Source organism: Catellatospora coxensis, from assembly GCF_016862635.1.
Taxonomy (GTDB): Bacteria; Actinomycetota; Actinomycetes; order Mycobacteriales; family Micromonosporaceae; genus Catellatospora; species Catellatospora coxensis.
The window spans coordinates 1-102,878 of sequence record NZ_BONI01000027.1 but is presented as its reverse complement, the minus strand read 5'-3'; the positions used below and the strand labels follow the sequence as shown (position 1 = coordinate 102,878).

The 102,878-nt window shown below is 72.5% G+C and carries 103 protein-coding genes; 39 read left to right on the top strand and 64 right to left on the bottom strand.

From position 1 onward, the window contains the following. Positions 1-139: 139 nt before the first annotated feature. Together Cco03nite_RS17620 and Cco03nite_RS17615 are read right to left on the bottom strand one after the other, a co-directional pair. Positions 140-3,415 carry a DUF2961 domain-containing protein gene (locus Cco03nite_RS17620; RefSeq protein ID WP_203693196.1) on the bottom strand — a complete coding sequence of 1,092 codons (3,276 nt, stop codon included), beginning with the start codon at positions 3,413-3,415 and terminating at the stop codon, positions 140-142. A gap of 72 nt (positions 3,416-3,487) precedes the next feature. Next, positions 3,488-4,318 (bottom strand): phosphatase PAP2 family protein, encoded by an 831-nt coding sequence (locus Cco03nite_RS17615; protein WP_203693195.1) that lies wholly within the window; start codon positions 4,316-4,318, stop codon positions 3,488-3,490. Positions 4,319-4,505: 187 nt separating this feature from the next. On the opposite strand from Cco03nite_RS17615, the gene Cco03nite_RS17610 reads away from it, so the two are divergent. Then, positions 4,506-5,339, top strand: a complete 834-nt coding sequence (locus Cco03nite_RS17610; protein WP_203693194.1) for a peptidoglycan-binding protein — start codon at positions 4,506-4,508, stop codon at positions 5,337-5,339. Between the two features lie 6 nt (positions 5,340-5,345). Here the strand turns inward: Cco03nite_RS17610 and Cco03nite_RS17605 are convergent, their stop codons facing one another. From Cco03nite_RS17605 to Cco03nite_RS17590, 4 genes are all read right to left on the bottom strand, one after another. Continuing rightward, positions 5,346-5,891, bottom strand: a complete 546-nt coding sequence (locus tag Cco03nite_RS17605; protein ID WP_203693193.1) for a DUF4142 domain-containing protein — start codon at positions 5,889-5,891, stop codon at positions 5,346-5,348. Positions 5,892-6,147: 256 nt separating this feature from the next. Further along, a complete protein-coding gene (locus Cco03nite_RS17600; RefSeq protein WP_203693192.1) occupies positions 6,148-7,023 on the bottom strand; it encodes an alpha/beta hydrolase in 876 nt (291 codons plus the stop codon). Positions 7,024-7,096: 73 nt separating this feature from the next. Then, positions 7,097-7,750: a response regulator gene (locus Cco03nite_RS17595; protein WP_203693191.1), complete on the bottom strand. Its 654-nt coding sequence runs from the start codon at positions 7,748-7,750 to the stop codon at positions 7,097-7,099. Next, on the bottom strand, positions 7,747-8,979 hold the full coding sequence (locus Cco03nite_RS17590; RefSeq protein ID WP_239167448.1) for a sensor histidine kinase: 1,233 nt from the start codon (positions 8,977-8,979) through the stop codon (positions 7,747-7,749). The genes Cco03nite_RS17595 and Cco03nite_RS17590 overlap by 4 nt, the downstream gene beginning before the upstream one ends. A gap of 178 nt (positions 8,980-9,157) precedes the next feature. On the opposite strand from Cco03nite_RS17590, the gene Cco03nite_RS17585 reads away from it, so the two are divergent. Further along, on the top strand, positions 9,158-11,485 hold the full coding sequence (locus Cco03nite_RS17585; RefSeq protein ID WP_203693189.1) for an esterase-like activity of phytase family protein: 2,328 nt from the start codon (positions 9,158-9,160) through the stop codon (positions 11,483-11,485). Positions 11,486-11,532: 47 nt separating this feature from the next. On the opposite strand, the gene Cco03nite_RS17580 is transcribed toward Cco03nite_RS17585, so the two are convergent. Continuing rightward, the gene (locus Cco03nite_RS17580; protein WP_203693188.1) at positions 11,533-12,204 is read right to left on the bottom strand and encodes a DUF2306 domain-containing protein; all 672 of its coding nucleotides are present in this window, start codon (positions 12,202-12,204) and stop codon (positions 11,533-11,535) included. Positions 12,205-12,360: 156 nt separating this feature from the next. On the opposite strand from Cco03nite_RS17580, the gene Cco03nite_RS17575 reads away from it, so the two are divergent. After that, entirely contained in the window at positions 12,361-13,500 is a 1,140-nt protein-coding gene (locus Cco03nite_RS17575; protein ID WP_203693187.1) for a sensor histidine kinase, read from the top strand. After that, positions 13,497-14,147, top strand: coding sequence for a response regulator (locus Cco03nite_RS17570; protein ID WP_203693186.1), 651 nt, complete (start codon positions 13,497-13,499; stop codon positions 14,145-14,147). The genes Cco03nite_RS17575 and Cco03nite_RS17570 overlap by 4 nt, the downstream gene beginning before the upstream one ends. A gap of 79 nt (positions 14,148-14,226) precedes the next feature. Here Cco03nite_RS17570 and Cco03nite_RS17565 read toward each other — a convergent pair whose 3' ends face one another. Then, positions 14,227-14,967, bottom strand: coding sequence for an SDR family NAD(P)-dependent oxidoreductase (locus Cco03nite_RS17565; RefSeq protein ID WP_203693185.1), 741 nt, complete (start codon positions 14,965-14,967; stop codon positions 14,227-14,229). Between the two features lie 49 nt (positions 14,968-15,016). On the opposite strand from Cco03nite_RS17565, the gene Cco03nite_RS17560 reads away from it, so the two are divergent. Next, positions 15,017-15,925 (top strand): helix-turn-helix transcriptional regulator, encoded by a 909-nt coding sequence (locus Cco03nite_RS17560; RefSeq protein WP_203693184.1) that lies wholly within the window; start codon positions 15,017-15,019, stop codon positions 15,923-15,925. A gap of 97 nt (positions 15,926-16,022) precedes the next feature. Then, on the top strand, positions 16,023-16,688 hold the full coding sequence (locus tag Cco03nite_RS17555) for a hypothetical protein (RefSeq protein WP_203693183.1): 666 nt from the start codon (positions 16,023-16,025) through the stop codon (positions 16,686-16,688). 123 nt (positions 16,689-16,811) lie between these two features. Here the strand turns inward: Cco03nite_RS17555 and Cco03nite_RS17550 are convergent, their stop codons facing one another. Both Cco03nite_RS17550 and Cco03nite_RS17545 read right to left on the bottom strand, forming a co-directional pair. Continuing rightward, positions 16,812-17,600: a hypothetical protein gene (locus Cco03nite_RS17550; protein ID WP_203693182.1), complete on the bottom strand. Its 789-nt coding sequence runs from the start codon at positions 17,598-17,600 to the stop codon at positions 16,812-16,814. A gap of 57 nt (positions 17,601-17,657) precedes the next feature. Further along, entirely contained in the window at positions 17,658-18,089 is a 432-nt protein-coding gene (locus Cco03nite_RS17545; RefSeq protein ID WP_203693181.1) for an SRPBCC family protein, read from the bottom strand. 23 nt (positions 18,090-18,112) lie between these two features. Here Cco03nite_RS17545 and Cco03nite_RS17540 point away from each other — a divergent pair, with 23 nt between their 5' ends. From Cco03nite_RS17540 to Cco03nite_RS17505, 8 genes are all read left to right on the top strand, one after another. Beyond that, the gene (locus Cco03nite_RS17540) at positions 18,113-18,703 is read left to right on the top strand and encodes a TetR family transcriptional regulator (protein ID WP_203693180.1); all 591 of its coding nucleotides are present in this window, start codon (positions 18,113-18,115) and stop codon (positions 18,701-18,703) included. A 196-nt stretch (positions 18,704-18,899) separates the two neighbouring features. Continuing rightward, the gene (locus Cco03nite_RS17535) at positions 18,900-21,377 is read left to right on the top strand and encodes a glycoside hydrolase family 127 protein (RefSeq protein ID WP_203693179.1); all 2,478 of its coding nucleotides are present in this window, start codon (positions 18,900-18,902) and stop codon (positions 21,375-21,377) included. 110 nt (positions 21,378-21,487) lie between these two features. Next, positions 21,488-22,312 carry a hypothetical protein gene (locus Cco03nite_RS17530; protein ID WP_203693178.1) on the top strand — a complete coding sequence of 275 codons (825 nt, stop codon included), beginning with the start codon at positions 21,488-21,490 and terminating at the stop codon, positions 22,310-22,312. Positions 22,313-22,379: 67 nt separating this feature from the next. After that, on the top strand, positions 22,380-23,033 hold the full coding sequence (locus Cco03nite_RS17525; RefSeq protein WP_239167447.1) for a DUF7003 family protein: 654 nt from the start codon (positions 22,380-22,382) through the stop codon (positions 23,031-23,033). Between the two features lie 95 nt (positions 23,034-23,128). Next, on the top strand, positions 23,129-24,298 hold the full coding sequence (locus Cco03nite_RS17520; protein ID WP_203693177.1) for an MFS transporter: 1,170 nt from the start codon (positions 23,129-23,131) through the stop codon (positions 24,296-24,298). Positions 24,299-24,370: 72 nt separating this feature from the next. Continuing rightward, positions 24,371-24,955: a DinB family protein gene (locus Cco03nite_RS17515; protein ID WP_239167446.1), complete on the top strand. Its 585-nt coding sequence runs from the start codon at positions 24,371-24,373 to the stop codon at positions 24,953-24,955. A 110-nt stretch (positions 24,956-25,065) separates the two neighbouring features. Then, positions 25,066-25,815, top strand: a complete 750-nt coding sequence (locus Cco03nite_RS17510) for a hypothetical protein (RefSeq protein WP_203693176.1) — start codon at positions 25,066-25,068, stop codon at positions 25,813-25,815. 54 nt (positions 25,816-25,869) lie between these two features. Next, positions 25,870-29,016 (top strand): AfsR/SARP family transcriptional regulator, encoded by a 3,147-nt coding sequence (locus Cco03nite_RS17505; protein WP_203693175.1) that lies wholly within the window; start codon positions 25,870-25,872, stop codon positions 29,014-29,016. 3 nt (positions 29,017-29,019) lie between these two features. Here Cco03nite_RS17505 and Cco03nite_RS17500 read toward each other — a convergent pair whose 3' ends face one another. After that, positions 29,020-29,868 (bottom strand): ABC transporter permease, encoded by an 849-nt coding sequence (locus Cco03nite_RS17500; RefSeq protein WP_203693174.1) that lies wholly within the window; start codon positions 29,866-29,868, stop codon positions 29,020-29,022. Further along, positions 29,865-30,863, bottom strand: coding sequence for an ATP-binding cassette domain-containing protein (locus Cco03nite_RS17495; protein WP_203693173.1), 999 nt, complete (start codon positions 30,861-30,863; stop codon positions 29,865-29,867). The genes Cco03nite_RS17500 and Cco03nite_RS17495 overlap by 4 nt, the downstream gene beginning before the upstream one ends. Before the next feature lie 232 nt (positions 30,864-31,095). Between Cco03nite_RS17495 and Cco03nite_RS17490 the strand changes: the two genes are divergently transcribed. After that, positions 31,096-31,632, top strand: coding sequence for an RBBP9/YdeN family alpha/beta hydrolase (locus tag Cco03nite_RS17490; protein WP_203693172.1), 537 nt, complete (start codon positions 31,096-31,098; stop codon positions 31,630-31,632). A 63-nt stretch (positions 31,633-31,695) separates the two neighbouring features. Here Cco03nite_RS17490 and Cco03nite_RS17485 read toward each other — a convergent pair whose 3' ends face one another. After that, positions 31,696-32,616, bottom strand: coding sequence for an alpha/beta fold hydrolase (locus Cco03nite_RS17485; RefSeq protein WP_203693171.1), 921 nt, complete (start codon positions 32,614-32,616; stop codon positions 31,696-31,698). 101 nt (positions 32,617-32,717) lie between these two features. Between Cco03nite_RS17485 and Cco03nite_RS17480 the strand changes: the two genes are divergently transcribed. Beyond that, on the top strand, positions 32,718-33,326 hold the full coding sequence (locus Cco03nite_RS17480) for a TetR/AcrR family transcriptional regulator (protein WP_203693170.1): 609 nt from the start codon (positions 32,718-32,720) through the stop codon (positions 33,324-33,326). Positions 33,327-33,344: 18 nt separating this feature from the next. Here the strand turns inward: Cco03nite_RS17480 and Cco03nite_RS17475 are convergent, their stop codons facing one another. Then, the gene (locus Cco03nite_RS17475) at positions 33,345-33,647 is read right to left on the bottom strand and encodes a hypothetical protein (protein ID WP_203693169.1); all 303 of its coding nucleotides are present in this window, start codon (positions 33,645-33,647) and stop codon (positions 33,345-33,347) included. A gap of 194 nt (positions 33,648-33,841) precedes the next feature. On the opposite strand from Cco03nite_RS17475, the gene Cco03nite_RS17470 reads away from it, so the two are divergent. Continuing rightward, a complete protein-coding gene (locus tag Cco03nite_RS17470) occupies positions 33,842-34,600 on the top strand; it encodes an arginase family protein (protein ID WP_203693168.1) in 759 nt (252 codons plus the stop codon). Between the two features lie 63 nt (positions 34,601-34,663). Here the strand turns inward: Cco03nite_RS17470 and Cco03nite_RS17465 are convergent, their stop codons facing one another. The 3 genes from Cco03nite_RS17465 to Cco03nite_RS17455 are packed head-to-tail and all read right to left on the bottom strand — an operon-like array spanning position 34,664 to position 37,112. Further along, positions 34,664-35,758: a hypothetical protein gene (locus tag Cco03nite_RS17465; protein ID WP_203693167.1), complete on the bottom strand. Its 1,095-nt coding sequence runs from the start codon at positions 35,756-35,758 to the stop codon at positions 34,664-34,666. Beyond that, positions 35,751-36,086, bottom strand: coding sequence for a PadR family transcriptional regulator (locus Cco03nite_RS17460; RefSeq protein ID WP_203693202.1), 336 nt, complete (start codon positions 36,084-36,086; stop codon positions 35,751-35,753). Before Cco03nite_RS17460 ends, Cco03nite_RS17465 begins: the two co-directional genes overlap by 8 nt. A 54-nt stretch (positions 36,087-36,140) precedes the next feature. Further along, entirely contained in the window at positions 36,141-37,112 is a 972-nt protein-coding gene (locus tag Cco03nite_RS17455; protein ID WP_203693166.1) for a LysR family transcriptional regulator, read from the bottom strand. A gap of 91 nt (positions 37,113-37,203) precedes the next feature. Here Cco03nite_RS17455 and Cco03nite_RS17450 point away from each other — a divergent pair, with 91 nt between their 5' ends. Continuing rightward, complete coding sequence (locus tag Cco03nite_RS17450) at positions 37,204-37,986, top strand: alpha/beta hydrolase (RefSeq protein ID WP_203693165.1); 783 nt, start codon at positions 37,204-37,206, stop codon at positions 37,984-37,986. A gap of 142 nt (positions 37,987-38,128) precedes the next feature. On the opposite strand, the gene Cco03nite_RS17445 is transcribed toward Cco03nite_RS17450, so the two are convergent. The 9 genes from Cco03nite_RS17445 to Cco03nite_RS17405 all read right to left on the bottom strand — a co-directional run bounded on the left by Cco03nite_RS17445 (position 38,129) and on the right by Cco03nite_RS17405 (position 48,156). Further along, on the bottom strand, positions 38,129-38,608 hold the full coding sequence (locus Cco03nite_RS17445; RefSeq protein ID WP_203693164.1) for an NUDIX domain-containing protein: 480 nt from the start codon (positions 38,606-38,608) through the stop codon (positions 38,129-38,131). Beyond that, the gene (locus Cco03nite_RS17440) at positions 38,605-39,714 is read right to left on the bottom strand and encodes a Gfo/Idh/MocA family protein (RefSeq protein ID WP_203693163.1); all 1,110 of its coding nucleotides are present in this window, start codon (positions 39,712-39,714) and stop codon (positions 38,605-38,607) included. The genes Cco03nite_RS17445 and Cco03nite_RS17440 overlap by 4 nt, the downstream gene beginning before the upstream one ends. A gap of 685 nt (positions 39,715-40,399) precedes the next feature. Beyond that, positions 40,400-40,858: a thioredoxin gene (trxA, locus tag Cco03nite_RS17435; RefSeq protein ID WP_203693162.1), complete on the bottom strand. Its 459-nt coding sequence runs from the start codon at positions 40,856-40,858 to the stop codon at positions 40,400-40,402. Positions 40,859-40,860: 2 nt separating this feature from the next. Beyond that, complete coding sequence (gene clpB, locus Cco03nite_RS17430) at positions 40,861-43,515, bottom strand: ATP-dependent chaperone ClpB (RefSeq protein ID WP_203693161.1); 2,655 nt, start codon at positions 43,513-43,515, stop codon at positions 40,861-40,863. Then, the gene (locus tag Cco03nite_RS17425) at positions 43,469-43,804 is read right to left on the bottom strand and encodes a chaperone modulator CbpM (RefSeq protein WP_203693160.1); all 336 of its coding nucleotides are present in this window, start codon (positions 43,802-43,804) and stop codon (positions 43,469-43,471) included. Before Cco03nite_RS17425 ends, clpB begins: the two co-directional genes overlap by 47 nt. Then, complete coding sequence (locus tag Cco03nite_RS17420; protein WP_203693159.1) at positions 43,801-44,778, bottom strand: DnaJ C-terminal domain-containing protein; 978 nt, start codon at positions 44,776-44,778, stop codon at positions 43,801-43,803. Before Cco03nite_RS17420 ends, Cco03nite_RS17425 begins: the two co-directional genes overlap by 4 nt. A gap of 3 nt (positions 44,779-44,781) precedes the next feature. Next, entirely contained in the window at positions 44,782-45,417 is a 636-nt protein-coding gene (locus Cco03nite_RS17415) for a nucleotide exchange factor GrpE (protein WP_239167445.1), read from the bottom strand. 8 nt (positions 45,418-45,425) lie between these two features. Continuing rightward, complete coding sequence (gene dnaK / locus Cco03nite_RS17410) at positions 45,426-47,339, bottom strand: molecular chaperone DnaK (protein ID WP_203693158.1); 1,914 nt, start codon at positions 47,337-47,339, stop codon at positions 45,426-45,428. A gap of 307 nt (positions 47,340-47,646) precedes the next feature. After that, on the bottom strand, positions 47,647-48,156 hold the full coding sequence (locus Cco03nite_RS17405) for a hypothetical protein (protein ID WP_203693157.1): 510 nt from the start codon (positions 48,154-48,156) through the stop codon (positions 47,647-47,649). A gap of 62 nt (positions 48,157-48,218) precedes the next feature. Here Cco03nite_RS17405 and Cco03nite_RS17400 point away from each other — a divergent pair, with 62 nt between their 5' ends. Together Cco03nite_RS17400 and Cco03nite_RS17395 are read left to right on the top strand one after the other, a co-directional pair. Beyond that, positions 48,219-48,944 carry a hypothetical protein gene (locus Cco03nite_RS17400; RefSeq protein ID WP_203693156.1) on the top strand — a complete coding sequence of 242 codons (726 nt, stop codon included), beginning with the start codon at positions 48,219-48,221 and terminating at the stop codon, positions 48,942-48,944. Between the two features lie 97 nt (positions 48,945-49,041). Further along, positions 49,042-49,980 carry a ribose-phosphate diphosphokinase gene (locus Cco03nite_RS17395; protein WP_203693155.1) on the top strand — a complete coding sequence of 313 codons (939 nt, stop codon included), beginning with the start codon at positions 49,042-49,044 and terminating at the stop codon, positions 49,978-49,980. A gap of 101 nt (positions 49,981-50,081) precedes the next feature. On the opposite strand, the gene Cco03nite_RS17390 is transcribed toward Cco03nite_RS17395, so the two are convergent. The 8 genes from Cco03nite_RS17390 to Cco03nite_RS17355 form a co-directional block, all read right to left on the bottom strand. Beyond that, the gene (locus tag Cco03nite_RS17390; RefSeq protein WP_203693154.1) at positions 50,082-50,660 is read right to left on the bottom strand and encodes a GTP-binding protein; all 579 of its coding nucleotides are present in this window, start codon (positions 50,658-50,660) and stop codon (positions 50,082-50,084) included. Then, positions 50,641-51,006 carry a DUF742 domain-containing protein gene (locus tag Cco03nite_RS17385; protein ID WP_203693153.1) on the bottom strand — a complete coding sequence of 122 codons (366 nt, stop codon included), beginning with the start codon at positions 51,004-51,006 and terminating at the stop codon, positions 50,641-50,643. Before Cco03nite_RS17385 ends, Cco03nite_RS17390 begins: the two co-directional genes overlap by 20 nt. Before the next feature lie 4 nt (positions 51,007-51,010). After that, positions 51,011-51,430, bottom strand: coding sequence for a roadblock/LC7 domain-containing protein (locus Cco03nite_RS17380; protein ID WP_373314267.1), 420 nt, complete (start codon positions 51,428-51,430; stop codon positions 51,011-51,013). After that, positions 51,424-53,709, bottom strand: a complete 2,286-nt coding sequence (locus Cco03nite_RS17375) for a sensor histidine kinase (protein ID WP_203693151.1) — start codon at positions 53,707-53,709, stop codon at positions 51,424-51,426. Before Cco03nite_RS17375 ends, Cco03nite_RS17380 begins: the two co-directional genes overlap by 7 nt. A 248-nt stretch (positions 53,710-53,957) precedes the next feature. Continuing rightward, positions 53,958-57,074 carry a discoidin domain-containing protein gene (locus Cco03nite_RS17370; protein ID WP_203693150.1) on the bottom strand — a complete coding sequence of 1,039 codons (3,117 nt, stop codon included), beginning with the start codon at positions 57,072-57,074 and terminating at the stop codon, positions 53,958-53,960. 135 nt (positions 57,075-57,209) lie between these two features. Beyond that, positions 57,210-57,632 (bottom strand): hypothetical protein, encoded by a 423-nt coding sequence (locus Cco03nite_RS17365; RefSeq protein ID WP_203693149.1) that lies wholly within the window; start codon positions 57,630-57,632, stop codon positions 57,210-57,212. 41 nt (positions 57,633-57,673) lie between these two features. Further along, positions 57,674-58,411, bottom strand: a complete 738-nt coding sequence (locus Cco03nite_RS17360) for a hypothetical protein (protein ID WP_203693148.1) — start codon at positions 58,409-58,411, stop codon at positions 57,674-57,676. Positions 58,412-58,493: 82 nt separating this feature from the next. Then, positions 58,494-58,724: a hypothetical protein gene (locus Cco03nite_RS17355; RefSeq protein ID WP_203693147.1), complete on the bottom strand. Its 231-nt coding sequence runs from the start codon at positions 58,722-58,724 to the stop codon at positions 58,494-58,496. Positions 58,725-59,177: 453 nt separating this feature from the next. Here Cco03nite_RS17355 and Cco03nite_RS17350 point away from each other — a divergent pair, with 453 nt between their 5' ends. Then, a complete protein-coding gene (locus Cco03nite_RS17350) occupies positions 59,178-59,693 on the top strand; it encodes a DinB family protein (protein WP_203693146.1) in 516 nt (171 codons plus the stop codon). Between the two features lie 68 nt (positions 59,694-59,761). After that, complete coding sequence (locus tag Cco03nite_RS17345; protein WP_203693145.1) at positions 59,762-60,379, top strand: cysteine hydrolase family protein; 618 nt, start codon at positions 59,762-59,764, stop codon at positions 60,377-60,379. On the opposite strand, the gene Cco03nite_RS17340 is transcribed toward Cco03nite_RS17345, so the two are convergent. Then, positions 60,376-61,554: a Kelch repeat-containing protein gene (locus Cco03nite_RS17340; RefSeq protein ID WP_203693144.1), complete on the bottom strand. Its 1,179-nt coding sequence runs from the start codon at positions 61,552-61,554 to the stop codon at positions 60,376-60,378. The two genes, Cco03nite_RS17345 and Cco03nite_RS17340, sit on opposite strands and share 4 nt — an antisense overlap. 85 nt (positions 61,555-61,639) lie before the next feature. On the opposite strand from Cco03nite_RS17340, the gene Cco03nite_RS17335 reads away from it, so the two are divergent. Both Cco03nite_RS17335 and Cco03nite_RS17330 read left to right on the top strand, forming a co-directional pair. Further along, a complete protein-coding gene (locus Cco03nite_RS17335) occupies positions 61,640-61,825 on the top strand; it encodes a hypothetical protein (protein ID WP_203693143.1) in 186 nt (61 codons plus the stop codon). A 64-nt stretch (positions 61,826-61,889) separates the two neighbouring features. After that, positions 61,890-62,345 (top strand): hypothetical protein, encoded by a 456-nt coding sequence (locus Cco03nite_RS17330; RefSeq protein ID WP_203693142.1) that lies wholly within the window; start codon positions 61,890-61,892, stop codon positions 62,343-62,345. Between the two features lie 243 nt (positions 62,346-62,588). On the opposite strand, the gene Cco03nite_RS17325 is transcribed toward Cco03nite_RS17330, so the two are convergent. Further along, positions 62,589-63,875: a glycosyltransferase gene (locus tag Cco03nite_RS17325; RefSeq protein WP_203693141.1), complete on the bottom strand. Its 1,287-nt coding sequence runs from the start codon at positions 63,873-63,875 to the stop codon at positions 62,589-62,591. Between the two features lie 20 nt (positions 63,876-63,895). Here Cco03nite_RS17325 and Cco03nite_RS17320 point away from each other — a divergent pair, with 20 nt between their 5' ends. Then, positions 63,896-64,369 (top strand): MarR family winged helix-turn-helix transcriptional regulator, encoded by a 474-nt coding sequence (locus Cco03nite_RS17320; protein ID WP_203693140.1) that lies wholly within the window; start codon positions 63,896-63,898, stop codon positions 64,367-64,369. On the opposite strand, the gene Cco03nite_RS17315 is transcribed toward Cco03nite_RS17320, so the two are convergent. The 4 genes from Cco03nite_RS17315 to Cco03nite_RS17300 all read right to left on the bottom strand — a co-directional run bounded on the left by Cco03nite_RS17315 (position 64,361) and on the right by Cco03nite_RS17300 (position 68,338). Next, a complete protein-coding gene (locus Cco03nite_RS17315; protein ID WP_203693139.1) occupies positions 64,361-65,002 on the bottom strand; it encodes a response regulator in 642 nt (213 codons plus the stop codon). The two genes, Cco03nite_RS17320 and Cco03nite_RS17315, sit on opposite strands and share 9 nt — an antisense overlap. Then, positions 64,999-66,138: a sensor histidine kinase gene (locus Cco03nite_RS42885; protein ID WP_203693138.1), complete on the bottom strand. Its 1,140-nt coding sequence runs from the start codon at positions 66,136-66,138 to the stop codon at positions 64,999-65,001. The genes Cco03nite_RS17315 and Cco03nite_RS42885 overlap by 4 nt, the downstream gene beginning before the upstream one ends. Before the next feature lie 10 nt (positions 66,139-66,148). Beyond that, on the bottom strand, positions 66,149-67,093 hold the full coding sequence (locus Cco03nite_RS17305) for a hypothetical protein (RefSeq protein ID WP_203693137.1): 945 nt from the start codon (positions 67,091-67,093) through the stop codon (positions 66,149-66,151). A 132-nt stretch (positions 67,094-67,225) separates the two neighbouring features. Then, positions 67,226-68,338, bottom strand: coding sequence for a hypothetical protein (locus tag Cco03nite_RS17300; protein WP_203693136.1), 1,113 nt, complete (start codon positions 68,336-68,338; stop codon positions 67,226-67,228). Positions 68,339-68,474: 136 nt separating this feature from the next. On the opposite strand from Cco03nite_RS17300, the gene Cco03nite_RS17295 reads away from it, so the two are divergent. After that, positions 68,475-69,095 (top strand): class I SAM-dependent methyltransferase, encoded by a 621-nt coding sequence (locus tag Cco03nite_RS17295; protein ID WP_203693135.1) that lies wholly within the window; start codon positions 68,475-68,477, stop codon positions 69,093-69,095. 93 nt (positions 69,096-69,188) lie between these two features. After that, on the top strand, positions 69,189-69,881 hold the full coding sequence (locus tag Cco03nite_RS17290; protein WP_203693134.1) for an HAD family hydrolase: 693 nt from the start codon (positions 69,189-69,191) through the stop codon (positions 69,879-69,881). Positions 69,882-69,886: 5 nt separating this feature from the next. On the opposite strand, the gene Cco03nite_RS17285 is transcribed toward Cco03nite_RS17290, so the two are convergent. Genes Cco03nite_RS17285 through Cco03nite_RS17260 form a run of 6 tightly spaced genes read right to left on the bottom strand, consistent with a single transcriptional unit; the run spans position 69,887 to position 77,977 of the window. Continuing rightward, entirely contained in the window at positions 69,887-71,110 is a 1,224-nt protein-coding gene (locus tag Cco03nite_RS17285) for an MFS transporter (RefSeq protein ID WP_203693133.1), read from the bottom strand. Further along, a complete protein-coding gene (locus Cco03nite_RS17280; RefSeq protein WP_203693132.1) occupies positions 71,110-73,269 on the bottom strand; it encodes an amylo-alpha-1,6-glucosidase in 2,160 nt (719 codons plus the stop codon). Before Cco03nite_RS17280 ends, Cco03nite_RS17285 begins: the two co-directional genes overlap by 1 nt. Further along, entirely contained in the window at positions 73,266-73,631 is a 366-nt protein-coding gene (locus tag Cco03nite_RS17275) for an SCP2 sterol-binding domain-containing protein (RefSeq protein WP_203693131.1), read from the bottom strand. The genes Cco03nite_RS17280 and Cco03nite_RS17275 overlap by 4 nt, the downstream gene beginning before the upstream one ends. Next, positions 73,628-75,223 (bottom strand): GMC oxidoreductase, encoded by a 1,596-nt coding sequence (locus tag Cco03nite_RS17270; RefSeq protein WP_203693130.1) that lies wholly within the window; start codon positions 75,221-75,223, stop codon positions 73,628-73,630. Before Cco03nite_RS17270 ends, Cco03nite_RS17275 begins: the two co-directional genes overlap by 4 nt. A 31-nt stretch (positions 75,224-75,254) precedes the next feature. Then, the gene (gene zwf, locus Cco03nite_RS17265) at positions 75,255-76,682 is read right to left on the bottom strand and encodes a glucose-6-phosphate dehydrogenase (RefSeq protein ID WP_203693129.1); all 1,428 of its coding nucleotides are present in this window, start codon (positions 76,680-76,682) and stop codon (positions 75,255-75,257) included. Then, positions 76,679-77,977: an NAD(P)/FAD-dependent oxidoreductase gene (locus Cco03nite_RS17260; protein ID WP_203693128.1), complete on the bottom strand. Its 1,299-nt coding sequence runs from the start codon at positions 77,975-77,977 to the stop codon at positions 76,679-76,681. Before Cco03nite_RS17260 ends, zwf begins: the two co-directional genes overlap by 4 nt. A 79-nt stretch (positions 77,978-78,056) precedes the next feature. Here Cco03nite_RS17260 and Cco03nite_RS17255 point away from each other — a divergent pair, with 79 nt between their 5' ends. Next, positions 78,057-78,812, top strand: a complete 756-nt coding sequence (locus tag Cco03nite_RS17255) for a hypothetical protein (protein ID WP_203693127.1) — start codon at positions 78,057-78,059, stop codon at positions 78,810-78,812. On the opposite strand, the gene Cco03nite_RS17250 is transcribed toward Cco03nite_RS17255, so the two are convergent. Beyond that, on the bottom strand, positions 78,809-79,195 hold the full coding sequence (locus Cco03nite_RS17250; protein WP_203693126.1) for a DUF2267 domain-containing protein: 387 nt from the start codon (positions 79,193-79,195) through the stop codon (positions 78,809-78,811). The two genes, Cco03nite_RS17255 and Cco03nite_RS17250, sit on opposite strands and share 4 nt — an antisense overlap. A gap of 299 nt (positions 79,196-79,494) precedes the next feature. Between Cco03nite_RS17250 and Cco03nite_RS17245 the strand changes: the two genes are divergently transcribed. The 5 genes from Cco03nite_RS17245 (at position 79,495) to Cco03nite_RS17225 (ending at position 84,172) form a co-directional block, all read left to right on the top strand. Continuing rightward, complete coding sequence (locus Cco03nite_RS17245; protein ID WP_373314266.1) at positions 79,495-80,013, top strand: (2Fe-2S)-binding protein; 519 nt, start codon at positions 79,495-79,497, stop codon at positions 80,011-80,013. Next, positions 80,013-81,002, top strand: a complete 990-nt coding sequence (locus Cco03nite_RS17240; protein WP_203693125.1) for an FAD binding domain-containing protein — start codon at positions 80,013-80,015, stop codon at positions 81,000-81,002. Before Cco03nite_RS17245 ends, Cco03nite_RS17240 begins: the two co-directional genes overlap by 1 nt. Beyond that, entirely contained in the window at positions 80,999-83,206 is a 2,208-nt protein-coding gene (locus Cco03nite_RS17235) for a xanthine dehydrogenase family protein molybdopterin-binding subunit (RefSeq protein ID WP_203693124.1), read from the top strand. Before Cco03nite_RS17240 ends, Cco03nite_RS17235 begins: the two co-directional genes overlap by 4 nt. A 40-nt stretch (positions 83,207-83,246) precedes the next feature. Then, positions 83,247-83,555 (top strand): DUF6582 domain-containing protein, encoded by a 309-nt coding sequence (locus Cco03nite_RS17230; RefSeq protein ID WP_203693123.1) that lies wholly within the window; start codon positions 83,247-83,249, stop codon positions 83,553-83,555. 149 nt (positions 83,556-83,704) lie between these two features. Next, on the top strand, positions 83,705-84,172 hold the full coding sequence (locus Cco03nite_RS17225) for a hypothetical protein (RefSeq protein WP_239167444.1): 468 nt from the start codon (positions 83,705-83,707) through the stop codon (positions 84,170-84,172). A 1-nt stretch (position 84,173) separates the two neighbouring features. On the opposite strand, the gene surE is transcribed toward Cco03nite_RS17225, so the two are convergent. From surE to Cco03nite_RS17200, 5 genes are read right to left on the bottom strand one after another with little or no spacing between them, the layout of a single operon-like run. Further along, entirely contained in the window at positions 84,174-84,956 is a 783-nt protein-coding gene (gene surE / locus Cco03nite_RS17220; protein WP_203693121.1) for a 5'/3'-nucleotidase SurE, read from the bottom strand. A 32-nt stretch (positions 84,957-84,988) separates the two neighbouring features. Next, the gene (locus tag Cco03nite_RS17215; RefSeq protein ID WP_239167443.1) at positions 84,989-85,996 is read right to left on the bottom strand and encodes a 1-phosphofructokinase family hexose kinase; all 1,008 of its coding nucleotides are present in this window, start codon (positions 85,994-85,996) and stop codon (positions 84,989-84,991) included. A gap of 55 nt (positions 85,997-86,051) precedes the next feature. Beyond that, positions 86,052-86,855, bottom strand: a complete 804-nt coding sequence (gene otsB, locus Cco03nite_RS17210) for a trehalose-phosphatase (RefSeq protein WP_239167442.1) — start codon at positions 86,853-86,855, stop codon at positions 86,052-86,054. Between the two features lie 9 nt (positions 86,856-86,864). Next, positions 86,865-88,025, bottom strand: a complete 1,161-nt coding sequence (locus Cco03nite_RS17205) for an AAA family ATPase (RefSeq protein WP_203693120.1) — start codon at positions 88,023-88,025, stop codon at positions 86,865-86,867. Beyond that, positions 88,012-88,797 (bottom strand): RNA ligase family protein, encoded by a 786-nt coding sequence (locus Cco03nite_RS17200; RefSeq protein ID WP_203693119.1) that lies wholly within the window; start codon positions 88,795-88,797, stop codon positions 88,012-88,014. Before Cco03nite_RS17200 ends, Cco03nite_RS17205 begins: the two co-directional genes overlap by 14 nt. A 90-nt stretch (positions 88,798-88,887) precedes the next feature. On the opposite strand from Cco03nite_RS17200, the gene Cco03nite_RS17195 reads away from it, so the two are divergent. The 3 genes from Cco03nite_RS17195 (at position 88,888) to Cco03nite_RS17185 (ending at position 90,042) form a co-directional block, all read left to right on the top strand. After that, positions 88,888-89,169: a hypothetical protein gene (locus tag Cco03nite_RS17195; protein WP_203693118.1), complete on the top strand. Its 282-nt coding sequence runs from the start codon at positions 88,888-88,890 to the stop codon at positions 89,167-89,169. Further along, entirely contained in the window at positions 89,166-89,600 is a 435-nt protein-coding gene (locus Cco03nite_RS17190; protein ID WP_203693117.1) for a hypothetical protein, read from the top strand. The genes Cco03nite_RS17195 and Cco03nite_RS17190 overlap by 4 nt, the downstream gene beginning before the upstream one ends. Positions 89,601-89,685: 85 nt before the next feature. Continuing rightward, positions 89,686-90,042 carry a GlsB/YeaQ/YmgE family stress response membrane protein gene (locus Cco03nite_RS17185; RefSeq protein WP_203693116.1) on the top strand — a complete coding sequence of 119 codons (357 nt, stop codon included), beginning with the start codon at positions 89,686-89,688 and terminating at the stop codon, positions 90,040-90,042. Positions 90,043-90,123: 81 nt separating this feature from the next. On the opposite strand, the gene Cco03nite_RS17180 is transcribed toward Cco03nite_RS17185, so the two are convergent. The 4 genes from Cco03nite_RS17180 to Cco03nite_RS17165 form a co-directional block, all read right to left on the bottom strand. Further along, on the bottom strand, positions 90,124-90,960 hold the full coding sequence (locus Cco03nite_RS17180; protein ID WP_203693115.1) for a hypothetical protein: 837 nt from the start codon (positions 90,958-90,960) through the stop codon (positions 90,124-90,126). Between the two features lie 42 nt (positions 90,961-91,002). Beyond that, a complete protein-coding gene (locus Cco03nite_RS17175; RefSeq protein ID WP_203693114.1) occupies positions 91,003-91,713 on the bottom strand; it encodes a hypothetical protein in 711 nt (236 codons plus the stop codon). A gap of 92 nt (positions 91,714-91,805) precedes the next feature. Beyond that, complete coding sequence (locus Cco03nite_RS17170; protein ID WP_373314265.1) at positions 91,806-92,789, bottom strand: DUF2332 domain-containing protein; 984 nt, start codon at positions 92,787-92,789, stop codon at positions 91,806-91,808. A gap of 41 nt (positions 92,790-92,830) precedes the next feature. After that, positions 92,831-93,277, bottom strand: a complete 447-nt coding sequence (locus tag Cco03nite_RS17165; protein WP_203693112.1) for a MarR family winged helix-turn-helix transcriptional regulator — start codon at positions 93,275-93,277, stop codon at positions 92,831-92,833. A 94-nt stretch (positions 93,278-93,371) separates the two neighbouring features. On the opposite strand from Cco03nite_RS17165, the gene Cco03nite_RS17160 reads away from it, so the two are divergent. After that, positions 93,372-94,463: an epoxide hydrolase family protein gene (locus tag Cco03nite_RS17160; protein WP_203693111.1), complete on the top strand. Its 1,092-nt coding sequence runs from the start codon at positions 93,372-93,374 to the stop codon at positions 94,461-94,463. 16 nt (positions 94,464-94,479) lie between these two features. On the opposite strand, the gene Cco03nite_RS17155 is transcribed toward Cco03nite_RS17160, so the two are convergent. From Cco03nite_RS17155 to Cco03nite_RS17125, 7 genes are all read right to left on the bottom strand, one after another. Then, positions 94,480-95,154, bottom strand: coding sequence for a GOLPH3/VPS74 family protein (locus Cco03nite_RS17155; RefSeq protein WP_203693110.1), 675 nt, complete (start codon positions 95,152-95,154; stop codon positions 94,480-94,482). A gap of 88 nt (positions 95,155-95,242) precedes the next feature. Continuing rightward, positions 95,243-95,821: a P-loop NTPase family protein gene (locus tag Cco03nite_RS17150; protein ID WP_203693109.1), complete on the bottom strand. Its 579-nt coding sequence runs from the start codon at positions 95,819-95,821 to the stop codon at positions 95,243-95,245. Between the two features lie 134 nt (positions 95,822-95,955). After that, positions 95,956-96,330 carry an FKBP-type peptidyl-prolyl cis-trans isomerase gene (locus Cco03nite_RS17145; protein ID WP_275412049.1) on the bottom strand — a complete coding sequence of 125 codons (375 nt, stop codon included), beginning with the start codon at positions 96,328-96,330 and terminating at the stop codon, positions 95,956-95,958. Between the two features lie 34 nt (positions 96,331-96,364). After that, positions 96,365-97,381 carry a LacI family DNA-binding transcriptional regulator gene (locus Cco03nite_RS17140; protein ID WP_203693108.1) on the bottom strand — a complete coding sequence of 339 codons (1,017 nt, stop codon included), beginning with the start codon at positions 97,379-97,381 and terminating at the stop codon, positions 96,365-96,367. A gap of 1 nt (position 97,382) precedes the next feature. Next, positions 97,383-98,273 (bottom strand): sugar ABC transporter permease, encoded by an 891-nt coding sequence (locus Cco03nite_RS17135; RefSeq protein ID WP_239167449.1) that lies wholly within the window; start codon positions 98,271-98,273, stop codon positions 97,383-97,385. A gap of 13 nt (positions 98,274-98,286) precedes the next feature. Further along, a complete protein-coding gene (locus Cco03nite_RS17130; protein ID WP_203693106.1) occupies positions 98,287-99,303 on the bottom strand; it encodes a carbohydrate ABC transporter permease in 1,017 nt (338 codons plus the stop codon). 85 nt (positions 99,304-99,388) lie between these two features. After that, positions 99,389-100,690 carry an extracellular solute-binding protein gene (locus Cco03nite_RS17125; protein WP_203693105.1) on the bottom strand — a complete coding sequence of 434 codons (1,302 nt, stop codon included), beginning with the start codon at positions 100,688-100,690 and terminating at the stop codon, positions 99,389-99,391. Positions 100,691-100,951: 261 nt separating this feature from the next. Between Cco03nite_RS17125 and Cco03nite_RS17120 the strand changes: the two genes are divergently transcribed. Next, entirely contained in the window at positions 100,952-101,527 is a 576-nt protein-coding gene (locus tag Cco03nite_RS17120) for a maleylpyruvate isomerase N-terminal domain-containing protein (protein WP_203693104.1), read from the top strand. Between the two features lie 82 nt (positions 101,528-101,609). Further along, entirely contained in the window at positions 101,610-102,140 is a 531-nt protein-coding gene (locus Cco03nite_RS17115; protein ID WP_203693103.1) for a DUF6817 domain-containing protein, read from the top strand. 5 nt (positions 102,141-102,145) lie between these two features. Here Cco03nite_RS17115 and Cco03nite_RS17110 read toward each other — a convergent pair whose 3' ends face one another. Continuing rightward, complete coding sequence (locus Cco03nite_RS17110; protein WP_203693102.1) at positions 102,146-102,733, bottom strand: GNAT family N-acetyltransferase; 588 nt, start codon at positions 102,731-102,733, stop codon at positions 102,146-102,148. Positions 102,734-102,878: the final 145 nt, after the last annotated feature.

Sequence of the window (102,878 nt, the reverse complement as noted above, 5' to 3'; positions counted from 1 at the left end):
CGGCATCTCGACCGGCACCGGCTTCCTCGGCGGCGCGAAGTGGCACGACTTCTTCGGCCTGAACGGCGAGACCACCCTGTAGCGGCACACGAAATAGGGGACGCCTCCGCACCACCGGAGGCGTCCCCTTTTGCGCTGCTCAGGACAGGATCAAGCCCGGCCTGGGCAGGTCGGTGCCGGTGGCGAAGCCGTCGTGCCACTTCCAGCCGTTCTGGACGAAGCGTCCGCCGTCCGACAACGACACGTACACGTCGGCCGCGCTGCCGCCGGTGTACGTCACGACGTCGGCCCGGCCGTCGCCGTCGAAGTCGCCCACGCCGGGCGTCTCCGTGCCGATCGCGAAGTTGTCGTGCCACTTCCACCCGGACTGCACGAAGCGCCCGCCGTCCGACAGCGACACGAACACGTCCGCGGTGCTGCCCCGGCTGAACGAGACCACGTCGTCGCGTCCGTCGCCGTTGACGTCGGCCAGCGCCGGCAGGTCCGTGCCCGCCGCCACCTGGTCCTGCCACAGCCAGGCGTTCTGCACGAACCGGGTGCCGTCCGACAGCGCCACGAACGCGTCGGCCGCGCTGCCGCCGGTGAACGTGATGATGTCGTCACGCCCGTCGCCGTCCACGTCGCCCAGCGCCGGGGTCTCCGTGCCGAACGCGAACGTGTCGTGCCACTTGATCCCCGGCCCGAAACCGCTGCCCGTGGACAGCGCCACGTACACGTCACCGGCCCCGCCGCGCGTGAAGGTGACGATGTCGGCCCGGCCGTCGCCGTCCACGTCGCCGACCGCCGGGATCTCCGTGCCGACCGCGAAGAAGTCGTGCCACTTCACGCCCGGCCCGAACGACGACCCGTTGGACAGCGCCACGTACACGTCGGCGAGGTCGCCGCGGGTGAACGTGATGAGATCTGCCCGGCCGTCGCCGTTGACGTCGCCGGTCATCGGCGCCTCGCCGGGCAGCCCGAAGAAGTCGTGCCACTTCGCGTTGCCGGTGAACGACGTGCCGCTGGACAGCGCCGTGAACACGTCGTTGGTGTCGGCGCGGGTGAACCGCAGCGTGTCGTCGCGCCCGTCGCCGTTGACGTCGGCCTTCGCCTGCACCCGGGTCGTCGCCGAGACCACCCCGGACGCCGGTCCGGTGTTGCCCGCCGCGTCGACCGCGACCACCCGGTAGTACCAGGTCTGCCGCGCGGGCAGCGGCCCGTGCCGGAACCCGGTCCCTGCCACCGTGCCGGCCAGGTTCGCCGCGGTGACCGCCACGTCGGAGCTGCGCGAGGCGTACACCCGGTAGCTCGCCACACCGACGTCGTCGCTCGCCGCCGCCCAGCTCAACCCGAGCGCGTGCACCCGCCCGCCGCCGAGCGCCAGCCCGGTGACCTGCCCCGGCGCGACCGTGTCGGCGAACGGCGTGACCAGGCTGAGCGCCTCGTACCGCGAAGCGGTCCAGGCCGGCGACCCGGCCACCGGGGTCAGCGTGACCGTGACCGCCGTCTTGCCTGCGGTCAGCGCGGCAGGCAGCGCGAGCTCGTCGGCCAGCCACCGGTGCGTGCCGTTGCCCAGTGGCTGCAGCCACGTCCCGGCGGACACCCCGTCGACCGTCACCGCCGCCTGCTGGCCCGCGGACTGCTGGTCACCGGTCCGGCGCAGGCGTACCCCCTGGTTGCCGGACGCGACCGCGAGCCGGAACGAGACCGCCGCACCGCTCGCCCGCACCTGCCCCGACACGGTCGTCGGGTCGTCGCCCTCGAACGCCGAGACCAGGGCGTACTGCGTGGCCCCGCTGTCGGCCCAGGCGTGCGCGGACCGGCTGGCCGCGTCGCCGGCGACGACCGTGTCGGTGCGCCGCGACGCCGCGGTCGGCTGGGTGTAGAGGTAGGCCGTCGAGCCGTAGTCGGCGGGCATGTCGTTGCCCGGCCCGTGCTCGATGCCCATCCGCACCGCGGTGGTGTACGCGACCGCGTCGCCGATCAGCAGCCGGTACGCCCCGTCGCACTCGTCGGCGCAGCCCGAGGCACGGAACTGGTGCGCCGGGTTGCCGGTGAACACGCCGCTGTACTCGCCGCGGTTGAAGTACCAGCCGGACTCGTAGAAGTCCTCGGTGCCGGTGCCGTACCACTGGGGGGTGGGCGAGCCGTCGACGTGGATGCGCTCGTCGCCCTCCAGGTAGTTGCGGGTGTTGCCGCCGGTGATGTGCCCGCGCATGGTCTGCGTGACGCCGACCAGCCGTCCCCGGCCGGACTGGTCGGCCATCGTCCAGTCCTGGCCCATGACGGTCTCGGCCCGCGCGGAGCGGGTGGTGAAGTAGCCCGCCTCACCGGTCGAGGCGAGCAGGTCGGTCCACTGCGCACCCGGCGCGGAGGTCACCTCGGTCCCGATGCCGGAGACCGACTGCCCGGTGGTGTTGACCAGTTCGACGGTGGCGGTGCTGCGCAGCGGCATCGGCCACCAGGAGCTGTACCAGCCGCCGGCGGCGGTGTCCATCGCGAACATCAGCGACCGCACGTGCTTCTCGGCCAGGCCGGAGCCGAAGAACTCGCCGATCGGCGAGTCGACGGTGCGCCGGCCGTCGAAGGTGATCCGCAGCCGCAGCCCGGCGAGCACCGCCGGGGTCGCGGAGGCGTCGGGCACCCGCAGCCGCAGGGCCGTGACCAGTCGCGGGCCGGTCAGGTTCGCCACGGTGACCTGACCTCCCGCCGGGGCCGTGACGGTGCCGCTGCTGGTGGCCGAGCCGGCCTGGGCCGGTTTCGGGTCGCGGGTGCCGGCCGCGCGCAGCAGGGTGATGACGTCGTCGGCCCTGTCGGCGGTGCTGAACGTGCTGATCCCGGTCGCGTCGGCGAACCTGCGGTAGCCGACGTGGTAGAACAGCGGGTTGTGCTGCGTGGTGATCTTCATCGAGGTCCGGTACGGCATCGGCACCTTGACGGTCACGCCACCGGAGGTCTGGTCGGCGTTGGTGACCAGGGGGAAGCTGAAGGGCGCGCCGAGGTTGCCGTTGACCAGGTTCTGCAACCCGGTGTCCACGACGGTGATCCCGTCGAGCTCGATGCGGATCCAGCCGGTCGCCGTGACGTTGCCCTCGTCACGGGTGAACCAGATCGACTGGACCTCGCCAGGTCCGCGATCCTCGGCCAGGACGCAGCCGCCGGACTGGCGCAGGCAGGAGTACGCCCCGCTGAACCCGTCGTCGTTGGAGCCGTCCCGGCCGAAGCTGGAGAACTGCGCGGTGCGGGTGCCGGCCGCGAGGTGCGGGAGCAGGTCTAGCCGCCGGTACACGTCCCACCCGACGGGCCCCTTGTCCGCGATGGCCGCCAGACCGGGCGCGGCGTCGGGAGGGCTCGCCGCTGTTGGCGTCGAGGTGCTGGTCAGAGTGAGCGCAACGACTGCCGCCACGATCAGCGTGCGCAGGTGTGGAAGGTGCATGCCGGGAACGTATATTCGACATACGTGAATGTCAATTAGTTGCAGAACTCAGCTGTATCGGTGAGAAAAGTTTCACGAGGTTTCACGGGCCGCCATCCGCATCTGCCACACCCGGGTCGCCACGGCGACCACCGCCAGCCAGGTCAGGCCGAGCGCCCAGCCGCCGAGCACGTCGCTCGGGTAGTGCACGCCGAGGTAGACCCGTGACAGCCCGACCAGCACGGTGCCCGCAGCGGCGGCGACCCAGACCGTCGCCCACACCGTGCGGTTGCTCGTCAGCATGCACACCAGCCACGCCAGGAGCGCGAACCCGACCAGCGAGCTGGCGCTGTGCCCGGACGGGAACGAGTACCCGGCGGCGGTCACCACCTGGTCCGGCGGGTTGGGCCGGTCCCGGCCGATGATCTCCTTGATCGCGTACACGATCAGCTGGAGCACGCCCAGCGACAGCACCGCCAGCACCAGCGGATACCACGAGCGCTTGCGCCAGGCGACCACTGCGACGGCGACCACGGCCGCCAGCGTGAGCGCGACCGCGCTGCCGAGGTCGGTGATCGCGATCTGCAACCGGGTCAGACCCGGGGTGCGGTGCCCGGCCAGCCACTCCACGGCGGGCCGGTCGATCACGGTCAGGTCGTCGGCGTCGACGACCGCGTCGAGCACCTCCACGAACACCGACGCCAGCGTGAACACCAGCGCCGCCCCGATGGCCAGCAGCACGACCTCCGCGGCGACCCGCGCGGTCAGCCAGGAGAACGCGGCCCGCCCGTGCCGGTCCGAGGCCTGCGTCCAGCGCCGCCCGGCGAGGTACGCCGCCCCCGGCCGCACCGCGCACACGACCGCGTACGCGGCCACCACCAGCACCGTCGCCACGCCCAACCCGAGCAGCACGCTCCCGGTCATACCCGCCTCCTGTCCGCCGGAAGCCATTCGATCAGAGCCGGCTGGACGAAGGCTGGCAACGGGCCGCCATCGGCCGGTGACCTGTAGGGACTGTGTACCGCCGGTGTAGCGGCCGTGCCTAGCCTCGCCCACAGAGATCAAATCAGGCGGGTCCGGATCGGGCTCGTCGCACAGTGGGGAGGGCCCGATGGTCACCAGGAGACGGCTGATGGGCGGCGCGCTCGCGGGCGCGCTGGCCACACCGGTCGCGGCGTGGACGGGGCAGGCGTCGGCCGCGCTGCCGACGGTCGACATGGAGGCGGTCGTGAAGTCCGCGCAGATCGACCCGCGCCGCGCCGACTCGGCGATCACGGCCGGCAGCCGCGACAGCGTGCTGCTCGTGGAGAGCGCACTGCAGGCCAAGGGGCTGCTCGCGGCGTCATACGTCGACGGGCACTTCGGCACCAGGACCATCGACGCGTACGCGGCCTGGCAGCGCTCGCTGGGCTACACCGGCCTCGACGCCACCGGCCTGCCCGGCCCGACCTCGCTCACCAAGCTCGGCGAGCAGCGCTTCACCGTCGTACGGCCGCTGTCGCCCGGGGCGCAGAGCACCTTCCGGGGCGTGCCGGTCAACGCCCGCACCAAGGCGATGCTGCTGGAAGCCGAACGGCTGCTCGCCCGGCAGTTCACCATCACCCAGGGCTCCTACAGCCCGGGGGAGGACCCGACGTCGGCGGGCACCCACGACGGCGGCGGCGCGCTCGACCTCGCCGTGGACGGCATGACCTCCGCCCAGCGCACGACGGCCGTGCGGCGGCTCCGCCAGGTCGGTTTCGCCGCCTGGTTGCGCACCCCGTCCCAGGGCAACTGGCCCTACCACATCCACGCGATCGCGCTGGCCGACACCGACCAGTCCACCCCGGCCCGCAACCAGGCCGGCGACTACTACCTCGGCCTCAACGGCCTGGCCAACCGCGGGCCCGACGACGGGCCTGCGGTCGAGCCGAAGGTGACCTGGGAGCAGTACCTGCGGGCCTGACGGCCGTCAGGGGACCTGGACGTTGAGCCGGGGCGCCGCGTCGAGCAGCTGCTCGTGGTGCTTGGTGATGACCGGCAGCGCGTCCTTGGCGAGTTGCACGACCGCCGGATCCTGACCCTTCGCGATCTCGGCCTGCGTCGCGGCCATCGCCGCGGCGTGGGCCTTGAGCTGCACCGGCACCCACGCCTGGTCGAACAGTGCGCCGTTGAGCTGCTCCAGCTGCTGGATCACGGCCTGCTGCTCGGTGTCGGGCATGTTCGGCAGCGCTACCCCCTGCTGCTGCGCCACGGACATCAGCTGGTCGTCGAGCTTCTGGTGATCGTCTTTGAACTCCGCGCCGAGCCGCACCACGATCGGCGAGGCGCCCTCGTGGGTCGCCGCCAGGTTGCTGATCGCGATCTCGGTGAGGTTCGACTGGTGCGCGGCGATCAGGTAGGCGTTGTCCAGCGGCGCTCCGGTGGCGGCGGGCGTCGCGGTGACCGGCCCCGCCGTGGCGAGCAGCCCGGCGGCCAGTGTCGCGGCGAGCACGCCGATGTTTCGCACGAAACCCATGGCCGTACTCCTCTGTCGAGTTCCCGAATCCGGCTCGGCCACCCACCATGCTTCCAGGTTTGCGCTGCCCGCAGGCGTCATCGCGGTCCAAAACCGAACAGGCGCAAGGACTCGGCCCACCGAACCGGTCATCTGCCCGGTCTCCCGACAGCGCGGCCGAATCGGTGTGAACGGGCAGCAAAGCACGGCGGCCCCGGGCGAGTGGCCCAGGGCTGCCGCACGTCCGGAAGTCGTGAACGTCACCGGCGCTTGCCAGTCAAGGGGAGCGGGTGCCGAGGACCACCTCGGCCAGTGCGGGCAGGGTGGCGCTGCCGGTGTCCAGATAGCCGTCGTGACCGCTGACGCCGTCGACAGGCAGCAGCCTCGCCCCGAACTCCGCGTTGCCGGGCCGGGTGCCGTGGCCCAGGCCCAGCACGCGTACGCCGGGCACGCGCCGGATCCAGTCGGTCGGAGCCTCCGCGGCCCACACCCGCGCACCGGTGCCCAGGTCCCCGACGAGGTCGTGGCCCATGCCGGGGTTGCCGATCGCGACCAGGTCGCCGACCTGCGCGGGCAGTGCGCTCGCGGCCAGGCCCAGCACCGTCGAGCCGTAGCTGTGCCCGACCAGCGTCAGCACGACAGCCGGATGCTCGCGCACCAGCCGCCCGACGAACCGGGTCAGCGCCACCGCCCCCGCCGCGGCGCTCGTCTCGGTGACCACGTCCAGGCCCCAGCCGTCGGGCGGGTCGTAGCCCAGCCAGGCCACCACCGCGACGCGGGCGTGCGGTGCCTGGCGTCGCAGTTCCGTGTACAGCTGCCGGGCCTGCACCGCCGGTGCGCGCCGGGCGACGCCGCCGAGGCCGCGGTCGAAGTCGGCCAGCGTCGTGCCGACCCCCGGCACCAGTACCGCGACCCGCTCCGCGGTGGACAGGTCACCCAGCACCTCGGCGGCGAAACCGTCGCCGGACGGGTCGAACAGCAGGAACCGGCGGCCGGCGGCCGCCCAGCCGGCGTACGGCTCCCCGGCGGCGGTCATCGCCGCGGCGGCCTGCGCGTAGTCGACGGAGACCGGCAGCGGCACGGCCGCGGGCGCGGCGAGCAGCCCGAGCGCGAGCGCGCTGACCGTGCCGACGGAAAGGAGACGGGATCGCATGAGCGCCACCGTCTGCGGCGGGCCACCGCGCGGGCGTCGCGCCGCGGAGCCATTCCCGGCCCCTACCGCCGTACTACTCCCCGGCGGCGACCAGACCCGACTCGTACGCCAGCACCACCGCCTGCGCCCGATCGCGCAGCCCGAGCTTGCCGAGCACCCGGCTGACATGCGTCTTGACCGTCTGCTCGGCGAGCACCAGCAGGTCCGCGATCTCCTGGTTGGACAGCCCGCGGGCGATCAGCCGCAGCACCTCGGTCTCGCGCGGGGTCAGCCCGTTGAGCGCCACCGGCCGCGGCCGGTCGGCCCGGGGCCGCGACGCGAACTCGGCGATCAGCCGCCGCGTCACCGACGGCGCGAGCAGCGCCTCACCGCCCGCCACCACCCGCACCGCGTGGATCAGGTCCGCGGCGGGCGCGTCCTTGAGCAGGAAGCCGCTGGCCCCGGCGCGCAGCGCCTCGTACACGTAGTCATCGAGGTCGAACGTGGTCAGGATGATCACTTTGGGCCGGTCGCCGCCGGCCAGCCGCCGCGTCGCCTCCAGCCCGTCCATCACCGGCATCCGCACGTCCATCAGCACCACGTCCGGGTCCAGGCGACGCGCCGCGGCCACCCCCTCGGCCCCGTCGGCGGCGTCGCCGAGCACCACCAGGTCCGGCTGCGCGGCCAGCAGCGCCCCGAAACCCTGCCGCACCATGGCCTGGTCGTCGACGATCAGCACCTTGATCAATGAACTCCTCCGTCCGGCAACAGCGCCGTCACTGCGAACCCGCCGTCACCCGTCGGCTCCGCGTGCAGCTGGCCGGCCAGGATGGCCACCCGTTCCCGCATGCCGACCAGCCCGTGTCCCGGTCCCTCGGGGCGCGCGGGCCGACCCGCCGGCCGCCCGTTGCGCACCTCCACCCGCAGGCCTCGCTCGCCGGAGGCCAGTGACACGTCCACCCGTGCGCCCGGCGCGTAGCGGGCCGCGTTGGCCAGCGCCTCCTGCACGATCCGGTACGCCGTCAGCGCCGCCGCCTCGCCGACCGGCCGCAGCGGCAGCTCCATCGCCAGGTGCACGTCGACGCCCGACGCGCGCGCGTCGTCGACCAGCGGGCCCAGTTCGGCCAGGCCCGGCTGGGGCGCGGTGAGCGCCGGGTCGTCGGCCTGGCGCAGCACCGACAGCAGCCGCCGCATGTCGTCCAGCGCGGTACGCGCCGACGCGGCGATCTCGGTGAACTCCTCCTTGGCAGGCCCGGTCAGCTCGGCGACCCGGTACGGGGCGGTCTCGGCCCGGACCGCGATCATCGACATCGAGTGCGCGACGACGTCGTGCATCTCCCGGGCGATGCGGGTGCGTTCCTGCAACACGGCACGGCGGGCCTGCTCCAGTTCGTTGAGTTCGGCCTGCTCGGCCAGCGCCCGCTGGCTGCTGCGCCGCCTGCGCACCTGGTCGCCGACCAGCATGATCGCGGTCAGCAGCACGGTCACGCCCCAGGCGTTGCCGCGGTTGGGCACGTACATCCAGACCGGCAGCAGGCTGAGCACCAGGCACCAGGCGCTCACCCCGACGTCGGCGCGCACCGAGACGAACCACAGCATCGCCAGGAAGGCCAGGATCTGCACCGGATTCCACGGCCACGGCTCCGGCGGGGCATAACCGGCCACCCCGAGGAACAGCCCGACCAGGGCGATCCGCCAGGCCATCAGCGGCCGGTGTGAGGCCAGCAACGCCAGAGCCGCGGGTGCGGTCCCCACTGCGGCCAGCACGATCGCGGTGTTGGCGGGCAGGTGGCGGGTGTCGGTGAGGTACTCGTAGGCGGCGCCGGCCAGCCCGACCAGAGCCAGCAGCACCACCGGGACGATCAGCGACCTGATCCGCTGCCATCTTCGGCCCGGTGACCGGACCGGTGGGTAGTCCGCGCCGATCAGCAGCCGCCGCAGGTCACCCAGCCCACCCGGCCGCTTCACGTTCTCCACCGCCGGAAGCTTACGGCGCGGCCGGGTGGCGGTCGTCATACCCGGGAGGCATCCGCAGGTCCTACCCCGGTAGCGGGTGGCCGGTCGGCGGCTGTTCACCGCACGTTGTCCTGATCAACTCCAGCCGGTCAGCCGTGCTCGGTACCAAGACCACGTCCACCCTTGGTTTGGAGCACCGATGTCCTTCCCCACCCGCGCGATCGCGGGAGCCGGCGCCGCCGGACTCGCCGCGGCGCTCCTGCTCAGCGGCCCCACCCGGGCCGCTGACTCGCCGCAGACGTTCAACCGCACCGCAACCTTCCCGGTCTACCTGAACACGTCGGCCGCCGACGCCGCCTCAGCGGAGATCTCAGCCGTCAGCGCCGACGGCAAGACCGTCATCTACACCGACGCCTCCGGCGACCGGATCGGCTTCGTCGACATCACCGACCCCGACGCCCCCGTCCCGGCCGGCGTGCTCGGTCTGCCCGGCTCGCCGACGTCGGTCGCCGTGCTCGGCAAGTACGCCCTGGTCGCGGTCAGCACCGGCGCGGACTTCACCCACCCCGACGGCGAACTGCTCGTCGTGGACGTCGCGACCCGCGCCGTCGCGCGCAGCATCGACCTGGGCGGCCAGCCCGACTCGGTCGCGGTGTCGCCGGACGGCAGGTTCGTCGCGGTCGCCATCGAGAACGAGCGCGACGAGGACGTCGACGACGGCGAGATCCCGCAGGCGCCCGCCGGCTGGCTGGCCGTCGTGGACGTCAAGCCGGCCGTCGCCGACTGGGCGCTGCGCACCGTCGCGCTGACCGGCCTGGCCGAGGTCGCGCCGAGCGACCCCGAGCCGGAGTACGTCTCGATCAACAGCGCCGGCAAGGCCGTCGTCTCCCTGCAGGAGAACAACCACCTCGCGATCGTCGACCTGGCCACCGGCAAGGTCGACAGGCACTTCAGCGCCGGGCAGGTCTCCGTGTCCGCCGTGGACACCGAGGACGACGACCGGATCTCGCTGACCGGCGGCGTCACCGCCGGCCGTGAACCCGACGGCGTCGTCTGGCTGGGCGCCGACCGGTTCGCCACCGCCAACGAGGGCGACTACCAGGGCGGCTCGCGCGGCTGGTCCGTGTTCGACACCAGCGGCAAGGTCGTCTTCGACGCCGGCAACAGCCTCGAACACCTCGCCGTCACCCACGGCAACTACCCGGACAAGCGCTCCGACGCGAAGGGCGTGGAGCCGGAGAACGTCGCCACCGGCGTGTTCGGCGGCAAGCCGTACCTGTTCGTGAACGCCGAGCGCGGCAACTTCACCGCCGTGTACGACGTCACCGACCCGGCGCACCCGAAGTTCACGCAGCTCATCCCGACCGCCAATGAGCCCGAGGGCGTCATCGCGGTGCCGTCGCGCGGCCTCGTGGTGATCTCCAGCGAGCTGGACGACCCCGACAACGGGCTGCGCGGGGCGGTCACCATCGCCCGGTTCGGGCAGGCTCCGGCGTACCCGTCGCTGGTCTCGGCGAAGTCCGGCGGCCTGCCGATCGCCTGGGGCGCGCTGTCCGGCCTCACCCCGGCCACAGGCGAGCCCGGCAGGCTGTGGGCGGTCAGCGACAGCGTGTACGCGCCGACCCGCCTGTTCGCGATCGACACCGCGACCACCCCGGCGACGATCACCAAGGACCTGACCGTCACCAAGGACGGCAAGGGTGTCGCGCTGGACGCCGAGGGCCTGGCCACCCGGCCCGGCGGCGGCTTCTGGCTCGCCGTCGAGGGCGCCAAGGGCCCGGAGAACAAGCTGGTGCGTATCGACGCCGCAGGCGCCGTGCAGCAGGAGGTGGCGCTGCCCGCCGACGTCACCGCCAAGCTCGGCGGCAACGGCCTCGAAGGCGTCGCGGTCACCGGCTCCGGCGCGACCGAGACCGTATGGGTCGCCGTGCAGCGCGAGCTGACCGACGAGAAGGGCACCGCCCGCATCGGCCGCTACCGGGTCACCGAAGGCGACTGGGCGTGGCTGGGCTACCCGCTCGACGCCGCCCCCGCCGGCGCGTGGGTCGGGCTGTCGGAGCTGGTGGCCCTCGACGCGGACACGTTCGCCGTGATCGAGCGCGACAACCAGCGCGGCGAGCTGGCCAAGCTCAAGAAGGTGTACACCTTCGACCTGCCCGCCACGCTCGGCGCGCAGGTCACCCCGGTGACCAAGAAGCTGGCCGTGGACGTGCTGCCCGCGCTGCGGGCCGGACACGGCTGGACCCAGGACAAGCTGGAGGGCCTGACTGTCGGCGGCGACGGCGGCGTGTACGCCGTCACCGACAACGACGGCATCGACGACGCCACCGGCGAGACCGTGTTCCTGCGCCTGGGCAAGGCCGACAAGGTGTTCCCGGGCGTGTTCCCGCCCGCCGACGGCGGCGAGGGCGGCGGCCTGCCCGTCACCGGCGCGAAGGTCACCACGATCGTCGCGGCCGGTTTCCTGGTGCTGGCCCTGGGCGCGGGCCTGTACCGGCTGGCCCGGCGGCGACGCCCGGCGGCCTGAGTGAGCCGAGGGGGCCGCGGCATCTGGCGGTCCGCGGCCCCCTCACCTCAGGACCGGCGCAGCACGAACTCCGCCACCAGCAGGTTCGGCACCCAGCACAGGAACGGCACGTAGGCGTACGCGGTCGCGAACGCGTCCTCGGGGGCGACGCCGAACCAGCCGATCGCCGCGAACATCAGCGGGATCAGCCATAGCCGCAGCATCACCCCCGCGTACGTCATCGCGAACGCGCGCACCGCCCAGCGCCGGTGCGCCGTGAAGTCCCGCCGCCTGGCCGCCCGCAACGCCGCGACCGCGAACCACAGCCACAGCACCGCCAGCGCGCCGAACCCGGCGGTGCCGACCGGCCCGGCCTGGTTCAGCGGCGCGATGACCAGCCCCGCGACCCCGCTCACCAGCATCGCCGCGACGGCGATCCGCCCGACGGTCCGGTGCACCCGGGGCACGCGTGCCCGGATCCGGGCCGCGAACTGCAACGGCGACACCGCCAACGCGATCCCGCCGCCGACGATGTGCGCGTAGAACACCGCCTGCACCCAGGCCGGTCGGCCCGCGTACGCCGCCGCCAGCCCCGCGTCCTGCTCGGCGAGCTGCCGCAGCGACGCGGTCAGATACGGCACCACGGCAAACGCCGCCACCGCCGCGCCGCTCAGCGCGAACCACCAGAAACCCAGCACCCGCCCGGTACGGCGCCCGGCGGGCAGGCCGGTCGTCACCATGGCAACTCCTTGTCCGTCAACGGATCGGTCCGGCTGAGCGTAGGTTCGCCGGCCTTCGCCGCACGCCCCTCACGCCAGTGATCCCACCTCCCTCCCGCGAGGGGTTTCCGGGTCGCAGCCTGCCCGCGCCGCAACGGATCCGGCAGGATGGCCGCCATGGCCGTCACCCCCGCCCGCCGCCTCGCGATCGCCGACGTCGGGCCGGCCGTGGGGCTGTCCCTCCTGTCCGTCCTGGCCGGACTGTTCATGCCGGTCGGCCCGCCCTACCGGCCCGCCGACGCGATCGGCCTCGCGCTCGGCGCGCTCGCGCCCCTGGCGCTGCTGTGGCGCCGCCGCGCGCCGCTGACCGTGCTCGCCGTCGCGGGCGTGTTCGTGCCGCTCACCGCAGCACTCGGGTACGCGGTCACCACCGTGCAGTGGGCGGCCTGGATCGCCCTGTTCACCTGCTTCTCGCACAGCGAGCGCTGGGAGCGCCGGGCGGCCGCCGTGGTGCTGACCGGACTGTCCGTCGGCGGGTTCGCGCTGGCCGACGGTGGCACGGTAGGCACACTGGACTATTTCGGCATCGCCATGTGCTTCGTCATCGCCACGGTCGCCGGTGACGCCGCGCGCAGCCGCCGGATCGCCGCCGACGCCGAGCGGCTGCGTACCCTCGCCGCGGCCCGCGAGCAGGCCGACGCTGCCGACAGGGTCCTCGCGCAGGAGCGCAGCCGCCTCGCGGGGGAGCTGCACGACGCCCTCGGCCACGCCGTCAACGTGATGGTGATGCAGGCCGGGGTGGGCCGGCGGGTGTTCGCCGACAACCCGGAGTTCGCCGCCCAGGCGCTCGCGCACATCGAGACCGTCGGCCGCGACGCGCTCGGCGAACTGGACCGGCTGCTGCGCGTGCTGCACGCCGACCGCGACGGCGAACCCGCCGCCGAACCGGCCCTGACCGACCTGGCCGAGCTCGCGGGCCGGGTCCGGGCGGCAGGACGGGAGCTGGTCCTCAACCCCGCGACGGTGACCCTGTCGCCGAGCGGCGAGCGGGCGCTGTTCCGCATCGCCCAGGAGGCCGTCACCAACGCCCTCCGGCACACCGCCACCGGCCGGATCACCGTCGACCTCGGGCAGACCGCCGACATGGTCGTGCTGGAAGTCGTCAACGAGACACCGCCGCTGCCCGCGCCCACCCCGGGCCGCGGCCTGGTCAACATGCGCGAACGGGCCCGGCTGGAAGGCGGCGTGTTCGAGGCCGGCCCGGTCGACGGCGGCTTCCGGGTGCGGGCCGCGCTGCCGGCGGCGGTGCGAGCGTGATCCGGGTACTGCTCGCCGACGACGACGCGCTGGTCCGGGGCGGGCTGCGGGCGCTGCTGGCCGCCGAGCCCGGCATCGAGGTGGTCGGCGAGGCCGTCGACGGCCGCGACGCGGTCGCCGCCGCCCGCGCGCTGCGGCCCGACGTGGTGGTAATGGACATCCGGATGCCGGTGCAGGACGGCACGGCGGCGAGCCGGGAGATCGTGTCCTGGCCGCCGCCCCGGCCCCGGGTGCTGGTGCTCACCACGTTCGACCACGACGAGGTGGTGGACGACGCGATCGCCGCCGGGGTGGACGGGTTCCTGCTGAAGCGGGCCACGCCCGAGCAGCTCGTGGCAGGGATACGCACCGTCGCGGCCGGGGACGCGCTGATCGCCCCGGCGGTCACCCGGCGGCTGCTGCTGGCCGCCGCCCGGCGCGGGCCCGGTGACCCGGCTGCCGTGGCGGCGGCCCGGCTCACCGACCGGGAGGCAGAGGTGCTGCGGGCGCTGGCCGCCGGCAAGTCGAACGCCGAGATCGCCCAGGCCATGTTCATCTCGCTGGAGACGGTGAAGACCCACGTCAAGAGCCTGCTCGGCAAGGTCGGCGCCCGCGATCGCACCCAGGCCGTGGTCTGGGCGTACCGGACCGGGTTCACCGGGCGCTGAGACCCGGTCCGGAGCCTGCCTGACCGGGACTGGCTGACCGGGACTGGCTGACCGGGACTAAACGGTCGCCGACTCCGGTTCAGGAGTCGCGCAGCATCGCGTCGGCGACCCCCGGCGCGACCCGGCGGATCACCCGGAACGGCCGGGCCTTGCCGACGGCGATCACCGGGACCCGGCGGGCGATGCCGCGCAGGATCTGCTGCGCGGCCTGCTCGGCGGGCAGCGCCCCGTCGTTGCGCCCTTCCGTCATCGGTGTGGCGACCAGGGGCATCAGCGCCTCCTGCACGGTCACTCCGGCGTCGGCGTCGTCCCACTGGTAGCGCAGCGCCCGCAGGAACACGCCCAGCCCGGCCTTGCTCGCGCAGTACACGGGTGCGGTCTTCTTCGGGGAGTAGGCCAGGGCCGAGGTGAGGGCGGTGAACACGCCCCGTGAGCGGCGCAGGTGCGGCCAGGCCGCCCCGGCCAGCACGATCGGCCCGGCGAGGTTGGTGTGCGTCTCGGCGAGGACGGCCGCGCTGTCGGCGGGGGACCAGCCGCCGGTGAAGGACTGGCGATGCTGCACGGCGGCGTTGGCGACGACGACGTCGAGCCCGCCCAGTTCGGCGGCGGCGTCGGCGACGAGTGCGGCGGTGCCGCCGGGGTCGGCGAGGTCGGCGACCCAGCCGGTGACGCCCGGGCGCCGGGTCGCCTGTGCTAGCCGGTCGGGGTCGCGGCCGCAGGTCGCGACGAGCGCGCCCTGCTCGGCGAGCAGGCGCACCAGGTGCGCGCCGATGCCGCTGGTGCCGCCGGTGACCAGGACGCGTTTGCGGTGGAAACTCATGCCCGAAGCGTGGCCGAGGACCCGGCCGGGGCGCTTGTACGATTCCGCCATGCAGGTCCGGGTTCCCGCGCACGAGCGCACCGTGCACCCGGGCCTGGCCCGGGCGGCGCTGCTCGGCGTACGCCGCCACGGCTCCGGCCCGGCAGCCGGCACGGCGGCCCGGCTGCTCGCGGCGGCCGAGCCGGTGCCGGAGCGCCTGCACCACGTGCTGCTGGCGGAGTTGACCGGCCACGGCTGGCCGGCGCTGCGCGGCGCGGCCGAGCACCTGCTCGACCGCCCGCGCCGGGGCGAGATCGCCGACCTGATCGAGCGCGGCTCCCTGCCCGAACTGGCCGCGCGGCTGCCTGAGCTGCAGCTGGGCTATCACGCGGGCCACACCACCGACCTGAGCCTCGAACCGGGCCGGCTGACCGTCACGCACCGGGCGCTGCTGGGCGGCGCGCCGAAACCGGCCGAGAGCCTGTTCACGGCCGCGATCCACGACGTGCTGGTGGCGGCGTGCACCGGTCGGCGACCGGCCGTGACGGTACGGTTCGCCGACGGCAGCGCGCTGTCCGGCGACGCGCCGGGGGAGCGGAGCCTGGCCGGGCGGGGCCGGGTGGACGGCTGGACGCTCGACCTGGCGACCACGCAGGAGGCGGCCAGGTCGCCGGTTACCGCCGTACGCGACCTGATCGCGGCGGACCCGGCGCGGCGCTGGCGGCTGGAGGCGGCGGCCGGGCACGCGGGCTGCTCGCCGCGGACCCTCCAGCGCACCCTGGCCGAGCAGGGCACGGGCTTCCGGGAGCTGCTGTCAGCCACCCGGCTGGGCCTCGCGCGGGGCCTGGTCCAGCGCACCGACCTGGGACTCGCCGAGATCGCGGCAGCCTGCGGGTTCACCGACCACGCGCACCTGACGCGATGCTTCACCGCCCGGCACGGCCGGCCCCCGTCGGCCATCCGCGGCAACGGAGAGTAATCAAGTGCTGTCGTTGGGTCGACCGATCGACGTCTCCGGATCACAGTGGGCGCCGATTCCTTGGCGGCAGGCCCGCTGAGCTGGCAACCTTGCCGCCGTGCAGGCAGAGCAGCTGGCCGACTTCACCTGGGCCTTCGACGTCGTACACCCGGATGCCGACCGGCGGCGCGCCGCGATCGAGCGCGAGAAGGGCTACCAGGACGACTGGGCCCGCCTGCACTCCTGGTCGCGCATCGTGCGCCCCCGCTCGGGCGACGAGCTGCCCGATCCGCGCCTGGTCGCCGAGCACGACCAGACCGAGGCCGCCAAGCGCGACGTGCACGCCCGGATGTTCGCCGCCCCGATCTGGCACTACCTGAACGCGCCGACGCCCGAGGAGCGCGCGCCGTTCGCCCGGTTCGCGGTGCTCTACCTGCGCTGGGAGACCGACTACCCGCAGGAGTGGGCCGAGCACGCCCGCAGCTGGACGGCCAAGCGGCACCTGCTGCGCACCCTCGCCGCCGACGGCCCCACCGTCGAGACCCACGGCGAGCTGCTCGGACTGGTCGCGGCCGCGATCGGGCGCGAGCACCGCTGCGAGGACCTCGGCTACCTCAAGATCGCCCGCAGCCTGCACGGTCCCTCGGTTCGGATGATCGTCGAATCGGCCGAGCAGAGCCTCGACGGCCTGGTCCGCCTCCGGGCCGGCTACCTGCGCTGGGCCCTGGACAACCCGGCCGCCCCGGCAACCCCCGCCTCATGGCGGCACTGGCTGCGCACCTGACCGATCCCACCCCGCCGATGCGCCCAGCCCAGCCCACCGCTCCCGCCGCAAGTCTCAAAGAGTCGCGGCATCACGCAGCGCTGAACCGTGCGACTCTTCGAGAGTTGCGCCAGGGGCGGGGCGTCACGCCGGGACGGTCGACGGTCGGCGCGAGGCCCGCGAGCGTAGCCAGGCGAGCTGGCCGGCCACGGTCACGGTCAGCGCCAGGCCGAACGCGGCGGCGGTGCCCCACCGGTCGACCAGCACCGCGACGATGAAGCAGAACACCGCGAAACCGACCAGCCCCGTCAGCACGCCGCGCAGGGTGCGTACCGTCTCCGCCGAGCCGTGCCGGGCCAGCACGAAAGCCGCGACCACGCTGGTGGCGATCGGGAACGGGGCCAGCACGCCGGTCATCTCCGGCCCGAGCGCGCCGGACAGCGTGGTCACCAGCAGCACCAGGCACGCGGTCGCGGCGGCCCGGCCGGGCAGGTCCCACCATGGCCACGTACGCGTGGGGCGGACGCCCACCTCGGCCTCCACCGGCGGCAGTGCACGGGACGCGGCGGCGATCCCGGCGAGCGTCACCGGCAGGCCCCACCAGGCGGGCAGGCTCACCTGCGCCACGGCCAGGTCGGCGACCAGGCAGGCGGCCCAGGCCGTGGCCAGCGCACCGGCCCAGCGCATACGCCGCGAGCACCAGGCGAACGCGACCGCGAACAGCGCCAGCGTCACCAGTCCTAGCAGCGAGGACGATGCCGCTGCGGCCCCGAATGCGGTGCCGTGTTCCAGGCAGGTGATCAGCAGGATCGGCCCCGCCACGACCGGCAGGGTGACCAGCACCCCCGTCACCTGCGCTCCCCATCGCCGCCCTGCCAGCGACGAGCCGACGACCAGCGCCGGAGCCAGCAGCAGTTTCAACAGCAGCATCACCGGCACAATGTAGACGCCCGTTCCCGGCGACCGGCAGCCGGATGATCTTCGGTGGGTTCAGGCCGCGGCACGCAGCCGATGCGCCGTGTCGCGGAAGCCGCGGTTCTCGGTGCGTACGGCGCGGCGCAGCAGCGGGCCGAGCAGGGCCCAGAACAGGCCCGCGCCCCGGCCGCGCACCTCGATGCCCAGTGTGTTGCGGCAGCCGTCGCCGACCGGCTCCACCAGGTGCGAACCGATCATGGTCAGCCCCATGACGGTGGTCTGCCAACTGAACCCGCGGCCCTCGTCGTACGCGGTGACGGTCCACACGGCTTCGGCCTGGCCCGGCTGCTTGATGCGGGCCTGGCTGCCCAGCCGCAGCGGCCCCTCGTCGAGGCGCACCACCCGGGTCATCGTCGGCGTGGTGGCGGGCCACTGCTCGACGTCGGCGGTCAGCGCCCAGACCACGTCCGCCGGCGCGTCGATCACGAGTACGTCTTTCCATCGCATCACACTAATGTACCATCTGGTACATGATCGTCAGTGCGAGCTCCCGTGAGCTGCTGGACCGCGTGATCGCGTACGCGGCGGCCGAGGGCATCACCGGCCGCAGCCTCCGTGAGATCGCCGCCGGGGTCGGCACGAGCCACCGCATGCTGCTCTACCACTTCGGTTCCCGGGAGGGCCTGCTCGCGGCGGTCGTCGGCCTCATCGAGCAGCAGCAGCGCGACCTGCTGGGGGAGCTGGCCGACCGGGTCGCCAGCAGCGGACCCCCGGCGGAGGGCACCAAGGCCGGCGAACTCATGCTGCTGCTCTGGGCCCGGGTGTCCGATCCGGAACTGCGGCCGTACGTGCGGCTGTTCTTCGAGGTCGTCGGGGTGGCCGTGCACGACGCCCCCGGCACCGGCGGCTTCCTGGCGAACCTGACCGGCCCGTGGCTCGACGAGAGCGAGGCGGTGGCGCGGCGACTCGGCCTGGCCGTGGACCGCGACGAGCTGCGGCTGGGCGTGGCCACCTGCCGTGGCCTGCTGCTGGAACTGCTGGCCGGTGCTGACCCGCGGGCGACCGACGCCTCCTACCGGCTGTTCGTCCGCATGTGGGAGAGCCGGCTCACCGGGGCGTGACCGTGGGTCGTCACCACTGCCGCCAGCGGTGGTGCTGGTATGCAGGTGCGCGCCTTCCGCCCTCTCACGGAGTTTCGAAACGTTTCGAGATGAAGGGTAATCGGCCGGACATCTTGCCGAAATGGTTTTCGTAGGCGATCGTCGATGCGCCGGACACGTCGCTCTCACCGCCCCGGTCCCTGAGAAAGGCGAATCGATGTCCGCACTGTCCCGCCGTACCGTGCTGCGCGCAGGCGCCGTCGGCGCCGCGGCCGCGGCTGTCGCCGGCAGCCTGCCCGCCGCGCCCGCCCACGCCGCCCGCACCGACATCGGCGTATCCGTCTACCCGTTCCCGCTCGGCGCGGTCACGCTGCTGTCCGGCCCGTTCCTGGCCAACACCGGCCGCACCCAGAGCTACCTGAGCTTCCTCGACGCCGACCGCCTGCTGCACACGTTCCGCCTCAACTACGGCCTGTCCTCCTCGGCCACCGCCTGCGGCGGCTGGGAGTCGCCGACCACCGAGCTGCGCGGGCACTCCATGGGCCACGTGCTCACCGGCCTGGCCCAGGCGTACGCCAGCACCGGCACCACCAGTTTCAAGACCAAGGGCGACTACCTCGTCGCGCAGCTGGCGATCTGCCAGGCCCGCGCGACGACGGCCGGCTACAACACCGGCTACCTGTCGGCGTACCCGGAGAGCTTCATCGACCGGGTCGAGGCCCGCCAGTCGGTGTGGGCGCCCTACTACACCCTCCACAAGATCATGGCCGGGCTGCTGGACATGCACCTGCTCGCCGGGAACGCGCAGGCGCTGACCGTGCTCACCGCGATGGCGTCGTGGGTGAAGTTCCGCAACGACCGGCTCACCCTGACCCAGCGGCAGAACATGCTCGACACCGAGTTCGGCGGCATGAACGAGGTGCTGGCCAACCTGTACCAGCTCACCGAGAACAGCAACCACCTGGTCGCCGCGCAGCACTTCGACCACGCCGAGGTCTTCGACCCGCTGGCCGCCAACACCGACGCGCTGAACAACTACCACGCCAACACCCAGATCCCGAAGGCCATCGGCGCGATCCGGGAGTACCACGCCACCGGCACCACCCGCTACCTCGACATCGCCCGCAACTTCTGGGACATCGTGGTCAGCCGGCACACCTACGCCATCGGCGCGAACTCCAACGGCGAGTACTTCAAGGCTCCGAACCGCATCGCCAGCGAGCTGTCGGACAACACCGCGGAGTGCTGCAACACCTACAACATGCTCAAGCTGTCCCGGCAGCTGTTCTTCACCAACCCGGCCCGCGCCGACTACATGGACTTCTACGAGAAGGCGCTGTACAACCACCTGCTCGGCGCGCAGGACCCGAACTCCTCGCACGGCTTCCACAGCTACTACATCCCGCTGCGGGCCGGCGGCATCAAGACCTACAGCAACGACTACAACAACTTCACCTGCTGCCACGGCACCGGCATGGAGACCAACACCAAGCTCGGCGACACCATCTACTTCCACTCCGGCGACAACCTGTACGTCAACCTGTTCATCGCCTCGCAGCTGAACTGGGCCGCCAAGGGCGTCACGGTCCGGCAGGACACCACGTTCCCGGAGGCGCCGTCCAGCAAGCTGACCATCACCGCCGGGTCGGGCACGTTCGCGATGCGGGTGCGGGTGCCCGCGTGGGCCACCGGCGCGACGATCCGCGTCAACGGCACCCTGCAGAGCGGCGTGACCCCCGGGTCGTACGCCGTGATCACCCGGACGTGGGCAACCGGCGACGTCGTCGACGTGGCGCTGCCGATGGCAGTGGTGCGCGAGGCCACCCCGGACAGCGCCACCACCCAGGCGGTCAAGTACGGTCCGATCGTGCTGGCCGGGGCGTACGGCAGCACCAACCTGTCCGCCCTGCCCACCCTCACCGCGTCGTCGATCACCGCGACGTCGACGCCGCTGCAGTTCACCGCGACCGCGTCCACCGGCACGGTGACCCTGCTGCCGTTCTACAAGATGCACGGCCAGCGCTACACCGTGTACTGGAATGTCACCACCACCAACCCGCTGCCCGCGTTCGTCGCGCACTACCTGTTCAACGAGACCTCGGGCACGTCCGCGGCCGACGCCACCGGCAACGGCAAGACCGCGACCCTGGCCGGGGGAGCGACCTGGGTCGCCGGGCGCACCGGCAACGCGGTCAACCTCAGCGGCAGCTCGCAGTACGTGGCGCTGCCCTCGGGCATCCTCGCCGGGGCCAGCGCGTTCAGCATCGCCACCTGGGTGCGGCTGGACGCGGTGACGAACTGGGCGCGGCTGTTCGACTTCGGCACCGGCACCAGCGCGAACATGTTCCTGGTCCCGAGCAGCAGCTCCGGCACCGCCCGGTTCGCCATCACCACGTCGGGCTCGGGCGGCGAGCAGCGCATCAACGCCCCGTCCGCGCTGCCCACGGGCGTGTGGACGCACGTCGCGGTGACCGTCGGCGGCGGCGTCGGCATCCTGTACGTCAACGGGGCCGAGGTGGCCCGCAACTCGGCGATGACGCTCACCCCGGCGTCGCTGGGCAGCACCACCAACAACTGGATCGGCCGCTCGCAGTACAGCGATCCGTACCTGGACGGCGCGGTCGACTCGTTCCGCGTCTACAGCCGGGTGCTGACGGCGTCCGAGGTCAGCGGCTTCCACTCCGCGGGCCTGTGATCCGTGCGGGCCGGGGGAGACGGCGCTCCCTCGGCCCGCGCCTGCCACGTTCTGCGCCGCCACCTGCGGTGCTGAAGATCTGTCAGCCGTGCGACGTAACGTGGTGTCCTATGCGGACCCCCTCTCTCCGCGACAGCCGAACCCGTGGCGGCGACGCCTGCCATGCGTCGAACTTCGCGCCATCCCCGCGCCATGCCGGTGAACACCCGCCCGGAGCGCAGGCCGGTCCCGTCCACCTGTGCGGGACGTGGCTCGCGATCCGCACCACCGACCAGGCGGCCGTGCTGGCCGAACTCGACCTGTCCGACCCGCGGCCGGTCTCCACGGACCAGGGCGAGGCCGCCTGGAACCGCGACCGCCACAGCTGGGACCTGCCCGCCGACGACCACCGCTCGCACGGGCGCGTCTACGTCACTCCGGTCATCGACGGCTGGACTCTGGTGTTCGGCACGTCACCCGACCTGGCCCACGCCGACCCGGCCGACCGCGGCGTCTGGGCCGGCCGCGCGCAGGACCTGTGCGCGCGGCTCAGCGCCCGGTTCGGTGCGGCCCACCTCTACGGGATGAGCTGCGGCGACTCGTGGACCATGTGGTGCCTGGCCGAGGCCGGCCGGGTGCGCCGCTACTACGAGGTCGAGCCAGGCGAGCGGCTCGGCGAGCACCCCGCCGAGGACGGCTACCGGCTGCCCGACGACGACGAAGGGCTGCCCGCCGACGCGTACGACGGGATCGACCAGGCCGACGTCGACGCCGTGCTGGCGCGCCGGGCCGAGCTGTACGAACGGCTCGCGCTGCCGGAGGTGTGCTACGCCACCGACATCGCGGCGCTCACCTCCGTCGACCCGAGCACGTTCGGCCCGTCCACGGCGGTGTCCGGGCAGGCCGTGCTCGCGCTGACCGCCTGCGGTCGCGAGCACGGCATCGCGCCCGCATGAACGGAGACACACCGAGGCCGTGCGTGAGACTGGGCGACCCGGCCCCGTGCGTGTACCGTCTCCGCCCGTGATCACGTCCGACGAGGTGCTGGCGCAGCTGGACCGCGCCGCGAAAGGGTTCGACTTCCCGGACCCCGAGCACGGCTACTACTACGCGATCGACGGCCGCGTGCACGCGTTCCGCGACGACAAGCGCTGGGCGCTGGTGATCGAGCTCGTCGGGTACAACCCGCGCGCCGGCAACGTCATCGACCTGCTGCACTGCTTCGGCAACTGCCTCACCGAGGGCGAGCCCGGCTACGGCCACGGCGATTTCCTGGCCCGCGTGGACAACATGCACCAGCTCGAGGACCACGCGCACAGCACGCGGCTGCGCGGCGGCCACCCGTCGGTCGTGGTCCGCGGACAGGCCCTCGACGTGGACGGCATCGAGGGCGAGCCGCTGTGGGACGTGTTCCGCCGGCTCGTGCCCGAGCACCGTGACCTGCTGCTGGCCGACGACGACGAGCTGCGCCACCGGCTGCCCGCCGACCTGCCCCGCATCCTGGTCCTGGAGCAGTGGTGGCACCGCGAGCCGGACCGCCACGACCAGCTGCCCAGCCAGACCGAGACGTTCCAGCAGCTGGCTTCGGTGCTCGCCACCGGCGACCTGGACGCCTACCGGCCCACGCACGAGCCGAACACCCACTGGTCGAACTGGCCGGAGTCCGGCTGGCTCTGACCGCCGTCACGGCGGCCGGCGTCGTCCGGTCATCGGACGATTCCACCGGTGATCTCGATTGCGCGTTTGTTCATCGGCGATACAAAATGCGGCACGTGATCCGCAAACCCGGCCCGTGGCCGTCGCTCCTGCTGCTCAGCGCCGCCGTGTTCATCTCGGTGACCACCGAACTCACCCCGACCGGCCTGCTGCTCGGCATGAGCCGCGACCTGGCGGTGTCGGAGTCCCAGCTCGGCCTGCTGGTCACCGGGTACGCGCTGATGGTCGCGCTGTTCGCGGCCCCGCTGGGCACGCTGACCGCCCGGATGCCGCGCAAGACGCTGCTGGTCGCCTCGCTGGCCGCGTACACGGCCAGCAACGCGGTCATGGTGGTCGCCCCGAACTACCCGGTGGCGTTCGGGGCGCGGCTGCTCGGCGGGATCACCCACGGCCTTTTCTGGGCGGTGGTCACCGGGTTCGCGGCGCGGCTGGTCACCCCGGACCGGATCGGGCGGGCGGTCACCGTCGTCTCGTCGGGCGGCAGCATGGCGGTCCTGATCGGCCTGCCCGCCGGGACCAGCCTCGGCACCGCGGTCGGCTGGCGGGCCACGTTCGCCGGGCTGACCGCCGTGGCGGTGGCGCTGACGCTGCTGGCGTGGTGGCTGCTGCCCGAGGTGCCCGGCAGCACCGCCGCGGTGCGCTCCCGGATGCTCGACGTGCTGCGGGTGCCGAACTTCGCGCCGATCGTCGCCATGACCGCGGTGACCATGCTGGGCACCTACATGATGATCACGTACACCGCGCCGCTGCTGCAGCGCGCCGGGATCAGCGAGGACGGGATCGCGCCGGTGCTGCTCGCCAACGGGCTGGCCGGCACACTGATGCTGCCGGTCGCCGGGTGGGTCGCCGACCGGCGGCTGCGGACCGGCATCGTCACGGCGGTCGGTGTGCTGCTCGCCGGGCTGGTGCTGCTCTGGCTGAACGGCACCGCGGCCTGGGCGGCGGTGACCGCGGTGATCGTGTTCGGATGCGGCATGGGCCTGCTGCCGATCCTCATGCAGGCGGCCACGCTGCTGGTCGCGCCCGACCACACCGAGCAGGCCTCCGGCATCAACGCCAGCGCGTACAACGCCGGGGTCGCGGCCGGGGCGCTCACCGGCGCGTTCGCGCTGGACGCGTGGGGGCTGGCGGCGATCCCGCCGATCGGCGCGCTGCTGGTCGCCGTCGGCATGGCACTCTACCTGTCCGGCACCGCCCCGGCCCGGGTCCAACCGGAACGGACGTAGCCGCCGCGCCGCCGAGCCGGACCGGATCGACGCGGGCCACCGGCACCTGCGGATCTTGTTAACATCTGCCGGGTGAAGGAGACCCTGAAGTCGTACCTGCAGGAGGGGCGCGACGCGCTGCTCTGGAAGCTCAGCGGGCTCGGCGAGTACGACATCCGCCGGCCGCTCACCCCGACCGCGACCAACCTGCTCGGGCTGGTGAAACACACCGCCGCCGTCGAGTCGGAGTACCTCGGCCTCGTGTTCGGCCGGCCGTTCCCGGAGCCGATCCCATGCCTCGCCGCCGACGCCGAGGCCAACGCCGACATGTGGGCCACCCCCGAGGAGACCCGCGAACACCACGTCGAGCTGTACCAGCGCGTCTGGGCGCACTCCGACGCCACGATCGACGCGCTCGACCTCGACGCGCCGGGCACGGTGCCGTGGTGGCGGCCGGGCAACCGCGAGGTGACGCTGCACCAGATCCTGATCCACGTGATCGCCGAGACGCACCGGCACGCCGGGCAGGCCGACATCGTCCGGGAGTCGGTCGACGGCGCCGCGGGCCTGTCCGAGGGCGGCTCCAACCTGCCCGAGACCGACCCGCAATGGTGGGCCGCCTACCGGGAGCGGGTCGAGCGGGCCGCGCTCACTCACCGGGACGTCACCGGGTCGTGACTCTCCAGGGCGACGGGCGGCGTCGAGCTTCGGCCACGTATCCAGCCGGCACGCCGACCGGATCGGCCGGTCAGCGATCATCCCCGGTTTGCACCATTTAGGCTCGCAGCATGGGCGCCTGGATCAAGGATCACCTGAGTCTGGTGATCGCGATCGCGGTCGGCGTCACCGTCCTGACGAAGATCTGGTCGGTAGCCCACGGCAACGAATACACGATGGCGGCACTGTTCACCTCGCAGGGCGGGCTCAACGTCACGATCGCCGCGCTGGTGGCAGGGCTGCCGTCGCTCGGCTACCTGCCCATGGTGTTGACCTATCCCGCGCTGATCGCGGCCGCCTGGGCAGGGCACAGCCTGCGCGGCCCCGTCATCGCCGCCGTGATCGCGTCGATCCTCGCCTTCGCCACGATCCCGACCGGCTACCTGCTGATCTACCTGGTGGTGGCGGTCGCGAGCATCGGGTCGAGCTTCCTCATCGTATGGATACGCAGGCGACTGCTCGCCAAGGGCCGCGACCCGGGAGAACTGCCGTTCGTCCTGCGCGAGCCGAAGTCGGCGCACAATACGCCGCTCGCCGTCGGGCTCGCCGTGTTCGGGCTGCTCGGCTGGCTCTGGGTCGCCACCCGCGACACGCCGTGGATCCCGGTGGAGCGCATCACCCAGTCCACATCGGGTCCGGTCGTCGGATACATCCTCGACGAGGACGGCGCATGGTTCACCGTCATGCTCGAAGACGACCGGCGGGTGGTGAACATTCCCTCCGCGCAGGTCTCGCAGCGGCAGCCGTGCTCGCGCGGCGACGAACGGACCCCCTTGGTCATGCTGGTGTGGCCCGAGCCGGCCGCGTATCCGGACTGCTGACGGGCGAAGACCCGGTTCGAGGTGGCGATTTCCCGGCGAGCTTAGACTTGGCGGGTGCCGATCATCCTGTCCCTGCTGGAAACGGTGCGCTGGGACGGCGAGCCGGTGCAGGGCGAGCGGCCGCAGGCGCTGCTCGCCGCGCTCGCCGCCGCCGGGCGCACGGTCGGCTCCACCCGGCTCGTCGACCTCATCTGGGACGAGGACGTCCCCGCCAATCCGCTCAAGGCGCTGCAGGTGCTGGTCTCCCGGACCAGGACCGCGCACGGCCCGGACTCGGTGGTCCGCGACGGCGACGGCTACCGCCTGGGCGTCGACCGGGCGCAGGTGGACACCCAGCTGCTCGCCGACCGGCTCGCCGCGGCCCGGGCCGTGTTCGAGTCCGACCCGGCACGCGCGGCCGACCTGGCCGCCGAAGCCGTCGCGCTCGGCCCCGTCGCCGCCGGAGACGGACCCGGCCCGCTCGCCGCCCTGCGGCGCGCGGCCGAACACGACCTCGACCAGGCCCGGCTGCTGTCGGCCCGGGCCAAGGTCAGGCTCGGTGAGCACACCGACGCGCTGCCGACCCTGACCGAGGCGTGGGGCGTCGATCCCGCCGACGAAGGCCTGCTCGCGGACCTGCTGCGGGGTGAGGCGGCGGTCCGCGGCGCCGGTGCCGCGTTGAGCCGGTACGAGGCATACCGCGCCGACCTGCGTGACCGCGTCGGCGCCGACCCCGGCCCCGAGCTGCGCCGGGTCCACCGCGAGCTGCTCGTCCAGGACAGCCCGGTCCGGGCGGGCCTGCGCTACGAGGCGACCGCGCTGCTCGGCCGGGCAGGCGACATCCGCCGGTTGCAGGCACTGCTGGCCGCGTACCGGGTGGTGTCCATCGTCGGGCCGGGCGGGCTGGGCAAGACCAGGCTGGCCCACGTGCTCGGCCGCGAGCACCCGGCCCCGGTGGTGCACTTCGTCGAGCTCGTCGGCGTCACCGCACCCGACGACCTGGTCGGCGAGATCGGGTCGGCGCTGGGCGTACGGGACTCGGTCAGCGGCCGGCGCACCCTCACCCCCGAGCAGCGCGCCGACGTGCGCGCCCGCATCGCGGGCTACCTCGACCAGGCGCCGAGCCTGCTGATCCTGGACAACTGCGAGCACATCGTCGACGCCGTCGCCGACTTCGTCGCCTACCTCGCCGCCACCACCCGCGAGCTGCGCGTGCTCACCACGACCCGGGCGCCGCTGGCCATCGCCGCCGAGCACGTCTACCCGCTGGCCGAGCTGGACACCGCCGACGCGGCCGAGCTGTTCCGCCGGCGGGCCCTGGCGGCGCGGCCGGACGTGCACCTCGACGGCACCGACCCGGTGGTGGCCGAGATCGTCGAGCGGCTCGACGGGCTCCCGCTCGCCATCGAGCTCGCGGCCGCGAAGGTGCGCGTGATGGCCGTCGCCGACATCGCCCGCCGCCTGGAGAACCGGTTCGCGCTGCTGCGCGGCGGGGACCGCAGCGCACCCGACCGGCACCAGACCCTGCTGGCCGTCATCGACTGGTCGTGGAACCTGCTCGCCGAACGCGAACGCCGGGCGCTGCGCTGGCTGTCGGTGTTCCACGACGGGTTCACCCTCGCCGCCGCCGAGGCGGTGCTCGGCGACGACGCGCTCGCCGCGGTCCAGGACCTGGCCGACCAGTCCCTGCTGACCGTCGTGGAGACCGGACCGGGCGGCGTGCGCTACCGGATGCTGGAGACCGTGCGCGAGTTCGGCCGGATGCAGCTGGTCGACGCCGGTGAGGACGGCGCTGCCGAGCGGGCCCAGCGCGGCTGGGCGGTCGCCTTCTCCGCCCGGCACGCCCGTGCCCTGTTCAGCCCCAGGCAGTTCGACGTCGTCGACGAGATCCGCCCCGAGGAGACCAACCTCTCCGACGTGCTGCGCCGGACCTTCGCCGCGCCTGACCCGGCCGCGGCGGTGCAGATCCTCGCCGCGCTGGCCGGCTACTGGATCATCCTGGGTGAGCACCCCCGGCTGCTGGTCCTGATCGAAGCGGCCGCGCAGGTGGTCGACGGCTGGACGCCTCCGCCGGACCTCGCCGACGCCACCCGGGTGGCGATCTCGATGACCCTCAACGGCTCCCTGGTCGCCAACTCGCCCCATTCCGACCGGCTGCGGGAAACCTTGCGGGCGATCGGGCCGGGCACCGGCGACCCGTGGATCGCCGCCATGGTCACCATGCTGACCGACATCGACCCGCGGTCGGCCGACGGCTTCCTGCGGCAGCTGCGGGCGCACGCCGCCTCCGCGGACCGGGAGGTCGCCGCGCTGGCGTTGCCGTGGCTGAGCCAGGCCCTGGAGAACATGGGCGACCCGGACGCGGCCATGGACGCCGCCGAACGCGGGCTGCTGCTCGCCGACGAGACCGTCGGACCCTGGTCGCAGGCGATCATGCACACCATGGCCGCGCAGCTCGCGATGCAGCTCGGCCGGGCGAAGGAGGCCGCGGTCCACGCCCACGCCGCGCTGCCGGTGCTCGACCGGCTCGGCGCCCGCGACGACGCCATCCAGCTGCGGTCGATGCTCGCCCTCGTCATGATCTCCGACGGGGACATCGACGCCGCCGCCGCGCAGCTCGCCGACCTCGACGACGCGACGGAGTCCGATGTGCCGCTGGCCGGCCGGCTCGCCTTCGACCTGGGCAAGGCCGAGCTGGCGCTGGCCCGGGGCGAGGTCGAGGCCGGGCTGGCCGGTTACCGCGCGGCGTGTGTACGGGTGCGGGAGCTGCGGATCCCGGCCATCGCGGCGAGCGGGTTGGAGCCGTGGGTGCTGGTGGCCGAGGCGACGAGCCTGGCCGCGCACGCCTACTACGCCCCGGCCGGCGACCCGATCGGCGCGGCGCTGTTCACCCGGGCCCGTGACCAGGCGTTGCAGGTGCTCGACCCGGACCATCCGTACCTGGACTATCCGGTCTGCGGGCTGGTGCTGCTGGCGCTCGGCGGGTGGGGGCTGCTGCGTGACGCGCTGCCGGTCCCGGACGCGGTGCGGCTGATCGCGCTGGCGGACCGTTTCGCGTACAACCGGACCATGCCCACGCTGGCCTGGGAGCGGATCGCCGCCCAGGCCGAGGGGCGGGCACCCGGGCTGCTGGCCGAGCTGGCCGCCGAGTTCGGCGACCGGCGCGGCCCCGACCTGCTCGACGAGGCGCGGAGCCTGGTCGAGCGGATCGGGGCCCGCTGACCGCTACAGGTGGCGCTTGTAGCTGCGCACCGACAGCGGCGCGAAGATCGCGATGACCGCGGCACAGGCCACGAGCGCCCACCCGACGTGCCCGGTGACCTGGCCGTCGTTGGCCAGGTCGCGGGTGGCGGTGACCACGTACGAGACCGGGTTGACCTTCACGAACGCGGCGAGCCAGCCCGGCAGGGTCTCGACCGGGACCAGCGCGTTGGACATGAACGTCAGCGGGAACATGATCATCATGGAGATGCCCTGGACGCTCTGCGCGCTGCGGGCCAGCGTGCCGACCCAGGTGAACACCCAGGCCAGCGACCAGCCGGCGATCATCGTGAGCAGGATCGCCAGCACCACGCCGACCGCTCCGCCGCCGGGGCGGTAGCCCATCGCGATACCGGTGAGGAAGGTCAGCGTCGAGGCGATCGCGTACCGCAGCAGGTCGGCGACCATGGGCCCGGCCAGCGGCGCGATCCGGGCCATCGGCAGCGACTTGAACCGGTCGAACACCCCCTTCTCCATGTCCTCGCGCAGCTGCACGCCGGTGGCCATGCACGCCGTCAGCGCGGTCTGCGCCAGGATGCCCGGGATCACCAGCGGCAGGTACGCCTGCACGCTGCCGGACAGGCCGCCGCCGAGCAGGTACGCGAACATCGCCGTGAACAGCAGCGGCTGGATGGTGACGTCGAAGAACTGCTCCGGGTTGCGGCGCATCTTCTTCGTCGCCCGCCACGCCATCGACATCGTCTGGCCGACCGTCTCGCGCAGGCTGTTGTGCGACGTCGTACGGGTGGCGACGTCGTCGGGTGTCAGCCGCCGCGGGGCCACCGCCACCGGCTTGGTCATCTGCAGGGTCATCGGGCCGCCTCCAGCTGGCGCTCGTCCGCGTTCGCGGGCTGGTCGGGGCTGTCGCCGGTGTCATGCCCGGTGAGAGCCAGGAACACCTCGTCGAGGGTCGGCGCGTCGACGCTCACCGAGGTGATGCCGATGCCCGCCTCGCGCAGGCGGATGAGCACGTCGGCGGCCCGGTCCGCGGCGTCGAGCGCCACGTTCATCCGTCCCGACTCGGGGCTGAGCACCGGGTCCTCGCCGAGCAGCTGCCGTACGACCTCGGCCGCTGCCGCCTGGTCGGCGGCGTCGGTCAGCCGCAGCCGCAGCGTCGAGTTGCCCACGGACGCCTTCAGCTCGTCGGGGGTGCCCTCGGCGACCTTGCGGCCCCGGTCGATGACCGCGATCCGGTCGGCGAGCTGGTCGGCCTCGTCCAGGTACTGCGTGGTCAGCAGGACCGTGCAGCCCCCGGCGACCAGTTCGCGGATCGTGTCCCACATCTGTCCCCGGGTACGCGGGTCCAGGCCGGTGGTCGGCTCGTCCAGGAAGATCAGCGGCGGCCGGGTGATCAGGCTGGCGGCCAGGTCGAGCCGCCGCCGCATGCCACCGCTGAACTGGGAGATCGGCTTGTCCGCCGCCTCCTGGAGGCCGAACTGCTCCAGCAGCTGGGCGGCGGTGTTCCGGGCCGCCTTGCCGGCCACGCCCTGCAGCCGGCCGAACAGCCACAGGTTCTCGTTGGCGGTCAGGTTCTCGTCCACCGACGCGTACTGCCCGGTGACGCCGAGCAGCTGCCGGGTGCGGTGCGGGTCCCGGCGCACGTCCACGCCGAAGATCTCCGCCCGGCCCCCGTCGATGGGCAGCAGCGTGGCCAGCATCTTGAGCATGGTGGTCTTGCCGGCGCCGTTGGGGCCCAGCACGCCGTAGATCTCACCCTGGGCGACGTGCAGGTCGACCCCGTCGACGGCACGGAAGTCACCGAACGACTTCACCAGGCCTTCCGCGTGTACCGCGGGAATGTGATTCATCTTCGCTCCCTCGCGACCGGCGTCGGCCGGTCAGGAGACAGCATCCGCCGCGCCGGTTCCACCACGCCTTCGCCGCGGTTTCACGCCCGGACGGGCCGGTTTCTCCGCCGCCTTCGGCCGCTGGTCAGGCCTGTCCAGCCGGGGGAGTGGCGGTCGGCTCGCGGCCCGTTGCCGCCTTGCCCGGCCGGCGTACGGTCCGGCAGGACACGGCCGTCACGGCTACCCTCGGCCGATGACGCGACATCTGCTGGTGCCGGGGCGCGGGATTCCCAAGCCGGAGCACTGGCAACGACGCTGGGCCGACGCGCACCCCGAGTACCGGTGGGCACCCTACCCGCCGGGGCCGCCGTTGACGCTGGAGGAGCGGGTGGCCGCGCTGCACGAGGCGGTCATGGCCGACGACGAGCCCGCCGTGCTGATCGCGCACAGCGCCGGGTGCCTCACCACCGTGGTGTGGGCGGCTCGCCATGCCGGTCCGGTGCGTGCCGCGCTGCTGGTCACGCCGCCCTACCTCGACCCCGCATGGATACCGGGCCCGGATGACACGCCTGATTTCGTGTCAGTGGTGGTGCCGCGCGAGAAGCTGCCGTTCCGCACGGTCCTGGTGGCCAGCCGCACCGACCCGTACACGACGTTTCCGCAGTTCGAGCAGTACGCCGCCGACTGGGGCGCGGAACTGTACGACGCGGGCGACGCCGGCCACATCGAGACGGCCAGCGGTCACGGCCCCTGGCCGGACGGCGAACGGCTGGTCGCCGCCCTCGGCTGAGATCACAGCAGCCCTGCGGCCGGGTCGTCGGCCCACCGGGTCGCGCCTGGTGAGCCGACGGCATCATGCCGGTTCGGGGTGACCCTGTCCCGCTGCCCCGGTCGCAGCCTCGGCACCGGCCGCGAACTCGGCGGCCCGCTCGATGACGAGTTCCGGGCTGTGCACCTGCAGGTCGTGACCGGCCTCGGCGACGACGTCGGCGCGGGCGGCCGGCATCAGCGCCCGGATGCGGGCGGCCACCTGGGCCGCGTCGTACATCTGGCTGCGCCCGCCGAGCAGGGCGAGCGTTGGCACGGTGATCTGGCGCAGCTCGTCGTCGGTGAGCGGGGGCGGGGCGGGCAGCCGCCGCCGGAAGCCGGTCGAGGCCAGCGCCAGGCCCATGAGGTCGTCGTCGAGCAGGGTGGCGTTGCGCAGCCGGCGGGCCGCGCGATGGCGCAGCGGGCGGGGCGTGAGCCCGGCCAGCCCGCCGAGGATCACCCACAGGAGGAACCGTTTGGTGATCAGGCCGAATCCCGCCGGGTCCAGCAGCGTGATCGAGGCGGCCCGGCCCGGCGTGTGCAGCTGGTGCTGCAGGGCGATCCAGCCGCCGTACGAGCACCCGACGACGTGCACGCGGTCGACGTCCAGACCGGCGAGCACCTCGTCGAGCCAGCGGGCCAGATCACGGCCGTCGGCCAGCGGGCGGTCCTGTGTGGAGCAGCCGGGTTCGCCGACGGGGTCGATCGCGATGACCGGCCGTTCCGCTCCCCATCGCGCGACGTGCCGGTGCCACCCCAGCGCGTTGCCGCCCGCACCCGGTAGCAGCACGAAGGGGACACCGTCGGCCGGCCCGGTGCGGTACACCCGCGTGACGCCGAAGGACGTGGGCACGTCCAGGCGGCGGTGGTCAGCGGGCCAGACCTTGTCGAAGGTGCGCCCGTAGGCCGCCAGGAACCTGGAACGCGCCTTGTCGCCGGTGAACGCGCTGAGCCGTGCCTCGGTCATGGGTGCCTCCGATCCGCCGATTTTTGTGATACGACCGTATCATCAAACGCGTGTTGCATGATAGGCCGACGTGACACGACCGCCAGACCGGATGGAGCGCCGTGCCCAAGCGCGTGGACCACGACCTGCGCCGCCGCCAGATCGGTGAGGCCCTGCTGCGCATCGCCAGCACCAAGGGCCTGCAGGCGGCGAGCATGCGCGAGGTGGCCACCGAGGCGGGCGTATCCCTGCGCCTGGTCCAGTACTACTTCCACACCAAGCAGGAACTGCTGCTCGGCGCGCTCGCCTACCTCGGCGAGCAGCTCTCCGCCCGGGTCGAGGCGCACATCCGCGCCCTGGGCCTGCCGCCCACCCCGCGCAGCCTCGTCTACGGCACCCTCACCGCGATCCTGCCGACCGACGCCGAGAGCCGGCGGCTGACCAGGACCTACGCCGCGTACTACACCCTGGTGCTGGCCGAGCCCGCGCTCGCCGCCGACCACGGCGCGACCTACCCCGACCTGCTGGAACGTTTCCTAGCCGGGCACCTGCGCACCGCCCAGCAGGCAGGCCAGGTCGATCCCGGCCTCGACGCGCCGACGGCCGCCGCCGGGCTGCTGGCGCTCACCAACGGCCTCGGCTCCAGCGTGCTCGGCGGCCAGCGCGACGGCGACGCCGCGCTCGCGATCCTCATGTACCACCTCGACCGCCTGTTCGGCGGGCCCGCGTGAGACGGGCGGCGCGCGGGCCTACTCGTACTTGCCCGCCGGACGCTGGTGCCCACCGGGGACCTCGGAGCCGTCGCGGAAGGAGACCGTGGCATACCACGAGGTGGCCCAGACGGTGACGCAGCCCGGCTCATGGGCGACCTCGAACGGATGATCGTTCCAGTGCCCGTACGACGTGACCGTGAACGTCTCGCCCGGCTGCATCCAGTAGTCCTGCCCGGACGGTTCCAGGAACAGCTCCAGCAGCGTCTTGCCGGTGTTGTGCACCAGCATCGAGATCGGGTTTCCCAGCGCCGTGATGCCCTCGGGACTGTAATCGGTCACCTTGGGCATGTTCGTCAACAACGGTTCCATGATGTGGTCGATCGTCGGACGAGGCTGCTCGCCGGTGTCGCCGTTCCCGCTCATGGCGGCCATTCTGCCGCTGAGCGCGCGGATCCGTTGACCCCGCCGGCACCCGTTCGGGACGGCGCATCGGCGTTCGGCCCCACCGGGGCGGCATTCGGTAACGTGGCCGCGTGACGATCATCCTCGTGCCGTACCACCTCGACGAACGACTGCCCGATCACGACTTCCCGCTGCCGCCCGGCCACACGGTCCGGACGGTGACCGAACAGCTGCCCGACGGAGACGTCTGGGCCCGGCTCGGCCACCTCTACGAGCCGGTGGCCTGGCAGGTCGCGCACTGCGTGCAGACGGGCGACACCCCGGTGGTCGTGTCCGGCGACTGCACCGCGGCGCTGGGCACCATGGCGGGCCTCCAACAGGCGGGCGTGGACGCCGGCATCGTCTGGTTCGACGCGCACGGCGACGTGCAGACGCTGGAGACGACCGCGTCGGGCTACGTCGGCGGCATGCCGCTGCGGATCCTCGTCGGCTACCGGCCCGAGCTGATCTCGGACCGGCTCGGGCTGCGACCGCTGGCCGAGGACCGGGCGCTGCTCGTCGACGCCCGCGACCTGGACCAGCCGGAGGCCGACTACCTCGCCACCGCGGCCGTACGCCGCTGCGGCGTCGCCGACCTCGACGCGGCGCTGCTGCCGCCCGGGCCGCTGGTGCTGCACCTCGACCTCGACGTCATCGACGCCGCGGAACTGCCGGACCTGCGGTTCCCGGTGCCTGGAGGTCCCACCGCCGACGGTGTGCTGGCGGCGGCGCGCCGTGTCCTGGAGACCGGCCGGGTGGCCGCGATGGACATCGCCTGCACCTGGTATCCGGGCCGTCCTGACCCGGACGGCGTCCGCGCCCGCCTGCTCGCCGCGCTGATCGACGGGTGACCGCAGCCGCTTAGTGATCGGCCCGGTGGCCGCCCTTCACGTGGGCGGCCACCCGGGTTTGGCTCAGCCCTCGGTGAGCGCCGTGGGGGCGGGTGCCGGGTCCGTCTCGGGGTGCCTGCGCCGCCACGGCGTGAAGACGACGATGCCGACGCAGGCGGCGAGGCCGACCGCGATCACGCTCACGGCGAGCGGGTTTTCGACCTGGTTGGCCAGCGGATACATCAGGTCGGCGGCGAGCAGGACGCTGTCGGTGTCCGGGTCCGGCACCATGCTCAGCAGGTTGTCGACCGTGTTGGCCAGGCACGCGTAGAGGGCCGGCACTGCGAAGAGCAGGAACAGCATCCGGTCGCCGCGCGATGTCCGGGCGTAGCGGTGGGTCAGCCACGTCACCGCCGGCCAGGCCAGGATCAGCCCCAGGGCGAAGCCGACGACCACACCGGCCGGCACACCGCTCGGCTCGATCGGGTAGAAGTCCACGTTGATGATCTTCTGCTGGTCCCTCGCCCGGTCATCTGCCATCCGCAGCAGCACGCCGTCGCGGCTGGCCCAGAACACGCCGCAGCCGCAGTTCGCCGGCCTGGTGACGGCACCGGTTCGCCAGCCGTCGGCCTGCAGCCGCCGATGGGCGGCGTCGAGGACGCCACGGGTCGCGTCGACCCCCTCGTAGAGGCGGTTGTGGCCCGACGGCACGGGCCGCATCCCGGGCAGTTCCTCGGCCCCGAGCGTCTGGAACCGTCCGCCCGCCTGGTGGCCGTAGGCGATGCCGAGCAGGTCGCCGCCGCCGTGATCGACCCGGGCGGGCGGCTGCCCGACGAGCGCGTCGGCGAGCGCGGAGATCCGTGGATCGTCGATCGCGGCCGGAGCCGTCGACGAGGAGTCCCAGGCGACGTAAGCGCCGACCCCACCGAGCACGACAGCGGTCCACAGCGCCGCCACGCCTGCGGCGATCCTGCCGGCTGTGCCCGGGGGCGCCACGCGGAACCGGAGTCCGGACAGGACCAGGTGGGCCGCTTCGCCGATGGTGGCCCTGACCTGTCCCGGCTTGGCCGCGTCCAGCAGCGTGGTGAGGATCTCCAGCCCGCGCTCGCGGCGGTAGAACCCGGGGTAGGCGAGCAGCAGGCGGCGGTAGGAGCGTTCGAGCGCGGACTGCTCAGGCATGCCGCACCCCGACGACGAAGCCGAACGCCTCCCGCAGGCGGGCGGCGGCGACGGTCGCGTCCGACCGCATCCGCTCGACCGCGGCCTCCAGCGCCGCGCGGCCGTCGTCGGACAGCACGTAGTAGCGGCGCAGGCGCCCGGCCACGGCCTCCTCGCGCTCCACGGCGATCAGCCCGGCCGAGGTGAGCCGGTCCAGGGCGGCGTACAGCGTGCCGGCCTTGAGCGTGACCCGCCCGCCGGACAGCTCCTCCACGGCCTGCATGACGCCGTATCCGTGCAATGGGGACCGCACCAAGGCGGTCAGGATGAAGAACGTCGGTTCCTGCATCGTCATGCGAGCAATATAGACGGTCTGTATATACAGTCAATCTGTATATGGCACCTACCGCGGTGCCGGAACGCGGCGGTTCGGCGCCGCGCGCGGCAGGTCCGCGCGGTCGGGTTCGGGCAGCCAGTCCCGGGCCGGGTCGAACCGGATCGTGTGCGAGCCCGGCAGCAGGGCCAGCAGCCGGGGAAGCAGCGGATGCGCGTTGTCCGCGCGCCACACCACCGACCAGGGCAGGTACGGCGTCGGCCGCAGCGGGACGCGTACCACGTCGGCGGGCAGCTGCCACCACGCGCCCAGCGGCGTGACCCGGCGCGGATGCCGCCGCAGCTCGGCGATCGTGTGCTCGACTCCCAGGTTGAGCGCGGTACCCGTGATCGGCACATCCAGCGCGGCCGCGTACGCGCGCAGCAGCCCCGTCAGCTCCGGCGGCCGGTCCTCGAACGGGATCCACAGCCCGTGCTCGCGCAGCTCGGCCGCCCCGACCGCGCCCGCGTCGGCCAGCGGATGCCCCGCGAGCACCCCGACCGCGATCGGCTCCAGGCACACCAGCCGCCGCCGCACCCCGGCCGGCCAGGGGTGGCCCAGGTCGTGCGCCCGCCCCCAGGCGACGTCCAGGTCCCCGCCCGCCACGGCGTCCAGCGCCGAACCGAGGCTGCGCCGCATGCTCAGCTCCAGCAGCAGGTCCGGGTACGCCGACACCAGCTCGCCCAGCAGGCTCAGCGGCCGGTGCACCGGCCCCCACACGTCCACCTTCAGCGGCAGCTGCTCGCCGCGCACCGACCGGGCCGCCGCCGCGCCCAGCGCCAGCAGCTCCCGGGCGTACGGCAGGAACCTCGCCCCGGCCGCGGTCAGCTCGACGGGCCCGCGCCCGCGCGTGAACAGGGCCGAGCCGAGCGTCTCCTCCAGCCGGCGTACCCGTTTGGACAGCGCCTGCTGGGTCAGGTACAGCGCGGCGGCGGCCCGGCCGAAGTGCAGCTCGTCGGCGGCGCGCACGAACGCCCGCACCTGGGCGAGATCGAGATCCACAGGGCACAGCCTGGCCCGACAACCATCGGTTGTCCAATCGGTCGGCATGGTTGTTCGACGCCGGCCACCCGGGCGGGCTTGACTGGTCGGCATGACGCTCAGAGGAAACGCGGCCGGAGTGCCGTACATCGCCCTGCCGCCCGCCGACCCGACCCCCGACACCCCGCTGGTCGTGGCCTGGCACCTGCTCGACCCGCCGCGCAGCGAGATCGCCATGGCCGCGGCGCTGCCGCTGTCGGGCCTGAACGCCTGGCGGGTGTACCTGGGCCTGCCGATGACCGGCGACCGGATGCTGCCCGGCGGCCCGGATGAGCTGATGAAGCTCGTCATGGAGGACGCGGTGCTGAACCTGTTCGAGCCGCTGACCCGGCAGGCGGTCGCGGAGTTCCCGCCCGCGCTGGCCGAGCTGCGCTCGGTGCTGGACGCGCACGGCCCGCTCAGCCTGCTGGGCGGCTCCATCGGCTCGATGACGGCCCTGCGCCTGCTGACCGAGACGGCCGTGGAGGTCGACCGGGTGGCGCTGGTCAGCCCCGCGGTCCAGCTGTCCGCGCTGGTGGACGCCAACTCCCGGATGTTCGGCATGCCGTACCAGTGGACCGACGAGAGCCGTGCCGCGGCCGACCGGCTCGACTTCGTCGCCCGCGCCGCGGAGATCGAGCGCCCGGTGCTGATGGTGATCGGCGACGAGGACGACCGGGAAGGCTTCCGCGACCCGGCGCAGCGGTTGTGGGCGGCGCTGCCGGAAGGGTCGTCGCTGGTCGCGATCCCCGGGATGGGCCACGCCCTGGCCGAGGAGCCCGGCCTCGACGCCGCCCCGCAGACCGCGCACGCCGCGCAGGTCGACGCGATCGTCACCGACTGGCTGTCCCGGTAGCGGGTAACGGCCGACGACCGGCCCCGGCCGCCCGCGTTCGCCGGGGATGACCGGGCCCGCGGCCAGGACGGATGTCGAGGTCACACCGGCGGCCTCGACATCCGTCCCGGACTCCGCGGCAGAGGCGGCAGCAGCGGGCCGGCTAATGCCGGAGCAGTCCGCCGACCGGCACCGGGGGCACGTGCCCGTCGGCCGGCTGGGCGCGCTCCAGCCGCAGGGCGACGTCGATGATGACCGCACGTTCCAGCTCGGGGATCTGCGCGACCGGAACCCACTCGGCCAGATCGGTGGATCCGTCGACCTCGTGGCGCATCCGGCCGCCGATGATTCGGGCCCGGTAGAAGACGCCCACGCTGTGCAGCTCGGCGCCGCCGGGGACCCAGTCCACGTGCCGGGCCCGGGAGTCCACCCCCAGCAGGCGTTCGACCGCCACCCGGTATCCGGTCTCCTCGGCGACCTCCCGGACGACCGCGTCGTACGGATCCTCGGCGTGCTCGACCTTCCCGCCCGGCAGCGTCCAGTGGCGCTGCGAGCCGTCCGGCGAGACGTAGCGGGCCAGCAGCATCCGATCCTCGCGCAGGATCACCCCGTAGGCGGCCAGCCGCAACCGGTGCGCGGTCATCGGAGCCCCGGCGGCAGGAGCGTCGCGAAGTCGGGGACGGCGAGGGTCTCGCCGCCGCGCATCGCCGACTCGTGCGCCACGATGCCGGGAGCGGTCCATGCCGCGGCGGTGTCGGCGTCGATGCGCGACCCCCGGCCCTCGACGATGCTGCGGAGGAACTCGTGCACCAGGTGCGGGTGCGAGCCGCCGTGCGCGTCGCGGTGCCGGGTGAACCCGGCGATGGACGCGGGCAGGAGGTGGCCGTGGTCAGCCGGTTCGAACACGGCGCGCTCGACCGGGTTGCCGCGCTGGCCGGGGCCCGGCAGGGTCATGTCGAACCGGGTCAGCGGGCCGCCCTCCGCCGACGGCCACTCGATGCCGACGCGGTCGCCGTAGACGCAGAAACCTTCGGTGTACGCCCGCGCGGTCTGGAAGAACGCCATGGTCACCTCCGCGACGGCGTCGTGGCCGCGCAACCGGAACAGCCCGGCCTCCAGCGGGTACGGGTTGCCGAACGCGCCCTCGCGTGCACCGGTGAGCCGTCCCGAACCCAGGCAGTGCACGCTCTCGACCGTCGTGTCGAGCAGCGCCAGGATCGGCGACAGCGCGTGCGTCACGTACGCCATCGGCGGGTAGCCCTGCCAGTAGTGCGCGAAGCCGTCGAGGTTCTGGATGTGGAAGCCCCGGTAGAAGGTGACCGCGCCCAGCTCGCCGCTGCGGTGAAGCTGCTCGACGGCGTGGTACTCGCGGGCGTACACCGACGTCTCCATCATCATGTACACCCGGCCCGACGCGTGCGCGGCGGCACGGACCGCCTCGACGTCGGCGAGGGACATCGCCATCGGGACCGCGCAGGCGCAGTGCCGTCCCGAGTTCAGCACCGCGATCGACTGGCGGGCGTGGAACGCGACCGGGGTCAGCAGGTGGACGGCGTCGACGCGGGGATCGGCCAGCACCTCGTCGAGGTCGGTGGCCCGGTCGGCGATCCCGTGGCGCTCGCCGACCTCCGCCAGCCGGGCCGGGTCGGCGTCCACGATCGTGATGTGGCCGACGTCGGGATGCCGCTGGTAGATCGGCAGGAACGCCGCACCGAAACCGAGTCCGACGATCGCCACACCCACGCTCATGGTCGGTCAGCATCGTCCGTGAAATCGATTTCGTCAACCTTCGCCAGCTTGGGCAAGGGAGGGATCGGCGGGTCCTCCCAGAGGTACCGGCCCACCGGGTAGGGGCGGCGGTAGAACAGGCGCAGCCGGGCGGCGATGCGGAGAGTCTCCTCGTCAGCCGGGGCCCGCCGCGGGCGGTGTCGATCGCGGAGGCGAGGGCGTCCAGCTCCTGGGCCGTGAACTCGATCCGGTCGACGGTGCCCAGGTTCAGCGAGATCCGCCGACCCGTGCCGGCGTCGTGGGCGACCAGGTTCACCCGTCCCGCATCCGCGGGATCGTAGATCTCGCCGCGAACCGTCGCCGCGGCGAGATCTACGGTGCGGGTGTGGAACGCTCCGCGCACGGTCAGCACCGAGCCGCGCAACCACGTGCCGCCGCGCAGCGTCGCCAGCAGGCTGTGCAGCCCCCACCAGGCCATCCCCAGGAACAGCGCGAAGACCAAGAACGCCCCGACGAAGTTCATGTCCTGCGCTGTGGCGGCCTTCTTGGCGAACCGCCACAGCAGAGCCAGACCGCCTACCAGCAGAGCCCACGCGAAAAGGACCTCGACCCGGTGCTGCTCCCGCGTCCATGGGCCCAGCGGCGTCCCCGGCGGCTCAGGCGTCTGCATCGTCGCAGCGTAGGCACCGCACGCAAGGCGGTGGCGTCATTTCGCCGGTGGCAGCGCGCTCTCCACCCACTGCAGCAGCGGACCCGGCGGGATCGCGCCGAGCTGCCGGGCCGTGACCTCGCCGCCCTTCAGCATGAGCAGCAGCGGGATCGACTGGGCCCGGTAGCGCATCGCCGTCTCCGGCGAGTCGTCCACATTGACCTTGACGACCTTCAACCGTCCCGCGAACTCCAGCGCGGCCCGCTCCACACCGGGCGCGACCATGCGGCACGGCCCGCACCACGGTGCCCACAGGTCCAGCAGCACCGGCAGCGACGACTGCACCACCACGGCGTCGAAGTCGTCGTCGGTGGCGTCGGTCAGCCACGGCAGCATGCCGCGGCAGCTGCCGCACCGGGCCAGTCCCGCCGCGGCGGCCCGCAGCCGGTTACGCTTGCCGCAGTGCGGGCAGGTGACCAGGTCGGCCCTGGTGTCCTGCTGCGGTGCCTGTGCCATCGTCAAACTCCCGTTCCCGCGCCCGCTTCCGCCATCTGCGGAGCCGGTGCCGCGTCGAAGGTTACCGCCAAATCGCCGTCGCGCACGCCGACGTGGATCACGGCGTCCTCGCGGAGGTCACCGGCGATGATCGCACGCCCGATCCGGGTCTCGACTTCGTGGGCTATGTACCGGCGCAGCGGCCGCGCCCCGTACACCGGGTCGAAGCCGTGCTCGGCGATGAGTTTGCGGGCGTCCTCGGTCAGGTCCAGGCTGATCCGGCGCTCGCCGAGCCGCTTGCGCAGGTCCTCGAACTGCAGGTCGACGATCTTCTCGATCTGCGGCAGCGTCAGCCGGTGGAACAGCACGATGTCGTCGACCCGGTTGAGGAACTCGGGCCGGAAGTGCCCGCGCAGCTCGCCGAGCACCTTCGCGCGGGCCTGCTCGGAGATGTCGGCATCGGACCCTTCCAGCAGGTGTTCCGCGCCGATGTTGGAGGTCATGATGATGACCGTGTTGCGGAAGTCGACGGTGCGGCCCTGCGAGTCGGTGATCCGGCCGTCGTCGAGCACCTGCAGCAGCGTGTTGAACACGTCGGTGTGCGCCTTCTCGATCTCGTCGAACAGCACCACCGAGTACGGCTTGCGCCGCACCGCCTCGGTGAGCTGCCCGCCCTCCTCGTAGCCGACGTACCCGGGCGGCGCGCCGACCAGCCGGCTGACGGTGTGCCGCTCCTGGTACTCGCTCATGTCCAGCCGCACGATGTTGTCCTCGGAGTCGAACAGCGCCGCCGCGAGGGCCTTGGCCAGCTCGGTCTTGCCGACACCGGTCGGGCCCAGGAAGATGAACGAGCCGATCGGGCGGCGCGGGTCCTTGATGCCCGACCGGGCGCGGATGATCGCGTCGGCGACGACCTGCACGGCCTCGTCCTGGCCGATGACCCGCTCGTGCAGGATCTCGTCGAGGCGCAGCAGCTTCTGGCGCTCGCCCTCCTGCAGCCGCGACACCGGGATCCCGGTCCACGCGGACACGATCTCGGCGATCTCGTCCTCGGTCACCGTCTCGCGCAGCAGGCCCGGCTGGCCCTGCTGCCGGTCGGCCAGCTTCTGCTCCTCGGCCTCCAGCCGTCGTTCGAGGTCGGCGATGCGCCCGTAGCGCAGCTCGGCGGCCCGGTTGAGGTCGTAGGCGCGTTCGGCCTCCTCGACCTCGTGGCGCAGCCGCTCCAGCTCCTCGCGCACGTCCTGGACGCGGCGGATGGCCTGGCGTTCGCTCTCCCACTGGGCGTGCTTGGCGTCGGCTTCGGCGCGCAGGTCGGCCAGCTCGCGGCGCAGCTGGTCGAGGCGGGCCACGCCGGCCGGGTCGGTCTCCTTGGCCAGCGCCGCCTCCTCGATCTCCAGCCGCATCACCCGCCGGGTGATCTCGTCGAGCTCCGCGGGCATCGAGTCGATCTCGGTACGCAGCCGCGCGCACGCCTCGTCGACGAGGTCGATCGCCTTGTCGGGCAGGAACCGGTCGGTGATGTACCGGTGCGACAGCGTCGCCGCCGCCACCAGCGCCGAGTCCTGGATGTTCACCCCGTGGAACACCTCCAGGCGCTCGCGCAGCCCGCGCAGGATCGAGATGGTGTCCTCGACCGTCGGCTCGTCCACCACGACCTGCTGGAAGCGCCGGGCCAGCGCGGCGTCCTTCTCGATGTGCTTGCGGTACTCGTCGACGGTCGTCGCGCCGATCATGTGCAGCTCGCCGCGGGCCAGCATCGGCTTGAGCATGTTGCCCGCGTCCATCGCGCCCTCCGCGCCGCCGCCGGCCCCGACGACGGTGTGCAGCTCGTCGACGAACAGCAGGATGCGGCCCTCGGCGGCGCGGACCTCGTTCAGCACGGCCTTGAGCCGCTCCTCGAACTCGCCGCGGTACTTGGCCCCGGCGATCAGCGCGCCCATGTCCAGGGCGAACACGGTCTTGTCGCGCAGCCCCTCGGGCACGTCCCCGCGCACGATGCGCTGCGCCAGGCCCTCCACGATCGCGGTCTTGCCGACACCCGGGTCGCCGATCAGCACCGGATTGTTCTTCGTCTTGCGGGACAGGATCTGGATCACCCGGCGGATCTCGGCGTCCCGGCCGATGACCGGGTCGAGCCGGTTCGCCCGCGCGTCGGCGACCAGGTCCTGCCCGTACTTCTCCAGCGCCTCGTAGGTGACCTCCGGCATCGCCGAGGTGACCCGCTGGTTGCCGCGGACCTGGGTCAGCGCGGCCAGGAACGCCTCCCGGGTGACGCCGTTCTCCTTGAGCCGGCGGCCGGCCGCCGTCGCCGAGCCCTCGTCGGCCAGGGCCAGCAGCAGGTGCTCGGTGGACACGTACTCGTCCTTGAGCCGCTTGGCCTCCCGCTCGGCGGTGTCGAGGACCCGGGACAGGCGCTGGGTGACGAACACCTGACCGGGCTGCGCGCCCGGCCCGCTCACCTTCGGCCGCCGCTGCAGGTCCTGCTCGACCTCGCCGCGCAGCCGGGCCGGGTCGGCCCCGGTCTGGGCGATCAGCCGCGGCACGATCCCGTCGGGCTGGTCCAGCAGCGCCAGCAGCAGGTGCTCGCCGTCGACCTCGGTGTGGCCCATCCGCAGCGCGATCGTCTGCGCGTCATGCAGCGCCTCCTGCGACTTCTGCGTCAGCTTGTTCATGTCCACGGCGCTCGCTCCTTCGCAGTGCGGTCTGCAGCTCGTCGACGCGGTCGAGCAGGTCCATGACCAGGCCGATCGCGGTGTAGTTCAGGGACAGGTCGGCGTGCAGCCGCTGCACCCGCGCCACCCGGTGCAGCTCGGCGGGCCGGAACCACAGGCCGCCGGCCGCGTCACGGTCGGCGTCGACCAGGCCCAGCGCGACGTAGCGCTGCACCAGCACCGGGTGCAGGCCCGCCTGGCGGGCGAACCGGTCCAGGCTGAGCCGCGACGGGACGGCCAGCGCGTACACCTTCATCGGGCGCTCCTCGGGTCGAACGTGGACGCCTCGGCCAGCTGCTCGTACAGCTCGCGTTCGCGGTCGCCGAGGCTGCGCGGCACGACGATGCGGACTTCGGCGTACAGGTCGCCGTGCTCGCCGCGGTGGTGCGGCATGCCCTGCCCGCGCAGGCGCAGCCGCTTGCCGCTGGACGTGCCCGGTGGCACCGTCACCTTGGTCTCCCCGCCCGGCGTCACCAGCGGCACGGTCGCGCCGAGCGCCGCCTCGGACGGGCTCACCGGCAGCGCCACGTGGATGTGGCGGCCGTCGACCCGGTAGCGGTGGTGCGGCTCCAGGCGCACCACCAGGTACAGGTCACCGGCCGGGGCGTTGCCACGGCCCTGCCCGCCCTGCCCGGCCAGCCGGATGCGCTGGCCGTCGGTGACCCCGGCCGGGATGTTCACGTCGTAGCTGCGCGGGCCCTGCGCCCCCGACAGCGTGATCGAACGCTTGCCGCCCTGGTACGCCTCCTCGACCGACAGCGGCAGCTCGGCCTCCTGGTCCGCGCCGGCGATCGGCCCCGCGCCGCGGCCCGCGCGCCCGCCGCCGCGGAACATGCCGCCGAGCAGGTCCTCCAGGTCGACGTCGCCGCCCTCGTACGACCACGAGAACGGCTCGCCGCCGTCCCGGCCCCGGAACCCGCCGCCCGGGAAGCCACCGGGGAAGCCCTGGCCGCCGCGGCCCCGGAAACTGCCCGCCCCCGCGCCGGCCATCTCCTCGTACCCCTCGGGGACCTTGCGGAAGTCCTCGCCGAACCGGTCGTAGCGGGCGCGCTGCTTCGGGTCGTGCAGCACGTGGTACGCCTCGTTGATCTCCTTGAACCTCTCCTCGGCGTCCGGGCTCTTGTTGACGTCCGGGTGGTACTTGCGGGCCAGCTTGCGAAACGCCTGCTGGATCTCGTCCGCGGACGCGCCGCGGGCGACCCCGAGCACGTCGTAGAAGTCACGGGCCACGGCTCACCCCTGGGTGTTGCCGGCGACGACGACCGTGGCCGGGCGCAGCTGCCGGTCCACCTGGCCGTAGCCGGGGCGGATCACCTGCAGCACCGTCCCGTCGGGCTCGCCGGTGTTCGGGACCACGCTGACGGCCTCGTGCCACACCGGGTCGAACGGCACGCCGGTGTCCTCGCGGCGCGGGAAGCCGAGCGTGGACAGGGTGTTCACGGCCTGGTCGCGGACCGCCCGGACCCCGTCGACGACCGCGGCCGGGTCGCTGTCGGCGTGCGCCAGCGCCAGGTCCAGGTTGTCGATCACGGGCAGGAACACCGCGGCGGTACGGGCCCGCTCGGCCTCGCGTTCGGCGGCGAGCTGGCGCTCGTACCGCTTGCGCATGTTGTCCAGGTCGGCCAGCGCCCGCCGCAGCCGGCCCTCCAGCTCGGCGGCCGACGGCCCGGCCGGGGTGGGCGCCTCGACGTCCGGGGCCTCGGCGGACGGCTCCCCGGCGTGGCCGTCGTGCACCGCGACCTCGCCGGGTTCCATCGCCACCGGGCCCGGCGGGTCGAGGCCGTGCCGGGGCACGTGCTCGTGCACGGGCTCGCCCTCCGGTTCGGTGTCGGCCTGCGGGCCGGTGCCGCTGTGCGGGTGGTGTGCCATCGCGGCGCTCAGCTCGGCGAGAACTCGGCGTCGATGACGTCGTCGTCGCCCTGGCCCTGGCCGGTGCGCGCGCCCGCCGTCGGGCCGGGCTGCCCGCCCTGTCCGGCGTCGCCGCCGGGCGGCGGTCCGCTGGGCCGGGCCATCAGGCCCTGCGCGACCTGCTGCAGGTCGCCGATCAGCGAGCGCAGCCGGTCCATCGGCGCCTCCTCCTTGATGGCCTGGCGGGCGTCGCCGACCAGCAGCTCCGCGCGGGCCTTCTCGTGTGCCGGCGCGGACTCGCCCAGCTCACCCAGGCGCTGCTCGACCTGGTACGTCAGCGACTCCAGCTCGTTGCGGGTGTCGATGAGCTGGCGGGTGCGGGTGTCCTCGTCGCGGTGCGCCTCGGCGTCGGCGACCATGCGCTCGACCTCGGAACGGTCGAGGTTGCCGCTGTCGGTGATGGTGATGGCCTGCTCGGCGTTGGTCTCCTTGTCCTTGGCGGACACGTTGAGGATGCCGTTGGCGTCGACGTCGAACGTGACGTCGATCTGCGGGACGTTGCGCGGCGCGGGCCGGATGTTCTCCAGCCGGAACTTGCCCAGCGTGCGGTTGTCGGCGGCGAGTTCCCGCTCGCCCTGCAGCACGTGGATGTCCACGGCGGGCTGGTTGTCCTCGGCGGTGGAGAACGTCTCGGAGCGCCGCGCCGGGATCGTGGTGTTGCGCTCGATGACCTTGGTCATCCGCCCGCCCAGGGTCTCCAGGCCCAGCGACAGCGGGATCACGTCAAGCAGCAGCACGTCGGGTCCCTCGCCGGTGAGCACGCCCGCCTGGATCGCCGCGCCCATCGCCACGACCTCGTCGGGGTTGACGCTCATGTTCGGGTCCTTGCCGCCGGTCAGCCTGCGTACCAGCGCCTGCACGGCGGGGATGCGGGTGGACCCGCCGACGAGGATGACCTCGTCGAGGTCGTTGGCGGTGACCTTCGCGTCGCCCATGGCCTGCTCGACCGGGCCGAGGCAGCGCTGCACCAGGTCCTTGGTCAGGTCCTCGAACTTCGACCGGGTGATCGTCGTGGTCAGGTGCTTCGGGCCGGACGCGTCCGCGGTGACGAACGGCAGGCTGACCTGCGTCTGGGTGACCGACGACAGCTCGACCTTGGCCTTCTCGGCGGCCTCGAACAGCCGCTGCAGGGCCTGCGGGTCGGTGCGGAGGTCGATGCCGGTGTCGTTCTTGAACTCGTCGGCCAGGTGGTCGACCAGGCGGCGGTCGAAGTCGTCGCCGCCCAGGTGCGAGTCGCCCGCGGTCGCGCGGACCTCGACGACGCCGTCGCCGACGTCGAGGATGCTCACGTCGAACGTGCCGCCGCCCAGGTCGAACACCAGGACCGTCTCGTGGCCCTTCTTGTCCAGCCCGTACGCCAGCGCGGCCGCCGTGGGCTCGTTGATGATGCGCAGCACGTCGAGCCCCGCGATGCGGCCGGCGTCCTTGGTCGCGGTCCGCTGGGCGTCGTTGAAGTACGCCGGCACCGTGATGACGGCCTGGGTGACCTTCTCGCCGAGGAACTTCGACGCGTCGTCGACGAGCTTGCGCAGCACCTGGGCGCTGATCTCCTCGGGGGAGTAAATCTTGCCCTTGACGTCGAAGCGTACGAGCCCGTCCGGACCGGGCACGACGTCGAACGCGACCGCCTTGGCCTCCTGGCTGATCTCGTCGAAGTGCCGGCCGATGAACCGCTTCGCGGAGTAGATGGTGCCCTTCGGGTTCAGGATCGCCTGTCTGCGGGCAAGCTGCCCGACCAGCCGTTCGCCCGCGTCGGTGAACGCGACCACGGACGGCGTCGTGCGCGCGCCCTCGGCGTTCTGGATCACGGTCGGCTGGCCGCCCTCGAACACCGCGATCACCGAGTTCGTGGTCCCCAGATCGATACCCACTGCCTTGGCCATGGCACAGCTCCACATCCGCTGTCGGCGCGTGCGATCCTGCGCGGGACGTGGGCCGCCTACCTGCGGACACGCCGCGTGCACGCCCGGTATTTACACATAAATCGGACTCACATAATCTAGCGGACCAAGGTGTACGAGGTTGGCGTTACCGCCCGACGAGAGCGGTCGAACGTGTGTTCGTGGCGGCGGATAGCCGCCACGCCCCGCGATCGTCCGACTTGCCTGGCACCCGTGCGTATCTTGAAGGCCGTTTCCCCCGATCGCCCGGCAAGCCGGATGATCGAGGCCAGCCCGATGATCGAGGGAGCTAGCCGTCGATGTCGCAAGCGCCGGAGGCCCTGAGCAGCCACTCCAGCGAGCCCGACGGGAACGGGTGGCCCTCGACCTGGACGTCGATCCAGCCTCCGGAGGGCCCGTCCAGTCCGGCGTCCCACCACTGCCAGCCCCGGGACTCGCCGTCGCCGTCCGGGTCGAACCAGTGCAGCCACCCGGAAAGCTCCCAGGCGGCGTCGACCGGCTGCTCGTGCTGCCCACCCGGTGCCGTCGCGCCCGACCGCGCCGCGTCCTCCTGCCCGGCGGCCGCGTCCCGTTCCGGGGCGCACGCCGCCACGAAGCGCTCGGGCAGCCGGTCGCGCCACTGTGCCAGGTCCGGCCAGACGAGTCCGGCGTCCAGCACGGTCGCGAGCGCGTCGCGGGCCAGTGCGATCACCGAGCGGGGGTCGTCGGCGGTGAAGGTGAACCGCTGCAGGAAGTCCTCGCTCACCGCACCGGGCAGCGGGCCTTCCAGCACCCGGCGCAGTTCCGCGTGCAGATCCATCCGTGCCGTCCTCCAGGGTTCCGGGCCTTCCGGCAGAGCGTAGGCCCGCTAAGATCCCCCGGATGCGCAGCCTGCCCGCCCAGTACCGACCGGCGCCGCACCTGGGGCAGGGCACCCTCCATCTTCCCCTGGCGGCTGCGGGCGCGATGATCGCGGTCTCGGCCACGGTCGCCGTCGCCAATCCGGTGTGGGGATCGGGCGGGGTGGCGCTGTTCGGCTACGGCGCGATCCGCATCGAGATGCAGCGGCGCGTGCTGGCCGACGATGAGACCCGCGCCCGGATCGCGCCCTTCCGGCAGCTGCGGCGTGGCGATGTGGACGGATTCGCCTGGCTGCTGCAGGTGCTGGCGGAGTTCGACAGCCGCTTGCCCCGCACCCGTCGCGACGCCCGGATCGCCCTGGCGGCGATCGCCGCCGAGCACCTGCTGATGCGCGGCCTGATCTTCCACTGCCGGCGGCGCGACGTCAGCGTCGAGGTCTTCCAGGACCGGCTCCGGCGTTTCGGCACCGGCCCGCTCGCCTGCGCACTGGCGAGCCTGCACCCGGACGGGCAGGTCCGCGCGGCCGCCGTCGCCGCCATGGGCCGCCGGTTGCAGCCGGCCCAGCTGCCGTTCCTCCTCGAACGCACGGTCGACTGGGCGCCCCAGGTGCGCACGGCCGCACAACACGTGCTGCACAGCCGACTCCGCCGGCAGCCCGCATTGCTGCCGCCGGCCCGGGCGGCCTTCATGCAGGTCGCCCGGCGCAGGCACGCGCCCGCGGTCGCCCGGCTGATCGACGGGCTCTGATCGGCTCCACGGGTCGTGACCACCGGAACCACATCTGGCGGGTGAGTCTTGCGGGCGTGGCTGCCGCCGGCCGCCGGCGGCTGGTTACCATTCCGGCGTGCGTGACATCGCGGTGTTCAGCGGTAGTGCCCATCCCGAACTCGCGGCGGAGATCTGTGCCCATCTCGGGGTGCCGTTGCACCCGGTGCGGGTGTCGCGGTTCGCCAACGACTGCCTTGAGGTCCAGCTCGGCGCGAACTGCCGCGACCGGGATGTGTACCTGGTGCAGCCGCTGGTGCCGCCGGTGCAGGAACACCTGGTCGAGCTGCTGTTGATGCTCGACGCGGCCCGGGGCGCGTCGGCGGGGCGGATCACCGTGGTGATGCCGCACTACGCTTACGCCCGCTCCGACAAGAAGGACGCCCCGCGCATCTCCATCGGCGGGCGGCTGGTCGCCGACCTGCTGCGCACCGCGGGCGCGGACCGGGTGCTGGCGATGACGCTGCACTCGCCCCAGATGCACGGCTTCTTCAGCATGCCCGTCGACCACCTGCACGCGCTGCGCGAGCTGGCCACCCACTTCCGCCAGTACGACCTCGCCGACACGGTCGTCGTCTCACCCGACCTCGGCAACGCCAAGGAGGCCGCCGCGTTCGCCCGCCTGCTCGGCACCCCCGTGGCGGCCGGCGCGAAGCAGCGTTTCAGCGACGACCGGGTGCAGATCAGCGCGGTCATCGGCGACGTGGCCGACAAGCACGTCATCGTGCTCGACGACGAGATCGCCAAGGGCAGCACCGTGATCGAGCTGATGGAGCACCTGCGCGGCCTCAACGCCCGCTCCATCCGCCTGGCCTGCACCCACGGCCTGTTCACCGACAACGCCCTCAAGCGCCTCAGCGAGCAGGAAGGCGTACTCGAGATCGTCTGCACCAACACGGTCCCCATCGCCGCCGACAAACGAGTGCCGAAACTCAAGATCCTCTCGGTCGCTCCGGCACTGGCGGAAGCAGTGCGCCGTATCCACAACGGCGAATCGGTCAGCGCCCTCTTCTCCTGACCCCCGAAGATCGCGACGATCTTGCGAGAACTGTGGGGGATACGCCCGAATCACCCGTGTCGCACCCACAGTCCACGCAAGATCGCCGCGGCGAGGGCGGGTCAGACCGGTAGCGACAGCACGTGCTGGAGCAGGGCGACCAGGACCGCGCGGGACGAGGCGCGGTTGCGGGCGTCGCAGAGCAGTACGGGCGTGCCCGGGTCGAGGTTCAGGGCCAGCTGCACGTCCGCGGGGGTGAAGCGGTCGCCGCCGTCGAAGCAGTTCACCGCTACGACGAACGGGGTCTCCCGGTCCTCGAAGTAGTCGATGCAGGCGAAGCTCTCCTTCAGGCGGCGGGTGTCGGCCAGCACCACGGCGCCGATCGCGCCGGCGGCCAGTTCGTCCCAGAGGAATGAGAACCGGTCCTGCCCCGGCGTGCCGAACAGGTACAGCACCAGGTCGCGGCTGATGGTGATGCGGCCGAAGTCCATGGCCACCGTGGTGTGGGTCTTGGCCTCCACCCCGGACAGGTCGTCGACGCCGATCCCGGCGTCGGTGAGCATCTCCTCGGTGCGCAGCGGCCGGATCTCGCTGACCGCGCCGACCATCGTGGTCTTGCCGACCCCGAAGTGCCCCGCGATCAGGATCTTGACCGCGGTCGGCAGCACGACCGGCACCGCGTCAGAGCGTACTGAGTCCATGGATGACCGCCTCGATCACAGGTCGGCTCGCCACACCGCGGGCCGGGGTAGGGGAACGGGTGACGATGAGCCGCTGCGCCAGCAGGTCGCCGAGCAGCACCATGACCGTGCCCGCGGGCAGGTCGAGCTCGGCGGCGAGTTCGGCGACGGACACGGGCTCCTGGCTGTGCCGGATGATCTGCGCGGACTCCGGGTGCAGACCGTCGTCACGTTCGGGCGGCCGGGTGGCCAGCACGATCGAGATGAGGTCGAACGCGCCGCGCACCGGGGTGGTCCGGCCGGACGTCATCGCGTACGGCCGGACCACTGGCACGGCGTCGGGCCACTGCTCCTGTGGCGCCTCCATCAGGTCAGCCCTGCGCCGTAGCGGGCTGGCGCACCGGCGTGGTGATGTACTGGCCCACCCGGACCACCAGCATCTCCATCTCGTACGCGGCCACGCCCACGTCGATGTCGCTGCCGCACACCACGGCCAGGCACGCGCCGTTGCCGGCCGAGGTGACGAACAGGTACCCCGTCCCGAACTCGATCATGGTGCGGCGCACCACGCTGTCGCCGAAGTGCCGCCCCGCGCCCCGCGCGAGGCTGCTCAGCCCGGCCGCGGCCGCCGCGAGGTGCTCGGCGTCGGCCTTGGCCAGCCCCGCCGAGGTGGCGATGAGCAGCCCGTCCGTGGACAGGATGATGGCGTACCTGGCCTCGACGACCCGGTGGACGAGGTCGTCCACGAGCCAGGCGAGGTCGACGGTCGCTGCGGTCTTCTCCGTCACGATGCTGGTCCTTCCGGATGTGCTGCGGTCGGGGTCGGTCCGGTCAGTTCGGCTTGCTCGCGGCCCTGCCGCGCCCCGTCGGCGTACGCCGCCAGGAACCGGCCGACCTCCCGCGGATCGCGGCCGTTCGGGTAGGCCGGGCCGTCGTTGCGGGGCTGCTCAGCCTCGGCCGTGTCGCGGGGGCGCGGCACGACCCGCTTGGGCCGCTTCTCCCGCCAGGGCAACCCGGCGGGGGTCACCTTGTCCTCCCCGGCGGCCTGCGTCCCGGCCGCAGCCGGACCCGTCCCGGCGGGCTGCCCGGCCGGACGCCGGCCGTTCGGGTTGAGCGCGGCCGCGGCCGCGACGGTGGCCAGCAGCCGCTCGCGGGGCCGGTCGCCGACCTCGGGCGCGGTCCGGGCGATCAGCTCGGCCGGGAGCACCACGGCCGCGGTGACCCCGTCGTGGGCCGACCGGCGCAACTGCACCGCCACCTGGTGGCGGCGTGCCAGCCGGCCGACCACGTAGAAACCCAGCCGTGCCGCCCCGGCTAGCTGGAACTCCGGCGGGTCGGCCAGCTGCCGGTTCGCGTCCTGCAGGGCCAGGCCGGTCATGCCCAGGCCGCGGTCGCTGATCTCCACCAGGTATCCGCCGGGCACGGCCCGGCCGATCACGTCGACGTCGGTGGTCGGCGGGGAGAACGTCACCGCGTTCTCCATCAGCTCGGCCAGCAGGTGGATGACGTCACCGGCGGCATGACCCGCGAGCGCGGCCGGCTCCGCGGCTCGCAGCCGCACCCGCGGGTAGTCCTCGACCTCGGCCAGCGCGCCGCGCAGCACGTCCACCAGCGGCACCGTGCTGCGGTAGGTGCGGCTGGCCGGCACACCGGACAGCACCACCAGGTTCTCCGCGTTGCGCCGCATCCGGGTGGCCAGGTGGTCGATCTGGAACAGCTTGGCCAGCTCCTCGTCGGTGGCGGCCTGCCGCTCCATGAGGTCGATCAGCTTCAGCTGGCGGTGCACCAGCGTCTGGATGCGGTGCGCCAGGCTCAGAAACACGTCGCGTACGCCGCGGCGCAGCTCCGCCTGGTCGACGGTCGCCTGGATCGCGGTCTGCTGCACCACGTCGAACGCCCGGCCCACCTGCCCGATGTCGTCGTCGCCGAACGCCAGTGGCGGCGCGGCCTTGCCGACGTCGACGTCCTCGCCGACCCGCAGCCGCTCCACCACCCGCGGCAGCCGCACCTGCGCGAGATCGAGCGCCGCCGCGCGCAGCTGCGCCAGCTGCGCCTGCAGCGAGCGCAGCGACCGGATGGTGAACCGGATCGACAGCACCACGGCGATGAGCCCGAGCCCGGCGGCCAGCACCAGCTGCACGATGATGCCGATCGCCGCCGGGCGGAACCGGACCACCGTCGCGTCGGCCAGGTCGAGCACCAGCGTGCGCACCGCGTCGATGGCGCCGGTGACCGCCGCCCGCCACGCCGCCGGGTCGGCCAGCGGAGCCGCGCCCGGCGGGGCCCGCATCACCTCGTTCTCCAGCGATTGCAGCGCCAGCATCGCGGGACTGTTCAGCAGCCGGGTGTACTGCCCCTTGTCCGGCTGCGGCAGCCGCTCGACGACCTGCGTGGACAGGTACTTCTGCGCGCCGACCAGCTCGGTGAACGCCGCCCGGTCGGCCTCGGTGAACCGGTTCTCGCCGATGACCCCGGACAGCACCGCGTCCTCACGAGAGATCATCTCCTGGGAGTGGGTCAGCAGCACCAGCGTCGAGGTGTGGAAGATGACCTCCGAGTCGTCCCAGGCCGTATAGGTGCCGTACACGTCGAAGCCGAGCTGCGCCAGGCCGGTGAAGTAGGCGCTGGCCCGCACCCGGTCCAGGCCGCCCCGGTCCAGCTCGGTGCGCCGCTCAGGCAGCCCCTCCAGCGCGGCGAGCAGGTCGGCCAGCCGCCCGTCGCTGGCCTCGCTGGTCGACCACTGCGCGATGGTGCCCTCCAGCGCCTGGCGCAGGCGGCGTTCGGCCTGGTCGGTGCCGATCCGGGCGGCGTCGAGCGCGTCACGGTCGCCCGCGGTGCCCGACGCGGCGAACGTCACCGACTCGCGGCGCTCGGCCTGGATCGCCGCGATGAGCGCCTCGGTCGGCTTGGCGACCTGCTGCTCCAGCGCGGCCAGCCAGACCAGGCTGAGCCCCTGCCCCACGGTGACGTACGCGGCGAACGCCCACAGCGCCACCAGCGACGCGAGGACGGCGAAGATCTTGTTGCGCAGGCCGGGATTGCGGGGTGGTCGGGGGTCGGATTCGTTCATGTCACCCGCTCGGGAGAGGACGCTGTGGGGGTGGCGGTGGTGCTCGCGTCCCGCGGTGGACGGGGCGCGACGGGGTGTTCAGGGGAAGTCGCGACCCGTTGTAGCAACGCCGTTTCCGCCCTGATCGCACACGGCGTGCGACGGTCCCGAAAGCTCGGCCGTGAGGCCGATTCGCGCTCGCCCGATCCGGGGGCGCACACGGCCGGACGGCCGCCCCGTGTCACGGGACGGCCGTCCGGGTGGGACTGTCACCAGCCCGTTCTACCGGCTCCGTACGGGTAGAGCGGGTTGCCGTAGGTGGTCGGCACCGTCTGCCCGGCGTCGATCCGCGCCCGGATCTCGTTGCGCTGGGCCGTGGTCGCACCCAGGTCGTACGGCAGGTCCCAGGCCTCGGTGGCGTCGGCGAGCACGTCGCTGCCCCCGGGCCGCAGCACGTCGGTCAGCGCCCGGGGCAGCTGCCACGGCAGTCTGCCGCTGGGCGCGTAGTCGCCGAACAGCAGCGACGCCAGCGCCGGGCCCATCTCCTCGCCGCCGCGGTAGGTGACCACGGTCGCCCCGGGGAGCCCGTCCCAGTCGGTGATGACGTACGGCCTCGGCATCACCAGCACGACCACGACCGGGATGTTCTGGTTGCGGAAGTTCTGGATGACCGCGAGCTGGTCGGCGGGCAGGTACGGCTGCTCCTTCACCCAGTTGGTGCCGTGGGTGTAGGAGCCCTCGCCGACGGCGACGACGGCCACCTTCGGCGCGGGACCGGTGTCCTGGTAGACGTTCACCCCGGCCGTCGCCGCCCTGGCCCGGATCGCGTCGATGATGTTCTTCGACCCGTACTCCTGGTGGAAGTAGCTGGTCCAGATGCAGCAGGCGAGCGCGTCCGTGGCCCGCGGACCGGCCACGACGATGTTGTCGCCCGCGTTGAGGCGCAGCGGCAGCACGCCGTTGTTCTTCAGCAGCGTCATCGCCTCCCGCGAGGCCTGGTTGGCCAGCGCGGTGTAGGACGGCTGGTGCATCCGGTACGGCCCGTTGACCGGGTCACCGTACGGCGCCTCGAACACGCCGAGCTGGAACTTCAGCCGCAGGATGCGCCGCACCGCGTCGTCGATGCGCGCCGCCGGGACCCCGGCGGTGAACGTGGCGATGGAGTAGCCGGGCGCGCCCGGGTCGGCCCCGCCCATCACGTCCGAGCCGGCCTTGGCCGCGCCGACCCAGGAGCCCGAAGGCAGCCAGTCGGTCGTGATCAGACCGGTGAACCCGAGGTTGTTGCGCAGGTACGCCAGGATCGGCGCGCTGTCACCGGCTCCGGGGCCGCCCGGGTCCAGGAACGAGCTGCCCGCGTACCCGGGCATGATGTTGACCGCGCCGGCCTCCATCGCCGCCCGGAACGGGATCATGTGGTACTTGATCGTGACCGCGTCGTACACGATCAGCGCCTCGCCGCCCGCGCCCTCACCGGGCCAGTGCTTGACCGTGGCCAGCACCGACGCCGGGTTCAGCTCCGGACCGCCCTGCAGCCCGGCGACCAGGGCCCGCACCTGCGCGGCGGCCACGTCGGCGTTCTCGCCGTTGCCCTCCTGGATGCGCGGGTAGAGCACCTTCGTGCCGACCTCCGCCAGCGGCCCGAGCACGCCCCGGGTGCCGACCTCCAGCTGCTCGCGCCGCTGCATGTCGCCGAGCTTGTACGCCAGCGGGTAGTTCCTGGTCGCCGCGAGCGCGCTCTGCGTCGGGTAGGTCGTCTTGTAGCCGTGGATGGTGTCGCCCGCCGACACGAACGGGATGCCCAGCCGGGTCGCCGCCGACGAGGTCAGGAAGCTGTGCAGGTCCGGTCCTTCCGCCGGGCCGAAGTGCCAGCCCGACCGGTTGAAGGTCTGGGCGTTGTAGAACATCTGGTAGGCCTTCTCCTCCAGCGTCATGCGCCCGAGCAGGTCGTTGACCCGCGTCTCGACCGGCTGCCGCCAGTCCTCGTACGGCTCGATGGTGCCGTTCTTGTTCAGGTCACGGCTGCCGTTGAGCACGTTGACGCCGTCGACGACGTTCTCCAGCACCGGCAGGTAGACACTGAATCGCCGGATGTTCGACACCTGGATGGTGCCACCCGAGCTGTTCACGGCTACGACGTACCACTTGTAGGTCCACCGGTCGGGCAGGTCCCAGGTGGGGGTGTAGGTGGTGCCGGTCGGCTCGGCGACCTTGGTGTACAGGTCGATCAGGTTGCCGGGCTGGGTGAAGTCGTAGTCGGTGCGGCTGATGTTGATCCAGACCTGGTAGCGGGCCGCGCCGCCGACCGCGTTCCAGCTCAGCGCCGGGCGGCGGGTGGTGGTGACCATGGCCGCGTCGGCGGGGCCGGTCAGCGCGAACTGGCCGGCCGTGCCCGGCGGCCGGGTCGGTCCCGACAGCAGCGGCGGGGTGGTCGCCGACGTGTTCAGGGTGCCGAACACCTGCAGCTCCCACAGCGAGTAGCCGTAGCCGGTGGCCCGTGCGGTGCCGTAGAGGCGCAGGTAGCGGCCGCTGCCGCTGATGTTCAGGGTCTCGGTGCCGCCGTTGCCGGTGGTCGTCGAGTGGATGGTGGTCCAGGTGGCCGCGTCGTTGGACGTCTCTATCCGGTAGCCGCGCGCGAACGCCGACTCCCAGTTGAGCACGACCCGGGAGACCGTCGCCGTGCCGCCGAAGTCGATCCGGATCCACTGCGGGTCGCTGAACTGGCTGGACCAGCGGGTGGTGGTACGGCCGTCGAGCGCGGCGGCGGGGGCGTTGCCGCCCTCGTACGACGACGCCTCGACCTTCTTGAACTCCGAGATCGGGGTGCCGCCCGGGTTGGGCGGGGGACTCGGGCTGGCGCTGGGGCTCGGCGGAGTGCCGCCGATGGTCCCGAACACCTGGAACTCCCACAGCGAGTACCCGTAGCCGTTCGCGCGGACCGTGCCGTACATGCGCACGTAGCGGCCGCTGCCGGTGACGGCGAGGGTCTGCGTGCCGCCGGTGCCGGTGGTGGTCGAGTGGATGTTCGTCCAGGTGTTGCCGTCCGGTGACACCTGGATCTGGAAGCTGGTCGCGTACGCCGCCTCCCAGACGAGTCTCACCTGGTCGATCGCGGCGGTCGCGCCGAGGTCGACGCGGATCCACTGCGGGTCGCTGAACTGGCTGGACCAGCGGGTGCCGGGATCGCCGTCGACGGCGGCGGCGGCCGGCGTGCCCGCGCCCTCGATGGACGAGGCGAGGACCGGTTTGCCCTGGGAGATCAGCGGACCGGCGGCCTGGGCCGGCACCCCGGTCAGGGACTGTGCGAGCAGTGCGAGCGCGACGGCGACGGCCGCCGCCAGGCCCGCCCGGCTGCGCCACGGCAGCCGGAGGGTGGGTCTGAGCGACATGGGCTGCTCCTGATGGAGACGGGACGGGACAGGCCCTGCCGGGTGTGGGGGACGGCCACGGAGTCGGCGGGACCTGTTGGAGAGCGCTCTCCCGACAGAGTCATCGAAACAGCCCGATTAGTCAAGCGCCGCGGCTCAGCGCACGCGCGGATCCTCCAGCGCGCGGGCCGCCGCGGCCAGCACCCCGTCCGCGCACATGCTCGGCGCGCCGATCAGCAGGATCTCGCGGTCCACCCACTCGACGCGCTCGACGCCGGGCCGCTCCATGAGCGACCTGTCGAGTCTCAGCTGCGCGTCGTCGGCGTACAGGCAGCGCGCCTCGTCACCGGCCCACAGGTTCCAGTGCAGCGGCCCCTCGTCGTGGCCGCCCAGCCAGCGCTCGGTCATCGGCTTCACCGACAGGTCACCGGTCGCGAGCAGTTCCCGGACCGTCATCGACGGCGGATCGGGGTACCTGCTGGCGATGACGACGTCGAGGACCTCCTCGATGTGCTCCACGCAGTCGCAGGCCGGTGGCTGCGGCGGGGTCCAGCCCGCGCCGGAGGTCAGATCGGACACGGCGGCATCATAAAGGCCCGCTGCGACAAAGGACCGCTGTGTCACCAGGCCTTGACCAGGGTCGCCGCGGACAGGCCCGCCGCGACGCGGGCGAGCGACTCCGCCCGCTCCCGCGTCAGCGCGATGGCGTAGAGCACGCTCATCACGTCGTCGCGAGCCAGCAGCGCGGTGCACCGGGCGCCGCGGACCGCATCGCCCCTGCCGCGCTCGTCGCCGCGCAGTTCCTCGCATACGACATGGGCGGCGTCGACGCCCGCGACCGGTGCCAGGTCGGGCACCCGGACAAGGACGTGCCGCCCGTCGCGCGCCGTGAAGGACTCGCAGGTCGCCTTGGCGCGCACCTCCGCCACGGCGGCCGCGGCGTCGGCGACCGCAGTGCGGAACGAGACGGTTCCCTGAACCACCCGCACGTCGCCGTCCTGCCACATCGCTGCCGCGGACGCGCTGGTCTCCTTGAACGTCTCCGGCTGCTGGTCGCAGAGCTGCGGCTCGATGATGAAGTTCTTCGGTTCGCCGATGGCGGGCAGTCCGCCGATCCGGTCCGCGGTCAGCAGCGCGGCCGTGACGCGGTCGTCGGCGCCCGGGCGGGGCTTCGAACTCGGCGCGACCCAGGGGATCGGCTCGCCGGGCCCCGGCCCGGATGGCGTGGACGACCCGCCGGGCGTGCAGCCGGCCAGGGCCGCCAGCGCCGTGGCCGCCAGGGCGACCAGTGCTCGCCTGCCGCCCCGCGCCGCCCGTGTTCCGATGCCGACCGATGGTGTGAGCGGCGACGTTTCCATGAAGATCCCCCGTGTGTCGGCGGAGATCTTAACCGGGCCGGTCGGGGTCGTGGGGGCGTTCCCGGCCGGCCCGGCTGCGGGATCAGGCGGCGAGTGCCGCACGCCTGCGGGCGAGGTACTCGCCGATGCCGACGTGCAGGGCGAGGTTGAGCACCGCCGGGAACGCGACGAGGAACTCGAACACCCCCGGTGACGCGTGCTCGGTGAACTGGGCGGTGAGGATGCTCCACGGCGCGCCGCCGAGCAGGACCGGGATGCTCAGCAGCACGGTGGTGAGGCCGCCGGGCTGCCCCGAGCCGACCACCACGAACACCGCTATCAGCGGGACAACCAAAAGGGTGTGTACGAGTACGGCCAAACGTCGTACCGAGACAGTCATTCGGAGGAGGGTAGCGGGGTCTCGGCCGGTGCGAAACCCCCTCTACCCACAGCAATCAGGACATCACTCCTCGGCGAGCAGCCGCGGTACCGGGATCCGCTGCCGCGCCAGGGCAGGCGCGACCGCGGCCAGCCCGGTCGCCGGCATCCCCACCCCGGCGGCGGCCAGCGCGGTGGTAAACCGGTGGTCGCCACCAGCACTCCGGTCAGCAGCGCGACCGAGCGGGCCGCGCGGCGGCGCAGCTGCGCCAGGATGATCCGCGACATGGACGCATCCTGTCCCATACATTGTGACAATGCGACACGTTCGGGTGGGCCGCCCAGGCCCGGATTGTCGGACCTGGCCCATAGGGTGAGGCCGTATCAACCGAACGATGGGGGTCGTTTCATGTCCGAATCCGCCAAGACCGTCACCGGGGAGCGCGCCGACCTGCTGCAGACGCTCGGCAAGCACCGCTACTTCCTGCGCTACACCGCGCAGGGCCTCAGCGACGAGCAGGCCGCCGCCACCCCGACCGCCAGCGCGCTCAGCGTCGGTGGGCTGATCAAGCATGTCACCGCGACGGAGAAGCAGTGGATGAACTTCGCGGTCGGCGGCGCGTCCGGCATGGGCGCGGGCGACGGCGGCGAGGTCGACTGGGCCGACGGGTTCAGGATGACCGCCGGTGAGACGGTCGAGAGCCTGCTCAAGTCGTACGAGGAGGTGGCCCGGCACACCGACGAGCTGCTGACCACCCTCGACCTCGACACCGCCCACCCGCTGCCGGAGGCGCCCTGGTTCGAGCCCGGCGCGGCCTGGTCGGTGCGCCGCGTGGCGCTGCACCTGATCGCCGAGACGTCCCAGCACGCCGGGCACGCCGACATCATCCGCGAGACCATCGACGGCCAGCGCACCATGGGCTGACCCCGAACCGGCGTACGCCGCCGCACAGCGGCGTACGCTCGGGTGGTCTGCGCTTTCGGGGGAGAGCCATGGCCACCTATGACCCGGCGACGACCGGCCTGATCATCACGGACCCGTACAACGACTTCATCAGCGAGGGCGGCAAACGGTGGCCGCAGCTCAAGGAGGTCGCCGAGACGGTCGGCCTGATCGAGCACATGCGGCAGCTCATGGCGGCCGCGCGGGCCGCCGGGATCCAGATCTTCTACTCCCGGCACCGGCGCTGGCGGCCGGGCGACTACGAGCAGTGGCGCAACGCCACCCCGTACCTGCTGCGCGCGGCCGGCATCCAGCTGTTCGCCAAGGGCACCTGGGGCGGGCAGTGGCACCCCGACTTCGAGCCGCAGCCGGGCGACGTGGTGCTGCACGAGCACTGGGCGCAGAGCGGCTTCGCCAACACCGACCTGGACGTGCAGCTCAAACAGCACGGCGTCAGCAGACTGATCCTGATCGGCCTGATCGCCAACACGTGCGTGGAGTCCACCGCCCGGTTCGGCATGGAGGCCGGCTACCACATCACGCTGGTCCGCGACGCGACGGCGGCGTTCAGCTTCGAGGCCATGCACGCCGCGCACGAGATCAACGGGCCCACCGTCGCCAACGAGATCACCGACACCGCGAGCCTGGTCAAGGCACTGGCCGGTTAGCCCTGCGGCGTCCAGATCCAGGCCCGCGCGCTCAGCTCGGCCTTGCCGCCGTCCGGCCAGCGGGCTCCCCCGAACACCAGCATCCGGTTGCCCGCCGCGACGACCGTGCTGTCGGCGACCTCGGCCTGCGGCAGCGGCGGGATCGCGCCCCACTGCCCGGTCGCGGCGTTCAGGACCGGGCCGGGTCGCTCCGCGTACACCGCCGACGTCGCGCCGAAGACGCTGCCGTGCCCGCCACCCGGCCCCGCGCCGGGCGCACCGGGCAGCGCCGACCACGCGCCGGCGGCCGGATCGAGCACCCCGCCGTACGGGTACACCCGACCCCAGTTGCCGACCTGGCCGCCGTCCGCGCCGCCGAGCGCCGGGTCGATCAGCCTGCCGCCGTCGGCAAACCACGGCCCGGTGGACAGCTGCTGCGAGTCCGGCAACCGCCGCCACGTGCCGAGCGCCGGGTCGAACGCCGCCGCGCGGGCCACCGAAGGCCCGTCCGCCCCCGGGTTCGGCACGATCTTCCGGTCGAACAGCACCAGCTCGCGGCCCGTCCACGCCATCGTGCGGTCGTAGCCCGCGCCCAGCGGGTCGGCGGGCAGCTCGGCCCAGGCGTGCTCGCCCGGCCGGTAGACATAGTCGGGCCCCGGCTCCGTCTCCTCACTGCCCCGCACCGCGTACAACAGGTCACCGCCCGCGACCAGGGTCAGCCCGTTGGAGGCGGGTAGCGAGCCCCGCTCCCACCTGTCGGCGGCGATGTCGTACACCAGCAGCGCGCCCTCCTTGCCGACCGTGTGCCCCTGCACGTACGCGGCACCGCCGACGACGGCACCCTGCATCCAGCGCAGCGCCACCGGCGGTTCGGCGAGCACCCGCCAGCGGCCGGTGTCCGGGTTCACCGCCGCGGCGGCCAGCAGCGGGCTGGGGTCGCCCGCGCAGTCCGCGCCAGGCGGGCAGGGCTCGTCGATGCCGCCGACCAGCAGCGCCTCCTGGCCGGTCCACAGCCCGAGCGCCAGGGCGCGTGGGCTCAGCGGCGAGCCCGGCAGCTCCCGCCAGCCCACCGCCGCTCCCCCCGGCGGCCTGACCGGGGACGGCGGCCCGACCGGGGACGGCGGCGCGGGACGGGCCGAACAGGAGGCCAGGACCAGCATGGCGGCCAGGGCGAGCGCGGTGCGGGCGCGGGTCATGGGCGCTTCGACCGTCCGATCCGGCCGGAGGTTCCCGCCGGGGCGGGATCCCGCCGCTGGACGGAGCTGGCTATCGTGCCGGTCCATGACGACCTCCGAGTTCCCGGTGCTGCGCTGCCCGCTGTGCAAAGGTAACGACTTCCAGCAGGAGCTGGGACGCCTCGACAGCCGGTGGGGCTTCACGTCCCACCGGATGACCCTGCTGATCTGCAAGAACTGCCGCTACATCCTGCACTTCTACGACAAGAACTCGATCTTCGATTTCGACTGACCTGTCCGTGACGGTACGGGGGCAAGGTCAGCGCCGGCGCGGCCGGTGGCGTAGCCTCGCGCGGATGGACGTGCAGTCGACGGAGCCCGCGCCGACCCGGCGGGGGCGGCATCTCATCGTGTGGTTCCAGTACTCGGTCGTGGCGATCCTGCTGCTCGGGGCAGGGTCGCTGCTGCTCGCCGCGGCGGCCGGCACCGGCGACTGGGCCGGCCTGGCCGACCCGGGCCTGGAACGCTACGGCGACCCCAAGGACTGGAACCCGCCGCTGGGCCCTGACTCGGCCTGGAATCCGCTGGCCTGGCTGGTCGAGATCTGCCGGTGGATCGTGATGACGTCGCTGATCGTCGTGCTCGGCTTCATCGGCGCGCTGGTCGGGTTCTTCCAGTTCGCCGGCCAGCGGGAGAGCCTGACCCGGGGCGCGGCGGCGCGCCTGCTCACCGGCACGGTGCTGTCCGCGGCGGCGGCCCTGTCCATGCTGACCCCGTACGGCGCGCAGCTGCGCACCTGGCTGCTGGACTAGCCCGGAGCGGGCCAACGCCGGTCCCGCCACATGGTGCGTACCGCACTGGCCGGACCGGTGCCGCCACCCTCGTGCCCCCGTTCATTTCGCGAGGAGGTCGGAAAGGCCGGTCGGGTAGAAGCGGCGTCGTCTCGTCGAAGCTGCTCAGCGGCCGCCACATCACGGGTGTATCGGCGTCGTCCAGGATCTGCACGACGTCGTCGCGCTCGTACAGCGTTTCCTGATGGCGGTCATGTCCGGAACCTAGACGGCCGAGCGCTGTGCGGTCAGTTCCGTTACCGCCTCCGCGGCGTTGCCGGGACCGTCCACGGCGGCGTACACGTCGCGGATGCGGCGGGCCGCCGCCCGATAGGACGGGTCGGCCAGCATTCGCGCGGCGACACGGGTCAGCCGTGCGGTGCCGGCCCGGTGGGGTGAGATCGCCGTCGCCGCGCCGCGGGCCTGGACCAGCGCGACGTTGAGGTCCTGCTCGGCGTGCAGCGGGATGCCGAGCAGCGGCGTGCCGCAGGCCATCGCGGTCTGCACGCTGCCCTGCCCGCCGGCCGTGACGGCGAGGTCGACCCGCGGCATCACCAGGTGGCTGGGCAGCACGCCGCCGACGCAGGTCCGCTCGTCGGCGAGGTCACCGAGGTCGTGCACGGTCCCCGCGACGAGCAGCCGCACCCCGAGCGGCCGCAGGGCCTGCACGACGCGCCGGACGAAGCGCGGCGAGGTGGAGGTGACCGCGACGTACACGGTCGGGCCGGGCCGGTCGAGGAACTCGGCGACGTGCTCGGGCAGCGGCACGTCGAGGTGGGCGAAGAGCGGCCCGCTGTAGCGCAGCCGGGTCGAGGGCCGCATGCGGCGGCCGCGGGGCCGCCATGCCTCCAGTTCGGCGGCGGGCACCCCGAACACCTCCGGGACCTCGGGCACCAGGGCCAGGTCGCCCAGGACCAGCGCGCCGAGGCTGGGCACGCCTTCGACACCGAGCCGGACCGCGACGCGGTTGAAGCCGTCGCAGTAGAAGCGGGTGCGGGGCAGGATCCGGTTGGCGATCAGCCGTCCCGCCCAGCCGGGCAGGCGCCGGGTGGCCCGCCAGGTCGGCGCGGGCACCAGGCCGCGTTCGAACGCGGGCGGCACCCAGCAGCAGGCGTGTTCGGTCACCAGCGCGGCGCCGGCCAGGCGGGTGGACAGCATCGTGGTCAGCGTGTATCCGGTGACGACCGTGCGCACCCCGTGCTCTCGCCAGTACGCCCCCTCGGCGCGCACGTAGGTCTCCAGCTCGTCGTCGGGGTAGATGCTCTGCCGCGGGTCGCCGAGGCCGGTGGCGTTCGCGACGACCTCTGCCGAGCGGGCCGGGCTCATGTGCGGGCCGACGATGTCGTAGTCGATGCCCGCTTCGCGCAGCAGCGTCTCGTAGGTGCCGCCGTGGGTGGCCATGCGCACGCTCGCGCCGCGCCGCGCCAGCGCCCGGTGGATCTCGATCATCCGGGAGGTCTCGGAAAGGTAGCCGCAGTGCGGCATCAGCACGATCTGGTGTTCCTCGGCCATAGTTAGGTAATATATTGCGCATGTCCACACCCGACAAGTCCCCGTTCCTCGACGACGACCTCGCCCCGCCCGTGCGCGCCTTCCGCGCCACCCTCTACCTGGCCCAACGGCTGCGATACCTGATGGACGAGCGGCTGCGCGCCGACGGGCTGACCACCCAGCAGGCCGCGCTGCTGACCCTGGTCGGCGCGCTCGGCACACCCTCGCTGAAACAGGCCGCCGCCGGTCTGGGCAGCACCCACCAGAACGTCGCCCAGCTCGTCCAGGCCCTGCAACGCAAAGGCCTGCTGGAGGTACGCGACGACCCGGCCGACGGCCGCCGCAAACTGCTCGCGGTCACCGAAGCCAGCCGGGCCTACTGGGCCGCCCGCGACGACGGCGACCACGCCGCGGTGGCGGGCTGGTTCACCGCCCTGTCACCCGCCGAACTAGGCACCTTCGCCGCGCTCACCGACCGCCTCGTGCACGCCCTGGACCAGCGCCGCCTACCGTGATCCCGCGTTCGCGGCGTGCACGGCCAGCTGCACCCGGTTGGCGCTGCCGGTCTTGGTCATCAGGTTCGCCACGTGCGTCTTTACCGTCGTCACCCCCAGGTGCAGGCGCGCCGCGATCTCCGGGTTGGACAGGCCCTGACCGACCAGGGCCAGCACCTCGCGCTCGCGATCGGTGACACCCGGCAGATCGGGCGCCACGACCGGCGCCTGCCGATGGCGCACCGCCTGCTCGACCAGGCGGCGCAGCACCGCAGGGCTGAACGGGCTGTCGCCCGCCGCCGCGCGCCGCACCCCGTCCAGCAGCTCGTCCGGGCTCGCATCCTTGACCAGGAACCCGCACGCGCCCGCCGCCAGCGCCGGATACAGGTGCTCGTCGTCGTCGAACGTCGTCAGGACCAGCACCCGCGCCGGCGGCCGATGAGCCAGGATGCGCGCCGTCGCGGTCGTGCCGTCCACCCCGGGCATCCGCAGGTCCATCAGCACCACGTCGGGATGCAGCTGCTCGGCCAGCCGCACCGCGGCCGCGCCGTCCGCGGCCTCGCCCACGACCTGCAGGTCCGGCACCGACTCGCACAGCATCCGCAGCCCCGCCCGCACCAGCTGCTGGTCGTCCACGAGCAGGACCCGGATCACGCCGCCACCCCCGACGCCGGCAGCGACGCGCGCAGCAGCCAGCCCGCATCCGCCGGACCGGCCTGCAACCTGCCACCGAGCACCTCGACCCGCTCCCGCAGGCCCACCAGCCCGTGCCCGCCACCGGCCTGCCCCGCCGACACCGGACCGCCGAAGTCGCGCAACTCGAACGCGACCAGCTCGCCACCGAGCCGGATGGACAGCCGCGCCCGCGCCGCCGTCCCCGCGTGCCGGGCCACGTTCGCCAGACCCTCCTGGGTCAGGCGCAGCAGCGCCAGCGCCGTACGCGCGTCCAGCCGGACCACCTCCGGGTCGATGTCGGCCTGCACGTTCAGGCCGATGCCGGCGCTGCGCTCCACGGCGGCCCGCAACGCCACCGGCAGACCCTCCGGGTCCACGAACAGCACCTGCTGCGCGGTGTCCGGATCGCGCAGGACCGTGACGAGCTTGCGCAGGTCGGCCAGCGCGCTCGAACCGGTCGTATGCACGTCGTCGAGCACCTGGCGCACCCGCGGATCGGCCGGCGGCAGCACGTCGCGGGCCACCGCCACCCGCAGCACGATCGAGGCGACGTGATGCGCCACCAGGTCGTGCAGCTCGCGGGCGATGCTGGCGCGCTCGTCGGCGCGCACCCGCGTCTGCTCCTGCGCCGCACGCACGGCGGCCTGCCGGTTCAGCTCGCCCAGCGCCCGCACGTGCAGCCCGAGCAGGAGCGGTGCAGCCACCGCGGCAGCGGCCCCGTACACGACGGTCTGCGGGGTGTCGACGAACTCGCCGTGGTCGGACACCAGGTGAGCGACCATGCCGAGGCCGAGGCCGGTCCACACCCGCCAGCCGCCGCTGCGCGCGCCCAGCTCGAACATCGCCCACGCCAGCCCCACCGTCGGCACGGTGTCGTTGCCACCGCCCACGACGGCGCCCGCCCCGAGCGCCAGCGTCGCGCTGACGACCGCCGCGAACGGCCACCTCACCTCGAGGTATCCGAACAGCAGCACCCCGATCGCCAGGGCGAGGTCGACGGTGCCCACCGCCCGGCCCTCGGGCGTCAGGGTGAGATAGCCGACGCCGCTGAGGACCACGAGGGTGAGGCGGAGCACCGCGTACCGCTGCTCGAACAGCCGCCCCACCCACAGCATGGCCGCCATCCTAACCGGACACCGGCCGCGGCGACCGCCACGCGAAGACCGCCCCGACCACCGTGGCCGCTGCCAACCCGGCCGCCACCAGCAGCGTCAGCCCGTCCGGCGCGAACAGCGGCCGGCCGCGCAGCGCCTGCCAGGTGACCAGCGCGAGCAGCCCGGCATAGGCGAAGGCGAACACGAACACCAGCCGGGTACGCCGCACCACGTCCGCGACCAGCGCGGGCAGCGCCATCACGAACAGCAGCAACGCCTGCAGCCCGTGCATGCCGACGAAGTGCCCGATCCGCAGGTCGCCGCCCGTGGTGCTCCAGCCCGTCAGCGGCATACCCGGACCGCCGTCAGCGACCCCGACCGCATGCGCGCCCATCAGTGTCTGTACACCCTGCTCGTCCAGCGCGAGCTGCTCCGCGGTCGGCACCACCATCGTGAATCCCTGCAGCAGGCCCAGCAGCAGCAGGACCATGCCCAGCCGCACGGCCCAGGTGCTCGCCCGGTCCGGCATGCCGTCGCGCCACAGCAGCACCGCCAGCACGACGGTCGCCACCCACAACACCATGATCGTCGGGCCCATGATCTGCCACAGCGCCTCGTCCAGCGGGGTGGCCTCGTTGTAATGACTGGCCCGGCCACGCGCGGCCTGGAACACGATGATCCCGACCTCCAGCACGCCCGTCACCACGATGACGTACGCCGACCAGCGCGCGACCCGGCGGCCCCGCCGCAGGTGGCCGATGAGCCAGGCCAGGGTCAGCCCGTACACCGCGAATGAGACGGCGAACTTGGCCGGCTTCAGCCACGCGGGTTGGCCGCCGACGGTGCGACCGTCGACGACCAGACCGACGACGGAGACCACGAGCAGCGCCGCCATCAGGGCGGACAGCCAGGTGAGGGCGCGGCTGCCGTGCAGCGCCGTACGCAGGCAGGAGGTGGTGCGCGAGAGAGGATTCATACCCTCGACGCTCGCGGAAACGGCCTTGCCGCGACTCCTGCCGCGAGGCCGTACCGCCCTCCTGCCACCGGCCGCCCCTCCTCCGACAGCAGGAGGCCCGACTGGTCATCGCCAACCGCGGCGGACGGTCCGTCAGGCGCTCGGCTCGGCCTGGGCGGGCACGGTCAGCTTGGCGGTGAGCTGGGTGAGCGTTCCAGCGAGCTGTCCGACCTGGCCGGTCAGCTCATCGACCCGGGCGCGCAGAGCTACGGCTTCAGCCACGGCGGCGTCGCGCTGGACGGTCAGCACGGTCACGTCGGTCTGCCGCTGCTGCGCCAGGAGTTCCGAAGCCGACCGGGCGGCCTCCGCCGTTGCGGCCGCCGTCCGTGCCGCCGCCAGCTCGGACTGCAGCGCGGCGAGCTGCTGCGCCTGCTCCTGCCGTACCGCAGCGGCCTGGGCCTCGGCGGCCGCAGCCTGCTGCCGTGCGTGGACCAGCTCGGCCTTCGAAGCCTCGGCTTCGCGCCCGGCCTCCTCCGCGGCCGCACGGGCCAGGTCGAAAGCGGCCTGCACCTGGTCGGCGGCGGCCCGGGTGGCGTCACGGTCGCGGTAGGCCTCGGCCCGCAGGGCCTCGGCCGCGGAGTGGTCGCGCCGGGCGGTGTCGCGCTCGGCGAATGCCGCATCCGCGGCGCGGGCGGACTCGGCGGCGGCTGCGGCGGACTGCTCCGCGAGCGCACGCTGCTCGGTGGCGTGTGCCCGGGCGGCCGCCACCGCCGCCTCCGCCGCTTCGCGGGCCTCCCGTACGGCGACCTCGGCCTGCGTGGTGGCTTCGCGCACCGCGAGTTCCGCGTCGGCCTTGGCGCGGGTGGCGGAGTCCGCTGCCTCGCGGGCGAGGCGGGCGGCGCGTTCGGCGTCGTGGCGGGCCTCGTCGCGTTCGGTGTGCGCTCCCGCGACCTGGTTCGCGGCCTCGGCGCGGACCTCCGCGAGTTGGCGCTCAACGCCGGTGGGGGACAGCTCGGCCTCGAGCGCCTCGACAAGTGTCTCGGCGACCTGCTCGAGTTTCTCGACGACTTCGTACGCCTTGGCGACCTGCCCGGCGAGGCCGGGGGAGTTGCGGTGGCGCAGCCGGCTGTTCCGCGCGGCAGCCTGGCAGGCGCCGTCGTTGTCGCGGCAGTAGCGGAACGGCCGTCCAGCGGCGGCACGTTGCGTGACCGGCTTGCCGCAGTACGCGCAGGGCCGGGTCGTCTCTTCGGGGGGCGGTGTGGACATCAACTGCGCAGCGTAGCCGCTGGCGGCCGACCGCGGCAGTGGACCAGCCCCCTAGGACGGTGTAGCGAGTGTGCGCGTTGGCACCGCCGGCCGCACGCCCTTACGCTGAACCGCATTCGGAGTGCGGGGGAGCCTCATGAACATCCGGTACGGCGACGTGCTCGCGGATTTGCGGCAGGCCTACGACGGCGGCGCAGCCGAGCGCGACAGCCACGACAAGGAGCCCTGGAAGGTCGCCGAGCGGGCCGCCTTCACCGCTCGGCTCCACGCCGAGCAGCGGCGCAGCCTGCTGGAGCTCGGGGCGGGAACCGGCCAGGACAGCCGGCACTTCATGGACGCCGGGTTCGACGTCGTCGCGGTGGACCTGTCCCCGGAGATGGTGGCCCGGTGCCGGGCCAAGGGCGTGGACGCCCGGGTCGCCGACTTCCTCGACCTGGGCCTGCCGGACGCGTCCGTCGACGCCGTGTACGCGCTGAACTGCCTGCTGCACGTGCCCGACACCGACCTGCCCGCGGTGCTGGGCAACATCCGTCGTGTCCTGGTGCCCGGCGGCCTGTTCTTCCTGGGCGTGTGGGGCGGGCGGCACCACGAGGGGGTGCTGGCCACCGACCGGCACGAGCCGCAGCGCTTCTTCGCCTGGCGCACCGACGACGCCCTGCTCGCGTTCGTGCAGGCGTGCTTCGAGGTCGAGGACTTCCACACGGTCGCCGTCGGCGAGTTCACCTTCCAGTCGCTGACCCTGCGCCGGCCGTGGTGACCGCCACAGCCCACCCGATTCAGCCGTTCCCGCCTGGTGACGGCGGTCATGACGCTGGGTGAGCGGGCGGGTAGCGGCTGGTAGCCTTCGGCCGTGCCCGGGACCATTCTGTTCGACCTGTTCCATACGCTGCTCGACGGCGCGGACGCGCGGCGGGACCGGGTCGTGGCCAGGATGGGCGAGATCGTCGGCGTGGACCCGACCGCGATGGTCTACGCGTACCACGACTCGTGGCGCGAGCGGCTGGTGCGCTGGTCGGCGGAGGAGACGGTACGCCGGCTGGCCCGGCGGCTCGGCGGCAGGCCGTCGGCGGACCAGGTGCGGCGCGCCGCCGCGCTGCGGCTGGAGCTGGCCTCGTGGCTGCTGAACTCGGCCCCGTCGAGCACCCTGGTGACACTCGACGGCCTGCGTGCGCAGGGGTGGCGGCTGGGCCTGGTCAGCAACGCGACGGCGGAGGTCGCCGAGGCGTGGCCGAGCTGCGGCTTGTCGCGCCGGTTCGACGTGGCGGTGTTCTCGTGCGTGGCCGGGGTCGCCAAGCCGGAGCCGGGCATCTACCTGGCTGCCGTGGCACAGCTCGGGGTCGCGCCGCAGGACTGCGTGTTCGTCGGCGACGGCGCGGACGGGGAGCTGGCGGGTGCGGCCGCGGTGGGCCTGTCGGTGGTGCGTACGGCCGAGTTCACGGACCGGTCGAGGGTGTGGCCGGGGCCGGTGGTGGGTTCGCTGGCGGAGCTGTCGGAGTCCCTGGCCGGCCGGGTGGTGCCGCAGCGCGGGGCGAGCGCGGCGTAGGGGCGTCAGCTCGTGCTCGGACCGTGCGCGGGAGCCGGCGCCGGGTGCAGGGCGGGTGGCGCGGGCCGGCGGTGGGCGACGGCGAACGACAGCAGGCCCATGGCGAGCGCGACGAACGCGGCGATGCCGTACAGATGCGACAGCGGGGTGCCGGCGTTGACGAGCGGACCCGCGCCGAACGCGGCGATGCCGTAGCCGAGCTGGTACGCGGCGATGACGCCGCCTGCGACGGCCGTGGTGAAGCCGGTGAGTTCGCCCTGGCCGAAGCTGATGGTGAGCGGGAGCAGGGCGGAGCAGCAGAGCCCGGCGGCGCCGAAGGCCAGGACGCCTTGGACGTCGTGGCCGCGCGGCAGTGAGGCGATGATGGCGAAGACCCCGGCGAGGGCGAACGGCAGCAGGTGGAAGGTGGCGCGGGCGGGCAGCCACCGGGTGATGGCGGCGAACAGGAGCCGGCCGAGGGTGACCATGGCCCAGAACGCGGTGAGGGCGAGCGCCGCGGTGGTGGCGCTCGCGCCGACGGTGGTGGTCATGTCGAGTTGGGCCCAGTTGCCGTTGACGGTTTCGCAGATGCCGTACAGCAGGGCGAATGCCGCGTAGAGCCAGAACCTGGCGGGTATGCGCGCGGGGGCGGCGTCGGCGGCGGCGCGTGCCCCGGTGTGCATGGGCAGCCGGAAGCTGACCGCGATCAGGGCGACGAGCAGCAGCGTGGACAGCACCGGCAGGCCCCACCAGAAGCCGAGGCCGACGAAGAGCGCGACGAACACGGGCGCCAGTGCGGTGCCGAGGCCGAGCAGCGCGTTGAGGATGAGCACGGCCTTGTCGACGGCGCCGGGGTGGAACGCGGCGGCCAGGGAGTTCAGGGCGGGCACGGCCAGGCCGAAGCCCGCGCCGAGGAACGCGGTGGCGGCGAGCAGCAGCGGATAGGCCAGGTTCTGCTGGTGCATGACGGCCGCGCTGGCCAGCAGCAGGACCATGGAGGCCAGCGAGCAGGCCAGGCCGGTGAGGTAGACGGCGTGGGTGCCGTGGCGGCGGGCGAGGCCGGCTCCGGCGAGCGCGGCGGCGATGGCGGCGACGACCTGCGGGGCGAACATCGCGCCGTACTGGGCGCTGCTCAAGCCGTAGTGGGCGGGGTCGGTGAGGATGGTGCTGGCAGCCGGGATGGTGACCAGGACGATGCCCTGGACGACCCCGGCGACGTCGACGACGGTGGTCTGGGTTCGGGTGGCCATCAGGATTCGCGCCGGTTGACGAGGGTCTGCAGGGTGGACAGCTGGGGCCGGAGTTTGCGCAGGCGGTCGTCGGCGCGGACCTGGACGCGCCCGCGGCCGTAGGCGTCGCGGTGCCCCCAGCGGCCGGGGACGTCGAGCAGGGCGAGGTGGCCGATGCCGACGGGCAGGGCGGGGTCGACGACGAGGTGCTCGTCGACGGCCTGCAGGCCCAGCATGGTGCCGAGCAGCAGCAGCGGGGTGCCGGTGGACCAGGCCTGAGGGCTGCACGCGGTCGGGTAGGGCACGGGGTATTTGGTGACGGCGCGGTCGTAGCCGCAGAAGGCCTCGGGCAGGCGGCCGTTGAAGAACTCGGCGGCGTCGAGGATGCCGGCGGCGACGCGGGCGGCTTCGTTCTTGTAGCCGTATCGGCGCAGCCCCCAGGCGATGAACGAGTTGTCGAACGGCCAGACGGTGCCGACGTGGTAGCCGACGGGGTTGTAGCGTTCCTCGCCCTCGGCGAGGGTGCGGATACCCCAGCCGGAGTAGAGGCGGGGGCCGAGCAGGTGTTCGACGATGTGGTGGGCGCGGCGGCGCTCGACGATGCCGGACCAGAGCAGGTGGCCGATGTTGGACGACAGGGCGTCGACCTTGGCGCCGTCGGCGTCGAGAGCCAGGGCGTAGTACTTGCGGTCCTCGATCCAGAAGTCGCGGTTGAAGCGGCGTTTGAGGTCGGCGGCCTGCTCGTCGAGCCGGTCGGCGAGGGTCGGGTCGTGCCAGACGGTGCGGGCCAGGCGGGCGGCGCGTTTCTTGGCGTCGTAGGTGTAGCCCTGCAGTTCGCAGGTGGCGCGGGGGAAGCCGGGCAGCCGGCCGTCGGTGTAGGAGATGGAGTCCCAGGAGTCCTTCCAGCACTGGTTCTCCAGGCCGGTGTCGGGGTTGCGGGTCTGGTACCAGACGTACCCGTCACCGCGCAGGTCGGCGTACTGGTCGATCCAGCCGAGGGCGGCGCGGGCCTCGTATTCGAGGTCGCGGACGAGTTTGGTGTCGCCGCTCCAGCGTTCGTACTCGTCGAGCAGGATGAGGAACAGCGCGGTGCTGTCGGCCGAGCCGTAGTAGGGGGAGTGGGGCCGCTCCTCGAAGGCGGTGAGCTCGCCGTACCGCATCTCGTGCAAGATCTTGCCGGGGTCCTCGTCGCGGAAGTCGTCGATGCGGCTGCCCTGGCGTGCGCCGAGTTCGGCCAGGGTGGTGGCGGCCAGCGACGGGGCGTAGGGCAGGGCCTGCAGGCTGGTGAGGATGCTGTCGCGGCCGAACATGGTCATGAACCAGGGCAGGCCCGCGGCGGGCAGGGTGCGCTCGCCGGAGGTCATCGGGGCGAAGCGCAGGGCGGCCAGGTCGGTGAGGCTGCGCCGGTAGGTGTGCTTGAGCGGCTCCCAGTCGCATTCGAGTTTCGGCGCCTCGGCCAGCCACTGGGCGAGGTCCTCCTCCATGTCCTTGCGGGTGTGGCCGGTCTCGGTGCGGGCGGTGACGCGCTGGTTGGCGGCCCAGCCCCACAGCGAGCAGCCGACGTGCAGCTCGGTGTTCCAGCTGCCGTGCGCGCCGAGCTGCACCGTGTAGGTGATGCCGTGCTCGTCGATCGCGGCGGCGGAGTTGTGGGTGGTGTGGCCGCCGGCGTCGACGTGGGTGGCGGCGGCGGTGTTGATGAGGGTCTCGCGGCGGTAGGTCTGGCGTTCGTAGCCGAGCAGCAGCAGGTTGTCGTCGATGCGGGTGTAGTACTTGCCCTTCTTCTTGAGGTGGTCCTTGACCTCGAACAGGTCGGCGAAGTCGGCGGCGGCGTCGAGGCGCAGGGTGAGGGTGACGGGCGTGGCGCTGTGGTTGAGGATGGTGAGTTCCTCGTGGAATCCGTCGACGACCTCGCGGCGGCGGATGATCGACAGGGTCGCGTCGACGTAGACGGTGCCGGTGCCGGGCACGAGGAAGAACCGGGTCTCGAAGTAGTGCAGGTCGTCGGTGGACAGCGGGTTGAGGCGGTGGCCGTCGAGGGTGAGCACCCAGCGCGACAGGTAGCGGGTGTCCCAGGAGAACAGGCCGTTGGGTTCGGTGGGTGAGGCGTCGATGTCGCCGGCGGTGTCGCTGACGACGAACGTGTTGCCGTCGAGGGTGCTGACAGAGCCGGTGGTGGTCATTTCTTGTGCCTCCGGGTTGCCGTTGCGGGCGACGCCGGCCGCCCGGGGAACAGCCGTTGCAGCATGACGATGAGGTGCAGCTCGCCCTCGACGTCGATCTGGCCGCGCAGCACGGCGGCCATGGTGTTGACCTGGCCGGTGACCATGCCGTCGAACAGGTTCTTGGCGACGTGCACGACGCAGTCGGCGTGCTCGCCGCCGCGGCTGACCTGGATGTGGCCGCGGTCGATGGCGACACGCCAGTGCTCGGCGTGGCCGTTGCCGGTGAGGTCGAAGCGGATGGTGCCGGAGGTGGCGCGCAGCAGCGGGTAGCGGCCGTGTTCGCCGAGGCTGTGGAAGTAGTCGGCGGTGGCGTCGGTCACCGCGGCGCTCCCGGGGCGGTGGTGGCGGGTGCGGCGTAGCTGACGCCGAGGCGGCCGGCGATGTGCTCGCCGACGCGCAGGGCGTTGGCCATGGCGGTCAGGGCCGGGTTGACCGCGCCGATGCTGGGGAAGAAGCTGGTGTCGACGACGTAAAGGTTGTCGAGTTCATGGGTCTTGCAGTGCACGTCCAGGACGCTGGTCGCGGGATCGGCGCCGAACCGGCAGGTTCCGGCCTGGTGGGCGACCCCGGCGATCGGGATGTCGGACTTCATGTAGGCGAACCGGTGCACCAGGTGGTCCTCGTGCAGCCGCATCGTGGACAGCATCGACTTGAGCTGGTGGTAGAGCCGTTTGGCGGCGGTCGGGTTGCTCGGGGTGTAGTCGAGCACGATGTGGCCGTCGCGGTTGACGGTCACCCGGTTGTCCGGGTGCGGCAGGTCCTCGGTGGACAGCCAGAAGTCGACGGCGTGCCGGGCGACGTCGGCCAGCGCCCAGCTGGGGGCGAGCTTGGTGGCCAGCGGCTTCTCGCCGCGGTACATGTCCGGCTCGGACTTGCCGATCATCTGGATGTTGCCCATGGGGTAGTCGAAGTCCGGCCCGCGGAAGTAGAAGTCGTTGAGGCCGAGGGTCTTCTGGAACCGGGTCTCGTTGGGCTCGCGCGACAGGGCCAGCACGGCCTGGGACAGGTGGTACATGTAGTTGCGACCGACCTGGTCGGAGGAGTTGGCCAGCCCGCGCGGGTGCAGGTCGCTGGCGGACATGAGCAGCAGCTTCGCGGAGTTCGCGGCGCCGGCGGACACCACGACGATGTCGGCGGCGTAGCGCTCCTCGTGGCCCTCGTGGTCGACGACGACCTGGGTGACGGCGGTGCCGGCCAGGTTGGTCTCCAGGCGTACGGCGTGGGCGTGGGTGAGCAGCGTGACGTTGGGCGCCTGCAGCGCGGGCCGCACGGCCAGGGTCTCCGCGTCGGACTTGGCGTGCAGTGGGCACGGGAAGCCGTCGCAGTGCTGGCAGCGCACGCAGATGCTGTACGGCATGTTCTGCTCGTTGAGCCGCACCCCGACCGGCGCGTGGAACGGGTGGAAGCCGGCGCTCGCGAGGTCGTCGGACAGCTGCTGGATACGCGGTTCGTGGTGCAGCGCCGGGTACGGGTACGGCCCGGACGCGGGCGGCTCGGTCGGGTCCTCGCCGCGGTTGCCGTGGACCTCGTAGAGCTGCTCGGCCATGGTGTAGTACGGCTCCATCTCCTCGTAGGAGATCGGCCAGGCGGGGGAGACGCCGTCGTGGTGGCGCAGCTGGCCGAAGTCCTCGCGGCGCAGCCGGTACAGGGCCGCGCCGTAGAGTTTGGTCGCGCCGCCGACGAAGTAGTGGACCTGCGGCTGGAACCCGTTGCCGTGCTTGTCGTACCAGGTGTCCTTGGAGATGTACCGGTTGTCGACGAAGACCTCGGCGGTGTCCCAGTTCTCGGGTTCGCGGGGCAGCCAGTCGCCGCGCTCGAGCAGCAGGATGCGCTTGCCGGACGGGGCGAGGTAGCGGGCCAGGGTGCCGCCGCCGGCGCCGGTCCCGATGATGATCACGTCGTAGGCGTCCATCAGAGTTCTCCCAACCGTTGCCCGGGAAACGTCATCCCTGGGTGTTCTTGGACGGGTCGGTGTCGACGATCCACGGGCCGCGCCAGCCGTGGCCGTCGACGAGCTTGTCCGCGCCGGCCGGTCCCCAGCTGCCGGGGGCGTACGGTTCGATCGGCGCCGGGTGGTCCAGCAGGGGCTGCAGGATGCGCCAGGTCTCCTCGACGCCGTCCTGGCGGGTGAACCGGTTCGCGTCGCCGAGCAGCGCGGCGTGCAGCAGCACCTCGTACGGCGTGGGGCCCTCGCCGCCCTCGGCGGCGAACTCCATGTCCAGGGTGATCGGCTCGGGTCCGTCGGCGTCGGCGCGGCGGGCGTCCAGGCGCAGCCGCGCGCCGGTGGTCGGGTCGAGTTTGATGACGAACTGGTCCGGTTCGGGGATCTGCCCGGCGAACGCGGGCAGGCCCAGCCGCGGCGGGCGCTTGAACACGACCCGGAACTCGGTCTGGGTCACCGGCAGGCACTTGCCGGTACGGATGAAGAACGGCACCCCGGACCAGCGCCAGTTGTCGATCTCGAGTTTCAGGGCGGCGTACGTCTCGGTCGTCGAGCCGGGCTTGACCCCGTCGATGTCCTGGTAGCCGTCGTACTGGCCGCGCACGTAGTTCGCCGGGTCGGCGTCGAGCACGGCGCTCCACAGGGCGGTGCTGCAGTTCTTGATCGCGTCGGGGTGCCGCCCGGCGGGCGGTTCCATCGCCCCGCCGGCCAGGACCTGCATGAGGTGGTTGACGACGACGTCGCGCAGCGCCCCGACCGGGTCGTAGAAGTGGCCGCGGTCGGCGACGCCGAAGCTCTCGGCCATGGTGATCTGCACGCTGTCGACGTGGTCGCGGTTCCACACCGGTTCCAGCATCGCGTTCGCGAACCGCAGGTACACCAGCTCCTCGGTGCCCATCTTGCCGAGGAAGTGGTCGATGCGGAACAGCTGCGACTCGTCGAGGTACTGGTGCAGCCGGCCGGCCAGCTCCCGGGCCGAGGCCAGGTCGTGGCCGAACGGCTTCTCGACCACGACCCGCCCGGCGCGCACGAGCCCGGCCTCGGACAGGCCCTTGACGACGGTCGCGAACAGCGACGGCGGGATCTCCAGGTACGACACCGGGGCCTTCGCGTCGCCGACCGCCGCGGCGAGCCGCTGGTACAGCCCGGCGTCGGTGAAGTCGCCCGGCACGTACGACAGCCGGGCCGCGAACCGCTCGAACACCGCGTCGTCGACGGTCTCGCCGGTGCCGGCGATGCACTCGCGGGCGTGCTCGCGCAGCTGCTCGACGGTCCAGTCCTGCCCGGCCACGCCGATGATCGGGCAGGTGAGCAGGCCGCGCCGGTCCAGGCGGTACAGCGACCGGAACGTCATCACCTTGGCCAGGTCGCCGGTGATGCCGAAGATGACGAACACGTCGGCGGGCGTGGGCGTGGCGGGTGCGGTCATGACGCGCTCCTGGCGGCAGATGCGGTGACGGGCGGGGTGAGCAGCCGCTCCGGGCAGTGGCCGGGGTGCAGGTAGAACTCCTCGGCCCAGGTGATGAACGCGTTGGTCTCGGCCTTGGCGTCGGCCATCAGATAGGCGTGGATGCCCAGCCAGGCCGCGAACGCGATCCGGCCGTGCAGCTCGTGGTGGCGGGCGCCGAGTTCGGCGATCGCCGCGCCCCGGCCGATCATCGCCATGATGCCCTTGTCGTGGTACGCGAACGCGCTGCGCGGCCGCCCGTTCGCCTCGGCGATGATGTTGAACCCGACGGCTCGCCCGGCCTGCTGCGCCACCGACGCCAGCTGCGGCAGCGGCAGCCCGTCCGGGCCGGGGATGTTCGCGGCGTCACCGGCGGCGTAGACACCGGGATGGCCGTCGACGGTCAGATCGGGGCGCACGTCGATGCGCCCGCCGCGGCCGGTGGGCATGCGGCTCTCGCCGACCAGCGGCGCGGCCGACACACCGCCGCCCCAGATCACGGCCCGGGTCGGCATGGTGGTGCCGTCGTCGAGGATGACGTGGTCGGCGCCGACCTCGGTGGCGGTGACGCCCAGCCGCAGCCGGACCCCGCGGCGCTGCAGCTGCTGCGCCGCGTAGGCCTGCGCCTCGGGGCCGAACGGGCCCAGCACGGCGTGGCCGTGGTCGACGAGCACGATCCGGGAGCGGATCAGCGCGAGCTTCTCGAACTGGCGGGGCAGGATCGTGCCGACGAGCTCGGCCAGCGCGCCGGCGGTCTCCACACCGGTCGGGCCGCCGCCGACGACGACGAACGTGATCTCCCCCGCGCCGGCCGGGCCTTCGGCGGCGGCCTCGGTGTACACGGCCCGCAGCCGTTCGCGGAGCTTGAGCGCGTCGTCGAGGGTGTACAGCGGGAACGTGTGCTGGGCGGCGCCGGGCACGTCGAAGAAGTTGGCCTGGGCGCCCGCGGCGAGCACGAGCACGTCGCCGGTGACGGTGTCGCCGTCGGCCAGCGACACGGTGTGGGTCTGCGGGTCGATCGCGACGACGTCGGCGGTGCGGACCTGCACGTTGTCGTGCTCGGCGAACATCTGCTCGAGGTCGTAGGACACGTCGGCGGGGTCGAGTTCGGCGGTCGCGACCTGGTAGAGCAGCGGCTGGAACTGGTGGTAGCCGTTGCGGTCCAGCAGCGTCACGCGAATGTCGGGCTGGCCCGTCAGGGTCCTGGCGCACGCGACTCCGGCGAATCCGCCGCCGATGACGACCACGTGGGTGCTGCGCTCGCTCACGCCGCTCATCTTTCCAATATCGGGATTCAATCGGGCGGTTACCGCCAAACGCACATTTCCGGTGCGGGGACGTTGCGAGCATGGACGCGTGGTCCACCTGCAGCCGCTCACCCTCGCGCTGGCCCTGACCGCGAGCCTGCTGCTCGGCCCGGCCGCCGCGCGCCCGTCGGCCGTGCCCACGCCCGCGCCGACCCCGGCCCCGTCGCCGCTGCCGCAGGGCGCCCAGCCCGTGCGGCTCGACCCCGCCGACTTCAGCTCCGCCGTCGACAATCCGTATCTGCCGCTGCCCGCCGGAGCCCGGTGGAACTACCTCGCCACGGGCCCGGACGGCGACATCCGCACCGAGGTCACCGTCGCCCCCGGACCCGCCGTCGCGGGCATCGCCACGGTGGCGCAGCGGGCGCTGACCACCGACGCCGGCGGCGGCGTCCTGAGCGACCGGACCAGCTGGTACGCCCAGGACAGCGCGGGCAACGTGTGGCTGCTGGGCGAATCCGCCCGCGACTACGTCGACGGCACGCTCACCGGCTCCGACGGCTGGCAGGCCGGGGTCGGCGGCGCGCAGCCCGGCATCGCGATGTCGGCCCGGCCGGTGCCCGGTCAGCGCTGGCGGATCGGGTACAGCCGCGGCCGGGCCGAGGACTCCGCCCGGGTGCTGGCCGTGCACGAGCAGGTCAGCGTGCCCGCGGGCGGCTACCGCGACGTCGTGGCGATCGAGCAGACCTCGCCCCTGCTACGCGACGTGCGGCTGCTGCGCTTCTTCGCCCCCGGCGTGGGGCTGGTGCGGTCGGAGAGCGCCGGGTCCGCCGACCGCACCAGCCTGGTGGCCTACCGCGAGCGTTAGGCCGCGGCGCGGACCCGGGTGCGGGCCATGGTCCGGAAATCGTTGGGCAGCTGCTGCATGACGTGGTCGAACGTCTCGTCCCCGAGGTCCTCACGCAGGGCCGTGAACACCCCGCGCACCCCGGCGTCGGTGTCGCGCTCGTTGAGCCCGGTGCGTTCCTGGACCCGGCGCAGCAGCTCCGGCAGGTCGAAGCACTTGATGCGCCCGTTGGGCGGCAGCGAGTCCCGCAGCCCCTCGTGCAGGTGCGCCGCCAGGTGCCGGTTCTCTCCGTTGCTCAGCCGCGCCGCCAGGCACTCCAGCGTCGCCCGCGTCGTGTCGGCCGCCTCCTCCACGGTCAACCCCGACAGCTCGGCGACCTTGCGAAAGAACTGCTTGTCTCCCATACGTTCCCTCCCGTACTCGATCCACACGGTCGGGGGTGATCCATCAACACCCTAAGCCCCCATGCCCCCTACACCACCCTTTACACCGTTTCACCCACCCCCCGATCGGGTCGACCATGAACGTGCGGACGTGTCCGGCGGCGTGTCGCCACCCCGCGGCCGTGCTCACCTCCCCTGTACGGGATGTGCCGAACCGGCGTTGAGCAGCGGCGATCGATGGCATCCTGAGGTGTCCACTCCATGCCGGTCGTCGGCGCGGCAGGGCCCTGCGGCGACCGGGCGGCGGCCGGAGGCGTCCCGTGAAAACCACCCGAAGCGGCACACGTGCCCCATCGACGCAGGATCAGTACACCGTCGACGTGTTCACCGTCGTCAACGGCGCACCGGCGCAGTGGCGCGTCGACACCCGCACCACCCTGCTGGAGGCGCTGCGCGACAGCGCCGGGCTCACCGGCACCAAACGCGGCTGCGACCAGGGCGCCTGCGGCGCGTGCACGGTCCACGTCGACGGCGCGCGGGTGCTGTCGTGCCTGATGCTCGCCGCGCAGGCCGACGGCCGGCAGATCACCACCGTCGAGGGGCTGGCCGGCGAGTCGGGCTTGCACCCGATGCAGGAGGCGTTCCTGCGCCACGACGCGTTCCAGTGCGGCTTCTGCACCTCCGGGCAGCTGATGTCGGCGGTGTGCCTGCTGCGTGAGGGCCGCGCCGGCAGCGACGCCGAGATCCGCGAGTACATGTCGGGCAACCTGTGCCGCTGCGGCGCGTACGGCAACATCGTCGCCGCCGTACGCGAGATCGCCGACGGGGCAGGTGCGTGATGCGGGCCTTCGTCTACGACCGTCCCACCGCCGTCGGCGAGGCCGTCGCCGCGGTGGCCGCCGACCCGCAGGCCGCGTTCCTGGCCGGCGGCACCACCCAGCTCGACCTGATGAAGGACGGCGTGTGGACGCCCGACCGGCTGGTCGACATCACCCGCCTGCCGCTGCGCGGCATCCTCGTGGAGAGCCAGCAGCTCAAGGTCGGCGCGCTCACCACCATGGAGCAGCTGGCCGCCGAACCCGTGGTCGCCCAGCGGCTGGCGTTCGTGCGCGAGGCGCTGCTGCACGGCGCGTCGGTGCAGCTGCGCAACATGGCCACCATCGGCGGCAACCTGCTGCAGCGCACCCGCTGCCGCTACTTCCGCGACCCGAGCGTGTCGGCGTGCAACCGGCGCAGCCCCGACTCCGGCTGCGCGGCCGTCGACAACGTCGCCCGCATGCACGCCGTGCTCGGCGTCGACGAGCGCTGCATCGCCCTGCACGCCTCCGACGTCGCCGTGCCGCTGATCGCCGTCGAGGCGTCGGTGCTGGTCGACGGGCCGTCCGGGCAGCGGCGCATCCCGCTGACCGAGTTCTGGGTACGCGCCGACGAGGGCCCCTCCATCGAGAACGTGCTCGGCCACGGCGACCTGATCACCGAGATCGACATCCCGCTGCTGCCGGCCGGCTGGCGCTCGGGCTACCTGAAGGTCCGCGACCGGGCCTCCTACGAGTTCGCGCTGACCTCGGCCGCGGTCGCGCTGCAGATGGACGGCGACATGATCGCCGACATCCGCATCGCGCTCGGCGGCGTCGGCTCGGTGCCGTGGCGGGCCCGCGAGGCCGAGGACATGCTGCGCGGCACCCACGTCGACCCGGTGCGCTTCGAACAGGCCGGCCGGGCCACCATGGCGTCGGCGTTCACCGTGCCCGGCACCGCGTTCAAGGTCGACCTCGCGGTCCGCACCCTGTCCCGGCAGCTGCTCACCATGACGGAGGCACCGCGATGACCGCCACCAAACCCGAACTCGGCACCTGGGTCGGCAAGGGCATCGACCGCGTCGACGGCCCGCACAAGGTCACCGGCACCGCCCCGTACGCCAGCGACGTCACCCTGCCCGGCATGCTGCACGCCGTCGTGGTCACCTCGACCGTCGCCGCCGGCACCATCACGAAGATCGACACCAGTGCCCTGCTGACCCTGCCCGGCGTACGGGCCGTGTTCACGCACGAGAACTTCCCGCGCCTGAACCACTCGCCGGACGTCCTGTTCGGCGAGGCCCCGACCACGCCGATGCAGGACAACCGGATCACCTTCCACGGCCAGGAGGTCGCCCTCGTCGTCGCGGACACCGTGCAGGAGGCCACCGAGGCCGCCCGCCTCATCGAGGTCACCTATGCGGCCGAGACGCCGCTGCTCGACCCCGCCGACGGCAGGCTCGAGACGCTGCCGCTGTCACCGGACACCTCGCGCGGCGACACCGAGGCCGGGTGGGCCGCCGCCGACGTGCGCGTCGGCGCGACCTACCGCACCCCGGAGAACACCAACAACCCGCTCGGGCTGATGGGCTGCGTCGCCGCCTGGGACGGCGACCACCTGGAGATCCACGACACCACCCAGGGCACCATCGCGCTGCGCAAGACCCTGGCCGTCATGTTCGGCGTGCCCGAATCGGGGGTCCGCGTACGCGTGCCCTACCTCGGCGGCGGCTTCGGCGCCGGGCTCAACCAGTGGCCCTACAAGCTGCTCGCCGCCGGAGCCGCCCGGGAACTCGGCCGCCCCGTGAAGGTCATGCTGACCCGGCCGCAGATGTTCCGGCTCGTCGGGCACCGCCCCGACACCGAGCAGCAGGTGCGCCTCGGCGCGGCCCGCGACGGCACGCTCACCATGATCGAGCACCGGGCCACGTCGCTGTCGTCGATCGACTTCCTGGCCGTCGGGCTGATCACCAGCGGCACCCCGCACCTGTACACGTGCCCGAACGTCGCCACCGTCGAGCGCACCGTACGGCTCAACCGCCGCTACCCGACCTCGATGCGCGCGCCCGGCGAGGCCGAGGGCAACTGGGCCGTCGAGACCGCCATGGACGAGCTCGCCCACGAACTCGGCATGGACCCGCTCGAACTGCGGCTGCGCAACTTCGCCACCGCCGTCGACCCGGCCGACGGCAAGCCGTGGTCGTCCAACGCCGTGGTCGAGTGCTGCAAGGTCGGCGCGGAACTTTTCGGCTGGTCCCGGCGCGACCCGCGGCCCTCGTCGATGCGCGAGGGCGACCTGCTCATCGGCTGGGGCATGGCCGCCGCCGGGTTTTTCGCCTACCTGCCGATGTCCCAGGCCCGCGTCACCGTGTACGCCGACGGCACCGCCGCCGTGCGGTCCGCGGCCACCGACCTCGGCACCGGCACGTACACCGTCATCACGCAGCTCGCCGCGGACCTGCTGGGCCTGCACCCGCAGCAGGTCGACTTCCAGCTCGGCGACAGCGACCTGCCCGCCTCGGCCCAGTCCGGCGGCTCCGGCCTGGCGTCCTCGGTGTCCAACGCCGTCATCGACGCCGTGGCGCACCTGCAGGGCGCGCTGCTCGACCTGGCCGGCCCGGACTCGCCGCTGCACGGGCAACGCCCCGAGGACGTGATGTGCCGCGACGGCGCGCTGTGCCGCCGCGACGACCCGTCCGTCCGGGTGCCGATCGCGGACCTGCTCGCCGGGCAGAACCTGGTCGAGGCCTCGGGTGACGGCCGCGTGCGACCGCCGGACCCGGAGGCCGCCGCCATGGCCCAGGCGGGCGCGTACGGGGCCCGGTTCGTCGAGGTCGCCATCGACCCGATGATCGGCCGGCTGCGGGTACGCCGCGTCGTCAGCGTCACCGACGGCGGGCGCATCCTCAACCAGAAGCTGGCCCGCAGCCAGATCATCGGCGCGACCGTCGGCGGCATCGGCCAGGCCCTGTTCGAGGACACCCTGACCGACCCCGGCACCGGCCGGGTCGCCAACGGCACCTTCGGCGACTACCTGGTGGCCGTCAACGCCGACGTGCCCGACGTCGAGGTCGTGTTCGTCGGCGAACCCGACCGGTACACTCCGGCCGGCACCAAGGGCATCGGCGAGATCGGCCTGGTCGGGGTTGCCGCCGCGATCGGCAACGCCGTGCACCACGCCACCGGCCGCCGCCTGCGCGACCTGCCCATCACCATCGACCAGCTGATGATGTGACCAGGTTTGGGCCCCGCCGCGGGCCGGGTAACCCCAAACCATGACAACCAAGACCAAAACCACGTGGCGTGCGTACGAGGTCGAAGGCGAGCTGAGCACCGCCGACAAGAACCGCCTGCCCGAGTCGGTTTTCGCGTTCCCGGAAAGCCGCAAACTGCCGCTGACCGACGCCGACCACGTACGCAACGCCCTGGCCCGCTTCGACCAGGTCAAGGACGTCGACGACGACGACCGCGACCTCGCGTTCGCCAACCTGCTCGCCGCCGCCAAGCACTACGGCGTCGACGTCGCCGAGACCGGCTGGCGCCAACTGGGCCGCAAACCCCACACCCGCAACCCCGCCCACTGACGCCGGACCCGTCGTCGGGCGTGCAGTTTCAGGGAACCTGCACGCCGGAGGTGCGTGTTTCAAGCACTTTCCGGGAGACTGCAACCGTCGCCAGTCCGGTCGTTTGTGGACCGTCGCGAGCGTCGCGGGGTTCTGGCATGATCGGCCGCATGTCGCACCCCTTGCCACCCGGTTCGCTCATCCCCTACACCGCGTACCCGATGCCCGTGCCCGTGCCGGAGGGCCACGGCGTGCTCATCGTGAGCTTCAATCGCGGCCCGTACATCGTGTCCGCGGCGTCCACGTCCAAGCTGAAGATCGACGGGCGGCAGGTGCCGTTCGGTGGCGAGGGCACGTACTACGTCCTCGTGCCGGCCGGGCCGCACGAGGTCAAGGTGACCGACCCGTTCGGCATGCCCATGATCAAGACAGCGCTGACCGTGCACCCCGGCGCGGGACACCAGCTCGCGTTCCGCTTTGGCGGCTGGCGCAACCGGGTCTTCGACGGCCAGGGCGCCGACGTCACCACGTTCGGCATGTGGTCGAACTACCTCATCATGCTGGTGTTCTTCCCCGCGCTGTTCCTGCTGTGCTGCGGCGGCGTCGCCCTGATCTCCGCGCTGGGCTCGTCGGCGTAGCTCACACGGCGGTGAGCAGGCCCGCCAGGTCGGGCAGGTCGACGGCGGCCTCGCCGAGCGGCTGCAGCGGCGTCACCGTGGCGTAACCGTCGGCCAGTAGCGCCATGTCGGTGCCCGGCTCCAGGCGCGCTCCGGTGTCTTCGAGGGCGGTGCGCACGAAACCGCTGCCGCGCTCGGCGATGCGCATCTGCACCTGGCCGAACCGGCCGAACCGGGCCCGGCACAGCCCCCGGACCTGCTCGGCGGGCAGGTCGGGCACGTTCAGGTTGAGCACGGTCTCCTTCGGCAGCCCGTCGAGCAGCCGCAGCAGCGCGACCGCGTACCCCGCGGCGGTGTCCCAGTGCCGGTCGTCGTCGGTCAGGTCGCCGTCGGCGAGGTCCAGGGACACGGCCAGGCCGTGGCAGCCGTAGGTGGCCCCGGTCAGCGCCGCGCCGACGGTGCCCGAGTGCAGCACCGCGGGGCCGGCGTTCGCGCCCCGGTTGACGCCGGACAGCACCACGTCGGGCGGGTCCCCGAACGCGCCCCGGGTGGCGATCAGCGCGGCCAGCGCCGGGGTGCCGGTGACCGCGTACGCGGGCACCCCGTCCAGGTCCGGCAGCTTGCGCTCCTCGACGACGATGCGCCCGTCCTGGGCGACGGCGCTGATCGCGGCGCTGGCGCCGCTGGAGTCGCGGGCCGGGGCCGCCACCACCACGTCGAACCCGGCGGCGGCCGCGGCGAACGCGAGCCGGTGCAGGCCGGGTGCTTCGATACCGTCGTCGTTGGTGATCAGGACCCGGGTCATCGGGCTTCCTTTCGTCGGTGCGGGGGAGCGGGTCACGAGCGCTTCACCTTCTCCGCGAGCTGCTCCGGGGAGGTGTGCCCGCCGCGCTGTTCGGCCGGCGGGGGCGCGGCGGCGCTCGCGCCGGGCAGCGGGGTCAGCGCGACCCGGGTGGTGAACTGGGCGATCACGTCGGCGCGGCCGGTGCCCAGGCCGTGGCGGGTCACGTTGAGCGCCCCGGCGGCCGCGCCGGTGCGGACGGCCTCTTCGAGTTCGCGGCCGCGGGCCAGCATCGCGGCGACGCCGGCGGTCATCGAGTCGCCCGCGCCGCGGTGGTCGGCGGGCTCCAGGCGGGGCAGTTCGACCTGGAGCACCTCGTCGTCGATGAGCACCAGCGCGGGGTGCTCGGCGCGGCTGAGCACGACCGCGCCCGCGCCCTCCTCACGCAGCCGGTGCATGGCCGCGACCAGGCCCGGGATGGTCTCCTCGGTGGCCCGGCCGTCGCGCAGCACCTCCTCGTGCGACACCTTGAGCACGTCGACGCCGCCTTCCAGCACGGCGGTCAGGTAGTCGCCGGACAGGTCCGCGACGACCTTGGTGCCGTTGCGGCGCAGGTCACCGGCCAGCCGCCGGTACACGTCGGGTGGCAGCACCTGCGGGTCGGCGACCCCGGCGAGCATCGCGACCTCGGCGCGCAGCCCTTCGGCGAGTGCGACGTTGTAGAGCTCGTCCTGGTCGTGGCGGCTCAGCGGCTGCCCGGGGGCCTGGGCGATCTCGTTGCGGGTGCCGTCGCGGCGGTCGTGCACGTAGGCGCCGTTGCGGGCGGCGACGTCGATCGCGCCGACCTCCAGGCCCTCGTCGAGGATCAGGTTGCGCACGACCCGGCCGGTCTCGTCGCCGAACGCCGAGCACAGCACGACCCGTACGCCCAAGGATTTGATCATGCGGGCGACCCACACACCCTGGCCGCCGGCATGCAGGTGGATCTCCTCTTCGTCGCCGACCTGCTCGATGGTGACGGTGAGCTGCGGGGACGGTGAGAACACCATGACTGATTCCGGCATGATCAGCGCTTACCCCGGCGGCGGCCGGCTCAATCCTGCTGCCGCCGGAGTTCGATCACGTGTGCGAGGGGGTGAAGGCCTGCCCGGCCTGGCGCAGCAGCGGCACCAGGTCGCGCGGCGAGCCGACGATGACGTCCATCATGGCGGCGACCTGGTCGCCGGTCTCGGGGTTGGACACCCCGACCCGGAACACCTCGAAGCCGCGGTCGGCCTTGGCGCGGTCGGCGAGCGCGGTCAGGGCGGGCAGGTCGCCCAGGTCGTCGCCGAAGTACCAGACGCACCTCAGGTCACCGGTGGCGGCGCGGATGACGCCGCCCTTGTCCCGGCGGATCGGCGGTTTGAGTTCGAGGACCATACGGCCTGGCAGCGGCGACAGGCCGTACTCGGAGGCCCGGTCGCCGCCCCAGCGTTCGACCTGGGCCCGCAGGTGCGGGGCGGTGCGGTAGTGCAGCGCGACCGACAGCCGCTTGTCCTCGACCAGGATGTCGGGGTCGAGTTCGGTGACGGCGCGTTTGGCGACGTCGGCGACCGCGGAGATCCACGGCACGACCTCGGGGTCGGTCCACAGGGTGCCGTCGGGGTCGAGGGACTCCATGCCGTACAGGCCGTACAGGCGCACCGGCAGGCCGCCGAAGTGCTTGCGAAGGAAGTCGACGGGCCGGCCCGACACGACCGCGACGGTGCGGATGTGTTCGGCGATCTCGGCCACGGCCGCCACGACGCCGGGCACCGGTTCGACCCCGGCCGGGTCGTCGCGGATCTCGGAGAGGGTGCCGTCGAAGTCGAAGAAGAAACCGCAGGTTTGACGTCTTTCGGCTGCTATGCGTAGTGCGTCAGTGACGCTCTGCGATTCGATCACTCGCCTACTCTAGGCCACCCGTGACCGCGGGATCACGTGAAGTACACGATCATTCGTGTCCCACCGGTGTAGGGTGTGCGACTCCGTCACGTCCGGCGTCTCCCACCTGCCGATCAGCCTATCGATCACCGCATCGGGCACCGGCGCCGCCCTGGCCGCGTTGCGTGCCCGCAGCACCGCACCCGGCGCCTCCAGCGCCACCACCTCCACCCGCGCCCGGTACGCCGCCGCCAGCCCGATGCACAGCTCCCGCAGCTGACGCGACACGTTCGTCGCGTTCCACGCGAACGAGCGCCCCGCCCGCAGATGCCCGCGCGCCAGCTCGTGCGCCTCCGCCGCGACCGCCCGCTGGTCACCGGCCGGGTCCACGCCCGTCCGCGCCCGGATCTCGTCCAGGCTCACCACCGGCAGCTCCGGCCGGTTCGCCGCCAGCCAGGTGTCCTTGCCGACCCCCGGCAGCCCTGACAGCACCGTCACCGTCAGCCGCGTGTCGTCGAACGCCGCATACCGTGGATCACGGCCCGGCGTACGGAAGTACACGAACCGTGCATGGTCGGAGGCGAACTCCCACGGCCGGTCCAGCACCCCCAGATCCGCGCAGTACTCCCGGAACAGGCCGATGTTCTCCAGCACCGTGTCCGCGTCCGCGCAGACCCGGCCCAGGATGTCCGCGGTGGCCAGCAGCGCCAGGTCGTCGTTGCGCGCGACCAGCGACACCCGCAGCGCGATCTGTTCCAGATCCGGCCGCTCCAGCGCCCAGAACGGCACCTGGTGGTGACGCACCAGTGCCGCCACGTGCTCACGCCACTCGATCGGCGCGCCCGCCTCCCACAGCACCCGCCGCGCGATCAGCTCACCGCGCCGGGAATGCCCGTGCGCGGTCACCCGCCCGTCCTCGTGCCGGGTGCAGTCCGGCTTGGCCACGTCGTGCAGCAGCACCGCCGCGAACAGCCGCACCTGCTCATCACGCGGCCGGTCCCGCCACTGCGGCAGCGCCACCAGCGCCTCGGCCGCCATCCGGGTATGGGTCAGCACATCACCCTCGGCGTGATGCAGCGGATCCTGAGGCACCCCGGCCAGCCGCCGCACCCAGTCGAACTCCCGCTCGACGGCCGCCCAGTCCAGCACCCAGCCCGGCCCGGCCGGGCACAACCGTTCAAAGGCCCGCATACAGCACCTCCGGGTCGGCCAGCCGGTTGGCCACGATCGGCCGGTCCGCCCAGTGCGAGCCGGAGTCCAGCACCGCGGTCAGGAAACTGGCCCGCACCCACTTGTAGCGCTCCACGACCCGGCCGCCCTCCTCGACCTTGAGGTACAGCCCCTCCATCTCGTCGGCCCGGTCGCTCTCGGCCGCCGCCCGCGCCGCATCGACCCCGGCCTCCACCGCCGCGGCCGCCAGACCGTCACGCCAGCCGGGCGTACGGCACACCGACGGCCCCACCAGCCCCGTCAGCTGCTCCAGCCGGTCGAACGGCCCCGCCGCCAGCACCGGCACGCTGCGCACCGGCAGCCCGTCCAGCAGCTCCCGCCGCCGCGGCGTGTCCAGGAACTCGCCCGTCGCCGTGTCCAGCACGTCGAACTCGCAGAAGTAGTGCGGCAGCGCGTCGTAGAAGACCGTGTGCTTGGCGTACATCCACTCCCCGTAGCAGACGTACCGGTCGCCCAGCCGCTCCCACAGCAGCGGCGCGATCGTCGCCGCCCACGACTTGAGCACCGCGAACTGCCGCTCGCGCGGCCCGCCGGACAGGTGGTGCCCGCGCGACTGCAGCCGCAGCACCCCGTCGGCGGTGAAGCTGATCCCGGCGTTCGCGCCGTCGAGCTTCTCCTCGGCGACCACGTGCCGGCCGCGGATACGCGCGAACGGCACCTGGGCCAGGTCCTCGTCGCCGGGCTGCAGGCGCGATCCGGCCAGATGCGGCGTACGCGGATACTTCACGATCACGCCGTATGTTGTAGCCGCCCAGCACCCGCCCGGGCGAACGCTTTATCAACCCGATGGCCCTATCAGAAAAAGCGCAGTAGTCTATTGGACATGGGTGAGACCAAGAGCTTCTACCTCGCCGACGACGTCGTCGCGTACCTCAAAACGCACGAGAACGCCTCCGCCGAAGTGAACCGCCTGGTCCGGCGCAAGATCGCCCAGGACGCGGAGGCCGAGGCCTACCAGCGCCACCACGGCGTGCCGCTGACCGACGACCGCCGCCGCCGCGCCCGCCTGTGGGCCCGCGAACAGCTCGACGCCGCCGCACAGCGCGCCGAGCACGGCAGCGCCGAGCGTGACGAGCTGCGCCGCCGCATGGGCTGGGCGGCATGACCGAACCCGACCACCAGACCGAGATCCCGCCGATCCGCCTCATCCTCGACCCCTCCGCGATCTGCGCGTTCGGGGCCCACGAGACCGTCGGCGAGCTCATCGGCGAGTTCGACGAGCAGGGCGAGCTGTTCGCCGTCACCACCGCGTCCCTGGCCGAGGCCCTCGCCCGCGGCGCCGACGCCCGCCTGCTCGACGTGCTGCGCACCAACGACAACTGCGTGGTGGTCGAGTCCACCGCCGACTGGCCCAGCCTCGGCCGGTTCATGGACCTCACCCGCCCCGGCCACGACCGCCTGCACGAACTCGCCGACTCCGACCTGACCATGCTCGCGGTGCGCACCGACGCGTACATCCTCACCGACCATCCCGAGCGCTACACCGCGATCGTCAGCTCGGTCACCACCATCCAGCTAGAGAAGCCCTGGTCCTGACCGTCGCGCCCCGACGGTCCGGGCCGGTCCCGGAACCGGTATCGCGGCGAGGATTAAACCGTGCGGCAGCGGGTAGACCCGCGCCATGACGGCGACCGGAATCCTGAGCGCAATCCTCATCGGAATCGTGATCGGCACCCTCGGCCGGCTGGTTCTCCCCGGCCGCCAGAACATCGGAGTGATCGCCACCTTCGTGGTGGGAATACTGGCCGCGCTGCTGGGCACCTGGGTGTCGCGGCAGATGGGCTGGGAGAGCATGTGGCCGGCCCGGCTGGACTGGAACTGGGCCGGCTGGCACTTCACCTGGAGCTGGTCCGAGCTGCTGGTCCAGGTGGTCTGCGCGGTCATCGGCATCATCATCGCGATGGCCCTGACCCGCACCTTCATCGCCGACGAAGGCGGCCGCCCCGTACGCCGCCGCCGCCGCAACACCACCACCTGACCACCATCGCCACAAACCCTCCGTGGGGGTAGGGAAGGAAGGGCACCTTCACATCGCCATGCGATGTAGAAGGTGCCCTTCTTAACGCTTGCGGGTCTTCGACGTGCCCGTGAAGCGGCCGCCGCGGTGAGGTTTGGCGGGCTCGGCGCGCGGCCCCGGGATCCGGGCGCTGCCGGCGGACTTCTGCCCGCTCTGCCGCCCCGGCGGCATCACCCCGAACCACTGCCCGACCCCGAACGCCAGCACGACGACGTACACCGCCGCCCACACCGCGTCCAGGTGATCCCCACGCCCGACCGCCGGGCCCGCGAGCAGCGCCACCACCAGCACCACGACCGTGAGCAGCCGCCACCACGACAGGTCGTTGCCCGCCGACGTGCCGCCCAGCGGCGTCAACGCCACCCCCCACGGGCGGCGGCGCAGCGTGAAGCTCGACGGCCAGATCCGCCCGCGGCCCTCCACGTCGAGCACGGCGACGCCGGCGCGGCGGCGTACCAGCACCCGCTGCTCCCCGGTCAGCTCCCGCAGCCACCGCTCCCACACGACCCGCTGGTTCAGCAGCGGGGCGCTGCCGCGCTGCAGCACCGCCCACACGGCGTACCCGGCCGGGGTGGCGTCGAAGTCGGACGTTCGGCCGACCGCGTCGGCGACCCGGACGGCCCGGCCGCGCTGCTGGGCCTGCGGGCTCTGCGCCAGGTGCAGGGTCAGCCGGGCCGGCCACGGCGGCGCGCCGGCGGCGAGCATCCACTGCCCGAGCCGGATCAGCCAGGCCAGCGCGAGCAGCAGCCCGAGGGGCACCAGCAGCGCGGCGTACCCGACGGGCCCGGTCCGGTACAGGAACGGCGCGGCGGCGGACAGCCCGAGCAGCGCCACGACGGTGGCCGTGACACGGTACGGGGCGGAGACGGGTCGGGTCACGACCCGCACGGTAGCGCGCCGGTCAAACGGGACCCGCCCGGGTCAGGGCCGCGGCGACATCAGGTTGCGGCGCGACAGCACACCCAACGCCAGCACCGGCAGGCCCAGCAGCAGCCACAGCGGCCGCCCGGCCCACCACGCCCACGACTCGACCTCGCCGACCCGTTCCACGCTGTAACCCTCGTTGCCCAGCACGTACGCGTCGATCAGCCGGCTCTGCGAGCGCGGCTCCAGCTCCTGGTAGAACAGCGTGAGCCGGCCGCGTTCGTCGCGCCCGGCGGCCCGCCAGGTCGCCCCTTCGCAGTAGAAGTCGGCCCGGGGCCCGCGCCGCCAGATGGTCCCGTGGCGGCAGTCGGCGTCCATGACGGCGACCTGGGCCCGCTCGCCGTACCGGCCGATGTGGTCGGCGGGCGCGAACTGGCGCATCGCCACCCCGGACAGGCCCCAGCTCAACCCGGTCGCTCCGGCCGCGATGACCACGGCCAGGGTGATCGCGGCGATCCGGCGCGGCCGGGCCGACCCGCGCGGGGCGGCGCCGAGCAGCGCGTACCCGAACGCGATCGCCGGGACCGCGATGTTGACCATGGTCAGGCCGACGCCGGCCAGCGAGTTGGTGCACAGCACGAGCACCAGCCCGGCCGCGCCCAGCGCTCCGACCAGCAGGCCCAGCCCGGCGACCGAGCTGGCCGCGACGTCGAGCGGCGTGTTGTCCGCGGCCTGCCCGGTGGCCGACCGGCCGTTCTGCTGCGCCATCGCTGTCCCTTCGACCGCAACACTGTAGAACCCGCACGGCCGCTGGTCATCTGGGGATTGGACGGTATGGTCCGACGGCCCGCGCGTGGACGTCAGAGCCAGTCGACGCCCTGACCGTGCGGCATGGTGAAGGCGACCGGCCGGCCGTCGACGGCCAGGACGAACCGGCCGGGCGGGGCCGGGCGGGGCAGCCGGTCGGCGACCTGCGGGACGACCCGGGGCGCCTCGTTGCTCAGCCACACCGTGCCGGGCCTGCGCCGGGTCAGCTCGGTCAGCTGTCCGGTGAACCGGTCCACGCCCGCCGCGTCGAGGTAGGCGAGCACCGCGGTGTGGAACACGACCAGGGTCGCTGCGGCGGGGGCCTGCTCGGCGAGTCGCGGCAGGGCCTCGTTGAGGTCGCCGCGTACCAGCAGCGGCGGGTCGGCGGCGGCGATCGCCGCGGCGGCGGTCAGGCGCTCGCGCCGGTCGTGGTGCTCGGGCCAGATCAGGCTTTCCAGCCAGCGCACGTCGGCGGGGTCGGTGACGTCGAGCGGGTTCAGGTCGATGCCGGCGCGCCAGACGACGTGCGGCAGCCGGTCCGGGACCGGTGTCGGGCCGTCGACGGTGCATGCGAGCAGCGGCCCGCCGGCGGGGCCGATCGGGTCGCGGTCGCCGTAGCGGTACCGGAAGCGGTCCGGGTACAGGCACAGTCCCGCCGACGCGCCGACCTCCAGCAGCGCGAGCGGCTGCGGCAGCGCGGCGAGCACGGGCAGCAGCAGCGCGCACCGCGCGGCCTCGTTGGTCTGCGTGCTCCGGGCGAGCATCTGCTCGCGTGCCGCGGGCCAGTGCTCGAGCAGCCAGCCCCGGAAGGCCGGGTAGTCATCGACGGGGCCGCCGAGCAGGCGGACCGCGCCGAGCAGCAGGTTGGGCTGGCGTTTGGCCAGCGGCAGCGTGCCGAGCAGGGCGAGCACCTCGGCGTCGGCGGACACCGCGCGGCACAGCCGCTCGTAGGCCGGGGAGCGGCCGGCGGCCTCGTTGACCGCGAAGTCGTGATAGGTCCGGGCGAGGGCCTCGTCGCTGCGGGGGATGCCATGCACGGTCGTACCGTAGGCCGCCGGCGGGGCGGCGCGCATCGTGATCAGGATGACAGGCGGTGGTACGCGAGCAGCTTGGTCAGCAGCGCGGCCAGTTGTGCGCGCTCCTCGCCGTCCAGCGGTGTGAGCAGCCGCTGCTGTACGGCGGCGAGCTGCTCGTCGAGCGCGGCCAGTTGCCGGCGTCCGGCGTCGGTGACGGTGACGACGTTGCGGCGCCGGTCGTCGGGGTCGGGGGAGCGCTGCACATACCCCCGGGCGGCCAGCTCGTTGATGGCGGCGACCAGGTCGGACAGGTGGATGCCGCTGCGCCGGCCGAGGTCGGCCTGGCTGGCGGGGCCGTACTCGTCGAGGGTGGCCAGCACCCGGTAGTGGTAGCCGCGGGCCTCGACACCGGCCAGCCCTTCGCTGACCAGGCGTCCGGCGTGGGCGGCGGTCTGCGTGAGCAGCCAGCTGGGCAGGCCGGTCAGCCGGGTGGGCTCGGTGGTGTCCATGTGATCACCCTAACAAATCGTTGGTACCCCTAACGAAAAGTCGTTTGGCCACCTAACGTTAGGCGCACCAACGATCGACCTCAGGAGCCCGACCATGATCAAGCCGTTCCGCATCGACATCCCGCAGGCCGACCTCGACGACCTGACCGACCGGCTCGCCCGCACCCGCTGGCCCGACGAGGTCGCCGACGCCGGATGGGACTACGGCTTCCCGCTCGCCCGACTCCAGCAGCTGGCCGAACACTGGCGCACCGGCTACGACTGGCGCGCCCACGAGGCCGCACTCAACAAGCTCCCGCACCACACCACCGAGATCGACGGCCAGAACATCCACTTCGTACACGTGCGCTCGGCCAAGCCGGACGCGCTCGCGCTGATCCTCACCCACGGCTGGCCCGGCTCGTTCCTGGAGTTCCTGGACGTGATCGAGCCGCTGTCCCGCGACTTCCACCTGGTGATCCCGTCCATCCCCGGCTACGGCTTCTCCGGCCCGACCCGGGACCGCGGCTGGGACCTCGCCCGGATCGCCCGAGCCTGGGCCGAACTCATGAACCGTCTCGGCTACCAGCGCTACGGCGCCCAGGGCGGCGACTTCGGCGCGGGCATCTCCCTGGCGCTGGGCGCGGTCGCACCCGAGCAGGTCGTCGGGGTACACGTCAACTACCTGCCGACCCGCCCGGACCCCGACGCCCGCCTCGACCTGTCCGAGGCGGACCAGGCCCGGCTCGACAAGGTCCGGCACCTGATGGCCAACCGCCCGCCGTACCAGGCGCTGCAGGCGCTCACCCCGCAGACCATCGGCTACGCGCTGACCGACTCCCCGGTCGGGCAGCTGGTCTGGATCGCCGAGCGGTTCGCGCAGTGGACCGACCCCCGCTCACCGGTCAGCGACGAGCGCATCCTCACCGACGTCTCCCTGTACTGGCTGACCGCCACCGCGGCGTCGGCGGCGCGGCTGCACCACGACGCCGCCCGCGGCCAGGCCCTGCCGTGCCGGGCGCCGGTCGGCGTGGCCGTGTTCGCCCACGACATCACGCAGTCGGTACGGCCGCTGGCCGAGCGGCTGTACGACATCAGGCACTGGTCGGAGTTCGACCGCGGCGGCCACTTCGCCGCGATGGAGGTCCCGGACCTGCTCGCCGCCGACGTCCGCGACTTCTTCCGCACCCGCCTCGACCGGCGCTGACCGCCGGACGCGCAGCTCAGCCGGAGACGGCGGCGGTGGACGACGACGCGATGCCGCCGGTGATCGCGGCCATGACGGCCATGTTCATGGCGTAGATGACCTTGCCGACGGCCGGCGCGGCCCACTCGCCCTCGGCCAGCTCCATGACGCGGTGGCGCATGTCGTCGTGATTGACCTCGGGGAAGTAGTGCCGGTCCAGCATCATGGTGTGGCTCAGCGCGAGCAGGCTGACCGAGTCGCGGTCGGGCTCGGCGATCCGGTTGACCACGTTGCGGACCCGGTCCACCAGCTCCTTCTTGACCGCCTGGTCGGCCAGGGGATAACGCGGCCGGTGGAACACACCCATCACCCGGTGGTCCTCGCGCCGCAGCACGCCCTTGTCGACGAGGTTGTCCAGCAGCCGCTGGCGGTGGTGCGGGGAGGCCAGGTGGTAGATCCACCAGTCGGGCGCGTGGCCCTTGACGTCCTCGCCGATCTCCACGAGCGCGGCGTCCTGTGACGGGTCGCCGGTGGGCGTATGGTCGGCGACCTGCACGTGCCCGTGGTGGATCGCGATCCGGCCGGCGTTGGCCAGGCTGAGCAGGACCGCGCCCTCGATGCCGCAGTCGAGGTGGTTGATGGGCACCAGCGGCCTGCCGGTCGCGTCGTCATAACTGAGCAGGACCAGCTGTTCGGCCAGCGAGAGCTCCATACGCCGAGTTTAGGCGCTTTGACCTCATATGAGGGCCGCTACCGGGCCGCGGCGTCCCGGAACGCCGCAGGTCCGCCGGGGCGCGGGTTCACCCGAGCAGGGTGCCCTCGTCCAGCCGGCGCAGCCACCGCCGCACCTGGGCCCGCCCGCGCAGGCGGACCACGGCGACGTGCTCGCCACGCTGCTCCAGCACCGCCGCCACCCGCAGGCCGGGCTTGCGGTGGGTACGCCACGCCCAGCGGATCACGTGCTCGGGATCGGTGAACAGGGTGTGCAACGGACCCTCGGTGTTGCCGTTCCACAACTCCTCGCGCCGCCACCTGCGGCGTACCGTGCGCCGGGTGACCTGCCACATGATCAGCGGGCGCGGATGGTCCAGCCAGACGACCGTGTCGGCGCTGCCGGACAGCAGGTCGCCGAGCTTGTCGCTGTACTGCCACTCGGTCACCCAGCGCGGCTGTTGCGTGAACGCGGCGACCTCGGCGGCGAAACTCGGCCGGGGCACCCAGTCCGGCCCGTGGTGCAGCGCATCCAGCTCGACCCGGGGCAGCCCCAGCGCCGCGGCGATCGCCGCGCACAGCGTGGTCTTACCGGCCCCCGACGTGCCCGCGACCAGCACACGCCTGGGAACCCACGGCAGCGGATCGGCAACGGTCAGCAACGGCACCGCGCGAGTCTAACCCGCAAGATCCCCCGCCGCGCCCCCGCCATGATCCCGACGATCTTGCGCGAACTGTTGGCGATACGCCCGGAACGAGCGTGTCGTCCCCACCGTTCGCGCAAGATCGCCGGGGGAGTGGGTCAGCGGACCTCGAGGAGGTCGACGACGAAGACCAGGGTGTCGCCGGGCTTGATGACGCCGCCGGCGCCGCGGTTGCCGTAGGCGAGCTTCGCCGGAATGATCAGCTGGCGGCGGCCGCCCACCTTCATGCCGGCCACGCCCAGGTCCCAGCCCTGGATGACGCGCCCGCCGCCGAGCGGGAACGTGAACGGGGAGCCGCGGTTCCAGGAGGCGTCGAACTCCTCGCCGCCGTCGAAGGTCACGCCCACGTAGTGCACGACGACCTGGCGGCCGGGCACGGCCTCGTCGCCGGTGCCGACGATCAGGTCGGTGATCACCAGGTCGGTCGGGGCCTCGCCCCCGGGGAACTCCACAGTCGGTTTGCTCAAGGTCATAAGAGCCATCCTAGGCGGGGTACGGAGAACGTTGTCAGCGCAGCGCCGCCGTCGAGCCGCGGACCACCAGTTCCGGGCGGAACATGTACTCGCTGTGCGGGGCGGCGTACCCGCCGATCTCGTCGAGCAGCGCGCGCACCGCGGCCTGGGCCATCGCCCGCACCGGCTGGCGCAGGGTGGTCAGCGGCGGGTCGGTGTACGCCATCAGCAGCGAGTCGTCGAACCCGACCACCGACACGTCCTCAGGCACGGACAGCCCGTTGGCGCGCACCGCCCGGATCGCGCCGAGCGCCATCAGGTCCGACCCGCACAGCATCGCCGTCACACCCCGCTCCAGCAGCCGCAGCGCGGCCCCGTGACCGCCCTCGACCCCGAACGGCGCGATCTCGATCAGCTCCTCCAGGTCGCCGTCGTACAGCCCCGCCATCGCCGCCTGATAGCCGGCGACCTTGCGCCGCGTCGGGGTGTACCGGCGCGGCCCGCACACCAGGCCGATGCGCCGGTGCCCGAGCGAGGCCAGGTGCGCCACCGCCAGTTCCGCCGCGCCGTGCTCGTCACACGACACGAACGGCGCCGCCACCCCCGGCAGGAATCCGTTGACCAGCACGAACGGCACACCGTCGGTGGTCAGCCGGTGGTATCGGGCCGGGTCGCCGTCGGCGGCGGCGTGCATGCCGGACATGAACACGATCCCGGCGACGTCACGCTCGCGCATCATGTCGACGTACTCGTCCTCGCTGACCGTGCCCGGGGTCTGCGTGCACAGCATCGACGTGTAGCCCTGCTGCGCCAGCGTCGACTCGGCGATCTGCGCGAACGCCGGGAAGATCGGGTTGTCCAGCTCGGGCAGGATCAGCCCGACCAGGCCCGCGCCGGTGCGGTGCAGGTGGCCGGGCCGCTCGTAGCCGAGCACGTCCAGCGCCGTCAGCACCGCCTGCCGGGTGCTGGCCGACGCGCCCGGCCGGTCGTTGAGGACCCGGGACACCGTCGCCTGGCTGACCTGCGCCTGGGCGGCGATGTCGGCCAGGCGCGCGCGCGTCTGCGTACCCACCTCAGCCCTTCGTCCCGCCGGCGGTCAGGCCGGACACCAGGTGGCGCTGGGCGTACAGGAAGACCAGCCCGGCGGGCACCGTGACCAGCACCGCGGCGGCGGTCAGGTACTCCCACTGGGCGTTGAACTGCGGCACGAACTGCTGCATGCCGTACGCGAGGGTGAACCTGTCGTCGGTCTGGATGAACGCCGACGCGTACGCCACCTCGCCCCACGCGGTCAGGAACGTGTAGAACGCGGTCACCGCGATGCCCGGCCGGGCCAGCGGCATGATGACCCGCCAGAACGTCTGGAACGGCCCGCACCCGTCGATCGAGGCGGCCTCGTCCAGCGACGTCGGGATCGAGTCGAAGTAGCCCTTGAGCATCCACGAGCAGAACGGCACCGCGATCGTCAGGTACGCGATGACCAGCGACGCATGCGTGTTGATCAGCCCGAGCGTGGCCATGATCTGGTAGATCGGCACGATCAGGATGGCGACCGGGAACATCTGCGTCACCAGGAACACCATCATCAGCTTGCGCCGGCCCGGGAAGTTGAACCGCGACAGCGCGTACCCGGTCGTCGCCGACATCAGGATGCCGATCACCATCGTGACCACCGCGATGATCACCGAGTTGAGCATCCAGGTGCCGAAGTTCGTCTCGAACAGCACGTACTCGTAGTTGCCCAGGGTCGGTTCCTTGACCAGCGACAGCTCGCTGCTCTGCACCCACTGCTCGGGCTTGAACGAGCTCAGCACCACCCACACGATGGGCGTCAGCGCGATCAGCGACGCGACGATCAGCGTCGCGTGCAGGCCGAGCGAGGCCAGCGGGCTGCGCTTGGCACGGCTGGGCTTGTTGGCCTGCGGGGCGGGTGCGGACTGCCCGGCCGTCGTGCCGGGGGCCATGGTCATCGTCATGTCACCACACCTCGCCTTGCTTGCGCAGCGCCCGCCGGTAGAACACGGAGAAGACGAGCAGGATGGACAGGATCAGCACGCCGTACGTCGAGGCCAGCGAGTAGTTGCGGATGCCCTCGAACGCCGCCCGGAACGCGCCGGTCACCAGGATCTCGGTCTGCCCCGCGGGGCCGCCGCCGTTGACCAGGAAGATGATCGGGAACATGTTGAACGTCCAGATCGTGCCGAGCAGCAGCACAGTCATGCTGACCGGGCGCAGGCCGGGCAGCGTGATGTTGACGAAGCGCTGCCACGGGGTGGCGCCGTCGATCTCGGCGGCCTCGTACTGCTCGCCGGGGATGGTCTGCATACCGCCCAGCAGGGTGACCATCATGAACGGCACGCCGAGCCAGATGTTGGTGATGATCGCGGTCAGCAGCGAGGTGCGCCAGTCGGCGAACCAGGCGACGCGCTCGATGCCGACCGACTCCAGCACCGAGTTGATCAGGCCGAAGTTCTCGTTGAACATGAACCGCCAGGCGAACGCGGACACGAACGCCGGCACCGCCCACGGCAGGATCAGCAGCACCCGATAGACGCCGCGGCCGCGCATCGGCCGGTTGAGCAGCACGGCCAGGCCCAGCCCGATGGCGTAGTGGAACACCACGCAGCCGACGGTCCACAGCAGCGTCACGCCCAGCCACTGCCAGAACTTGCCGATCTTGCCGCTGAGGATGTTCGTGTAATTGTCGAGGCCGACGAACTCCCACGCGTTCGGGTTGGCCTTGCACTGCTCGGTGCCGGTGATCGACTTGCTGCAGATCTCGGCGAGCTGGTTGGCCTCGGTGAGGTTCGTGAACGACAGCACGATGCCGCGGCCGAGCGGATAGAAGATCAGGACGCCGAGCACGATGACGACCGGGGCGACCATCACCCAGGCGTACCAGTGCTTGTCCCAGCTGCGGCGAAGCCGGCCGGGTCGTCGGGTCTCACGCGGCGGGGGGCTGGTCCGGGCCGGCGTGGCGGTGTCTGTGCTCACGGGCGTGCTCCGAGTGGGGTGAAAAGGGGCGCAAGGGAAAGGCCCTGAGGCCGGCCCCCGTGCGGGGACCGGCCTCAGGTGAGGGTCAGGACGCCGTGTAGGCGGTGACGACCTCGGTCTTGTACGTGTTCGCGACCCCGTCGAGGGACGTCTTGACGTCCTTGTCCTGGATCAGGACCTCGGTGGCCATCGTGTCGAGCGCGACGAAGAACTGGCCGCCCTCGGGGATCCACGGGCGGGCCACCGCGGAGGCCACGACCGGCTGGAACGCCGCGATGACCGCGTTGTTCTTCACCTTGTCGATCTCGTAGGCCGACTTGCGGGTCGGCAGCAGGCCCAGCTTGTCGGCCAGGAACGCCTGCGACTGCGCCGAGGACATGAACTTCACGAACGCGATGGCCGCGGCGGCCTTGTCCTGCGCCATGCCGGAGTACAGCACGTAGTTGTGGCCGCCGACCGGCGCGCCGGCCTTGGCCGAGCCCGCCGGAACCGCGGCGACGCCGAGGTTCTCGATGCCGCCGAACGCCGGGGCGGTACGGACGTTGTTGACCTCCCACGGGCCGTTGATGATCATGGCGACCTTCTGCTCCTTGAACAGGGTCATCATGGTGCCGTAGGAGTCCTTGGCCGACGGCGGCTTGACCGCGGCGCCGGACTTGACCAGGTCGGCGGCGATCTTGATGCCGGCGACGTTGGCCTCGGAGTTCACGACGATCTTCTTCGCGGCGGTGTCGACCAGGTCGCCGCCCTCGCCGTAGATGAACGGCAGCAGGAAGTAGCCGCCGGCGTTGATGAACAGGCCGTCCGTGCCGGTCTTGGCCTTGATCGTCGCGGCCGCGGTCTTCACGTCGGCCCAGGTCTTCGGAGCCTCGGCGATACCCGCCTTGGTGAAGATCGCCTTGTTGTACATCAGCGCGAGCGAGTCGGTGACCTGCGGCACGCCGTAGGTCTTGCCCTCGAACTTGTTCGCCGACATCGGGGTGGCGAAGTAGTCCGACTCGTCGGCCAGCAGCTCGCTGCCGTCGAGGTTGTACAGGTAGCCCAGGGAGGCGAACTCCGGCACCCACGCCACCTCGGCGCGCAGGATGTCCGGGGCGCCGGACTTGGCCGCGGCGGCGGTCTTGAACTTGTTCTGCGCGTCAGCGAACGGGACCGACTGGTAGTTGATCTTCACGTTCGGGTAGCTCTTGTTGAACTCGGTGATGAGCTCCTTGAACGCCGGGCCCTCGTTGGCGGGGTCCGACGTGTCCCACCACGTCAGCTCGGCCGACAGGGCCGCGGGGTCGGTCTTGGTGGGTGCCTCGGTCGCGTCGTTGCCACAGGCCGTCACCGCGAGTGCGATGGCAGCGGAGGCAAGAACGGCGATCCCTCTGGCGGTGCGACGCATTATTCGCTCCTCGGGGGTATGCCTGTCCTTCCAGCGCGCGACGTTAGCAAGAAGTTTCTGATTCAGAAAGTCCTTGCGGCTTTTCCCGCAACGCCGTTACCAAAAGGCGTCAACAAACCCGTCAAATCGCCACAATATGCATGCGTGACGCCGTTCACAGCCTTGTGATCTACTGAAATCAATTGGCAGACCTTGCTAACAGTTTCAGCAGGTGGGCGAATCGGCTGTCGCCGCCCCCACCGGACGTGACACAGTGCACCGATGCGCGACCCCGGTCCCGAGGATCTCCGCCAGGCCCTGCAAGGCCTGCAAGCCGCTCTCCGCCCGCACCTGGCCGCTGACTGGTCCCTGCCGGCCGGGCCGCTGGACTGGAACTGTCACGACACCGCCGCACACATCGCCCACGACCTCACCGCGTACGCGACCCAGCTCGCCGCCGCCCCCGACGACGCCTACCTGCCCTGCGACCTGACCGTGCGGCCCGCGGCCACCCCGGCCCACCTGCTGCAGATCATCACCGCCGCGGGTGGGCTGCTGACCGCGATCCTCGACACCGCCGACCCCGCAATACGCGCCTGGCATTGGGGACCCTGCGACCCGAGCGGCTTCGCCGCCATGGGCATGGCCGAGACGCTGCTGCACACCCACGACATCACCCGCGGCCTTGCCCCGTCCTGGACCGTGCCCGGCGAACTCGCCGAGCTGATCCTGCACCGGCTTTTCCCCGATGCCCCGCCCGGCGACCCCGCGGCGGTGCTGCTGTGGTGCACCGGCCGCGGCGAACTACCCGGCCACCCGGGCCGCACCACCTGGAGCTGGCGCGCCACCAGGACCTGACCGGATCGCTACGTCGATCGGCCGCCAGTGCGATTTTCCACTGACGCGTGACGTCACGGGGTCCGCCCCATACCGTTGCCCGATGAGCGCCGAATCCGTCAAAGCCCTGCTGTATCAACGGGGTGCACAGACCATCGACCACCCCGGCGGCAGCCTCTGCTCCCACCTGGAGCGCGTCCACGACCGGCTCACCGCCCACGCCCTGCCCGAATGGGTCGCCCTCGCCGGACTCGCGCACGCCGCCTACGGCACCGACGGCTTCGATACCGCGCTGCTCACCCTCGACGAACGCCCCCTGCTCCGCGCCGCCGTCGGCGACAAGGCCGAACAGCTCGTCCACCGGTACGCCGCCTGCCTGCGCAAAGCCACCTGGCGGCCGCTGGCCCAGACCCGGCAGCTGCACGACCGCTTCGACGGCACCGTCTACACCCTCACCGCCGCTGAGCTGCGCCCCCTGGTCGATCTGAGCATCGTCAACGAACTCGACCTGTGCGAGCAGTCACCCGACTTCGCCGCTCGCTACGGCGGCTACTTCCGGGAGGTGTTCGAGTCCTGGGCCGAACTGGCCACCCCGGCCGTGCTCGCCGACGCCCGCGGCGTGCTCGGCCGCTGAACCGGTCACGGCCGGCCGCGATGGCGCGCCCATTCCGCCGCCAGGATCGACATCACCGTCGCGTCGACCCAGCCGTCGCCGTCACGCAGCACCTCACGTAGCACTCCCTCGGCGACGAAACCCACCTTCTCGTACACCCGCCGCGCCCGTGGATTGAACGCGAACACCTCCAGTTCGATCCGGTGCAGGCCCAGCCGCTCGAAGCCGTACCCGAGGAACATCCGGACGGCCTCCGTGCCCAAGCCCCGGTCCCGGCCCGACGGGCCGAGCAGCACCCGGAAATTGCAGCTCAGGCTGACTTTGTTCCACTCGTTGAACACCACCTCGCCGACACACCCGTCCGTGGTGCGGTCCACCACGGCCAGATCCAGCCGGTCCGGCTGGGCGTTGCGTGTTCCGTACCAGCGGCGCAGGATCTTCTCCTGCTCGGCTTCGTCCTCGTCGGCCGTGCTTCCGGTCAGCCGGATCACCTCCGGGTCGACCAGCGCGGCACGAATGCCGTCCAGGTCAGCGTCGATGAACGGGCGCAGTACGACCCTCTCACCGGTGAGAGTCGGCTTGATGGAGAATTCGGCGGTCGGTTGGTCGATCATCCCGCGATGATGGCGAGGTGCGGCCCCGCCACGCAAACGGTGAATGGCTCCTGCCTCCGGCAGAGGCTGACACCATCAATAACGACTATGTGGCGTCAAGGTGCTGTGTGGTGTATGTCGGGTATGTCTTGTGGTCGGGGTGATC

What these genes read in the sequence shown, in the direction of transcription:
- Cco03nite_RS17620 (WP_203693196.1), bottom strand. Translation starts at nt 3,415, where the DNA reads ATGCACCTTCCACACCTGCGCACGCTGATCGTGGCGGCAGTCGTTGCG.
- Cco03nite_RS17615 (WP_203693195.1), bottom strand. Translation starts at nt 4,318, where the DNA reads ATGACCGGGAGCGTGCTGCTCGGGTTGGGCGTGGCGACGGTGCTGGTG.
- Cco03nite_RS17610 (WP_203693194.1), top strand. Translation starts at nt 4,506, where the DNA reads ATGGTCACCAGGAGACGGCTGATGGGCGGCGCGCTCGCGGGCGCGCTG.
- Cco03nite_RS17605 (WP_203693193.1), bottom strand. Translation starts at nt 5,891, where the DNA reads ATGGGTTTCGTGCGAAACATCGGCGTGCTCGCCGCGACACTGGCCGCC.
- Cco03nite_RS17600 (WP_203693192.1), bottom strand. Translation starts at nt 7,023, where the DNA reads ATGCGATCCCGTCTCCTTTCCGTCGGCACGGTCAGCGCGCTCGCGCTC.
- Cco03nite_RS17585 (WP_203693189.1), top strand. Translation starts at nt 9,158, where the DNA reads ATGTCCTTCCCCACCCGCGCGATCGCGGGAGCCGGCGCCGCCGGACTC.
- Cco03nite_RS17580 (WP_203693188.1), bottom strand. Translation starts at nt 12,204, where the DNA reads ATGGTGACGACCGGCCTGCCCGCCGGGCGCCGTACCGGGCGGGTGCTG.
- Cco03nite_RS17575 (WP_203693187.1), top strand. Translation starts at nt 12,361, where the DNA reads ATGGCCGTCACCCCCGCCCGCCGCCTCGCGATCGCCGACGTCGGGCCG.
- Cco03nite_RS17565 (WP_203693185.1), bottom strand. Translation starts at nt 14,967, where the DNA reads ATGAGTTTCCACCGCAAACGCGTCCTGGTCACCGGCGGCACCAGCGGC.
- Cco03nite_RS17560 (WP_203693184.1), top strand. Translation starts at nt 15,017, where the DNA reads ATGCAGGTCCGGGTTCCCGCGCACGAGCGCACCGTGCACCCGGGCCTG.
- Cco03nite_RS17545 (WP_203693181.1), bottom strand. Translation starts at nt 18,089, where the DNA reads ATGCGATGGAAAGACGTACTCGTGATCGACGCGCCGGCGGACGTGGTC.
- Cco03nite_RS17540 (WP_203693180.1), top strand. Translation starts at nt 18,113, where the DNA reads ATGATCGTCAGTGCGAGCTCCCGTGAGCTGCTGGACCGCGTGATCGCG.
- Cco03nite_RS17535 (WP_203693179.1), top strand. Translation starts at nt 18,900, where the DNA reads ATGTCCGCACTGTCCCGCCGTACCGTGCTGCGCGCAGGCGCCGTCGGC.
- Cco03nite_RS17530 (WP_203693178.1), top strand. Translation starts at nt 21,488, where the DNA reads ATGCGGACCCCCTCTCTCCGCGACAGCCGAACCCGTGGCGGCGACGCC.
- Cco03nite_RS17510 (WP_203693176.1), top strand. Translation starts at nt 25,066, where the DNA reads ATGGGCGCCTGGATCAAGGATCACCTGAGTCTGGTGATCGCGATCGCG.
- Cco03nite_RS17500 (WP_203693174.1), bottom strand. Translation starts at nt 29,868, where the DNA reads ATGACCCTGCAGATGACCAAGCCGGTGGCGGTGGCCCCGCGGCGGCTG.
- Cco03nite_RS17495 (WP_203693173.1), bottom strand. Translation starts at nt 30,863, where the DNA reads ATGAATCACATTCCCGCGGTACACGCGGAAGGCCTGGTGAAGTCGTTC.
- Cco03nite_RS17490 (WP_203693172.1), top strand. Translation starts at nt 31,096, where the DNA reads ATGACGCGACATCTGCTGGTGCCGGGGCGCGGGATTCCCAAGCCGGAG.
- Cco03nite_RS17485 (WP_203693171.1), bottom strand. Translation starts at nt 32,616, where the DNA reads ATGACCGAGGCACGGCTCAGCGCGTTCACCGGCGACAAGGCGCGTTCC.
- Cco03nite_RS17465 (WP_203693167.1), bottom strand. Translation starts at nt 35,758, where the DNA reads ATGCCTGAGCAGTCCGCGCTCGAACGCTCCTACCGCCGCCTGCTGCTC.
- Cco03nite_RS17460 (WP_203693202.1), bottom strand. Translation starts at nt 36,086, where the DNA reads ATGCAGGAACCGACGTTCTTCATCCTGACCGCCTTGGTGCGGTCCCCA.
- Cco03nite_RS17450 (WP_203693165.1), top strand. Translation starts at nt 37,204, where the DNA reads ATGACGCTCAGAGGAAACGCGGCCGGAGTGCCGTACATCGCCCTGCCG.
- Cco03nite_RS17445 (WP_203693164.1), bottom strand. Translation starts at nt 38,608, where the DNA reads ATGACCGCGCACCGGTTGCGGCTGGCCGCCTACGGGGTGATCCTGCGC.
- Cco03nite_RS17440 (WP_203693163.1), bottom strand. Translation starts at nt 39,714, where the DNA reads ATGAGCGTGGGTGTGGCGATCGTCGGACTCGGTTTCGGTGCGGCGTTC.
- trxA (WP_203693162.1), bottom strand. Translation starts at nt 40,858, where the DNA reads ATGGCACAGGCACCGCAGCAGGACACCAGGGCCGACCTGGTCACCTGC.
- Cco03nite_RS17425 (WP_203693160.1), bottom strand. Translation starts at nt 43,804, where the DNA reads ATGAAGGTGTACGCGCTGGCCGTCCCGTCGCGGCTCAGCCTGGACCGG.
- Cco03nite_RS17415 (WP_239167445.1), bottom strand. Translation starts at nt 45,417, where the DNA reads ATGGCACACCACCCGCACAGCGGCACCGGCCCGCAGGCCGACACCGAA.
- dnaK (WP_203693158.1), bottom strand. Translation starts at nt 47,339, where the DNA reads ATGGCCAAGGCAGTGGGTATCGATCTGGGGACCACGAACTCGGTGATC.
- Cco03nite_RS17405 (WP_203693157.1), bottom strand. Translation starts at nt 48,156, where the DNA reads ATGGATCTGCACGCGGAACTGCGCCGGGTGCTGGAAGGCCCGCTGCCC.
- Cco03nite_RS17400 (WP_203693156.1), top strand. Translation starts at nt 48,219, where the DNA reads ATGCGCAGCCTGCCCGCCCAGTACCGACCGGCGCCGCACCTGGGGCAG.
- Cco03nite_RS17390 (WP_203693154.1), bottom strand. Translation starts at nt 50,660, where the DNA reads ATGGACTCAGTACGCTCTGACGCGGTGCCGGTCGTGCTGCCGACCGCG.
- Cco03nite_RS17385 (WP_203693153.1), bottom strand. Translation starts at nt 51,006, where the DNA reads ATGGAGGCGCCACAGGAGCAGTGGCCCGACGCCGTGCCAGTGGTCCGG.
- Cco03nite_RS17375 (WP_203693151.1), bottom strand. Translation starts at nt 53,709, where the DNA reads ATGAACGAATCCGACCCCCGACCACCCCGCAATCCCGGCCTGCGCAAC.
- Cco03nite_RS17370 (WP_203693150.1), bottom strand. Translation starts at nt 57,074, where the DNA reads ATGTCGCTCAGACCCACCCTCCGGCTGCCGTGGCGCAGCCGGGCGGGC.
- Cco03nite_RS17360 (WP_203693148.1), bottom strand. Translation starts at nt 58,411, where the DNA reads ATGGAAACGTCGCCGCTCACACCATCGGTCGGCATCGGAACACGGGCG.
- Cco03nite_RS17350 (WP_203693146.1), top strand. Translation starts at nt 59,178, where the DNA reads ATGTCCGAATCCGCCAAGACCGTCACCGGGGAGCGCGCCGACCTGCTG.
- Cco03nite_RS17345 (WP_203693145.1), top strand. Translation starts at nt 59,762, where the DNA reads ATGGCCACCTATGACCCGGCGACGACCGGCCTGATCATCACGGACCCG.
- Cco03nite_RS17340 (WP_203693144.1), bottom strand. Translation starts at nt 61,554, where the DNA reads ATGACCCGCGCCCGCACCGCGCTCGCCCTGGCCGCCATGCTGGTCCTG.
- Cco03nite_RS17335 (WP_203693143.1), top strand. Translation starts at nt 61,640, where the DNA reads ATGACGACCTCCGAGTTCCCGGTGCTGCGCTGCCCGCTGTGCAAAGGT.
- Cco03nite_RS17330 (WP_203693142.1), top strand. Translation starts at nt 61,890, where the DNA reads ATGGACGTGCAGTCGACGGAGCCCGCGCCGACCCGGCGGGGGCGGCAT.
- Cco03nite_RS17325 (WP_203693141.1), bottom strand. Translation starts at nt 63,875, where the DNA reads ATGGCCGAGGAACACCAGATCGTGCTGATGCCGCACTGCGGCTACCTT.
- Cco03nite_RS17320 (WP_203693140.1), top strand. Translation starts at nt 63,896, where the DNA reads ATGTCCACACCCGACAAGTCCCCGTTCCTCGACGACGACCTCGCCCCG.
- Cco03nite_RS42885 (WP_203693138.1), bottom strand. Translation starts at nt 66,138, where the DNA reads ATGCTGTGGGTGGGGCGGCTGTTCGAGCAGCGGTACGCGGTGCTCCGC.
- Cco03nite_RS17305 (WP_203693137.1), bottom strand. Translation starts at nt 67,093, where the DNA reads ATGAATCCTCTCTCGCGCACCACCTCCTGCCTGCGTACGGCGCTGCAC.
- Cco03nite_RS17300 (WP_203693136.1), bottom strand. Translation starts at nt 68,338, where the DNA reads ATGTCCACACCGCCCCCCGAAGAGACGACCCGGCCCTGCGCGTACTGC.
- Cco03nite_RS17295 (WP_203693135.1), top strand. Translation starts at nt 68,475, where the DNA reads ATGAACATCCGGTACGGCGACGTGCTCGCGGATTTGCGGCAGGCCTAC.
- Cco03nite_RS17285 (WP_203693133.1), bottom strand. Translation starts at nt 71,110, where the DNA reads ATGGCCACCCGAACCCAGACCACCGTCGTCGACGTCGCCGGGGTCGTC.
- Cco03nite_RS17280 (WP_203693132.1), bottom strand. Translation starts at nt 73,269, where the DNA reads ATGACCACCACCGGCTCTGTCAGCACCCTCGACGGCAACACGTTCGTC.
- Cco03nite_RS17270 (WP_203693130.1), bottom strand. Translation starts at nt 75,223, where the DNA reads ATGGACGCCTACGACGTGATCATCATCGGGACCGGCGCCGGCGGCGGC.
- zwf (WP_203693129.1), bottom strand. Translation starts at nt 76,682, where the DNA reads ATGACCGCACCCGCCACGCCCACGCCCGCCGACGTGTTCGTCATCTTC.
- Cco03nite_RS17260 (WP_203693128.1), bottom strand. Translation starts at nt 77,977, where the DNA reads ATGAGCGGCGTGAGCGAGCGCAGCACCCACGTGGTCGTCATCGGCGGC.
- Cco03nite_RS17250 (WP_203693126.1), bottom strand. Translation starts at nt 79,195, where the DNA reads ATGGGAGACAAGCAGTTCTTTCGCAAGGTCGCCGAGCTGTCGGGGTTG.
- Cco03nite_RS17240 (WP_203693125.1), top strand. Translation starts at nt 80,013, where the DNA reads ATGCGGGCCTTCGTCTACGACCGTCCCACCGCCGTCGGCGAGGCCGTC.
- Cco03nite_RS17235 (WP_203693124.1), top strand. Translation starts at nt 80,999, where the DNA reads ATGACCGCCACCAAACCCGAACTCGGCACCTGGGTCGGCAAGGGCATC.
- Cco03nite_RS17230 (WP_203693123.1), top strand. Translation starts at nt 83,247, where the DNA reads ATGACAACCAAGACCAAAACCACGTGGCGTGCGTACGAGGTCGAAGGC.
- Cco03nite_RS17225 (WP_239167444.1), top strand. Translation starts at nt 83,705, where the DNA reads ATGTCGCACCCCTTGCCACCCGGTTCGCTCATCCCCTACACCGCGTAC.
- surE (WP_203693121.1), bottom strand. Translation starts at nt 84,956, where the DNA reads ATGACCCGGGTCCTGATCACCAACGACGACGGTATCGAAGCACCCGGC.
- Cco03nite_RS17215 (WP_239167443.1), bottom strand. Translation starts at nt 85,996, where the DNA reads ATGCCGGAATCAGTCATGGTGTTCTCACCGTCCCCGCAGCTCACCGTC.
- Cco03nite_RS17205 (WP_203693120.1), bottom strand. Translation starts at nt 88,025, where the DNA reads ATGCGGGCCTTTGAACGGTTGTGCCCGGCCGGGCCGGGCTGGGTGCTG.
- Cco03nite_RS17195 (WP_203693118.1), top strand. Translation starts at nt 88,888, where the DNA reads ATGGGTGAGACCAAGAGCTTCTACCTCGCCGACGACGTCGTCGCGTAC.
- Cco03nite_RS17190 (WP_203693117.1), top strand. Translation starts at nt 89,166, where the DNA reads ATGACCGAACCCGACCACCAGACCGAGATCCCGCCGATCCGCCTCATC.
- Cco03nite_RS17185 (WP_203693116.1), top strand. Translation starts at nt 89,686, where the DNA reads ATGACGGCGACCGGAATCCTGAGCGCAATCCTCATCGGAATCGTGATC.
- Cco03nite_RS17175 (WP_203693114.1), bottom strand. Translation starts at nt 91,713, where the DNA reads ATGGCGCAGCAGAACGGCCGGTCGGCCACCGGGCAGGCCGCGGACAAC.
- Cco03nite_RS17165 (WP_203693112.1), bottom strand. Translation starts at nt 93,277, where the DNA reads ATGGACACCACCGAGCCCACCCGGCTGACCGGCCTGCCCAGCTGGCTG.
- Cco03nite_RS17160 (WP_203693111.1), top strand. Translation starts at nt 93,372, where the DNA reads ATGATCAAGCCGTTCCGCATCGACATCCCGCAGGCCGACCTCGACGAC.
- Cco03nite_RS17155 (WP_203693110.1), bottom strand. Translation starts at nt 95,154, where the DNA reads ATGGAGCTCTCGCTGGCCGAACAGCTGGTCCTGCTCAGTTATGACGAC.
- Cco03nite_RS17145 (WP_275412049.1), bottom strand. Translation starts at nt 96,330, where the DNA reads ATGACCTTGAGCAAACCGACTGTGGAGTTCCCCGGGGGCGAGGCCCCG.
- Cco03nite_RS17135 (WP_239167449.1), bottom strand. Translation starts at nt 98,273, where the DNA reads ATGGCCCCCGGCACGACGGCCGGGCAGTCCGCACCCGCCCCGCAGGCC.
- Cco03nite_RS17125 (WP_203693105.1), bottom strand. Translation starts at nt 100,690, where the DNA reads ATGCGTCGCACCGCCAGAGGGATCGCCGTTCTTGCCTCCGCTGCCATC.
- Cco03nite_RS17120 (WP_203693104.1), top strand. Translation starts at nt 100,952, where the DNA reads ATGCGCGACCCCGGTCCCGAGGATCTCCGCCAGGCCCTGCAAGGCCTG.
- Cco03nite_RS17115 (WP_203693103.1), top strand. Translation starts at nt 101,610, where the DNA reads ATGAGCGCCGAATCCGTCAAAGCCCTGCTGTATCAACGGGGTGCACAG.
- Cco03nite_RS17110 (WP_203693102.1), bottom strand. Translation starts at nt 102,733, where the DNA reads ATGATCGACCAACCGACCGCCGAATTCTCCATCAAGCCGACTCTCACC.